The organism is Deinococcus aquaticus (genome assembly GCF_028622095.1).
GTDB lineage: Bacteria > Deinococcota > Deinococci > Deinococcales > Deinococcaceae > Deinococcus > Deinococcus aquaticus.
In genome coordinates this window covers 230,535-345,877 of record NZ_CP115166.1, presented here as the reverse complement: position 1 = coordinate 345,877, position 115,343 = coordinate 230,535, and the positions used below count along the sequence as shown (strand labels likewise).

The window sequence follows — 115,343 nt, the reverse complement described above, 5'->3', positions numbered from 1 at the left end:
ACCAATGCCACCGCCCCCGCCGACGTGCTCGACCGCCCGGTGGTGCAGGTCCTGAGCGCCCGGACGGTCCTGACCGGCGCGCGCGTCACGGCGGTCGGGGAACTGCTGAACGCGGACGCCCGCCCGGCCGACCTGACCCTGGGGGCCACGCTGCGCGGCCCGGCCGGGCAGGTGCTGGCGCAGGAGAACCTGGGCCTGCTGGGCGTGCATAAACTCCGGCCCGGTGAGCGCACGCCCTGGCAGGTGACGCTGCCGCCCCTGCCGCCGGGCACGGACCCGGCGCGCGTGACGCTGGAAGTCGCCGCGCGCGCCGTCGTCACGGGCCGCAACCTGGACCGCAGCCTGTCGGCGCGCAGCCGCGTCACTGCCGGGGGGGCGGGCGGCCGGGTGTCCGTGCAGGCCCGGAACGTCAGCGTCCGCACGGTCGCTGCGCCGCAGGCGCTGCTCACCCTGTACGACGCGCGGGGCGTGGCGTGGGTGTACAGCGCCCTCGGCCCGGAACTGCGGCCCGGGCAGAGCTGGACGTTCAGTCTGCCGGCCGCGCCGCCCGCCGGGTCGCGCCTGCTGCGCGTGGAGCCGCCGCCCAGACCGTACGACGGGACGACCGTCACGCCCGCCCTGACCGCGCCGGGCTCGTTCCCGCTGCCCGGCGGGGGTTTTTACAGCCTCGCGTTCCAGACTCTGACCGCCACCGGGGCTCCCTGATGCGCCGCGCCCACCTGCTGTTCCCGCTGCTGCTTCTGCTCGCAGGCGCCTGCTCCCGCGCGCCCTCTGCCTTTAACCGGCCGTCCCTGAGTGTCACGCCGTCCACGCGGGAACAGGTGACGCCGACCCTGGCGTTCACGTTCAGCGGCGCGGACCTGCCCGCCGGGGCGCCCGTCACGGTCACGCTGTTCGGCCCGGCAGGGGAGACCACCACCCGCGCCCCGGCCCGCGCGGGTCAGTTCACGCTGACCGTTCCGTACTTCCGTGCGGGCCTGACCCCGTACCTCGCGCAGATCGGCCCGCACCGCTTCGAGGGCCGCGTGACCCTGTGGTCCGGCCCGCCGGTCACGCCGCTGACCCTCAAGGTCGGGGCGCGCGGCGTGCGCGTGAACCGCCCGCGCCCCCCGGCGCTGGTGCTGCACCCGCTGGACGCGCAGGGGAACGTTACGGACCTGCCGGTGCGGGTGCTGATCGAACGGCCCGACGGCGTGACCCTGCGCCCGGTCGTACCGGTGCGGCACCTGACCGCCTGGACGTTCCTGCCGCCGGGCCGTGTGACGGGGTTGCTGCGCGTCACGGCCGTCACCGGTGACGCGGCGGGGGAGGTGGGCGAGGTGGACCTGCTGCCCGGCCCGCTCGTGACCGCCCGCGGCCCGGTCGGCGCGGCTGGTGGTCTGCCGCGCGTAGGTGACCTGCGTGACGGATTCGGGAACCGCGTGGTGGACGGCGAGGCCACGCTGCTGGAAGGGCAGGTGGACGGCTGGAACGTGCAGGTGCCGCTGACGCCCGTGGCGGGGGAAGCGGTGGGCACGCAGGGCCTGCCGGGTGGGCGGGTGCGCGCGGAGGAACTGCGCCCCTGAATCCGGACCCGGCCATGAATTCGACTGGGCCTGAAACGCAGCTATTTGTATTCGGATGTATATGATGAGCATGCTCTTACGCCCCGGCAAAAGCCGTCACCGCAGTCAGTCCGTGCCAATCACCAGGTCAGGGAGCGTGAAACTGAAGGTGGCGCCCACGCCTTTCTCACCGTGTGCGCTGACCTGCCCGCCGTGCCGGGAGACCAGGCGGCGAACGAAAGCGAGGCCGGTGCCGGCGCCTTCGTACTCGTTCTGGTGGTGCAGGCGCTGGAACAGCTGGAAGAGTTTGTGACTGTACTCGGGGTCGAAGCCGGCGCCGTTGTCGGTCACGTCGATGCGCCAGCTTTCGGGTTCACGGTTCGCGCTGATCTGCACGGTGGGGTTGGTCTCGTTGCGGCTGTACTTGAGGGCGTTCAGGCACAGAACTTTCAGGATGGACCGCAGGGCACGGGCGTCGGCGTGGACGGTAGGCAGGTCCGGGATCTGCCAGTCGGCCGCGTGGCCGGGCTGCTCGGCCTGCAGGTCGCGCTGCACTTCGAGCATCAGGGTGTTCAGGTTCACGGGTCTGGGTCGCAGGTCGAGGCGTCCGGCGCGGCTGAACTGCAGGACGCCCTCGATCATGCGGCCCAGGTTGCTGGCACTGTCCTCGATGATCTGGAGGTACCGTTCGCGTTTCTGGGTGTCGCTGTCGGGAACGCGCCGGGCCAGTCGCGCGAAGCTGAGCAGGTGCCGTACGGGCGTGAGCAGGTCGTGCGACATGGCGTAGGTGATGTTCTCGAGTTCCTCGTTCGTCTGGATCAGCAGTTGCCGTTCGCGCCGCAGGCTTTCGGTCTGCCGCTGCACCTCGCTGTCCAGCGTAGCGTTCAGAGTTTCGAGTTCACGCTGGAGGGTCACGCGGTCCGTCACGTCCCTCGACACGATCAGCAGGTCCTGAACGGGCTGGTCAGGGCCGCCTAACAGGGGGGCGAGCGTCACGTCCCACCAGCGGGGTTCGCCTTTCATGGTGGGGCAGTACCCGGTGAACTGGGCGGGCCGGCCGGCACGGGCCTGCTCGAACGCGGCGAGCATCAGGTCGCGGCTCTCACCCGTCCAGAAACTCAACCAGTCGCTGCCCTGGCAGGTGCTGAAATCGTCGACCTGCATGACCACCTGACCGTTGGGGTTCATGCTCAGAAGCTGCCCGTCGGCACTCACGGTCTTGATGCAGTCGGTGCTGAGGTTATGCACTTCCAGCAGGTAGGACAACTCCGGGTGAGGAGCGTCCAGCGGCGCGCCGGACCCTTCAGCGGCGGCCGTGGCCTGGAGCCGCTGGGCGGTCCGCGGTGAAGACGCCGTTTCATTCAACGTTGACATCTCCTTCATGGTAGCCCAATCCGTGCGGCACAAACACAGTCCACCTGACCTTCCGGAGTCCGTATGGCGGCCGCAGAAGGAGCGTCCGGCAGGGGAGACCGGTGCGCCCCGGTCATACGGATTCCGTTTGTTTCGTTAACAGATCGGAACACCACCGATCTGTTAACTCCACGTCCGGAACCCGCTCCAGCTCCTACTCGCTCCGCTCGGATTGAACGGGCTTTGCAGCCCATCCAATCGGAGTCCGTATCAGGTGTCCGGCGCTTCCCGCACGGTGTTGCGCCCGGCGGCCTTCGCCTCGTACATGGCGCTGTCGGCCGCTCTCAGCACCAGTCGCAGGTCGCTGCCCGCCCGGAGCCGCGCCAGTCCGAAACTGGCCGTGACCTGCAGGTCCGGGCTCACGTCCGACCAGTCGTGACTGGCCAGTGCCACGCACAGACGGTCGCAGACCTGCCGCGCCACGTTCAGGGGCGTGCCTGCCAGGATCAGCAGGAACTCCTCACCACCGAAACGCGCCAGGCAGTCCTGCTCGCGGATGCCGGCCGTGAGGACCTGCACGGCCCGCAGCAGGACCGCGTCGCCGGCGGCGTGCCCGTAACGGTCGTTCACGCGTTTGAAGTGATCGATGTCCAGCAGCGCCAGCGCACTCGGCTGACCCATGTTCGCGCGCTCCTGCAGGTGCTCCAGGCGCTGCATGGCGGCCGTGCGGTTGGGCGCGCCGGTCAGCGGGTCCCGCAGCGCCGCCTCCGCGAACGCGGCGGCCCGCACCTCGGCCTCACCGACCTGCCGCTCGATCTGCCGTAACTGCGCGCCCTGCTGGAAGTACGCGCGGTACAGCGTTTCGAGTTGCCGGGTCAGGGCGCGCTGCACACCGAACGCCTCCCGGAACTCCCCGAGGCGCGCGCGGGCGTCCGCCTGGGCCTGCATGGCCTGCGTGACCAGCAGGTCCTGCCCGGACTCCCGGAAGGCGGCGCTGGCGAGCGCGGCGTCTGCGATGGCGGCCGCGTCGTGACCGAGAGCGCCGCGCAGCAGGCTGCGGTCCAGCAGCGCGCGGCCCAGCAGGTTCGGACTGCCGCTCTCCCCGGAAAGTCTCACGCGCTCGTCAACCAGGTCGGTGGCGGCCCCGTGATTCCCGCGGCTCCACTCCCATTCAGTCAGCGATTCCAGCACCTCGGGCCGCCAGCGCGGGCCGGGCAGGCCCTCCGGACGCTCCCGGTAGCCGTACAGCGCCGCCACCGACGTGTTCAGCGGCCCGGCAACCCGCGCCGCGAGGTCCGCGCCCAGCAGTTCCAGGCGCGTTCCACGGGACGCGGCCTTCACCAGATTGATGTGGAATGTCGCCTCCAGCGTGTGCGGCGCGGACACGCCCGGCAGATGCAACCCCCGTGCGAACGGCGAGTCCAGCAGGTCCAGCAGCCGCAGGGTCGCGTCCCGGTCCCGGCCGCGTTCCAGTTCGTAGTGCGAGGCGTTCACGGCGACCAGCGCCACGTCCCGCGCCTGCCCGGCCGCGCTGGCCAGGGCGTCCGCCTCCCGGAAGTGCTCCCAGGCACCCAGGTCGTCGTACACGTCCAGCATCACCAGCGCCACCGTCACGTGCGCCCGCGCCCGCACGCCCACGTCCTCCAGGGACCGCGCGATATCCAGGCACGTGACCGCGTGCGTCATCGCCAGTGCCGGGTTTCCCAGGTCCATCGCCGCGTAAGCCGCGTCCCGGTGATGCTGCGAGAGCGTCAGCGGGTCGAGTTCCGCCGCGATGGCCGCCTGCAACTCCTGCAACTCCAGTTGCAGTGCCTGCGCGTCCGTCAGGTCGGAAGTGGGAGCCGTGAAGTCAGGCAAGGCCACCCTCCGGCGCCCCAGGTCCGCCCGGCGTGGCCGGAACACCCGGTGTGGCCGCCAGGAGTGCGTTCAGGTCCGCCGGCTCACCGGCCTCCGCCAGCCACGACAGGAACGCCCGCGCCACCTGCGGATCAAAATGCACGCCGGACTCCTCCTCGATCAGCGCGCGCGCCCGCGCCTCATCCCACGCCGGACGGCACGGCCGGTCGTGCCGCAGGGCGTCCCACACGTCGATCACCGCGAAAATCCGAGCGGCCAGCGGAATCTCCTCGCCTTTCAACCCGCGCGGGTACCCGCCGCCACTCCATTTCTCGTGGTGTGCGTGCGGGATGTCCAGCGCCGGCCGCAGGAACTCGATGGGTTCGAGCAGTTCGCGCGCCATGTCCGGGTGGCGCTGCATGACCTGCCACTCGTGCGCGTCCAGCTGACCGGGTTTCAGCAGGATCGAATCCGGGATGCCCATCTTCCCGATGTCGTGCAGCAGCGCCCCGCGCCGCACGTGCACCAGCTCCGCCTCGGGAACGCCCATGCGCCTCGCGAGGGCCACCGTGAGTTCTGTTACCCGCTGGCTGTGCCCCTCGGTTTCCCGGTCCCGGAAATCCAGCGCCCGCGCCCACCCCTCGATGGTCCGCTCGTACGCGCCGCTCAGCGCGTCCCGGCTGTCCCGCAGGTCCGCGAGCAGCAGCACGTTCGCCAGCGCCGCTCCTGTCTGCGCGGCCACCGTTTCCAGCGCCTGCCGGTCATCCTCGTCGAACGCGTTCAGCGCCGGGCTTTCCACGTTCAGCACGCCCCACACGCGGCCCGCCACCCGGATCGGCGTGACCAGTTCACTGCGCACTTCATGCCCGATCGGCGCGTACCGCTCATCCTGCGACACGTCACCGACCAGTAGGGTCACGCCGCCCCGCACGGCCGCGCCGCACAGCCCCTCACTGACCGGCAGCGAATGCCCCCGCGACCTCAGGGTCTCCTCGCGGTTCAGGTCGCACGCCCGCATCAGCAGTTCATCCCCCACCTGCTCGGCCAGCCACACGAACGGGTGGCCCAGGCGGACCTCGATCAGCCGCACCACCCGCGACGCGATCTCCTCTACGGTGCGCGCCTCCTGCAACTGCAGGCTCGTGGCGTGCATCAGCGTCAGCTCCTGCACCCGCCGCTCCAGGGACCGTTTCGCCGCCACCTGCGCCGTCACGTCCCGCGAGTGCACCACCAGCCCACCCACCGCCGGTTCGTCCAGCAGGTTGCGCGCGTGCGATTCCAGCCACACCACCCGCCCCTCCCGGTGAACCACCCGGAACGTCAGACTGTCCGCGCCGCCCGGCGTGGCCACCAGCGCCGCCAGACACCGACTCACGCACGCCAGGTCATCCGGGTGAATGCCCTCCAGCACGCTGCGCCCCAGCATGCCTTCCGCAGAGCGGCCCAGCAGCGCGGGCACGCCACGGCTCTGGTACACGACCGTGCCGTCCGGCCGCAACACCGTCACCAGGTCGGTGCCCTGATCCGTCACGGTGCGCAGCATCGCCTCACGCGTCCTCAGGGCCGTTTCGGTCTCCAGGCGTTCGAGCAGCGTGCCCCACAGCGCCCCGATGGTGCCCAGCACCCGCAACCCGTTCAGGTCCGCGCGCGGCCGGTTGAACAGCAGGTTCACCGTGCCGATCAGACGCGGCCCGCTGAACAACCCGAAGTTCACGAGGTGCCGCGCTCCCAGGTGCACGTAACTGCGTTCATCCGGCCCCGTCCACTCCGGCGACGGGACCGGCGAACTGATCCACGTACCGGCCGTCAGCAGGGCCACCCAGCCGGGCTCCATGATCTGAAGCCGGTGCCGGTGTAGTAGCGGGTGGTCACCCAACTGCTCGACCAGCCGGAATTCCCTGTCGTTCACCGCGAGGTGCAGCATGCCCACGTCCGCGTTCAACTCCCGCGCCATGAACCGCAGGCCCTCGCGGCACAGGTCGTCCGCACTGCCCAGGGTCAGCAACCGACGGGTCACGTTCAGAAGCAGAGATTCACTGTCAAGCGGTGGGGTCAGGGTCACAGGGGGTAACTGACGCCCATCCTACCCCCCCCAGCGGCGCGCACGGAAGGCAATCACGCGCGCGCCCGGGACCCCCGGTGGTGGCAGGGCCGCCCGGCCGGTCTTCATGTTTCAAACCAAGAGAGATTAGTGTGAAAACGGCAGGACTGAATCCCCCCTCCAGCACCCTTCAACTGTCGCGGCCCGCTCCTTTCCGGCGATCTGACAGGGACGTGCTTTTTTATGCGTGCAGGACAGCAGAAACGCGCGGGTTCCCGGAAACGGTCCTGAATTCAGTCATGGACAGCCTCAGGCGACTGTCAGGATCAGGCCGTCAACAAGGGAGGCGGCGGGACTTGTCCCGCCGCCTCTCCTGATCACGACCCTGTGTTTATGGCCCTGTGCTTACGATTCTGTGGGTCACGGCCCGGCGCGTCCGCTCAGCGGCGGCCACCGCGTCCACGGGGACGCTGCGGTCCCACGCGGCCCGCGCCGGTTCCGGCGGCACCCTCGCCGCGGCCCTGCCCGCCCTGACCTCCGCGGGGGCGGTCACCCTGCGCGCCGCGCCCGCCGCTACGGCCGGCTCCGTAACTGCCGCTTCCCTGGCCGGCCGACTGGCCCTGGCTGCTGGAGCCGTGGCTACTGCCCTGGCCGGCGCTCTGGGCGCGCGGCTGACCCTGACGGCCACCGCCGGGGCCCTGCTGACCGCGGCCCTGGCCCTGCTTCTCCTGGATGTCCTTGTCGATCTGGCTCTCCTCGCGGGTCAGCGGCGGGTGCAGCGCGCCCGGCAGTTTGCGGCGCACGTTCTGCCACAGGCCGCGCTGCTCGGGAATCAGCAGGACGAGGTTCGTACCGGGACGCCCAGCGCGCGCGGTACGGCCCGAACGGTGCACGTGATCCTCGGCGGTCGAGGCGATATCCATGTGAATCACCAGCCGCACTTCCGGCAGGTCGATGCCGCGCCCGGCAATGTCGGTCGCGATCAGCACGCGGGACTTGCCTTCACGCAGGTTCGCCATGGTCCGCTCGCGTTTCTTCTGGTCCATGTTCCCTTCGAGCGGGCTGACGATCTCGCCGGTCAGCATCTCGTTCAGCTTCTCGGCGCGGCGTTTCACCAGGGACTTGGTGCGGCTGAAGATCACGACGCACCCGCCCGGTTCCCGCAGCGCCTCGCGGACCTGTTCGGCCGCGAGGTCCAGCACCTGATCACGGGTGGTGTTCACGATCAGATGGGTCGCGCCGGTCGCGCCGCCCAGCACGTCCGCAGCGTTCGCGGCGGCGTCGTCCGAGCGGGCCGGGGCGATGTCGATGCGTTCCGGGTTCACCATGAACCGCTCGGCGACCGCGCGGATCTCGGCCGGGAATGTCGCCGAGGCCATAGCCACCTGCAGGTGCCCGTGCGCGGAACTCTGCTGCTGCGCAGCCCGGAGGATGTCGCCCACGTCCCGCAGGAAGCCCAGGGACAGCAGTTCGTCCGCCTCGTCCAGCACCACGTAACGCAGGCCCGCGAGGCTGAGTTCGTTGCGGTTGATCAGGTCCTTCAGGCGGCCCGGCGTGCCCGAGATCAGGCCCTTCCCGGTCGCCTCGCTGCGCGTCTGGCCGGGCGTGATGCCGCCCGTGATGCGTCCCGCCGTCATGTCCAGCTCGCGCGCCACGTCACGGATCTGCACGGCGAGTTCGCGGGTGGGCGTGATGACCAGCACCTCCGGACGCATGCCGCGCACCGGGCTCATGCCGATGCCGCGCGCCGCCGCCGGAATCAGGAACGCCAGGGTCTTCCCGCTCCCGGTGCGGGCGGTCGTGATCACGTCACGGCCCGACAGCAGCGCCGGAATCGCGCCGGCCTGCACGGGCGTCGGCGTGCGGTCACCCAGCAGGGCGCGCCAGTCGCGTACCGGAGCGGCGCTGGAAGAAGAGTGAGCAGAGCTGGCAGACGAAGAATCAACCGGCGTACGCCGGGGCCTATCCTGAATTCGGGTCATGAAACATCCTGTCGACGCCCACACAGGGCGCGCCGCGAAACGCAGCTTGAATTGAAGGGGCGCCGTCACACGTCCGTCCAGGCGGACAGACCAGACATCCCGACGAAGAACAACTCGGAGCCCAGCCGCCCACGGCGACCAGTCATCCCCCCATCATGCCTTATCCGCACGCAAAAACACAGCCTCCCCCACCCCAATCCTGCCCCAATGCCGTACAGAGGCGTAGCGGGACAGCGGGTCAGCAGGCCGCAGGAAGCTCAGGCAAGTGTAGGGGGCGCCGGATGAAATGACGGACGGGCAGTGCGGATGGAGGTCTGGGGGCACTGATCTGCGCAGCGGGCAGAGGCGAGGTGGCGGTCAAAAAAACTGCTATCATATACACGTAAATATCCAGATGGAGGTTCGTATGCCCACGCCGCACCCGGACGAACTCGCCCTCAAACTCACCCGCGCGCTCACCACCCACGACCTCGACACCCTGGTCGCCACCCTCCAGGCCGGCGGGCACCTGACCCGCCCCGTCCCGCAGGCCCGCGCGAACCTCAAACCCATCCTCGAACACGCCGCGCAGGATCACGTGAACCTGCTGCACCCGCCCGCCGACTTTCACGCGTGGCTGCGCACGCCCCTGCTGAGCAACGCACGCGGCGGCGTCGCCAGCAACAACACCATCATCGCGCGCACCAGCACCCTGCGCGGCCTGTACACCACGCTGCGCCGCGAGGGGCTGATCACCGTAGACCCCCTGACCGACTTCCAGACGCCGCCCGCCGAGCACGCCCGCGACGCCCTCCCCCACCAGGACGACCTGACGCGCCTGCTGCTGAACGCCACGGACCCGCACCTGCACGCCGCGCTGACCCTGATGTACCGCCACGCGCTTCAGGTAACGGAGATCCTGTCGCTGCGCTGGGGCATGTACGACCACCCGCGTGCCCGCCTGCTACGCCGCCGCACGGCCAGCACCCTGGGCACCGAGAGTACCCGCGCCCTGGAACCGCTGCTGGCCGCGCAGGGCGGTCCGCTGCACGTGCAGGACGACGCGCACGTCTTCCCGTACCGCACGCAGGACGACCTGCGCCTCGCCATCTTCCGGGTGTGTCAGAACGCGAACCTGCCGTTCATCGGCCCGGCCCAGATCCGCCGCGCCAGCCTGCGGGACTTTCCGCTCACGCAGACCGAGGCGGGCTTCGCGGACCCGCGTTCCTTCGAACTGGCGCAGCAACTGGCGCGCACGCTGGGCGTGCAGGACGGAACCGCACCGCAAGACGCCGCAGCAGAACCCGCCTGACCCGGCGCGGCCAGAGGCAACCGGCCGCCGTCAGTTGAGGCGTTCGTCACCGGGCGGCACGGCGAACACGCCGCCCCAGGCGCGGTAGCGGCTGTTCACCTCGTCGCGCCGCACCTGACCGCCCGGCAGTTTCACCTGCCGGGTCACGCGGACCTGCGCGCCCGCCGAGGGCATGTCGATGCGTTTCGCCTCGCCGGGTTTCAGTGCGGCGTCCGGCAGGAAGGTCGGTTCCGGCGCGGGCCGCGCGTCCCGGACGGCCGGAGCGCTGATGCTGACCCGGCGGCCATCGTCCTGACCGAACAGGTGCACCATCAGCCGCTCGCCCGTCAGGTCCCACTGCGCCTGCACCAGCAGCGGCCCCGGCGTGTCGTTCCGCCAGCGCAGGTTCTTCGAGGGGGCGTACACGGCGGCGTCCACGCCCGGCTGGCCGTAATACCCCACCTGATACGAGTGCGCGTGCCGCTCAGTGATGGGCAGGCCCGCCCGGAACGCCGCGCGGAACACCGTGGTACTCACCTGACACAGACCGCCGCCATCCTCGACGCTCAGCGACCCGCCCGAGATGACGTACCCGGGCGCGAACCCCCGGGCGGCACTGACCGGCCCGATCAGCGCGTTGAAGTTCAGTTCCGCGCCGGGCTCGACCCACACGCCGTGCACGCGGCTGGCCCCCACCCGGATGTTCTGCACCCGGAAGGACGGACTGCCCGCGAATCCCGACGTGCCGGTCGCCAGCAGCGTCATCTGCTGCCGCTGCGCCCACGCGACACTGCGCGCCGGAGCCTGCAACTTCACCGTCAGGGGCCACGCGGCCCCGTTGTCCCCGGCGCGCAGGACGTTCAGCAGCGCCCGCTCGCTGGCCTCACGGTCCACCTGCCAGCCGGTCCGGGCCTGCGCCTGCCACTGCCCGCCCACCGCCGTGAACCGCACGTCGCGCGGGGTTCTCGCCTCCACCCGCCGGTACAGGGCGCTGAGCTGCGGGCGTAGGCCTTCCAGCGAACCGCGCCGGGCAGCGTCCAGAGCGGCTCGACTGAGCGTCAACGAGTCCGACCGGTGCAGCAGGGGCCGTTCCAGACGCTCGCCAGTCAGGCGGGGCTCCGGGACACTCCAGCGCACAGGCAGCGTGCCCCCACCCGCCGGAGCGGCGGCCGACGCCACGGTCCCGGCGGTCAGGCACAGCAGCAGCAGAAGGAGCGCGGGCAGCGTATGGGCCGGGCGGACAGGGGGCCGGGCGGAACGGGACAGGCGGTCGGGCAGGGTCGGCAAGGGGGCAACCTCCGGGTCAGTGGGGCGGGTCAGGCAGAACGGAACAGTGAACCGAGGCGCACGCCGGAGTGAGCCTCCAGGTGCGCCTCGGTGGGGAACGGTGGTTCAATCGGAGTCTGGATCAGGGCATCAGGACGGTGTCGATCACGTGGATCACGCCGTTGCGGGCCATCACGTTGGCCTTGGTGACGGTGGAGTCGTTGATCATGACCTTCCCGCCGCTGGTCGAGACGGTCACGTCCGCGCCGTTCACGGTGGTGGCGCTGCTCATGGTCATGACCTGCGCGGCCGTGACCTTACCGGACACCACGTGGTACAGCAGCACGGCCTTGAGCTGCTCGGGGTTGTTCAGCAGCGCGTCCAGGTCGGCCTTGGGGATCTTGGCGAAGGCGGCGTTGGTGGGCGCGAAGACCGTGAAGGGACCGGTGCCGTTCAGGGTTTCCGTCAGGCCCGCTGCCTGCACGGCGGCCAGCAGCGTGCTGAAGTTGGGATCGTTGGCCACGATGCCCGCGATGGTATTGCTGGAGGGGACCATGCTGCCGCCACCGGCGAACGCGACGCTGCTCAGGGCCAGGGCGGAAAGAAGAAGATGCTTTTTCATGGTGAACCTCCGGGTAAAGATGACACTGCCCCAAACTGGGTAAAACAGAGGGAGCTGTACCCTGACATGGGCACAGAACGTAGACGCTGAGGCGCAGGCAAGGACGTCGCGCCAGATTCATCGACGTGCGGTGAAGAAGTTGTTCCGCAACGCAGTCAGGTTAGAAGCGCGACCCCATTTGCATCGGTACGCCGCCGTACAATGAGAGTGACCTAATGTAAGCGGGCCCCCGAACACTCATGTGCGGGGCCACCGGATGAGGAAGCGCTCTCACGGGAAGGCCCTCAGATGAGAGCGGCCGGCGTCCGCCGCCCAGAAGGGAGGGGCCGCCGGCAACATCGGGCCGGTCAGGGGCGGGCAGGCGCGTGCCGGGCAGCGTCCCCGTGACCATGCGGAGGGCTCTGGCCGGTGAGCGCACCTGTGACGCCCAGCACCGCCAGGAGCAGCAGCAGTTCGCGTGCGATCAGGGTCCGCACGGCGGCGCGGCGCGCGACCGCCCGGCGGACCAGTCCTGCCGCGCCCAGCGCCAGCGCGACCAGCATCAACTTGACCAGCAGCACCTGACCGTAGGGACTGCCGAGCCACTGCTGCGGCGTGGCGAGGTGCTGCCCGGCCAGCAGGACGCCCGTGACGGCCAGCACGCCCACGCTGCCGGCCGCCAGCGGCGTGAAGCGCGCGGCGTGCGCGGGCGTCAGCGGGCGCACCAGGGTCAGGGCCAGCACGCCGCCCACCCAGGTGACCATGGCCGCGCCGTGCAGCAGGTGCAGCGCGCGGATCAGGGGACCGTGCCCCGCGCCGTGACCGACACCCGCCACGCCCCACAGGGTCAGCAGCGCGGCGGCCAGCAGCAGGCACGGCAGCAGCAGGCACGGCCCCGCGCCGGGCACGCGCCGGAGGTCGGGCGCTGACAGTTCCAGCGCCAGGAGCAGCGCGCCCCCCACCGCGCCCAGCAGCATGGCCCGCCCGACACCAGTCCCGGTCATGAAGGCCAGCAGGTCGGCGGGGGCGGCCGCGCCGATCAATCCGATGCCCAGCGCGCTGAAGGTCAGGGCCACCTGCGCGCCCCAGCCGAGCAGCATCAGCGCGAACCCGGCGGTCAGGACCCGCAGCCGGGGCGTGCCGGGCGTCAGGACATGCCGGGTCAGCGCGCCGCCCAGCAGCAGCGTCAGGCCCAGGTACGTCAGCGCGGCGGCCAGGATGGTCATTTCAGCCGGAAGGTGCTGTACCCGGTGACCGGGTGGCCGTCCTCCGAGAGGATCTTCCAGGCGATCACGTACGGCCCGGCTTTCAGGCCGGGTTTCAGGGGCAGACTGACTCGCGCGGCCAGGGACGCACCTCCGGTGAGCGGCAGGCTCGCCAGTCGGGCCGGGTCGGCCTTCGCGTCCAGGGCCAGGGCCGCCGCGACCGAAGGGGTCTTCCCGGCGGGAACGGCCATCACGCGGAAAGTGGAGAACCGCAGTTCGACCGGTTCACTGAACGTCAGCGTCACGGTGCGCGGCGCGGCGACCACGGACCGGCTGGCAGGCGTGACCGACGTGACCTCGGTGTGCGCCAGTGCCGACGAACTCAGGGTCGCCAGCAGGATCAGAGCCGCACGCCACGAAACTTGGGAATTGGGTGTCATGAACAACCTCGCAGGGCAGCGCAGCCGGACCTCAGCAGGACAGAGCCCGGCCGCGCGAAAGAGAGAAAAGCGAAAAAGACCGCAAAGAAGGCCGGAGGTGAGGCGGCCGGGAACGCAGCGTATCTATCACCCAGATCCATCTCCCAGGCGCACCGGGAACCCAGCGGTCACCGGAGGCCTGGGCTTACCTGGACCCGGGCTTACTTGACGGTGGTTTTGCTGGCGGGACCTTTAGCGGGGTCCGCGTCATCCCACGCGACGACGCTCCCGTCACTGTACGTCTGGTAGATCTTCCAGGTCAGTTCGCCCCCCTGTGCCGGGTTGCGCGCCTGGAAGAAGAACCGCGCGTACTCCATGGGGGCTACTCGGCCTTTCCAGACCACCTCGGTCACCAGTCCGTCCGCGTTCCTCGTGACGGTGCGGGTGAAGCCCGGCGTGACCTGAAAGCGGCTGACGGCCACGCCGGCCGGCACGACGAGGCGGATCTGAGTGGTCGCGATCTCCTTCTCGGTCGGCACGTTCAGGCGGTACGTCTCGCTGACACCCACCTTGCTCTCGGACAGGCCGCCCTCGGTGCGCACGGTAGCGTGCGCCCCCGCCACGGAGATCAGCAGGGCGGCAGCAAGAGAAACGAAGAAGGAAGGAACGAGGGTGGTCTTGACTGTGTGGTTCATGATGACTCCAGAATTGGCCGTGCCAGCAGCGCCCGCGGGGCACACGGGGCCCCCGCGATCACGCGCGGTGAGGCCGGGCACGGCAGAGAAAGCGACAAGCGACGGGTAAAGAACAGTGGCGGTCAGGCACGCCCGGCCATCACACGGCAGGGGCCTGAGCGACGCATCACCCATACGGATTCCGGTTGGAATGTTTTACAACCCTTGCAATCCGAGCGGACTCGTAGAGCTGCGAAGCAGAGCGCAGAGAAGCAAAGCGCGTTGCGTGTTCGTGAATGCAGCAGACGGAAGCCGTATCAGAGTGGACAGCGCCACACGCATGAACATTGGTGCCGGCCAGTGTCAGCCGGTAATGCGGCCCGGAGCGCGGCCGGAACTGGCCGGCGCGGCGAAATGTGACCGGCGACGGGCACGCGGTGGAGCCCGGGGATCCGCGTGGCGCACCGTCCGCCACCGCGCCGGCGCAGACCGCCAGATCAGAACCTGAGCCTCGCGTGGCTGCACGCGGATGCCCAGCGGCAGGCCCGGCTCGAGGGCGAACCCGCCGGTGAAACAGAACGGGCAGTGCGCCCCATGTCCGCCTGTCCCGTGGCCACCCGGTGCGTGTGACTGTTCGGGCCGCCCGGGCGTTGTGGGCGTCCCTGCCGCCGGCCCGCCCACGTGACCCTGGCCCATGTGACCCTGATGGCCACCCGCGCTGACCGGCGGGGCCGGCGTCTCGACCCGAGTCAGGTACAGCAGGGACGCGCACAGCGTCAACACCGTCAGCAGCGTCCGCTGAAGGTGCCCGCCCAGCGACCGCCGCCTCATGCCCCGAGGATACTGTGCCCGCCGGGCCGATTGTCCTGCCCCCACGCCCCACCAGCGCGGACGCGGACACCTTCAGGGGCCTTCACTGTTCAGGCCGTGAGAGTCCTGTGCAGACGTACCCCTTACGCTGACCGGTATGGAGAGCTCCACCGAACGCACGCACCGCACCTACTACCTGTGGGCCTGCGCGTTCGGTCTGCTCACCACCGGTCTGCTGACCACGCAGGCGCTGTTCAGTGACTTCCCGGAACGCCTCTACTTTCTGGTCACGCAGCCGCTGATCGCCCTGTTCTGCGCGGTGGCCATGGGCATCGTGTCCGTGCAGCGGCGCACCGTGGTCAGCCTGGAAAAGATGGCGCTGGTGGTCATCACGCTCACCGCCATGAGCCGCCTGCCGTTCGACCTGCTGTACCTGGGTCACGTTCCCCCGGGAGCCGAGGGGCAGCTGCTGACCGGGCTGCTGATGTGCGCCGTCATGGGATTCCTGACGCTGGGCAGCCGCGCCGCCACGGCGTTCGTGACGAGCGTCTACCTGAGCCACACGGGCCTGATGCTCTGGAACGACCTGGCCAATGACGGCCGCTGGCTGAACACCCTGGCCACGCAGCTGGCACTGGGCACGCTGCTGCTGCTGATGGCCGCGCTGTTCCGGTTCCGGATCGGGTACGCGCAGGCCAGCAGTGACCGCGACACCCTGCAGTCCCTGGCCGTCACGGACGCCCTGACCGGCCTGCTCAACCGCCGGGGCGGGGAGCACAGCCTGAACGCCCTGAGCGGCAGTGACCGCGGGTACCTGCTGGCCCTGGCCGACGTGGACGACTTCAAGGCCCTGAACGATCAGTTCGGGCACCCGGAAGGTGACCGGGTCCTGCGCGCCCTGGCCGACGGCCTGCGCCGCGCCGATTTCGCGGCCCGCTGGGGCGGCGAGGAGTTCCTGATCGTCCTGGATCTTCCGTGCGAGCGGGCCCGGCTTGAACTGCGCCACCTGACCGACCACACGCACCAGCGGGCCAGCGGCCTGCTGCCCCGGCCCATCACCCTCAGCGTGGGCGCCACGTGGGTCGAACCCGGCCAGCCGTGGCAGGACGCCCTGCAAGACGCCGACCGCGCGCTGTACCGGGCCAAGACAGCCGGAAAGAACCGGATTGAATTCACGCGCCTGTGCACCTCCCCTGGCAGAGCTGCCCACACCCGCTCATCCGACGAAACCGGACTGGAACTGGCAGGGCCGACCTGATCCGGCCACCACCCCAACCGGCCCCTGGCAAGGGAGGAACTCAGGTCACCTGACCCAGGCCGAATTGGTTAGCACCTTAGGAACTTTTTACTGGTCAAAGTGAAAAAATCAACACCCGGCGCTATGTGTACCTCATTAAGTTACATCATTCGACGCTTAAAAAAGAAAAATGTCAGAAAGACCTACTCATGAACAGCGGATGAACCTACTCCGACCCGCTAAACTTCACCCACAGCCACAGCCCAACCACCCCACCAGTGGCAGCACCGTCCCAACCTCACGCCATTCCCAGGAGACGCCCATGCAGAAACCACTCATCACGGCCCTCACCACCCTGCTCCTCGCCTCCTGCGCCACCACACCCACCCCACAAGCCACCCAGACGGCCCGCCCCGACAGCATCATTACCATCCCCACCACCACCGCCACCAGCAACGCCACCCTCGAACAGCAGTACGGCGGCACCATCGCCCTGCGCACCCACACCTTCGCCATCATCGCCAACCCCACCCGCCAACCCCTCACCGTACAAGGCGGCAAACAACACAGCATTGAGAAGAACAAAGATTTAGTGAGCATTGAACCAGATGCAAAGAGTGAGAATGTTTGGAGTAGCGGTAGAGCGTACGCCTGGAATGACAGCTTTAGCCAAGGCCTTCCAGATAATGTACAGAGTTGGGCCCAGATTGGTTTACAATACGCGGAGCAGAATTCATATAATGGCGCAGGTCAAGTTATTGCAGTCATTGACTCAGGCATTGACACTAGTCATCCTATTTTTGCTAACAGGCTAACAAGCCCTGTATCATGGTTCGATTTTTCCGAAAATGACACAGTACCCCAAGAAGAAGGCACATTAGGGCAAGGCGCTTATGGTCATGGAACCTTCGTATCAGGAATAGTCACCCAGATTGCTCCCCAAGCAAAAATAATGCCCATTCGCGTATTAAATAGCGATGGAATTGGGGATATTTTAGATGTGGCCTCAGCAATAGTGTGGGCTACAGATAATGGCGCAACGGTCATCAACTTAAGTCTTGGAACTGCAAACAATTCAGACGCATTAACTCTAGCTATAGCTTACGCAAACAGCAGGAAAGTGGTTATTGCGGCCGCAGCGGGAAATTCCAATAAGGATGGGTTGGATTTCCCTGCTCAGCAATTTAAAGATAGTAAATTTAATATTGCCGTAGGCAGCGTAAGTAAAACAGATTCAAAAAGCAAATTTTCATCATATGGGGAAAGCATGGGCATCATGGCCCCTGGCGAAAATGTACAAAGCGTGCTTCCAGGAAATCATGTCGCCATTCTTAACGGAACGTCAATGAGTACCCCAGTAGTAGCCGCCGCTTTAGCTTTAAGCCTAGGACGTGAAGAGAAAGCCGAGGAAACTATCAAATTAGTATTGAATTCGGCTGATAACATCAGTAATATTGAAGGAAACGAGCTATTTGAAGACAAATTGGGATACGGACGGATTAATATTCAAAAACTACTAGGAGGGAATTGAACAGCCGCTTCAGTTGGGTGTAGGGTGAGCAGAAAACGCTCACCCTACACCCAACTTACTCTGTAATATTTTCACAAGGTTTCGACCCGTATCATCTCACCAGATCATGCCAAACCCATCTCAAGCAGGCAAAAACGATATTATCGCCCTCAAAGCGGGCGATTTAGATCTTGCGCATAGCATTATTCAGCGCAATGCCAGTGGTTCAGAAATTACTGATAGTGACACAAATTACGCTTTAGGATTAGCGTCAAAACTACTGGGCTCTTTAGATGATTCATTAAGATATTTTAGAATAGCCTATGATAATTACGCATCCAAAGGAAATGAGCAGGTCCAAAGCGATATACTCGTTCAGCTTGCCCAAGTGTGCTTTTCAAAACTCCAAAGCGGTCAGGCTATTCAATATTTAGAACAAGCAGCTCAGATCAGAATCCATCTTTCAGATCTAACGGGCGCGGCAGGAATCTACTCAAATATAGCCATAGTAAATATATCTTCGGGTCATTTCTTAGAGGCTCTAAATTACCTTCATGATGCACAAAAAAACCTATTGCTATCAGACAGGTCTTCGAATTCTATAAACCTTGAATTATCAATAATTAATAATATTGGTTATATCCTTGAAACTCAAGATAGGAAAAATGAAGCCGAGCTAGAATACAGGAAAGGTTTAGATATATCAAAAAATAGTAGCAACAAGTTATATAATGGGATATTTTACAATAATATTATAAACCTCCTCACGAAAACTGGTAACATACGCGAAGCAATTACTATGTCAGAAAAAGCGATGTTAGAACTGGAAAATTCCGATTATCCCGAATTGCTTGGAACATTAAAGCTCAATCGCGCACTAGCTTTCAGCAAGATCAAAAAATATCATCAGGCAGCAGTTTCTTTGAGGGAAGCGCATGAAATAATAGTTTTTAATGGTGATGAAAATATCTCAATCGAAAATCTTGTTACATTTGCTACGGTTTACATAAAAGTAGGCCAAATAGAAACAGGGGTTGACTATGCTCTGCAGGCTCTTTCTCTCGCTGAGTCTGATAACCGGAAGCAGGTTCAGGTGGAGGCGCTTCAGTTGCTGGCGGATGCTTCGGAGGGGTCTGAGCCGGTGGCGGCGGTGGGGTACCTGCGGCGGTTGATGGCGGTGCAGGCGGAGTTGCATGAGGCGGCGCGTGACCGGCAGTTGCAGGAGTTAACGGCGCAGGCGGAGTTGGAGAGTGCGCGGCGGCGGGTGGAGTACGAGCAGGAGTTGCGGGCGCAGGCGGAGGAAACGATTCAGCATCAGTTGCAGGAGCTGGAGCGGGGGCGTCTGTACGATCACCTGACGGACCTGCCGAACCGGGTGTTACTGCACGCGCAACTGGCGCAGCGGGTATCACGGTCGGGGGGGAAGTTCCTGCTGGTGTCGTTGGATCTGAACCGCTTTCAGCTGGTGAATGACACGTACGGGCATGACGCGGCGGATGAGTTGCTGCGCGTGATGGGCGTGCGGGCGGCGGGTCTGGTGGGGTCGGATGAGATGGTGGCGCGGGTGGGTGGTGATGAGTTCGCGTTGATTCTGCTGGGTGACTCGCTGCCGGAGCGGCTGTCGGCGGTGCTGGCGGCGTTGTCGGAACCCGTTGTGCTGGGTGAGGAGCGGGTGCGGGTGTCGTGGAGTGCCGGGGCGGCGTACTGGCCGGGGGACGGTCAGGATGCGGAGTCGTTGCGGCAGGCGTCCGAGCTGGCGCTCAGTGACGCGAAGACGCAGGGGGAGTCGGTGGTGTTCTTCGACGCGAGTCTGCACCTGCATGCGGGGTTGGAGGGGCCGCTGTCGCGGGCGCTGCAGCGCGGGGAGTTCGAGTTGCATTTTCAGCCGCTGGTGGACGTGTCGGGTCGGCGGGTGGTGTGCGCGGAGGCACTGCTGCGCTGGAACAGTCCAGAGCATGGGTTGCAGATGCCGGGAACGTTCATGCCGATTCTGGAACGCAGTGACGCGATCGTGGAGGTGGGCGCGTGGGTGCTGCGGGAGGCGTGCCGGGCCGCGGCTCTGTGGGGGGGCGTGCGGGTGGCTGTGAACCTGTCGGCGCGTCAGTTTGCCAGTCGGGACCTGCGGAGTGTGGTGCTGGGGGCGCTGCGGGACAGCGGGTTGCCGCCGGCCTGCCTGGAACTGGAGATCACAGAGAGTTTGATGATGCAGTCGCCGGAGCGGGCGGCGCGGCTGCTGGCGGCGTTCCAGGAGGACGGCGTGCGGGTGGTGCTGGATGATTTCGGGACGGGGTACAGCAGCCTGGGGTACCTGGCGCGCTTTCCGTTGAGTGGCCTGAAGATCGACCGGAGTTTCGTGTCGGCGCTGGAGGAGAAACCGGACGGGCATGACGCGGCGATCGTGCGGGCCGTGGTGGGCCTGAGCCGTGACATGGGGCTGGAACTGGTGGCAGAGGGCGTGGAATCTCTGGGGCAGGTGGAGTTACTGGAGAACCTGGGCGTACGGATCATGCAGGGGTATTACTTTGCGCGTCCCTCGGCGCAGTGGCGTCCGCTGAACGTTCCGGGGGTCCGCTAGGAGAGCGGGCTTTCATGGGTTGGGGGGGCGGGGCCGCGCGGATCGTTTGATCCGGTGCGGCCCTGCCCCCCTGCTCTGTGCTGGTCTGTGTGATTCAGGTGTGGTTGGGGTTCAGGCGAAGGTGGGCTGCTGTCCGGTTGCTTTCAGGCGCAGCATGCTCCCCACGAAGACGGCGGTGCTGGCAGCGGCGACGGTCAGCAGAATGATGAAGGCCGCCTGCGGGCCGAGGCTGGCTTTCAGGGCGGTGAACAGCAGGGGCAGGATGAAGCCGCCCAGACCGCCGAGCAGGCCGACGAGGCCGCCGACGGTGCCCATCTGGCCGGGGTACCACTGGGCGACCAGGGTGTAGGTGCTGGCCTTGCCGACGCCCATGCCGAGGCCGACGACGGTGGTCAGGAGCATGAAGGGCGTGAGGGGCAGTTCGCGGGTCAGGGGGATCAGGGCCAGCAGCATCACGGCGAACGAGGTGACGGTCACGGCGCGCGGGCCGAAGCGGTCACTGAGGAACCCGCCGACGGGGCGCAGCAGGCTGGCCGGGAAGATGAACAGCGCGGTCAGCAGGCCCGCCTGCGCCAGCGGAATGTCGTAGTGATCCACGTAGTACTTGGGCAGGAAGAGGCTCAGGGCGACGTACGCGCCGAAGAAGACCACGTAGTACAGCCCGAAGCGCCAGACCTGCACCTTGACCAGGGGGCGGACCCAGTCGGCCAGGGTGCGGCCGTTGGGCTGGGCGTGGTCGGCGGGCGCGAGACGGTAGGTGAAGGCGGCGCAGGCGAGGAGCAGCAGCGCGAACACGAACGGCACGAAGTGCCACCCGCCGGGGATCAGCAGTCCGGCGGGCACGACGGCCAGCAGGGCGGGGGCCAGCAGTTTGGTGAGGCTGGCCCCGGCGTTCCCGGCGCCGAACGTGCCGAGCGCAAGGCCCTGGCGGGCGGTGGGGACCCACTGGGCGATCCAGGCGTTCCCGACGGCGAAGCTGACCCCGGCGAGGCCGACGCCGAGCGCGAGGGTCAGCAGCAGGTTGTACCCGTTAGTGTACGAGAGCGCCAGAGCGAACGCGGCGGTCAGCAGGGTGTTGATCAGGAACACGCGCTTCCCACCGTAACGGTCAGCCCAGATGCCAGCCGGGAGGCGCAGCAGCGAGCCGGTCAGGACCGGGATGGCGGTCAGCAGCGTGAACTGCGCGTCGGTCAGGCCGAGTTCCTTGCGGATGGGCAGGCCGACGATGGCGAACATCAGCCACACGGCGAACATCAGCGTGAAACCCAGGGTGGCCAGGGTCACGACGCGGCGGGCGTCCGGGGTCAGGGGGGCGTTCCCGGTGAGGGCCGGGGCCGAGGTGAGGGCGCTGGGGGCGTGCGTCATGGTGTTCCTCCTGCGGGTGTGGGGGGCTTGTTTACGCACCGGTGACAGGTCACCGGATGAAACCGGGCTGGCGAGCGGGCGGATTGGGACGCAGGAACCCGGCCCGGCACCCTGGCCGGGAGCGGCGGGTGACGGGAAGACGGGACTGGCGGGGATCGGCCGGTGGGGGTCAGGTGGTGGGTGTGGGCCTCAGCGGGCGCGGCGCGGCGCTGGGTTCCTCCCTGGGTTCGGCCCTGGCGTCGGTGGTGTGGGCGGCGGCGGGCGCGGGCAGCAGCGTGACGGGCGTGATCTTGAAACCCGGCATGCGGGAGTGGGGGTCCAGGGCGGTGGGGTCGGTCAGCAGGTTGGCCGTGTCGGGCCAGTGGAACGGCATGAACAGGGTGTCGGGGCGGATGCCGGGCGTCAGGGTGACGGGCAGCGTGGCCTGTCCGTGCGCGGTGCGCAGCGTGACGGACTGTCCGGCGCGCAGGCCGTACGCCAGGGCGGTGTCCGGGTGGATCTGCACGGTGTTCTCGGCTTTCAGGGCGGGGTTGCGGCGGGTCTGGGTGCCGCTCTGGTACTGGTTACCGAGGCGGCCGGTGGTCAGGTGCAGGGCGCGCGGCGCGAGGTCCGGGGTGGGCAGGCGCGGCACGTGCAGGGTGGCCAGTCCGTCGGGGGTAGGATAGGTGGGCGCGTAGGCCAGGGGCGTGTCGGGCCCGTCGGCGCGCGGGACGGGCCACTGGGCGCTTGAGCGGTCGAGGCGTTCGGCGCTCAGGCCGCTGTAGTCGGCCTTGCCGCCGCGGGTGGCGAGAAAGAAATCGTCCTGCAGGTCGCGGAAGGTGGGGTACGTGAAGCCGTGAGGCCGGCCGATGGCGTGCGCGAGGTCGCACAGGATCCGCCAGTCCTCGCGGGCGGCGCCGGGGGCGGTCATGGCGCGGCGGCGGCGCTGCACGCGGCCTTCGAGGTTGGTGGTGGTGCCTTCCTCCTCGCACCACATGCTGCCGGGCAGGACCAGCGTGGCGAGCTGCGCGGTCTCGCTGGGCAGGAAGTCGATGACGATCAGGTGCTTGAGGGCGCGTAGTTTCTCGGTAACCTGTCCGGCTCCGGCGGCGCTGACGACCGGGTTGCTGCCCAGCACGATCAGCGCGTCGATGCCGCCCTCGCCGCTCTCGCCGCAGGCGTTCAGGAGTTCCTGGGCGCTGTACCCGGGCTGGGGCAGGTGGGATTCCAGGACGTTCCAGTGGGCGGCCATCTGCGCGCGGTGGCGGGGGTCGCGCAGGCTGCGTGCGCCGGGCAGCTGGTCGTTCTTCTGGCCGTGTTCGCGGCCGCCCTGGCCGTTGCCCTGGCCGGTCAGGGTACCGAACCCGCCGCCCTGCTTGCCGACGTGGCCGGTCAGGAAGGCGAGGTTCAGCCAGGCCTGCACGGTGTCGGTGCCGTGGGTGTGCTGTTCGGGGCCGCGTCCGGTAAGGATCAGTGGCGTGCGGGCGTCGGCGTAGGCGCGGGCGAGGGTCATCAGGTCCGTTTCGGGAATGCCGCACTCGTGGGCCACGCGGGCCGGCGGGTAGGCGTCGGCGTGCCAGAGGACGTCGCTCAGGCCGTGGGCGGGCGCGGTGGGGCGGATCCTGCCCCAGGTTTTCATGAGGTGCAGCAGGCCCAGGGCCAGGATGCCGTCCGTGCCGGGGCGGGGCGCGAGGTGCCGTCCGGCGACGCGGGCGGTGGTGGTGGCGCGCGGGTCGATGGCGTAGATGGCGCCGCCGCGTTCGCGGGTGCCCTTGAGGTACTGCATGACCGGGGGGAGGGTCTCGGCGATGTTCGCGCCGACCAGCAGGATCAGGTCGCTGCGGGTCATGTCAGAGAGCGGGAAGCCCAGGCCCCGGTCGATGCCCAGGGTGCGGTTCAGGGCGGCGCTGGCCGAGGCCATGCAGTAGCGGCCGTTGTAATCGATGTTGGGGGTCTGGAGGGCCACGCGGGCGAATTTGCCCAGCAGGTACGTTTTCTCGTTGGTGAGGCTGCCGCTGCCGAACACGCCGACGCGCTGCGGGGCGCTGCTGATCAGGGGGGTCAGGACCTCGCGGACGTGGGCCATGGCTTCGGGCCAGCTGACGGGGACCAGCTGGCCGTCACGGCGCAGCAGCGGCGTGGTCAGGCGGTCCGGGTGGCGCAGGTCGCTGAGCGCGGCGAGGCCTTTCTTGCAGACGGTGCCGTGCGCGACCGGGCATTCCCGTGTGGGCGTGATGCGGACGGGCAGACCCTGCTCGAGGTGCAGGTCGAAGTTGCACTGCACCGCGCAGTAGGGGCAGGTGGTGCGGACGGTGCAGGAGGGGGCCGCGTTCATGGGGCGAGCCTGACGGCCAGGGTGAGAAAAGTCAAGGCCAACTTTGCAGATCGTCAAAAAAAATACGCTCAATCTGCGTTTTTCCGGACAGATAACCGCATGGATACCAACTTTATCCGCAGTTTTGTCAGAAAAACTTGACAAAGCGCTCAGAATCCGGCTCAATGTGCGGCAGCGGTCGCCCCCGCTGCGCCGCAAGACGCGCAGCCACGACCCGCACGGAGGATCACATGACCCCAACCCAGGCTCCCAGCACACCGCACGTCGTCATCATCGGTAGCGGCATGGTCGGTCACCGTCTGGTCGAGCAACTGCGCGCCCAGGCCAGCGCACAGGCAGTGAACATCACGGTCCTCAGCGAGGAAAGCCGCCTCGCGTACGACCGCGTGCACCTCAGCAGCCACCTGGACGATCCGCAACCCGACCTGTCACTGGCCACCGACGCCGACTACGCCGCGCAGGGCGTGAACGTGGTGTACGGCCGCGCCACGGACGTGAACCTGGAGACGCGCGAGGTGACGGTCACCGGGCGCACCCTGACGTACGACGCGCTGGTGTTCGCCACCGGCTCGGTGCCGTTCGTGCCGCCCGTGCCGGGCCGGGATGCCAGCGGGTGCTTCGTGTACCGCACGCTGGACGACCTGAACGCCATCCGCGAGGCGGCCCGCAGCGCCCGGACCGGCGTGGTGATCGGCGGCGGCCTGCTGGGCCTGGAAGCCGCCGGGGCGCTGCGCAAGCTGGGCCTGGACACGCACGTCGTGGAGTTCGCCCCGCACCTGATGCCCGCCCAGCTGGACGCCGAGGGCGGGGCCACACTGCGCCGCACCATCGAGGGCATGGGCATCGGCGTGCACACCGGAAAATCCACGGAAGCGATCACCAGCAGCGAGCAGGGCCGCGTGACCGGCCTGAACTTCACGGACGGCACCCGCCTGGAAACGGACCTCGTGGTGTTCAGCGCCGGCATCCGCCCGCGCGACGAGCTGGCCCGGCAGACGGGTCTGACGGTCGGAGAGCGCGGCGGCATCCGGATCGACGACACGGGCCGCACCAGCAACCCGCACGTGTACGCCGCAGGCGAGTGCGCGCTGCATGACGGCCGCATCTACGGTCTGGTCGCGCCCGGCTACCAGATGGCGAAGGTGACGGCCACGAACGTCCTGCGGGAACTTGGCGTGCTGTCCGGTGAAGCGCTTCATTTCCGGGGCGCGGACCTCAGCACCAAGCTGAAACTGCTGGGCGTGGAGGTCGGCTCGTTCGGCGACGCCCGGGGCGTCACGCCGGACTGCCGCACGGTGTCCTTGAGCGACAACGTGCGCGGCACGTACAGCAAACTGGTGCTGTCGGCCGACGGGACGACCGTGCTGGGCGGCCTGCTGGTCGGGGATACCGCCCGCTACAGTGACCTGCTGGACCTGACGCTGTCCGGCACGCCGCTGACCGTGCCGCCCGAGACGCTGATCGTGCCGCCTCTGCCGGGCGGGGCCGTCATGACCAGCGCCGACGCGCTGATCTGCTCGTGCGAGAACGTGCGCGCCAGCGCCCTGTGCGCCGCCGTGCAGGACGGTGCACGCGACGTGGCCAGCCTGAAGAAATGCACCGGGGCCGGCACCGGCTGCGGCGGCTGCGTGCCGGGCATGCACGGCCTGCTCCAGACCGAGCTGCGCCGCCTGGGCGAGACGGTCACCAACCACCTGTGCGAGCACTACGCGTACTCCCGCCAGGAGCTGTTCGACCTGATCCGCGTGAAGGGCCACATGACCTGGGACGAGGTGCTCGCTGCGCACGGCACCGGCCTGGGCTGCGAGATCTGCAAACCCGCCGTGGGCAGCATCCTGGCGAGCCTGCACAACGAGCTGATCATGAAGCCTCAGCACGCGCCGCTGCAGGACACGAACGACGCGTTCCTGGCGAACATCCAGAAGAACGGCACGTACTCGGTCATGCCGCGCGTGCCGGGCGGCGAGATCACCGCCGACGGACTGATCGCCATCGGCGCGGTCGCCAAACGCTTCGGGCTGTACTGCAAGATCACGGGCGGGCAGCGCATCGACCTGCTCGGCGCGCACCGTGACGACCTGCCCGCCATCTGGGAGGACCTGATCGCGGCCGGTTTCGAGAGCGGACATGCGTACGGCAAGAGCCTGCGCACGGTCAAGAGCTGCGTCGGATCCACCTGGTGCCGCTACGGCGTGCAGGACAGCACCAGTCTCGCCGTGCGCCTGGAACTGCGCTACCGGGGCCTGCGCAGCCCGCACAAACTGAAAAGTGGCGTCTCGGGCTGCACGCGCGAGTGCGCCGAGGCGCGCAGCAAGGACTTCGGGATCATCGCCACCGAGCGCGGCTGGAACGTGTACGTCGGCGGGAACGGCGGCGTGACGCCCAGGCACGCCGTGCTGCTCGCCAGTGACCTGAGCGAGGACGGGGTCATCACGCTGCTCGACCGCTACCTGATGTTCTACGTGCGCACCGCCGACCGCCTGCAGCGCACCAGCACGTGGCTGGAGAACCTGGACGGCGGCCTGGAGTACCTGAAGTCCGTGATCGTCGACGACCACCTGGGCATCTGCGCCGAACTGGAAGCCGGGATGGCCCGCCACGTCGGCACGTACCAGGACGAATGGGCGGCCGCCGTGGCCGACCCGGCGATCCGGGCGCGCTTCCGCACCTTCGTGAACAGCGACGCCCGCGATGACGGCGTGCAGTGGGTGGACGAGCGCGGGCAGATCCGCCCGGCCTCCCCGCACGAACTGACGCCGCTGCCCATGGCGGGCGGCGACGACTGACCTGACACTCATGACCCACCCCTGACCCCCACCCCGCACCCTGCCTGCGAGCCTGCTACCCCTCAAGGAGCGACGATGACCCTCACCCCCGCCCACCCCACTGCCGTCTCCCCCACCCTGCCCTGGACGCGTGTGTGCGCCGTCAGCGACATCCTGCCCGGCACGGGCGTGTGCGCCCTGATCGACGGGCAGCAGGTCGCCGTGTTCCACGTGGCGGGCCGCGTGTTCGCCCTGGGGAACCTCGACCCGTTCACTGGCGCGAGCGTCCTGTCGCGCGGCCTGACCGGCAGTTACACCCGGAACGGTCAGATCCGCCTGAAGGTCGCCTCACCGCTGCTGAAACACACCTTCGACCTTGAAACCGGCGAGAGCCTTGATACGCCCGGCGTGCGCGTTCCCATGTACGCCACCCGCACCGAAGGAGGTGACGTATGGACTGGTTCGCTGGCCTGAACGTACTGAGTCTGGAATCCCGCCGCAGTGAAGAGATGCACACCCTGATCCGCAAGTACGGCGGCGCGCCCCAGGTCGCCCCCAGCATGCGCGAGATGAAACTGGACCTGAACGCGCCCCTGTCGCAGTTCGAGCGTGACCTGAGCGCCGGGGACATTCACGCCGTCGCCTGCCTGACCGGCGTGGGCACCCGCATGTTCCTGAAAGAACTCGCGGCCCGCGACCCGCAGCACCTGGAAACCCTGCGCGCCGTGCCGTTCGTGTCGCGCGGCAGCAAACCCGCCCAGGCCCTCAAGACCTTCGGGCTGAGCAGCACCATCGTGCCCAAACCCAGCACCTGGCATGAGGTGCAGGAACACCTGATCGCCACGCTGGAACGCGGGCAGCACGCCGTGATCCTCGAGTACGGCGAGGCCGTCCCGACCGCCATGCTGCGCGAACTCGGCTACGCCGGGATCCGCGTGACGAGCATACCCGTGTACCGCTGCGCGTTCCCGCAGGACACCGGCCCGCTGGCCCGCGCGGTGCGGGACGTGATCCTGGGCGGCCCGGACATCCTGCTGCTGTCGAGCGGCACGCAGATCCTGCACTTCCTGAAGTACGCCGAGAAACTGAACCTGCTGGAAGAAGCCCGCGCCGGACTGAACCGCATGGTCGTGGTGTCCATCGGCCCGGCCTGCAGCGAGGCGGCCGCCGACCTGGGCCTGCGCATCGACCTGGAAGCCAACCCGCACAAGATGGGCATCCTGGTGCGCACCGCCGCCGAGCACGGCCCCGCCATCCTGGCCGCCCGCCTGGGCCGCACGGGGTAAGCGAACCAGAGGAAGGGGGGGAGGGGGCCGCAGTGGCCACCCTCCCCCCTCTGCTGTCCGGCGGTCCGCTCAGCCAGTGACCGGTGTTGAACTGGCCGGTGTGGGGCCGGCAGGGGCGCCCGCTGCGGACAGGCCCTGAATCTGCGACACGAAGAACGAGGGGGACCCGTCGTCGGACAGGATCATGGAGACGTTCAGCTGCGCCCAGAGTTCACGCCCGTCAGAGTGGTAGTAGCGTTTTCTCATCTCGTACTGCGGTATCTCGCCTTCCAGAAGTTGCCGCAGCAGGCCCAGGTCGGCGTCCAGGTCATCCGGGTGGGTGATGTCCTGGAAGGTCAGGGTCAGCAGTTTCTCGCGTGGGTAGCCCAGCAGGGCGCACAGGGCGTCGTTCACGGTCATGAAACGGCCCAGCGGGGACACCAGCGCCATGCCGATGGGCGACTTCCTGAACATCGCGACGAACAGCTGCGTTTCACGGTCGGGCATGCGGCGGCCTCGTGGAGAACATGTCTCATTCTAGAGCAGTTCTCCGGATGACGGCAGCAGGGACGACGCCCCGGGGTCCCGTCATTCTGCGTGCTGATGGACGAAATTCGCTAGTCCTCCCGCGCAGGTCGGTGGGTCCAGTGAGTCGGGCCTGAATCGACTGTCACTTGATAATGATTTGTTATTATCATTCTGTGCGTCTTCCATCCCTCCAGACCCTTCCCCTGCTCGCCCTGCCCCTGCTGACCGGCACCGCCGCCGCCGCCCACTACCCGGTGACCGTTCCGCATACGTCCGGGCAGACGACCCTGCGCGCCGAACCCCGCCGGGTCGTCGCGCTCGGCCCGCACGCCCTGGACCTGCTGCTGTCACTCGGCGTGCAGCCCGCCGCCTACGGCGAGGCCGCCCAGATCGCCACGCGCGACTACGGCTCCCCCATCCGCCAGATCCGCTACCTGGGCAGCCGCGTGACCGGCGCACCCATCAACGTCGGGGACCGCTTCAACCCCAACCTGGAAGTGCTGCTGTCCGTGAAACCCGACCTGATCGTCGGCGAGAACTACGCCGCCGCGAACTACCCGGCCCTGACCCGGCTGGCCCCCACCCTGCTGCTCCACGGCATTCACAGCGGCGACTGGCAGAAAAGCGTCGTGACACTGGGCCGCGCCCTGAACCGCGAACCGCAGGCCAGAGCGGTCCTGAGCCGCCACGCGACCCTGATCCGACGCGCCGCGCAGGACGTGCCCGCCCCGCTGCGCGGCGCCCGCGCCCTGGTCGTCTGGAACGCCGGCGGCCCGCAGCGGGACGTGTTCACGGTCCTCGGGCCGCGCGACTGGACCGGCGGCTTCTTCCAGAGCCTGGGCTTCCGGCTGGTCCTGCCCGGCAGCGCCGACCCCAGCCTCGGCGAAGGTTACCGTAAGGTCAGCAGCGAGGCCCTGGCCGGCCTGGACGCCGACGTGGTCTTCCTGATCGCCTCGAGCCGCAACACGACCGCGCAGGCCCGCCGGGACTGGCAGGCCAACCCGCTCGCGCAGCGCCTGAACGCCAGCCGCAGCGGCCGCGTGTACGTCCTGGACCAGCAGCTGTTCGGCCGCCTGCGCGGCCCCATCGGTGAGGAACTGATGATCCGTGAACTCCAGCGCCAGTGGAAACCCTGAGCGCACACCCCGGCTGACGGACAGACCGAACAGAACGCGCGCCCCTGCACAGCTCGGGGCGCGCGTTCGTCCGGGTCAATCGGAATCCATCAGCGGGTCAGGGCGTACGGGATGACGTGCGGGCAGCCGGTGTCCGGGTCGGTCAGCAGGTGCGCTTTCAGGCCGAACACGTCGCGCAGCATGTCGTGCGTCAGGACCTCACTGGCCGGGCCGTGCGCGTGGATCTCGCCGCCCCTCAGGGCGATCAGGTGGTCGCTGTAGCGGGCGGCCTGGTTCAGGTCGTGCAGGACCATCACGACCGTCTTGCCCTGCTCGCGGTTCAGGCGCTGCGCGAGGTGCAGCACCTCGAGCTGGTGGGCGGGATCGAGGTAGGTGGTGGGTTCGTCCAGCAGCAGGATGTCGGTCTGCTGCGCGAGGCTCATGGCGATCCAGGCGCGCTGCCGCTGCCCACCGCTGAGGTCTTCCAGGGCGCGGCCCGCGAAGACGCGCATGCCGGTCTGGTCGAGCGCCCATTCGACGGCCTCGCGGTCCCCGGGGCGGCGGACGGGAAAGCGGCCCTGGTGCGGGTGACGGCCGAACCACACGAGTTCCTCGACGCTCAGGCCCTCGGGCGCCACGGGGCCCTGCGGGAGGATGGCGAGGCGGCGGGCGATCTCGCGGCCCGGCAGGGTGTGTAGCGCCTGCCCGTCCAGCAGCACGCTGCCCCGCCCCGGCGGGAGCAGGCGGGCCAGGGCGCGCAGCAGGGTGCTCTTGCCGCAGCCGTTCGGGCCGATGATGGACGTGACCTGCCCGGCCGGGATGCTGAGGTTCAGGTCCGGAATGATCACGTTCTGGCCGTACCCGAGGCGCAGGTCGCGGGTGACGAGCGGGGCGGGGCGGTGGGTGGGCAGCGGGTCGGTCATGGGGTTTTCCTCAGCAGGTACAGGAAGTACGGGGCGCCGACCAGGGTGGTCAGCAGTCCGGCCGGGACTTCCAGGGGGGGCAGCAGCGTGCGGCCCAGCGTGTCGGCCGCCAGGACCAGCGCCGCGCCCAGCAGCATCGAGACCGGCAGGGCGCGGGCGTGCCGCGCGCCGACCAGCAGCCGCGCCACGTGCGGGGCGAGCAGGCCCACGAAGCCCAGGATACCCGCGCCGGTCACGGCGGCGCCCGCCAGGGCCACGCCCACGCCCAGCGCCAGCAGCCGCGAGGGATTGACGCGCGTGCCGAGGCTGGTGGCGAGGTCCTCGCCGAGGTTCAGGATGTCCAGCGTGCGGTGCAGCGCCCAGGCGGCGGGCAGCAGGACCAGCGCCCAGGGCAGCAGGCGCGCGGCGCGCAGGCTGTCGGCGCCGTACACGGTGCCGGTCAGGAAGGTCAGGGCGCTGCCCAGGCCGTCGGGCGCGCGGACCAGCACGAGTTGCTGCGCGGCCCCCAGCGCGGCGGCCACGGCCACGCCCACCAGCGCCAGCCGCACCGGGTGCAGCCGCCCGCCGCGTTCCTGCGCGAGCAGCAGCACCAGCCCGAAGCCGCCCCACGCACCGGCCAGCGCCGCCCAGGGCAGCCCGCCGGGAGGCGCGGCGGGCCACGCGAGCAGGAACACGGTCGCGGCCAGTCCCGCCCCGGCCCCCACGCCGATCAGGTCCGGCGAGGCCAGCGGGTTGCGGATCACACCCTGCATGACCGTGCCGGACGCCGCGAACATCGCGCCGCACAGCAGCGCCACGGCCACGCGCGGGGCGCGCAGGTCCAGCACCAGTTGACGGGTCAGGTCGTCCCCGCCGCCCAGCAGTGCCGCCAGCACCGAGCGGGCGGGGGTCGGGACCGCGCCCAGCCCCAGCGCCAGGATGCCCAGCACGGCGCACAGGACGGCCAGGATCACGGCGACCGTGACGGCGCGGGCGGTCGTGAAGCGCGGCGCACCTGCGGAGAGGGCGGTCACGGCTGGTACTGGAAGCCCCGTGCGGGCGCGGCGTCCTGCAGGAAGCGGCTCTCGATGGCCTGCGCGGTCATGAGTTTCAGGGCGGTCGGGCCGCGCCCACGGGTCCAGTCGTCCCGGTTGAAGGTGTACACCCGGCCGCGTTTCACGGCGCTCAGTTTCTGCCACAGCGGGTTTTTCGCCCAGGTGTCCGTGACGGGCTTCTCGTCCGGGGCGGTGAACAGCACCAGCGTCTGCGGGTTCAGGGCGACCAGTCCCTCGAGGCTGGTCTCGAACTGCGTCTGCCCGTCACGGACCGGGACGGCGTTGCGGCGGCCCACCGCTTCCAGGAAACTGCCGGCGAAACTGCCCTGCGTGTGCACCGTGAACGACGTGGGCGTGACCACGCCCGCCACGAAGGTCGGCGCTCCCTTTTTCGTGAAGGCGCGGGCCTTGGCGATCAGGGTCTTCTGGTCGGCCAGGAGTTGCCGGGCGGCGGCCTCGCGGCCCACCAGCCGGCCGATCTGGAGGGTCTGGTTGTTCAGTTCGTCCAGGTCGGCGCGGCGGCTGGGGAACACGGCGGTCGGCGCGAGGCGCGCGAACCCGGCGGCGCTGTCCTTGTGGATCAGGGCGTCCGCGAGGATCAGGTCCGGGCGGGCGGCGGCCATGGCTTCCAGGCTGGGCTGCCCCCGGCTGCCGGTGTGGGTGATGCCGCCCACCTTCGGGCGCAGGTAGGGGGGCGCGCCCCGGTCGCCGCCCTGCGTGCCGAGCGCCGCGCCGACCGGCCTGACCCCCAGGGCCAGCAGGGTATCCACGAACGAGTACTCCAGCGCCACGACCCGCCGGGCGGGGGCGGGCAGGGTCAGGGGGCCGCGTTCGGTGGGTACGCTGACCGGCGCAGCCGAGGCCATCGGGGCGCTCAGCAGGGCCGGGAGGAGGGCGGTCAGCAGGGTGGAACGTGAGAAACGGTCGGGCATGGTGGGTCCTTTCAGTGAAACGGTAGAGGAAGGAAGGGGCGGAGACAGCGGGGCCGGTGTCATTCGCGGCGGCCCACGCGGCGGGCGATCAGTACGAACACGGGCGCGCCGACCGCCGCGACCAGAATGCCGACCGGGGTCTCGGCGGGCCGGTCGATCAGGCGGGCGGCGGTGTCGGCCAGGGTCAGGAACCCGGCGCCCAGCAGCGCCGCGAGCGGCAGGCTCAGGCGGTGGTCGGGGCCGCTCAGGGCGCGCGCGGCGTGCGGGACGATCAGGCCGACGAATCCGACAGGACCGCACACGCTGACGGACCCGGCGGCCAGCAGCACGCCCAGGCCCGTGACGATCACGCGGTCGCGGTCCGTGCGTGCGCCGAGGCTGCGGGCCACGTCCTCACCGAGGGTCAGGACGTTCACGCGCGGCGCGGCCAGCAGCGACAGCAGCAGCCCGCCGCCCAGCCACGGCGCGATCTGGGCCAGTTGTTCCCAGGTGCGCCCGGCCAGCGAGCCGGACAGCGCGAACAGGGCGCCCTGGGCGCGTTCCTCGAACAGCAGTTGCACGGCGCGGGTGGCGGCCCCGGTCAGCGAGGCGACCGCCACGCCCGCCAGCGCCAGTCGCAGCGGGGTCACGCTGGCCGTGCGGGCGGCCACGTAGGCGGCCAGCGCGGCCAGCACGCCGCCCAGGAACGCGGCGGGCACGAACAGCGCGGCGGGCGCGGCCGGGAGGAACACGACCATGATCAGGATGGCGAGCGCGCCGCCTGCCTCGACGCCCAGGATGCCGGGGTCGGCCAGGGGATTGCGGGTCACGCCCTGCAGCAGCAGGCCCGACACGGCCAGCGCCGCCCCGGCCAGCGCGGCGACCAGCGTGCGCGGCAGCCGCAGCGTGTGGATGACGAGGCTGTCCGTGCTGTCGTCCGGGTGCAGCAGCAGCCGGGCGGCCTCGGCCAGGGGAATGTCGCTCGCGCCGAGTGCCAGCGACAGCAGGACACTCAGCAGCAGCGTCAGGGCCGCCAGGGGCAGCAGCGCGGCGGGCCGGAGCTTCACGCGCTCCCCACCGGCGTGAGGGCCGTGACCGGGCCCAGCGTGAACTGCCGGACCGGGGCGGCGTCCCCGGAGTGGCTGGAGCCGCGCAGGTGCAGGGACGCGGCGGGTAGGACCGGGGCGCGGTACGTCTCGGGGCCGTGCGGGCCGCTGGCGGTCAGGGTGACGGTGTGGTCACCGTCCGGGTGGGTCTCGACGGTCGCGCGGCGGGCGCGGTTCAGCCAGTCCCAGCCGTACTGGACAAGCAGGTGCCGGTCGAGCAGTTGCGCCAGCGGAGGCAGGCCCGCGAAGCCGCGCAGGTGCCCGGCGACCTGGGCGGGCGTGACCTCGCGCCGCGCGACCTGCACGGCCAGTTCCGGGGTCAGGTGCGCCCACAGCAGCCCCGAGGGCAACTCGACGGCGGTCGCGGCGAAGCGGTGCCCGCCGAAGTGCCCGGTCCGCCACGCGCGCACACCCGCGCCGCCCAGCGCCTGATAGACCGGCACGCCGTAGCGGCCGCAGGCGGCGTCCACGGTGCCGTGCGTGCAGACGTGCAGGTCCGGGCCGTCCGGTGCGGGCAGCTCGGTCCAGTCGCCGCTGGTCCTGTCGCCGCCGGTCAGGGCGGACGGGTCGATCAGGGTGTCGTGCAGGCCGCGCGCCCAGTCGCTCTGAGACAGCTCGCTGGCGTAGTCGCGCCGGACGTACCCGCCTGACGGGCCGCCGTGCAGGGGATCGGCCAGGGTGTAGTGCCGTACGCGCAGGGGGCTGCCGCGCCGGGTGGGGGCGCTCATGAGCAGGCCGAATCCGGCGCCGCTCGCCTCCACCTTCTCGCGTAGCGCGGCGAACACGGCCTGCTGTTCGGGCGTCCAGGCGTTCACGTCGCGCAGGCGGGCCCACATGGGGACGTCGAGTTCCAGGACCGTCACCTCGGCCCAGTGGGGGGCGGTGCCGATGGGGTCCTCTCCGGCGGCGCGGGATTCGTCCGCGCACAGGTTCAGGCGGGTCACGTCAGTGGCCGTTCAGGGCGCGGCCGGTCTCGCCGGGTAGTGAGGCGGCGAGCGGGGAGGTCGGGGGGATCAGGAAGCGGTTCACGCGCCGTACCCTAGTTAAACCGAGCGGAATAGTCAAGTTTATCCTGGAACATCACTGACAGCCAGCTTGACCTAAAACAATTTTTAGGCGAGACTAAAAATATGAAGATGCTGCTGCTCTCCGCCGCTCTGCTGTGCGTGGCCGGCACCCTGTCCGCCTGCCGCCCTGCCGAGCAGACCCCCACCCAGACCGGCGCCGGGACCACCGATGCCGGGACTGACCCCGAAGGCCGCCCCCGCGTCCTGACCACCTTCACCATCCTGGCCGACATGACCCGCAACGTCGCCGGCGACCGCATTGAGGTCGTGTCCATCACCAGACCCGGCGCGGAAATCCACGGGTACCAGCCCACGCCCAGCGACCTGATCCGCGCGCAGGGCGCCGACCTGATCCTGAACAACGGCCTGAACCTCGAACGCTGGTTCACCCGTTTCACGCAGGACAGCGAGGCGCCCACCGTCACGCTCACGGACGGGATCACGCCCGTGAACATCTCGGCCGACGCCTACGCCGGCAAACCCAACCCGCACGCCTGGATGTCCCCGAAAAACGCCCTGATCTACGTCGAGAACATCCGCCGGGCCCTGACCGACCTCGACCCGGACGGGGCCGACACCTTCCGCGCCAACGCCGACGCCTACGCCGCGCAGATCCGCGAGGTCGACCAGCAGCTCTCCACGCAGCTGGGCCAGCTGCCCCCGAACCGCCGTGCGCTCGTCACCTGCGAGGGGGCTTTCAGTTACCTCGCCCGCGACTACGGCCTGAAGGAACTGTACCTGTGGCCCGTCAACGCCGAGGAAGGCCAGGGCACGCCCCGCCAGATCCGCGCCGTGATCGACGGCGTGCGCGCCCAGGGCGTCCCGGCGGTGTTCTGCGAGAGCACCGTCCCCGACAAGGGCATGCGGCAGGTCGCCGCCGAGGCCGGCGCCCGCTACGGCGGGGACCTGCACGTGGACTCGCTGTCAGACGAGGTCCCCACCTACCTCGACCTGCTACGCAGGGACGCCGACACCATCCTCGCCGGACTCACGGGGGAGCAGCCGTGAGCGCCCCTGCGCTGGACGTGCAGGGTGTGAGCGTCGCGTACGGCGGCGGCCGCCTCGCCCTGAGAAGCGCCACGCTGACCCTGCAACCCGGCCGGATCTGCGGCCTGGTCGGCATGAACGGCGCCGGCAAGAGCACGCTGTTCAAGACGATCATGGGGTTCCTGCCGCCGCTGCGCGGGCAGGTGCAGGTGTTCGGGCAGCCCGTCCGGCAGGCGCAGAAGGCCGGCGTGATCGCCTACGTCCCGCAGGCCGAGGACGTCGACTGGGACTTCCCGGTCAGCGTGCGTGACGTGGTCACCATGGGCCGCCAGGGCCGCATGGGCCTGCTGCGCCGCCCGTCCGCCAGCGACCGCGACGCCGTGCAGGCCGCCCTGGCGCGCGTCTCCATGGCCGACTTCGCCGAGCGGCAGATCGGGGAACTGTCGGGCGGGCAGCGCAAACGCGCCTTCCTGGCCCGCGCGCTGGCGCAGGACGCCCGCCTGCTGCTGCTCGACGAGCCCTTCGGCGGCGTGGACGTCGGCACCAGCGAGGCCATCACGGGTCTGCTGCGCGACCTCGCGGGCAGTGGCCGCAGCGTCCTGGTCAGCACCCACGACCTGGGCACCCTGGAAACCTTCTGCGACGACGTGGCCCTGGTCGCCGACCGCACCGTCCTGACCGCCGGGCCGACCGCGCAGATCCTCACCGCCGAGAACCTCGCCCTCACCTTCGGGGGCCGCTCCCCGCTGCACGACCCGGCCCGCATTCCCGCGCGCGCCCCGGAGGTCCGCTGATGGACGCCCTGCTCACCCCACTGCTGGCCCCCCTCGGGTACGACTTCATGCTGCGCGCCCTGCTGGTCTCCTCGCTGGTCGGCGCAGTCTGCGCGGTCCTGTCGTGCTTCATCACCCTCAAGGGCTGGTCCCTGATGGGCGACGCCGTGTCGCACGCCGTGCTGCCCGGCGTGGTCCTGGCGTACCTGCTGAACCTGCCGTTCGTGATCGGCGCGTTCGTGTTCGGCCTGATCAGCGTCAGCGCCATCGGCTTCATCCAGTCCCGCTCGCGCGTCAAGGAGGACACCGTGATCGGCGTGGTGTTCACGGCGCTGTTCTCGCTGGGCCTCGTGATGATCTCGCGCGTGTCCAGCGACGTGCACCTGTCACACATCCTGTTCGGGGACGTGCTGGGCATCAGCCAGGACGAACTGTGGCAGACCGTCATCGCGGGCGCCGTCGCGCTGGGCGCCATCCTGATCCTACGCCGCGACCTGCTGCTGTACGTGTTCGACGCCACGCACGCCCGCTCCATCGGCCTGAACACCGGCTTCCTGTACGCCGCGCTGCTGGTCATCCTGGCCCTGACCATCGTCAGCGCCCTCCAGACGGTCGGCGTGATCCTGGTCGTCGCCATGCTGATCACGCCCGGCGCGACCGCGTACCTGCTCACGGACCGCTTCAGCCGCATGATGTGGCTGGCCGTGGCGACCGGCGTGCTGTCCAGCCTGCTCGGCACGTACGTCAGTTACTTCCTGGACGGCGCGACCGGCGCGTGCATCGTCCTCACGCAGAGCGTGCTGTTCGGACTGGCGTTCCTGTTCGCCCCGAAACACGGCCAGCTGGCCCGCCGCCGCCAGCAACGCCTGGAACGCGAGGCGGAGTTGCAGGGCTGACAGGATTCCGATGGAACGGTTTGCAGACCGTTCCATCCGAGCGAAGCGAGCAGGAACAGAGCGGGGTCCGGGCGTGGAGTTCTCCATCCGGTGATGGTTCCGGGTGGAGGACGAAACAGACGGACTCCGTAATGAGGCCCAACAACTCAAGAGGCGCGCCCCCGGTCAATCCAGGGGCGCGCCTCTCTTCTGGATTCAGCTGCCCAGTACGGTATCCCCGCCGATCCAGACGCGGGCGACGTCGGCGGGCGTGCCGGTGGCGAAGGCGGCGGCCAGGGCGCGTTCGGGGCTGGCGGCGTGGCGGAACACGGCGTCCAGGGGCGTGCCGGGCGCGGGGTTCAGGTGCACGGCGTCGAAGGCGCGGCCCGGCTCGAAGGACCCGGTGTGCGGCAGGTCCAGCGCCTCGGCCCCGGCGAGCGTGGCGAGGTACAGCAGGTGCGCGGGGCTCAGGGGCACGCCGCCGGGCATCAGGTTCTGCATGAAGTGCGCCTGCAAGCCTTCTTTCAGCAGGGAAAAGCCGGTGCCGCCGCCCACGTCGCTGCCCAGCGAGACGTGCACGCCGGCGTCCAGGTGGCGGCGCAACGGGAAGAAGCCGCTGCCGAGCGCGGAGTTGCTGCACGGGCAGTGCGCGGCGGTGCAGCGGTGCGCGGCCATCACGGACAGTTCGCGGTCGGTCGGGTGGACGTTGTGCGCCAGGACCGAGTGACGGCCGACCAGTCCGGCGCGTTCGTAGGTGTCGAGGTAGTCGCGGGCGCCGGGGAACAGGTCGCGCACGGTCTGGATCTCGCGGGTGTTCTCGTTGACATGGCTGGTGAAGCGCACGCCGGGAAAGTCGCGCATCAGGGCGGCGCAGGCGTCCAGGATGCCCTCGCTGGCCGACAGGCTGAAGCGGGGCGTCACGGCGTACAGGTTGCGGCCCGCGCCGTGCCAGCGTTCGATCAGGGCGCGGCCCTCGTCGTAGGCGCGCTGGGGCGTGGTGTGCAGTTCGCCCCGCAGCAGGCGGTCGCTGACGACCAGGCCGGTCACGGCGCGCAGGCCGGTGCGGGTGGCCTCCTCGAAGAAGGCGTCTACGGCGCCCGCGAAGTGCGACCCGAACACCAGCGCGGTGGTCGTCCCGGCGCCGATCAGCCCGCCGATGAAGTCGCGGGCCACGCCGCGCGCGTAGGCAAGGTCGGCCATGCGGGCCTCCTCCGGCAGGGCGCACTGGTCGAGCCAGTCGAGGAGCGGCAGTCCCAGCCCGCCGATCACGCGCACCTGCGGGTAGTGGACGTGCGTGTCGATGAAGCCCGGCAGCAGCAGGCCGCCGCGCAGGTCGGTGACCGGGGCGTCCGGGTGCGCGGCCCGGATGTCCGCGAAGGGTCCGGCGGCGCGGATCACGCCGTCCTGGACGAGCAGGCCGCCGTCCGACTGGGCGTCCAGTGCGTCCGGATGCGTGAAGGGATTGCGGGGCGTGTGCAGGTAGGTGGCGCGGTACAGGGTGGGGGCAGAGGTAGGGGAAGTCACGGGGTCCTTTCTGGGGCGGGAAGCGTCTGGAGGGCAGGCGCCGCCTGAATGAGCGGGAGAAGTTGCGCGGCGACCGCCAGCGCGATCACGGCCGGGTGCTTGCGCTGCGGCCCCCGGATCAGGTCCGGCAGGCCGATGGGCGTGGTGACGCGCGCCAGGGCGGCGGGCGGGTGGCCCAGGTCGCGCAGTTGCGCCTGAAAGCGGGTCCACTTGGCGGCCGAGCCGATCAGGCCCACGAATCCCATCTCCGGTCGGCGCAGCGCGGCGTCGATCAGGGCGGCGTCCTCGGCGTGATCGTGCGTCATGACGATCAGGTGCGTTCCGGCGGGCAGGTCGTGCAGGGTCATCTCGGGAATCGGGGAGTGATGCACGTGCAGGGTCGCGGCGGCGTCCGAGAGGACCGACAGGCGCTCGGGGGTCAGCTGGGCCGCGCGTGAGTCCACGAGGTGCAGGTGCAGCGGCAGGCGCGACAGGATGCGCGCGAGTTCCAGGCCCACGTGCCCCACGCCGAACACGGCGACGTGCGCGCGGGCGGCCTGCATGGGCTCGAGCAGCAGCGTGACCTCGCCGCCGCAGCACTGGCGGCCGTGGTCGTTCGCGGCGCGGTCGGTCAAGCGCAGCGTCAGCAGGTCCGGTGTGGTCGCGCCGGTCGCCAGCAGGGCGCGGGCACGGTCCACAGCGGTCGCTTCGAGGTTCCCGCCACCCACGCTGTCCCAGGTCTGGTCGGCGGTGACGAGCATCTTCGCGCCGGCCTCGCGCGGCGTGTGCCCGCGCGCGGCCGCGACCGTGACCAGCACGCCCGCCTCGCCCCGCGTGTGCAGGGCGTTCAGGGCCTCACGCCAGTTCACGCGCCACCGCCGCGCACGGGAGTGTCATACGGACTCCGATTGAATGGCTTGCAAAGCCGTTCAATCCGAGCGGAGCGAGTAGGAGCAGAACGGATTCCGGACGTGGAGTTGACAGATCGGTGGTGTTCCGATCTGTCAACGAAACAAACGGAATCCGTATCAGTCACCGGGCACCTCTTCACGCCGGGCCGTGCGGGCCTCGTGCAGCGCCCAGTACACAGCCTCGGGCGTGGCGGGGCTGTTCAGCAGGGTGCTGCGGCCGGGCGGGCCGAAGGCGGCGCAGGCCTCGCGCAGCGCCTCGCGGGCCGAGATCGCCAGCATCAGCGGCGGCTCGCCCACGGCCTTGCTGCCGTACACCACGCCGCTCTCCGTGGCGCGTTCCAGCAGGCCCACATTGAACTGCTCGGGCAGCTCGCTGAAGCTGGGCAGTTTGTACGTGCTGGCCGACTGGGTCTGGAGGCGACCCCGGTTCGGGCCGTCCGACTCGTCCCAGCGGAGTTCCTCCAGCGTCAGCCAGCCCAGGCCCTGCACGTACCCGCCCTCGACCTGCCCCAGGTCAATCAGCGGCGAGAGGCTGTCCCCGACGTCGTGCAGCAGGTCGGCGCGGCGAACACGGTACGCGCCGGTGAAGCCGTCCACCTCGACCTCGGTGACGCTGGCGCCGTAACTGAAGTACTTGAACGGCTCGCCCTGCATCGCCACGCGGTCCCAGTGCAGGCCCGGCGTGCGGTAGAAGCCCGCCGCCCACAGCTGCGTGCGCAGGTGGTACGCATCGTGCACCAGGGTCTTCCAGTCCAGACTGCGGTCCGGATGCCCGATGGGGAACACGCGCCCGGCCTCGAAGCGCACGTCGTCCGGGTGCACGCCGAGCGTTCCGGCGGCCACGGCGGCGAGGTTCGCGCGGATCTGATCGCAGGCGTCCTTGACCGCCCCGCCGTTCAGGTCCGCGCCGCTGCTGGCGGCGGTGGCGCTGGTGTTCGGCACCTTGTCCGTCCGGGTCGGCGCGAGGCGCACAGACGAAAGCGGCACGCCCAGCGCGGTCGCGGCCACCTGCATCATTTTCGTGTGCAGGCCCTGGCCCATCTCGGTGCCGCCGTGGTTGATCAACACCGAGCCGTCCTTGTACACGTGCACGAGGGCGCCCGCCTGGTTGTACGCCGTGAAGTTGAACGAGATCCCGAACTTGACCGGCGTGACGCTCAGGCCGCGCTTGCGGTGCGGGTGCGCGGCGTTGAAGGCCTCGACCTGGGCGCGGCGGGCCTGGAAGTCGCTGCGCGCCAGCAGCTGCGCCCACAGGTCGTGCATGCGCTCGGCATGCCGCACCGGCTGGCCGTAGGGGGTCGCCTCGCCCGGCTGGTAGAAGTTCCGCGCCCGCAGCTCGTGGGCGTCCAGGCCCAGCAGCGGCGCGACCCGGCCCAGGATGTCCTCGGTGACCAGCATGCCCTGCGGCCCGCCGAAGCCCCGGAAGGCCGTCTGCGAGGTCTTGTTCGTCCGGGCGATCCGGCCGCGCGCGTGCACGTGCGGAATGAAGTATGCGTTGTCCAGGTGGCACAGGGCGCGCGCCATGACCGGCTCGGACAGGTCGAGGCTCCAGCCGCCGTCGCTGGTGAGGGTGACCTCCAGCGCCGTGAAGCGCCCGTCGGCGTCGAACCCGGCCTTCCACGCCGCGTGGAACGGGTGGCGTTTACCGGTCTGAGTCATGTCCAGCGTGCGGTTCAGGCGTAGCCTCACGGGTCGCCCGGTCAGGGTGGCACCCAGCGCCGCGACCGCCGCGTACCCGTGCGGCTGCATCTCCTTGCCGCCGAAGCCGCCGCCCATGCGCAGGCACTGCACGGTCACGAAACTGGACGGCAGGCCCAGCACGTGCGCGGTGATCTCCTGCGTCTCGGTCGGGTGCTGCGTGCTCGACTGGATGAACACCTGCCCGGCCTCGTCCACGTGTGCGAGCGCGGCGTTCGTTTCGAGGTAGAAGTGCTCCTGCCCGCCGATGTCGAACTCGCCCGTGAACACGTGCGCGGCCTGCTCGAAGCCGACTGTCACGTCGCCGCGACTCAGGGTGGACTGCGCGCCCTGGAAGGCATCCTGCGCGATGGCCTCGCGGACCGTGATGACCGACGGCAGCGGCTCGTAACTGACCTGCACGGCGGCGGCCCCCAGCCGGGCGGCGTCCTCGGAGTCGGCCAGCACCCACGCGACCGGGTGGCCGTGGTACATGGCGACCGTGGGGAACAGCGGCTCGTCGCCCTTGACGCCCGCGTCGTTCACGCCGGGCACGTCGGCGGCGGTCAGGACGCGCACGACGCCCGGCACGGCGTGCGCGCCCTGCGTATCCAGGCCCGTCACGCGGGCGTGCGCGTGCGGCGACCCGACTGGCCACGCGTGCAACAGGTTCTGGAGTCTCACGCCCAGGTCGTCGGTGTACAGCGCGTGCCCGGTCACGTGCAGCGCGGCGCTCTCGTGCGGGATGGCCTCGCCCACGGGCGCGGCGTCCGGGCGTTCGTGCAGGCTCATGCGCCCACCTCCTGTTCCGTGGACTGCGATTCGAACCAGAGTTTCAACAGGCTCTGCTCCAGCATCGCGGCGCGGTAGGCGGCGCTGGCACGGTGGTCGCTCAGGGGCGTGCCGGTCTGCCCCAGCAGGCGAGCGGCCGCCCGGACGGTCGCCTCCGTCCACGGCTGCCCTTCCAGCGCCGCCTCGGCCTCATGGGCGCGCAGGGGCGTGGCGGCCACGCCGCCCAGGCCGATGCGGGCGCGCGTGACCACGCCGCCGCGCACGTCCAGCGCGTACCCGACCGCCACGCTGGAGATGTCGTCGAAGCGGCGCTTGGCGATCTTGTGGAAGGCCGTCAGGGGCGAGAGCGGCAGAGGAATCCGCACGGCCGCGATCAGTTCGCCGGGCTGCCGCACCGTCTGCCGGTACCCGGTGAAGTAATCGGCCAGCGGCACCTCGCGCGCGCCGTCCGGGCCGATCAGCTGCACCGAGGCGTCCAGCGCCAGCAGCGCGGGCGGGCTGTCCCCGATAGGCGACGCGGTGCCCAGGTTCCCGCCCAGCGTGGCGGAGTTGCGGATCAGGCGGCTGGCGAACTGCGGGAACCACTGCGAGAGGAGCGGCACGCGGCCGTCCAGGCGGCGTTCCAGGTCGCTGAGGCTGTAGCCTGCGCCCAGCAGCAGCGAGTCCGCGCGCTCCTCGAACACCCGCAGTTCCGGCAGGTGATCCACCGCGACGGTCACGGCGGCCCGCGCGTGGCGCAGGTTCACCTCCACGCCCCAGTCCGTGCCGCCGGAGAGCACCTTCGCGTCCGGGTGCGCGGCGAGCAATGTCAGCGCGTCTGCCAGGGTCGCGGGCCGGTGGAACGCGCCGTCCGGGGCAATCAGGGCCGTGGGGCGCGGGGCCGGGGCGGGCTGGGTGCGGCGCGCGGCCAGGGGGTCGGCGGCCTCCGGCGTGCCCAGCGCGTACGCGGCGTCCGCGATGGGGCGGTAGCCGGTGCAGCGGCACAGGTTCCCGCTCAGGGCGTGCAGGTCGAAGCCGTTCGCCGCGCCGTGCTGGCCGTCCACGCGGTCCGGGCGCAGGTACTCGGCGGCCATGCTGACCACGAAGCCCGGCGTGCAGTACCCGCACTGCGACCCGCCCCGCACCGCCAGTTCCCGCTGCGCCGGGTGCAGCGCAGCGGGCGAGCCCAGGCCCTCGCCCGTCACGACGTCCGCACCGTCCACGGCTCCCAGCGTCACCAGGCAGGCGTTCACGCTGTCCCAGCGCGTCCCGCCCTGTCCGTCATCCCGGGCGATCAGGACCGCGCACGCGCCGCACTCGCCCTCGGCGCAGCCTTCCTTGCAGCCGGTCAGGCCCTGGGCGCGCAGGGTGTTCAGGAGATTCGTGTGCGCTCCGGCGGGCACCTCGCGCGGCTGGCCGTTCACGGTCAGGTTCAGTGTCTGCATGTCGCTCCTTGACCACCCTTCGTGCGGTGGCAGACACCCGGCAGACAGCGCCCACCAGCCTGAAAGCCTTCAGGGGCGGACGCATGGTTCACGCCGGACGCGGTGTCTGGGGCGGGCCGCTGGTTATCCATGCAGAACAACGGCCTGATTGAGTACCCACCCAGCATAAGGCAGCGCGGGCGCCGGCGCACGCCGCTCGTCTGAGCAGGAAGGCCGGGCCGGAGCGACCGGTGAACCCGGTACAGAACAGCGCGAATTGCGGCACAATGGCGGCGTTCCGACCCACAGCGCCCGGTCAGCGCTGAACACTTTAAACAGGCCGCCGGGGGGCGCGGCGCACTCACCGGGCGCAGGCAGGCCCGCGTGAACCCAAGGAGAACCCATGACTCAGGACAACGCAGACATCATCGTGGTGGGAGCCGGACTGGCCGGACTGGTCGCCGCGGCCGAGGCCGCCGACGCCGGCAAGCGCGTGCTGCTGCTGGACCAGGAGGGCGAGCAGAACCTGGGCGGGCAGGCCTTCTGGTCGTTCAGGGGCCTGTTCCTGGTGGACAGCCCCGAGCAGCGCCGCCTGGGCATCCGCGACAGCCGCGAACTGGCCCTGAGCGACTGGATGAACACCGCCGGTTTCGACCGGCCCGAGGATCACTGGCCCCGGCAGTGGGCGCAGGCGTACGTGGACTTCGCGGCGGGCGAGAAACGCTCGTGGCTGGCCGCGCAGGGCCTGAAACTGTTCCCGGTGGTCGGCTGGGCCGAGCGGGGCGGGCAGGGCGCGCTGGGGCCGGGAAACAGCGTGCCGCGCTTCCACATCACCTGGGGGACCGGGCCGGGCGTGGTCGAGCCGTTCGAGCGGCGTGTGCGCGCCCACCTGCTGTCCGGGCGCATCCGCGCGCACTTCCGGCACCGGGTACGGGAACTGGTGTTCGACGGTCCGGCCGTGACGGGCGTGCGCGGCGACGTGCTGGAAACCTCGCAGGTGGCGCGCGGCGAGGCGAGTTCCCGCGTGGTCGTCGGGGACTTCGACCTGCGGGCCGGGGCAGTCATCGTGACCTCCGGCGGGATCGGCGGGAACCACGAACTGGTGCGCCGCAACTGGCCGCGCGAGCGGCTGGGTGAACCCCCGGCGTTCATGGTGGCGGGCGTGCCCGCGCACGTGGACGGGCAGTTGCAGCAGACGGTGCACGCGCAGGGCGCGAACCTGATCAACCCGGACCGCATGTGGCATTACACCGAGGGCCTGCGCAACTGGAACCCCATCTGGAAGGGGCACGGCATCCGGGTGCTGCCGGGGCCGAGCAGCCTGTGGCTCTCCCCCACCGGCGAGCGGCTGCCGTACCCGCACGCGCCGGGTTTCGACACGCTCGGCACCCTGACGCACATCACCACGCAGGGCTGGCCGTACACGTGGTTCGTGCTGAACCGCGCGGTCATCAAGAAGGAATTCACGCTCAGCGGCAGCGAACAGAACCTCGACCTGACCGGGCGGGACATCCGCGCCACGCTGGGCCGCGTGGGCAGCCGCGTCTCGCCCAGCGTGCAGGCCTTCATGGATCAGGGCGAGGACTTCGTGGTCCGCGACACCCTGGACGACCTGCTGCGCGGCATGGCCGACCTGACCGGCGACGGCCTGCTGGACCCCGAACAGGTCCGCCGTGAGATTCACGCCCGCGACGCGGCCCTGGCCAACCCCTTCGGGAAGGACCCGCAGATCACCGCGCTGCGCGGCGCACGCGCCTACCTGGGCGACAAACTGGTGCGCGTGGCGAAACCGGGGCCACTGCTGGACCCGCAGAGCGGCCCGCTGATCGCCGTGAAACTGAACATCCTGACCCGCAAGACCCTCGGCGGCCTGGAAACCGACCTGAGCGCGCGCGTCCTGGGTCAGGGCGGCCAGCCCATTCCCGGCCTGTACGCGGCGGGCGAGGTCGCGGGCTTCGGCGGGGGCGGCGTGCACGGCTACCGCGCGCTGGAAGGCACCTTCCTGGGCGGCTGCATCTTCAGCGGCCGGATCGCGGGCCGCGCCGCCGCCGGGACTGTGTAATACGGACTCCGGTTGAATGGTTTGCATAAACCGTTCAACCCGAGCGGACTCGTAGAGCTGCTCCGCAGAGCGAGTAGGAGCAAAGCGGGTTCCGGGCGTGGAGTTGGCAACTTGGCGCCTTCCCAAGTTGTCAACGAAACAGACGGAGTCCGTATAACGCCACTCCCGTCAGCTGGGAAGCACAAAAAGGGAGGCGCGGCCGCAGTGGCCGCGCCTCCCTTTTAAACGGTCAGGCCGTTTCTTAGAGGTTGCCCTTGAGGGTGCTGGCGACCTTGAAGGCCACTTTCTTGCCGGCAGGAATCTGGATCTTCTCGCTGGTGCCGGGCTTGACGCCGGTGCGGGCGGCGGTGGCCTTGACGCTCAGGGTGCCCAGGCCGGGCAGGCCGACGCTCTGGCCGCCCTTGATGGCGCCCACGATGACGTCCAGCATGGCGCTGACGGCTTCCTCGCTCTGCTTCTTGGTCAGGCCGGTCTTGTCGGCGACCATTTCAACGAGCTGGGTCTTGGCGACCTTGGTGCTCTCGGCGGCGACCTTCTTGGGCGCGGCTTTGGGGGCAGCTTTGGCAGCGGGCTTCTTGGCGGGGGCTTTCGTGGTCTTTTTCGTCATGGTGAGCAGCATGACATACCGCCGCGCGCTTGGGAAGGGGGGGGAGGGGGCGGGAATGCCCGCCAGCACGCCCTTCCCGCCGACACAAAACGGAAAAGTGCGTGCCACACGCAGATTTGCCGAATCCGGCAATTCGTGCGTGTGGCACGTCAGAACCGCTTGATGAAGGCCCACCCCGGCTGCGTGGGGCGTCTGTGAGGAAACCAGCGGGTCAGGACCGGGCCGGCGGCAGATACGGTGGCGGGCGCGGTGGCGGGCAGGGCGGCGGGCGCGGCGACCGGGATTCTGGGGCGTTCGCAGCTGCGCAGGCCTGCCCGGATCGGGGGCTGTGCAGACCTGCCGAACTGCGGTTCAGACCATTCCGGCGGGAGCGGCGGCGGGCAGGAATCCGCCTGACGGCGCGAATTCCAGTGGGCCGGGCGGTCAGTTGGGCCGTCAGGTGGGGGGCGGGTGACCCGGCGCGCAGACGCCGTGGCCGGAGCCGGAAAACTGCGCTACACTCGGTTCATCCACAACCTGTTTTTGGCGGTCCAGGGGCACTTGCTGGGCCTCAGCGGACCGCCACAGATTCCACGGAGGTACCTATGACGACTGCTCCTGCTCCTACCCGCTTCTGGCCCGCCGGGAAACCGCGTTCCCTGACCCTGCCCGCCACCGGCCTGATGCACAGCCTGCACGTGACCGCCGAACGCTACCCCGACAAGGTCGCCCTGTGGCATTACGGGCACGAGGTGACGTACCGCGAACTGCGTGAGCAGGCCGAGCACCTGGCCGGGCACCTCGCCGCGCAGGGTGTCGGGCAGGGTGACCGCGTGGCTGTGTGGATGCAGAACAGCCCCGCGTGGGTGATCAGCGCCTTTGCCGCGTGGCACCTGGGCGCGGTGGTGGTGCCGCTGGCCCCCATGCTGCAGGCCCGCGAGTTCGGGTTCTTCCTGCAGGACGCCGGGATTCGCGTGGGCGTGGTCGGCGCTGAACTGTACGAGCGGGCCAAGCAGGGCGGGCTGGCGCACGCGGTCGTGGCGAACGTCATGCGCGGCACGGATCCCGCGTGCGGCGTGCCGATTCCCGACGGTCTGGACGTGGAAGCCGAGTTGCAGGGCGACGACGTGACCCTGGAAACCGCGCTGAACGCCGAGCCCGTCCCGATGGCGAACGTGACGGCCGCGGACCTGTGCATCATGCCGTACACGTCCGGCACGACCGGGCTTCCCAAGGGCTGCATGCACACGCACAGCAGCGTGCAGGCCAACGTGTTCGGCGCGGGCGTGTGGGTGGACAGCAGCGTCGAGGACGTGTTCCTGGCGGCCCTGCCGTTCTTCCACGTGACGGGGTTCATCAACTCGCTGATGGGCGGCGTGACCAGCGGCGCGCGGGTCGTGATCATGTCCCGCTGGGACCGGGACGCGGCCCGCACCCTGATCCGCGAGCAGGGCGTGACCCTCTGGACGAACACGCCCACAATGGTCATCGACCTGATGGCCTCCCCGAACTTCAACGCGGCGGACCTGGGGTCGCTGCGCAGCGTCACGGGCGGCGGGGCCAGCCTGCCAGCGTCGGTCGGGCAGCGCCTGCTGGACCTGACGGGCATCATGTTCCTCGAAGGGTACGGCCTGTCCGAGACCATGGCGCAGTCTCACAGCAACCCCAAGGGCCGGCAGAAGCTCCAGTGCCTGGGCATTCCGCTGTTCAACGTGGATTCCCGCATCGTGGATATCGAGAGCGGGCAGGAACTCCCGGCCGGTCAGACGGGTGAGATCGTGATCCGGGGGCCGCAGGTCATGCAGGGCTACTGGAACCGCCCCGACGCGACCGCCGAGGCGTTCATGGACATCGGCGGGCAGCAGTTCTTCCGCACGGGCGACCTGGGGTACATGGACGACGAGGGGTACTTCTTCTTCGCGGACCGCCTCAAGCGCATGGTGAACGTGTCGGGCATGAAGGTCTGGCCGGCCGAGGTCGAGAACCTGCTGCACGCCCACCCCGCCATTCAGGAAGCCTGCGTGATCAGCGTGCCCGACGAACGCAGCGGCGAACGCGCCCGCGCGCTGGTCGTGCTGCGCCCCGGCATGAACGCCACGCCCGCCGAACTGGAAGCCTGGGCGCGCGAGCAGATGGCCACCTACAAAGTCCCGCGCGACTGGCAGTTCGTGGACAGCCTGCCGCGCAGCCCCACCGGCAAGGTCGCGTGGCGGCCCCTGCAGGAAGCGGCGCGGGCCGCCATGCAGGGCAGCTGAGCCCCGGCGGAACGCTGGCCAGGAGGCGGGCGGTGAAGGTCCAGGGCGGGTGCCTGGGCCTGACCGCCCGCCCCTCCATGAATGGATGAATATCCCCGCCTGAACGGCGCTACCCGGACTGGCCCCACGGACGGCCCCGCGTGTGGTCTGCTGGGGCGTGGCTCACTTCGATCTTCCGCCCGAACAGCTTCAGACCTACCGCGCCGCCGCGCCCGCCCCGGCGGATTTCGATGCGTTCTGGGCGCAGACGCTGGCCGAGGCCCGCCGCTTCGACCTGAACGCCACGTTCACGCCGGTTCAGACGCCGTTCGTGACGGTGGACGTGTTCGACGTGACCTTCGCCGGTTGGGCCGGGCAGCCCGTGAAAGGCTGGCTGACGCTGCCGCGCGCCCGCACGGGCCGCCTGCCGTGCGTGACCGAGTTCGTCGGGTACGGCGGCGGGCGCGGGTTGCCGGGCGATCACCTGGGGTACGCCAGCATGGGGTACGCGCACCTGCTGATGGACACGCGCGGGCAGGGCAGCGGGTGGCGGCAGGGTGACACGCCGGACGACGCGCCGGGCGCGGGCCCGCAGGTGCCGGGCTTCATGACTCGCGGCATTCAGAGCCGCGAGACGTACTACTACCGCCGGGTGTTCACGGACGCCGTGCGGGCCGTCGAGGCTGCCCGCGCGCACCCGGAGGTCGACGGCGCGCGCGTGGCGGTCGCCGGGGGCAGTCAGGGCGGCGGGATGGCGCTGGCAGCGGCGGGCCTGTGTGACGTGCAGTTGTGCCTGCCGGACGTGCCGTTCCTGTGCCACTTCGGGCGCGCGGCGCGGCTGGTCGACAGCTTCCCGTACGCGGAGATCACGGCGTACCTGAAAACACACCGGGGCCGCGCGGAGGACGTGTTCGGCGTGCTGGCGTACTTCGACGGCGTGCATTTCGCGGCGCGGGCGCAGGCGGCAGCCCTGTTCTCGGTAGGCCTGATGGACGAGGTCTGCCCACCCAGCACGGTGTACGCGGCCTTCAACGCCTACGCCGGGCCCAGGGAGATGCGGGTGTACGAGTTCAACCGGCATGAGGGCGGCGAGAACGTGCAGGCGCTGGAACGCGCGGCGTTCCTGGCCCGCCACTGGCAACCCTGACCGGAGCGGCACGCGGTCCTGAACGGTGTTGCCCAACCACTCATGCGGGCGGCGCAGGCGGGCATACTGGGGCAGACATACCGGGGGGCAGTCATGGCACAGCGCAGCGCAGTACACGCGGGAACGGAGCGGGCAGGAACAGCAGACGGGGTCGGCACGGTGCAGGCGCACGTGAGCGGGGCGGGCGGGGCGTGATCACGCCCGAATGCCTGCGTGACCTGCCGCTGTTCGCGGAGCTGGATGACACGCTGCTGCACGCGGCGGCGCTGGACGCGGCCGACGTGCACCTGAACGAGGGCGAGTACCTGATCCGCGAGGGGGACTCGGTCTCGTTCTTCGTGCTGCTGGAGGGGGAACTGGCCGTCACGAAGGAGGTGAGCGGCGTGCCGCAGGCGGTGGATACCTACCGGCCCGGCGATTCTTTCGGGGAGTTGCCGCTGCTGCTGGGCACGTCCGCCACGGTGGACCTGATGGCCCTGACGCCCGCGCGGGTGATGCGCGTGGAGGGCCCGGATTTCATGGCGTTGCTGGGGCGCTCGGAGGTGATGGCGGCGACCGTGATGGCGAACATGACGCGCCGGGTGGGGAACCTGCAGCGCGTGGCGCTGGAGACGCCGGCTCCCGTCACGTTCCTGATCGGTTCGCCGGACGACCTGCACTGCTTTGAGCTGCGGGATTTCCTGTCGCGCAATCAGGTGGTGTTCCGCTGGCTGGACCCGGGCGCGCCTGCGCTGGCCTGCGATATTCCGGCCGGGATCGAGGCTGGGCCGCTCCCGGCGGTCATCCTGCCGGGCGGCGAGGTGCTGCGCCAGCCGGACGTGCGCGAGGTGGCGCGCCGCGTGGGCCTGCAGGTGGACCCGGCGCTGGAGCGGTACGACGTGGTGATCCTGGGCGGCGGTCCGGCCGGACTGGCGGCGGCGGTGTACGGGGCGTCGGAGGGCCTGTGTACGCTGCTGGTCGAGAAGCAGGCGCCGGGCGGGCAGGCCGGGACCAGCAGCCGCATCGAGAATTACCTGGGCTTCCCGACGGGCCTGTCGGGCGGTGAGCTGAGCGCGCGGGCGCTGCGGCAGGCGCGGCGGTTCGGGGCGGAGGTCGTCACGACCCGGGAGGCGACCGCGCTGGAACCCGGCCCGGACAGTCACACGGTCGTGCTGGACGGCGGCACGCGCGTTCACACGCGCAGCGTGGTGCTGGCGCTGGGCGTGGAGTGGCGCACGCTGCCCCTGCCGGACGCGCAGCGGTTCGTGGGGCGCGGCGTGTGGTACGGCGCGGCCCGCACCGAGGCGCCGGGCACGCGCAGCAAGGACGTGTACCTGATCGGCGGTGGGAACTCGGCCGGGCAGGCGGCGCTGTTCTTCTCGAACTACGCGCAGCGGGTCTCTATCCTGATCCGCGCGGACCGCGTGGAGAAGGGCATGTCGCAGTACCTGATCGATCAGTTGCGCGCCAAACCGAACGTGCGCATCTGCGAGTGCTGCGAGGTCACGGCCCTGCACGGCGACTCGCACCTGCGGGGCCTGACCGTGCACCACAGCGACACCGGCCAGGACGAGGCGGTCGAGACGGACTCGCTGTTCGTCCTGATCGGCGCGGACGCCCGCACCGATTGGCTGGAGGGCGTGGTCCTGCGGGACGAGCGCGGCTACGTCTGCTCGGGCCTGGACCTCGCGCCGCAGGGGGCGTGGCCGCTGGACCGCGATCCGTTCCCGCTGGAGACCAGCGTGCCGGGTGTGTTCGTCGCCGGGGACGTGCGGCGCGGCTCGGTGAAACGCGTGGCCAGCAGCGTCGGCGAGGGCAGCATGAGCATCGCGCTCGTCCATCAGTTTCTCGCATTGCGTGAGCCGGCCGGTCAGACGCCGGCCGCGTCACCGCCCACCACTCCCGGCAGTTCAGACCGGCCGAACCCGTCAGACTGACCTCCGGCCGCACCTTCTCTCGTCCACGGTCACGTCACGGCTGATCCCGCTCCCACATCTCAACCCTTCTCAGCACTGCTCTTCTCAGCGTTCCCCCGTGAGGTTAACCATGATCTACGATCCGAATCCGCAGCGGTACGAGTCCCTTCCCTACCGGCGCGCGGGCCGCAGCGGCCTGCTGCTTCCGGCCGTGTCACTGGGCCTGTGGCATAACTTCGGCGGCGTGGACCGCTTCGAGAACGCCCGAGCAATGGTCCGCACGGCCTTCGACGCCGGAATCACGCATTTCGACCTGGCGAACAATTACGGCCCGCCGCCCGGCAGCGCCGAGGAGACCTTCGGGCAGCTGCTGCGCGGCGACCTCGCGCCGTTCCGGGACGAACTGATCGTGTCCAGCAAGGCCGGGTACACCATGTGGCCCGGCCCGTACGGCGACTGGGGCAGCCGCAAGTACCTGCTGGCGTCGTGCGACGCGAGCCTGAAGCGGCTGGGCCTGGAGTACGTGGACGTGTTCTACCACCACCGGCCGGACCCGAACACGCCGCTGACGGAGACCATGGGGGCGCTCGATCAGATCGTGCGCAGCGGGCGGGCGCTGTACGTGGGCGTCAGCAACTACCCGGCGGCGCTGCTGCGCGAGGCCGCCGCCATCCTGCGGGACCTGGGCACGCCGTTCGTGCTGAACCAGCCGAGTTACTCGATGTTCAACCGCTGGCTGGAACCCGACGGTCTGCCCGGCGCGCTGGAGGACGAGGGTGTGGGCGCGATTGTGTTCAGTCCGCTGGCGCAGGGGCTGCTGAGCAACCGCTACCTGAACGGTATTCCCGACGATTCCCGCGCCGCGAGCGCCACCGGCTTCCTGAAAGAAGGCGCCGTGACACCGGAGCGGGTCGCGCAGGTCCGCGCGCTGAACGACGTGGCCGCCGCGCGCGGGCAGACGCTGGTGCAACTGGCGCTGGCGTGGGTGCTGCGCTGGCCGCAGGTGACGAGCGCCCTGATCGGCGCGAGCCGCCCCGAGCAGATTACCGACGCCGCCGGAGCCCTGAACGCCCCGCCCCTGACCGACGCGGAACTGGACGCCATCGAGGCGATCCTGAGCGGGGCGCCCGCATGACCGACGGTCAGGATCGGCCCTCTGCCGACAGGTCCGTCCCCCTCCCGCTTCCAACACCTGCCTTCACTCCTGAAAGGACCCTGACATGACCCACCCGACCAGTGCTGACCTGCCCGCCTTCGTGCCGCTCACGCCCCGCTTTCAGGCGCGCGTGTGGGGCGGGGACCGCCTCGCTCCGCCCGCCCCGGACGGCACGCCCATCGGGGAGGCCTGGATTGCCGACGGGCAGAGCGTCGTGAGCGGCGGCCCCCTGGCCGGGCAGACGGTCGCTGACCTGATGGGCGCGCACCCGGCCGCGCTGCTGGGCGCAGGGCAGGACGCCAAGGACGGCTTCCCGCTGCTGATCAAGCTGCTCGACTGCCGCGACTGGCTGAGCGTACAGGTTCACCCGAACGACGCGCAGGCCCGCGAGATGGTCGGCCCCGGCGAGCGCGGCAAGACCGAGGCGTGGCACTTCCTGCACGTCGAGCCCGGCGCGGAGCTGCTGGCGGGCGTGCAGCCCGGCACGACCCCGCAGGCCCTGGCGGACGCCATCCGGGGGGGCGGCATCCTGGACCTCAGCCAGCGCCACCGGCCGCACGAGGGCGACACACTGTTCATTCCGGCGGGCACCCTGCACGCCCTGGGGCCGGGCCTGCTGCTGTACGAGGTGCAGCAGGCGAGCGACACCACGTACCGCGTGTTCGACTGGGACCGCCCCGCCAGCGCCGGACGCGCCCTGCACCTCGAGGAAAGCGTGGCCGTGACCGACCCGGCCCGGCAGGGAGAACTGCGGACGGCCGCGCAGACCGGCGGACTGGGTGAACTGGTCCGCTGCGAGCAGTTCACGCTGCGCGGCGTGAGCGCAGGCCACGAGCAGGACACCCGGGGCCAGTTCGCGCTGGTGACGGTCGTGAACGGTACGCTGACCCTGCGCGCCGGCAGCGAGACCCTGACCCTGGACACGTACCAGACCGCGCTGATTCCCGCTGCGACCGGCCCGTACCGCCTTGACGGGCACGGGCGGGCGCTCGTCGCGCAGCCGGGCGTGGGGCCAGTGGAGAGCAGGGGCAACGGCTCCTCACGGGGCTGAACAAACATCCAGCCTGAGCGGAGGCCCCCGGCGTGATCTGCCAGGGGCCTCCGCATCGTTTCCGGGGGGGGGTTGCGGCAAGGAGTGACCGGGGCGGAGGTCCACCCCCATCCACTTCCCACTCCCTACTTCCTGCGCCCCGTCCGTCAGTCGGCGGCGCTCTCCCCTACCTGCTCGGCGGCGTGCACGGTGATGGGTGTGCCGTTCACGGCGGCGTTGCCGGTCAGGGCGTCGATACGCCCTGGGTCGGTCAGGTCGTTCAGGCTGGCTCCGGCGTGCTGGGCGGCGGTGCTCAGGCGGGTGCCGCCCCGGGCGTGCCCGAACCCGTGGGGGAGGCAGGCGACGCCGGGCATGACGGTGTCCGTGATTTCCAGCGGCGCGGTGATCTGGCCCACGCGGGAGCGGATCAGGATGGTCTGGCCGTGTTCGAGGCCCTGGGCGTCGGCGGGGTTGAGTTGCACGGTGCAGCGGTCGGGGCCGCGCATCAGGCGGGGCGTGTTGTGCATCCAGGAGTTGTTGCTGCGCAGTTGCCGGCGGCCGATCAGGACCAGGGGTTCCGGGGTCTGGTCGAGCGTGGCCTGCAGGCGGGGCAGGTCGGCCAGCATGGGGGCGGGCGCGAGGTGCAGCTCTCCGGTGGCGGTCAGCAGGCGGCCGGGCAGGCAGGGTTGCAGCGGGCCGAGGTCCACGCCGTGCGGGTTGGCTTTCAGGTCGTCCAGGGTCAGGCCGCTGCGGCCGTGGGCCAGGCCGGCGCTGAGGCGCTGTTCGGGCGTGGCGAGGGCCTTGCCGGTCAGGCGCTGCACGAGTCCGGCGAAGATCTGGGAGTCGAAGCGCTGGTCGTCCCGGATCGGGAAGACGGGCTGGGAGTAGCGGGCGGTGTTGCGCACGGCGAAGTGGTGGAAGATCACGTCGTAGTGAGGGACTTCCAGGCCGAAGGCGGGCGGCAGGATCACGTGGGCGTGGCGGGTGGTCTCGTTCAGGTACGGGTCGATGCTGACCATGAAGTCCAGGCCCGAAAGGGCGCGGTCCAGGGCCTGGCCGTCCGGGACGGACAGGACGGGGTTCCCGGCGACCGTGATCAGCGCGCGGATCTGGCCGTCGCCGGGCGTGAGGATCTCTTCGGCCAGGGCGACGTTCGGGAGTTCACCGTCGAATTCCGGCAGGCCGCGCACGCGGGTGTGGTGGCGGCCGTGGTGGGTGGCGCCGGCTTTCGCGCCGGCGAGCAGGTCGAAGGCGGGAGAGGGGAACATCGCGCCGCCCTCGGTGTCGAGGTGGCCGGTGACGGCGTTCAGAGCGTTCACGAGCCACTGGCACAGCCCGCCGAATTCCTGGATGCTCAGCCCGATGCGGCCGTACGCGGCGGCGCGGGGCGCGGAGGCGAAGGCGCGGGCGAGTTCGCGGGTCACGCTGGCGCTGACGCCCGTGCGGGCCTCCACGGCTTCCGGCGTGAAGGGCGCGGCGGCGGCTTTCAGGGCGCCTAAGCCAGTCATGACGCCGCCCAGGTGCGCGGTGCGCTGCAGGCCGCTGGCGAAGACCTCGTTCAGCAGGGCCAGCAGGAACAGGGCGTCGGTGCCGGGGCGGATGTGGTGGAAGTCCGTGGCGTACTCGGCGCTCTCGGTGCGGCGCGGGTCGAGCAGCACGACGCGGCCGCCGCGCGCGCGGATGGCTTTCAGGCGGTCGCGGATGCCGGGCGCAGTCATGATGCTGCCGTTACTGGCGAGCGGGTTGGCGCCCATCATCAGGAAGAAGTCTGTGCGGTCCACGTCGGGGATGGGCAGCATGAGCGGATGCCCGAACATCTCGGCCCCGGCGAAGTGGTGGGGTAACTGGTCGATGCTGGTGGCGGTGTAGCGGCTGCGGCTGCCCAGGGCCTTCAGGAACGCCCCGGCGGACAGCAGGGTGCCGCTGTTATGCACGCTGGGGTTGCCCTGGAAGGTGGCGACGGCGTCGGCGCCGTGCTGCTCCCGCACGGCCCGGAGTTGCGCGGCGACGTAGTCGAGGGCCGCTTCCCATTCCATGGGTTCCCAGCTGTCACCGACGCGGCGCATGGGGGTTTTCAGGCGGTCCGGATCGGCGTGCAGGTCGGGCAGCGCCGTGCCTTTCGGGCAGATGTGGCCGCGACTCAGGGGGTCGTCGGGGTCGCCGCGCACGTCGGTGACGCGGCCGCCCTGCACGGTGATCTTCAGGCCGCAGATGGCCTCGCACAGGTTGCAGGCGCGGTAGTGCACGCCGTCGGGGGCGGGGGGGCTGGCGTACGGGTGGGTCGGATCGGGTGCGGTCATGAGGAAGCCTCCGTGGGGTTCGGTCGGGGGACCGGATGAGAGCAGGGGAGGTCCGGCAGTGGGCCGGGGCTGCCTGGGCGCTGAATTGTGGACTGGGTTCAGTATGCCACTCCGCGCTGGCCTGTCATCCGGGACGGGCTGCCCGGCACCAGTCTTCACGCACCCTTCACCTGAAAGGGCGTTCGGGACGCCTGCCACGCGCACTCAGGAACGAAATGCGCCCCACCACGCGGAATCCGGCGCGGTGCGTGGTGCTGACCACAGAAACCCTGCGCCCTGACACCGCCGCGCCGGTCTAGGCAGGGCAGCCGACACGTATCTGACAGATTGACAGTTCAGCTTGACCCACCCCCCCCCACCCCCGTAGGCTCAACCTCACGAGTCATACACGATTCGGCCCGCTTGCTCAGACCCTTCCCCCGCGGAACCTGAACTGCACAGCGGCCGTCCATCCCACTGTTCAGTCCGCGCGCACGGGCCTGAACCGGCACGGCCACCCCTTCCTCCACCCCGCGCCCTCACCAAGGAGTCACCCCACCCCATGGCCCTGAAACCAAGCTCCGTCGGTTCTGCCCTTCTGCTCGGCACCCTCCTGATCGGCTGCGGCACCAGCACCAGCACGCCCAGCGACACCACCGCCCCCACCGTGACCCTCACCGCCACGCCCAATCCCGTCACCGCTGACGGCAACGTCACCCTGAAAGCCGACGCCAGGGATGAGACCGGCGTGACCCGCGTCGAATTCTTCGAGGGCAGCACCAAGGTCAGCGAGGACACAGCCGCGCCCTTCGAGTTCGTGACCAGCGTCAACGCCCTGAACAACGGCAAACGCACCTACACTGCCACCGCCTACGACGCCGCCGGCAACAAGGCCAGCGGCAGCGCGGAGGTCACGGTCGCCATCACCGCCAACACCGCCCCCCTCAGGGGCACGGTCGTGGACCAGAACATCGGCGCGCCCGTCGCGGGCAGCACCATCACCGTCTCGCGCGCCGGCACGGTGCTGGGCACCGTCACGACCGGAGCGGACGGCACCTTCACCCTCAGCGGCCTGAGCGCCGGCAGCTACGACCTCAAGGCCCGCAAGAGCGGCATGGCCGGCTCGGACCTGTACGGCGTCGTGGTGGGCACCGACACGCCCGCCGTGAGCCTCGTGCAGCGCCCCGCCTTCGAGACGAGCGCCACCACCAACCCCGCCACGCTGGTCATCACCCGCGCCGACGGCAGCGCCCTGGCCGGCGCGACCTTCACCGACAAGGTGGACTTCCAGATCAAGACCGCGCCCACCAGTGACCACGTCGGCCCCATCCGCGTCATGTACGCGCAGCTGGGCCGCACGCCCGGCAGCGGCGGCGTGACCGGCTCGAACACCGCCAGCAACTGGAACTACTCGCCGCCACAGGACAAGACCGGCGTGATCGACACCGGCCCCGTCACCACCAGCGGCAACTTCACCGCCGGGTTCGGCAGCGCCGCCGGCGAGCGCGTCTACCTGGAAATCATGACGGTGGACTACAACTACAACTACTCTCGCTACGTCGTGCCGATCAACCTGATCAACACGGGCGCGGCCGCCGCCCCCACCGTGACCGCCCCGACCGGCGTGGCTGCCACTGCCTTCACGCTGAAGCAGGAAGGCTCGTGGACCACCCCCAACAGCGTGCCCACCCCGGACGCCGCCCCGAACGGCAGCGGCGTGTTCGTGGAAGTCCGCTGGTGCTACACCAACGTGGCCGCCAAGCCCTTCGCGTTCGACATCGAGCGCTCCAGCGACGGCACGACCTTCACGAAGATCGGCACGGTGGGCGGCGGCGCGGACGCGGCGGCCTGCAACGCCGACCAGTCCCTGCGGCCCTTCAACTTCAAGGACACCAGCGCTGACCTGAGCGCCGGGAAGACCTTCACGTACCGCGTCAAGGCGCGCGGCGCGAACACCGTGGCCGGCAGCGACAGCCAGACCACACCCCTGGCGCAGTTCACGCCCACCTTCATCGCCCCGGCCGACGAGACGACCGGCGTGAGCCTGACCCCCACCTTCGTGATCGGTCAGAACCAGACCGCCATCGGCGCGGACGGCGCGGCGTACAACATCAGCGTCACGGACCTGATGACGCAGAGCGGCTACACCCTGCCCGGCAGCGCCGGCAACGCCCTGATCCGCGTGGAGGAAGGCACCGGCACGGCCGGGAACGGCATTCCAGCCGGGCAGTCCCTGGTGTTCACCCGCACCGGCACCCGCTTCGGCCCGCCCACCGCCGCCAGCATCCTGACCGACACCAGCGGGCGGTACCTGGCCAGCAAACCCAACCTGTTCCCGGTCGACACGGCCGCGCATACCGTCAGCATGCCCTGGAACGTACTGGTCAGCACGCCCCTGCAGGCCCTGCGCCCGTACAAGTGGCAGATGAACTCCGGCGTGGCGTACAAGTACGCGCCCACCGAAGGCAACCGCATCTCGGCGTACTCGGTGTACACCTGGCAGTCCAGCCTGGTCGGCCCGATCAGCCAGACGCGCGCCGTGAACATCAACTGGGACTTCATCACCGGCGAGAAGTGACGCCCGCCCGCCGGGCCCGGCCTTACCTGACCCGGCGTTCCCGTCCCACCGCCTGACTCTCCACCTTTGACATTCCACAGCGAGGCCCCACGATGCCCATGAACCCGTCCACCCTTGCCCGTACCCTGGGCGTGCTGAGCGTCACCGCCCTGCTGGCCGCCTGCTCGCAGCAGACGCCCATCGCCAGCGCACCCTCCAGCGCCGCGCCCGTCGCCACCACGCCCGCCAGCGAGATCGCCCTGAACGCCGGGCAGTCCTACGTGAAGAACGAACTGGTCGTCGGGTACGACACCGAAGCGAACCTGCAGGCCGCCGCTGCCCGCCTGGGCGGAACGGTCGTGCGCACCATTCCCGAGATCCGCACCGCGCTGATCCGCGTGAGCGGCGACGCCCTGAAAGCCAGCGCCCTGGCCGCCAACCTGAACGGCCTGCGCTACGCCAGCGTGAACACCGTCGTGCAGCCCGAGAAGACGGAACCCGTCCAGCCGGCCAGCCTGACCCCGCAGGCCGCCAGCGCCGACCAGGTGTTCGACGAACTGCCGCAGTACGCGCTGGACCCCCGCCACCTGAACGCCAAGGCCGCCTGGGACAAGGGCCTGACCGGTAAGGGCGTCCTCGTGGCCGTCATCGACGATCCGGGTGACGTGACCCACCCGGACCTCGCGCCCAACTGGGCCGGCAAGGCCTTCGATCCACTCGAAGCGAAGGTGTACACCGACGGTGAGGCCTGGAAGGCGAAATTCCAGAAACCCGAGAACGACCACGGCACGTTCGTGGCGTCCAGCATCATCGCCGCGAAGAACGGCAAGGGCATCGTCGGCCTCGCCTACGAGGCGAAGTGGATGCCGGTCGTGATGTTCAACCCCGGCGGGTACTCCAGCTTCAACATCGCGCTGGGGGCCGTGTGGGCCACGAATAACGGCGCGCGCGTCATCAACAACTCCTGGGGCGGCGGCGTGAGCTTCGGGCCGGTCAAGGACGCCTTCGATTACGCCATGTCACGCGGCACCACCGTCGTGGCCAGCATGGGCAACTCCTACCATGACGAGTTCCAGTACCCGGCGGCGCTGCCCGGCATCATCGCGTCCGGCGCGATCGACGGCAGCAACCGCAAGGTCACGTTCAGCACCAGCGGCCGTCACATCTCCAGCAGCGCGCCCGGTCAGGACACCATGCTCGCCAACCCCACCTGGCAGGGCGGCGGGTACGCCCTGATCTCCGGCACCAGCTTCTCGTCGCCCTACACGGCCGCCGTGGCCGCGCTGGTCCTGCAGAAATGCCCGGCCGCCACGCCCTACCAGGTGCGCCGCGTGATGGAACTGAACGCCAACGGCGCCATCGGCAGCAACCCCACGGGCTTCGACCGTGACACCGGCTGGGGCAGCCTGGATGCCGGGAAGATCGCGCAGACCCTCACCGACTGCGCCGGGCTGCCCGAGAAGGGCGCGAACGTGCACGTGAACCTCGCGTACGTGAACGGCAGCGGCACCCAGAAAGGCATTCTGGGCGACGTGCTGCTGCGCGGCCAGGGCATGCGCGCCGGGGCGACCGACGACCCCACCCCGCTGTACGTCAGCCCCACCGACGAGAACGGCGACGTACGCTTCAGCGAGATCAAGCCCGGCACGTACGACGTGTACGTGGCTGGCCCCGACCTGAGCGCCACCGGCGGCGCCACCGAGGACCGCGGCACGTTCACGGGCACGCTGGTCGCCACCAGCGGCAGCACGTACTTCAAACCCGACGAGGCGCGCGTGCTGCTGCCCGCCACCTTCGTGGACACCAACCCCACCGACCCCTACGAACCCAACGACAGCGAAGCGCAGGCCAAACCCATCGCCTACGGCCAGACGACGCAGCAGGCGTACATCTATGGTCAGGACATGGACTACGACTACTTCACGTTCACGGGCGCGGCCGGCGACGCCATCAAGGCCGAGATGCTGGCTGCCGGACAGCTGGGCGGCAAACTGGACGCCTACCTGTACCTGCTCGACAGCACCGGCAAGGTCATCGCGGAGAACGACGACCGCGGCACCCCCCGCATCGACAGCGACAGCGAGATCGCCTTCACGCTGCCCGCCGCCGGCACCTACTACCTCGTGGCCACGAGCTACAGCATCACCGAGGGTGGCGTGGACAGCGACCCCTTCAACAAGTACCGCCTGAAACTCAGCAAGACCAACTGAGCTTCCAGTCGGCAATGTGCCCCCACCCGCGACGGTGGGGGTTCTGCTGTACCGGGGCGCAGCAGATGGCCGCCCACCCGTGCCGCGCGCCCCGTATGCTGGGCGCATGACAGACAATCCGGGGCCGCGTGGGCGGCTGTACTACGGCTGGGTGGTGGTGGCGGTCACGGTGGTCGCGCTGCTGATCTCGGCGGGCGCTCGGTCCGCGCCGGGCGTGTTCCTGCTGCCCATGCAGGGCGCTCTGGGCCTGGACCGGGGCACCCTGTCGGTCTCGGCGAGCCTGGGGCTGCTGGTGTTCGGGCTGGCCGCGCCGCTGTCGGGCCGGCTGATGGACCGCTTCGGGCCGCGCCGGGTGGCGACAGCGGGCCTGCTGCTGCTGGCCGTCAGTTTCGGGCTGAGTACGCTGGCCCGCTCGGCGCTGGCCCTGCAACTGAGCTGGGGCCTGCTGAGCGGGCTGGGGACCGGACTGGTCGGGAGTGTCCTGGGCGCGACGGTCGCCACGCGCTGGTTCGTGCGGCGGCGCGGGCTGGTGGTAGGCGTGTTCGGCGCGGCCACCAGTGCCGGGCAACTGCTGTTCATTCCGCTGCTGACTGCCTGGGCGGCCCGGATCGGGTGGGACGGCGCGGCGCTGGTCATTGCGGGCGCGGCGCTGCTGCTGGCGCTGCCGCTGTGGGCGCTGCTGCGCGACCGGCCCGAGGCGCTGGGCCTGCAACCGGACGGGGACACACACGCGTGGCCCACGCCGCCGCCCGCCCCGGACCCGCACGTGATGCGCCGCGCCCTGCGCAGCCGGGACTTCTGGCTGCTGAGCCTGACGTTCCTGGCGTGTGGGTTCACGAGTAACGGCATCATCGGCACGCACTTCATCGCGTACTGCGGCGATCTGGGCCTGACTGCCACCTTCGCGGCGGGCATGCTGGCCCTGATGGGCGCGTTCAATTTTGTGGGCACCCTGGCCAGCGGGTACCTGACGGACCGCGTGGACCCCCGCTTCCTGCTGGCCGTGTACTACGTGGTGCGTGGCCTGAGCCTCGCGCTGCTGCCGCTGGTGCCGCCGGGTCTGGCGTTCACGGCGTTCGCGGTGCTGTTCGGACTGGATTACATCGCCACGGTGCCGCCCACCACGGCCCTGACCGCCGACACGTTCGGGCGGGCGAACGTGGGCACAGTGTACGGCTGGATCTTCTGCGCGCATCAGGTGGGCGCGGCGCTGGCGTCCTGGCTGGGCGGCGAGGTACGGGACGTACTGGGCAGTTACGGTCCGGCGTTCCTAGCGTCGGCGGTGCTGGCCGTCTGCGCGGGCGGGCTGGCCCTGGGCATCAGCGCCCCGGCCCGGCGGCGGGACGCACGGCCTGCTGCCTGAACGCCAGAGCAGTTCTCCGAATTACGGCATCAGGAAAACAGAATCCTGATGCCTCCATTCTGCGTCCTGCTCGGCGAAATTCACTCGCTTCGCTCGGCCATAAAGGACAGATCTTTCTGGCAAATGCTATAGCCTGAACGCATGACGTTTCCCGAGTTCACAGCCGAGCAGGCGCAGGTGGTGGCGCGCGCTGTCCGCGCCATTCAGGAGCACGCCCCGGCCTGTGAGGCGGCGCAGGATGTCACGCCGGGGGCGGCGCTGGCTCTCTCGCACAGCGGGTTCACGCGCCTGACCGTGCCGCTGGAGGCTGGTGGGCTGGGCGCGGGGCTGGGTGTGTTCGCGCGCGCGCAGGCCGAGGTGGGCCGCGCGGACGCCAGCCTCGCCCTGATCCTGGCGATGCATGGGCACGTGACCGGCGCGGCGTTTCAGGGGCGCAGCCTGCCGCCGCACCTGCTGGACGCCGTGGCGGGCGCGGGTGTGCGCGGTGAGCTGCTGAACGCCCTGGCGAGCGAGCCGGAGCTTGGCAGTCCGTCGCGTGGGGGCCTGCCGCGCACGGTGGCGACCCCGGACGGCAGCGGCTTCGAGAGTGGCCTGTGGTTCGTGACGGGCCGCAAGACCTGGAGTACCGGCGCGCGGGCGCTGCGCTGGGCGCTGGTGTCGGCCGCCACACCGGATGGGCGGGTGGGCCGTTACTGGGTGGACCTGCGCAGCGAGGGCGTGCGCGTCGAGCCGACCTGGGAGGGCGCGCTGGCCCTGCGCGGCAGCGGCAGTCACGACGTGGTGTTCGACCGGGCACCGGCCGCACTGCAGGCCCCGCCCGCAGCGTCTCACCCGGCGAGCAGCGCGTGGTTCTGGACGGCGGTGGCCGCCACGTACCTGGGCGTGGGTGAGGCGGCGCTGGACGCCCTGCGCCGCTACGCGCACGAGCGGGTGCCGACCGCGCTGGGTGCCCCGATTGCCACGCTGCCGCGCGTGCAGGAGACGGTGGGGCGCATCGGCGCGCAGCTGCTGGCAGCGCGGACGCTGCTGGCGCACGCGACGGCCGCCTGGGACGCTCAGCCCGGCGCGGGGGCGGTTCCGCTGATCGGGGCGGCCAAGGCCGTCTGCACGAACGCCGCCGTGGACGCCACGGACCTCGCCATGCGCGCTGCCGGGGGCGGGGCCCTGACGGCCGCGCTGCCGCTGGGGAAGCTGCTGCGGGACGCCCGCGCGGGCCTGACGCACCCGCCGGGCGAGGACGCCGCGTTCACCGCGTACGGCGCGGCGCTGCTGGACGCCCCCGACCGGGCATAGGCTTCAGCGCCAGGAGTGCAGGTCGGGTGGCAGGTGGTGCGTCTCGTTGAAGGTGTCGAGGCTGACGCGCCCCCCGCCGAAGGTCAGGCGCGTGACCGAGGCGTTCTTCACGCGCCAGTTCAGGGCCAGCGCGGAGGCGTCTGGGGCGTCCAGGGCTAGGGCGACGGTCAGGCCGATCACGCCGCCGCTGGTGAAGGCCAGCACGGTCGAGCCGCCGCTCAGGCGCAGCACGTCGGCCAGCGCGGCCCGCACGCGCGCCCGGAAGGCGGCCCACGGTTCGACCCGGCTGTCCGTGAGGGTCCCGGCCTGCCACGCGGCGGCCAGGGCTTCCAGGTATTTCTGGAAGGCGCGGTTGCGTTCCGGGCCGCCGGTCTGCGCGGCCAGTTCGGCGGCCAGCGCCGCGAAAGTCGGGTCCCGCCCGGCCAGGATGGGCGCAAGGTGACCGACGAGGCCGTCCCCGTCGAATTCCGCGAGGCGGGCGTCGAGGGTGGGTTCGGGCCAGCCCTCCTGGTGGGCGAGCTGCGCGCTGCGCCGCTGCCTGACCAGTGGGCCGTGCAGGACGTGCGTGGGCCGCACGCCCGCCGCGTGCAGGGCCGCGCCGACCGTGCGGGCCTGCTCCTCGCCCAGCGGGGAGAGGCGGTCGGTGTCCGCCTCGAACGGCGTGGCCTGCCCGTGGCGGATCAGGATCAGTTCGCTCATGCGGAGGCGTCCTGCTCCCCGATGCGCCGCCACGCCTCGCGGATCAGCCACTCGGCCTGACCGGCCAGCGGGGCGAAACGCGGGTCGCTGGTCTGCCCGGCGCGGTACCGCGCGAAGATCTGAAGGACGATCACCGCGAGTTTGAAGTGGCCCAGCACCTCATACCACGGCAGCGCCCGCTCCAGCGCCGCAAGGTGCGCCTGCGGATCGCTCGTCACGTGACGAGCAGCGCGCGCGGCGTACCGGGCGACCAGTTCGTCGCGGCTCAGGAAGCCCGGTGAGGCCGCGCCGACCTCGTTAGGCGCGCCGCCCGGCATTTCGGGCATGGTCCAGTAGGTCAGGGTCAGGCCCAGGTCCACCAGCGGATCGCCCACGGTGGTCATCTCCCAGTCCAGCAGCGCCGTCACGCGGCCCGGATCGGCCGGGTCCAGCATCAGGTTGTCCAGCTTGAAGTCGTTGTGCACCAGCGTGTGCGCGCTCTCGGGTGGCGTGTGCGCCTCCAGCCACGCGATCACACGCTCATCGTTCAGGTCGTCCGGGGCGGGCAGGTCGCCCGTGTCCCGCAGCGCCTCGCGCGCGCGCCGCCAGCGACCGGCCCAGCCGGACACCTGCCGCGCATTGAAGCCCTCGGGCTTCCCGATCTCCCGCAGGCCCGCCGCGTCGATATCCACCGCGTGCAGGTCCGCCAGGGTGTCGGCCAGCGCGCCGGACATGCGCCGCGCCGCGTCCGGAAGGTCGCGGTACGCGGCAGGCAGGCGCGTGCGGACGACCGTGCCGTGGCGGCGTTCCATCAGGTAGAACGGCGAGCCGATCACGGCCGGGTCCTCCACGATCAGCGCCGGGCGGGGCGCGACCGGCAGCACCGGGTGAATCTTCTCCAGCAGGTGCGCCTCACGGGTCATGTCGTGCGCGCCCTTCGGGACCGGCCCCAGCGGCGCGCGGCGCAGCACGTACTCCTGCCCGCCCCGCGCCGGATCGCCCGCCCGCACGAGGTACGTGAGGTTCGAGAACCCGCCGGGGAACTGCTCGACGCTCAGGTCGTCCACGTTGCCCGCCACGTGTCCGCGCATGGCTTCACGCAGCGCGTCCAGCGGCAGTTCCTCACCCGGCCGGACCGGGGCCGTCTCGGGTCGGGTCACGCCCGCGACTCCTCCGGGTGGCCCGCGTCGGGCTGCGCCGCGAATGCCTGACCTTCGAGCAGTTTCATGGCCTTGCCGCGCAGGTGGCGCATCTTGCTGATCCACTCCTCGTAGTTGTTCGCCTTGTTCTGGAAGGACTTCAGGGTGCTCGGGTGGGTGGTCACCAGGAAGCCGTCGGCACGCAGGACTTCCAGGGTCTTCTCGACCAGTTCATCGGTGGTGATCGCGGTCTGCTGCAGCAGCGGCGCGTTCTGGATCATCGGCGTCCACACGCCCTCCGGGCACAGGGCGGCGACCTTGATGCCCCGGTCACCGTACGTGATGGCCAGCCACTCCGCGAACGCCAGCGCCGCGTGCTTGGTCACGGCGTACGGCGCGGAGTGCAGTTCGGTCAGCAGGCCCGCCGCCGACGCCGTGTTCAGCAGGTACCCCTCGCCGCGCTCCAGCATGTGCGGCAGCACGTGACGGGCCGCCCACACGTGACTCATCACGTTCACGCGGTGAATCAGGTCCCAGTGCTTGTCACTCGTCTCCGGTCCCTCGCCGATGGCGATCCCGGCGTTCGAGCACAGCAGGTCGATGCGGCCCTCGTTGGCCAGCACGTCGTCGATCAGGCCCTTGACGCCCTCCTCCTGCCCGATGTCGGCCGCCAGGAACCGCGCGCCCATCTCGGCCGCCTTCGCCGCGCCGACCTCCGCGTTCCGATCGGACGCCACGACCACCGCGCCCTCCTTCACGAACCGCTGCGCCAGCGCCAGCCCGATCCCGGACGCCGCTCCCGTCACCACAATCACTTTTCCGTTGAATTCCATGGTTTCGCTCCTCAGTGTTGTTGAATCGATGTCCCAGCAACCTGCTGGTGAGTGAAGAGCAGCCGTAACGCTCGGTCACTGCCTCGACAGCCTCTTCCGGCTTCATGTTCCACGCGGTTTAACTACAGATGACGACAGGGTACCTGATCCCTGTCACTCGCCGTCACCGAGGCGGTGCAGAAGACCGGACTTCTCAGTGAACAGCCGGGTTGCCGCCTCGGTGAATGTGAGACCGACAGGTCGGACCTTCACGCCACCGATCACCGGAACCAGCTCCACGACGCGTCCCGGCTCGTACACCTCTCCCAGGCCTTCGGGCAGAAACAGCACCCGCTCGCCGGACACCGTCTTCAGACTGACCTTCACCGGGCTTCAGCCCTGGCGGGCGGCGTGGCGTTTCATCTCGACTTTCGCGACGGTTTCGGTGTGCACGATGTCCGGGCCGTCCGCGAGGCGCAGCGTGCGGGCCTGGGCGTACATCATGGCCAGCGGCGTGTCCTGGCTGACGCCCGCACCGCCGTACACCTGGATGGCGCGGTCGATGACGCGCAGCGCGACGTTCGGTGCGACGACTTTGATGGCCGCGATCTGCCCGCGCGCCTCCTTGTTGCCGACGGTGTCCATCATGTGCGCGGCGTTCATGGTGAGCAGGCGGGCCTGGTCGATCTCCATGCGGGAGTGCGCGATAGCCTCGCGGACGTGCTGGTGGCCGCTCAGGGGTTTGCCGAAGGCGGTGCGCTGCCCGGCGCGCTGAATCATGAGTTCCAGGGCACGCTCGGCCTGTCCGATCAGGCGCATGCAGTGGTGGATGCGGCCCGGCCCGAGGCGGCCCTGCGCGATCTCGAAGCCGCGGCCCTCGCCGAGCAGCATGTTCGCAGCGGGCACGCGCACGTCCCGGAAGGTCATCTGCGCGTGGCCGTGCGGGGCGTCGTCGTAGCCGAAGACGGTCAGCATGCGTTCCTTGGTGACGCCCGGCGCGTCCAGCGGCACGAGAATCATGCTCTGCTGGAGGTGCTTCGCGGCGTCCGGGTCGGTCTTGCCCATGAAGATACTGATCTTGCAGCGGGGATCGCCCGCGCCGCTCGTCCACCACTTGTCGCCGTTGATGACGTACTCGTCGCCGTCGCGGACGATGCTGGACTGGATGTTCGTGGCGTCGCTGCTGGCCACGTCCGGTTCGGTCATGGAGAACGCGCTGCGGATCTCGCCGTTCAGGAGGGGAATCAGCCACTGCTCCTGCTGTTCGGGCGTGCCGTAGCGGGCCAGGACTTCCATGTTGCCGGTGTCGGGCGCCGAGCAGTTGAAGACCTCGGGCGCCCACCAGACGCGGCCCATGATCTCGCACAGGCCCGCGTACTCCAGGTTGTTCAGGCCCGCGCCGTACTTCCCGTCACGGCTGCTGGCGGGCGGCAGGAACAGGTTCCACAGGCCCGCCTCCTGCGCCCTGGGCTTGAGCTGGTCGATCAGCGGCAGGTGTTCCCAGCGGTTCCCGGTGTCGATCTGCCGGTGAACCTCGGCGTCGTTGGGGTAGATGTGTTCCTGCATGAACGCGGTGAGGCGTTCACGCAGGTCGCGGGCGCGGGGGGTCACGTCGAATACGGTCATAGGGGTTCCTCCTCGGGAGTCAGGGGGCGGAAGCTGGCGCTCCCACCCTCGATGCTGATCAGAAAGGTGCGGTACCCGGTGTTCCCGTCGCCGCGCAGCACGAGGTTCAGGGCCAGCAGGCTCTCCTGAATCGCCCCGGCCTGCTCCAGCAGTGCGGGGTCGTCGTCATGGACGAGCAGGTGGGCGTGCCGGGCGTCCTCGTCGAACAGCACCCGGTACGGGTCGAAGGCGGGCGCAGGATCGAAGGTGGCGTCCACGGCGAACATCCCGGCGTCCGTGACGGTCAGGGTGCCCAGGACCTCTGCGCCCCGCTCCAGGGTGTAGACGGCGCCGGGGTTCACGGCACGTCCGCGCGGGCGATGGTGCCCAGCGCCGTGGCGACCAGTTTCTCCTGCCCGCCCTGCGCGGCGTAGATGTCGCAGCGGGTCACAGCCTGCCGTTTCCCGGCGCTCAGAACGCTGCCCCGCCCGATCAGGGTGTCGCCCTGCGCGGGCCGCAGGAAGTTGATCTTGAACTCGCTCGTCAGGACGCTGGGGCCCAGCGCGGCGGCTCCCATGAACGTCAGGGTGATATCGGCCAGGGTCGCCTGGAGGCCACCGTGCGCGAACCCGTGATGCTGCGTCAGGTCGGGGCGCAGCGCGAGGCTCACCTCGACCTCGGTGGGCGTGAAGCGGGTCGCGCGGGCGCCCACGAGGGTACTGAACGGCTGGGCGTCCAGCACACCCTGTGCCATGGCGAGCATGTCGGCGGGGGCACTGGTCACAGGTAGACCCGGAAGACGCTCTCGGCAGTGCAGGCGGGCTTGTCGGCTCCTTCGATCTCGATGGTGTTGGCGACCGTGATCTGCACGAAGCCCTGGCCGGGTTCGGCGGACTGGAGGACGGCGCGGTTGCGCAGGCGTGACCCGGCGCGGACCGGCGTGATGAAGCGCACGCGGTTCAGGCCGTAGTTGACGGTCATCCGCCCGCCGTCGATGTGGGGGGCACCGCCGTGGGTCATGAACTCCCCGGCGAGCAGGGAGAGGGTCAGGAAGCCGTGGGCGATGGTGCCGCCGAACGGTCCCTGCGCGGCCTTCTCCTGATCCACGTGAATGAACTGGTGGTCGCCGGTGGCGTGCGCGAAGGCGTCGATGCGGGTCTGGTCGACGGTGATCCAGTCGGACAGCGCGACCTGCGTGCCGACGTGCGCGGCCAGCTCGTCAGGCCGGATTCCGGCGGGCGCGGTCATACGACGCCAGCGCCGCCGTCCACGGCGATGTTCTGGCCGGTCATGTAGGCGCTGGCATCGCTGGAGAGCAGCAGCGCGAGGCCCTTGAGGTCCTGGTCGGTGCCGAGGCGGTGCATGGGCGTGGATTCCAGGATGGACTGCTCGCCGTACGCCAGGGTGCCCTTGGTCATCTTGGTGGGGAAGTAGCCGGGGCAGATGCTGTTCACGGTGACGCCCTTGTCGGCCATCTCGGCGGCCAGGGCGCGGGTGAAGTTCACGACGGCGCCTTTGCTGGTGTTGTACGCGACGGTGGGGGCCATGCGGGGGTCGTTGCCCTGGAGGCCGGCCACCGAGGCGACGTTCACGATGCGGCCCTTCCCGGCAGGCAGCATGCAGCGTTTCAGGACGCTCTGGGTGATCAGGAACAGGCCGTTCACGTTGACGTTCATGACCTTCATCCAGGCGTCGAGCGGGTGGTCGACGGTGGGTGAGCCCCAGGTGGCCCCGGCGTTGTTCACGAGGATGTCGATCGGGCCGACGTCGGCGTGGATGCGTTCGATCAGGGGGTCGATGGTGTCGAACGCGCCGAGGTCGTTGGCGTACACGTGCGCGGTGATGCCCAGGCCCGCGAGGTGGGCTCTGGCCTCGTCGAGTTCGTGCTGTTTGCGGGCGGTCAGGACGACGGTAGCGCCGTACTCGCCGAGGGCTTCGGCGATCTGCAGGCCGAGGCCGCGGCTGCCTCCGGTGATCAGGGCGGTCTTGCCGGTCAGGTTGAACAGGTCTTTCAGGGCCATGGGGTCCTCCGGGTGGAAATGAATGGGGGTTGCCCGGCCAGCATAAGCGAAAGTTTACGTGCGCGTCAATTTTGAACGCGCGGGGATATTTACGGCGGCCCGGCGGGACAGGAGGCATCGCGCAACAGGCTGGCCAGATTGACATTGCTCCTTACCTACCGTACGGTAAGGAACCTACTTACCGACCGGTAAGTCAAGCCCCAAGTCAAGGGAGATGCTATGTACCTGGCCCTGCGCGAACTCCGTCACCACCGCCTCCGCTCGCTGCTGATCGGCGGCATCGTCACCCTGATCGCCTTCATGGTGTTCATGCTCACCGGCCTCACCCGCGGCCTCGCCCACGACAACGCCGCGCTCCTCATCGAGACGCCCGCCACGCACTTCGTGACCACCCGTGACGCCGGGGGCGTCTTCACGCGCTCCTTCCTGACGCCCGACACCGTGACGCGCCTTCAGGCCGTCGCCGGACCCGATGCCACGCCCATCGCGCAGAGCTTCGCCACCCTCAGCCGCGGCGACCAGCAACTCAGCGGCGTCCTGATGGGCGTACAACCCGGCAGCTTCATGAACCCCGCCGCCCAGCAGGGCCAACCCCTGAGCGCCGGCAGCACCGGAGCGGTCGTCGACGAATCCCTGCGGGAAGACGGCGTGACCCTCGGGGACACACTGACCCTCAAGCCCGGCGGTGAAACCCTCCGGGTGATCGGCTTCACGCGCGCCGCCCGCCTCAACCACCAGCCGGTCGTGTTCGTCACCCTGCAGCACTGGCAGACCCTGAACCCCCGCCTGCAGGGCACCGTGAATACCGTCGCCCTGAACACCGAAGGTGCTGCGGCGCGCGCCGCGCAGCTTGCCGATGTGACCGTCCACACGCGCGCCGCCGCCCTTCAGGAACTGCCCGGTTACCGCGAGGAGCAGGGGAGCCTGATCATGATTCAGGTGTTCCTGATCGTCGTGGCCGCCTTCGTGCTGGCCGTGTTCTTCTACGTCCTGACCCTCCAGAAGACGCCGCAGTTCGGGCTGCTCAAGGCGATCGGTGCCAGCACCCGCACCCTGGCCGGCAGTCTCGTGGCGCAGATGATGGTCCTGAGCGTCCTGGCGGTCACGGTGGCCGCGCTGGTCACGCTGGGCGCCGCTGCCCTGCTCCCGGCCGGTCTGCCGTTCACCCTGACGGTCCCCACCGTGCTGGGCGCGTCGGCGCTGCTGATCGCGGTCGCGGCGTTCAGCAGTCTGCTCAGCCTCGGCAGCATTGCCCGCGTCGACCCGCTGATCGCCATCGGCGCCTCCACATGACCGCCCGCGTGACCCGCCCCGCCAGCCGCCTCTCCCCCACCAGTCAGCCCAGGAGACCCGCATGACGGCCCTACTGCACACCCAGCCCACGCCCGCCCATCCGCACACTTCGCCGCCGAACCCGCCGACGCTGTCGCTGCGCGCGGTCAGCAGAACCTACGGGGACGGCGACGGCACCGTCACGGCCCTGCACCCCACCACGCTCGACGTGCGCCCCGGCGAACTCGTCGCGGTCAGCGGCCCCAGCGGCAGCGGCAAGAGTACCTTCCTGGCCCTGGCCGGCGCGCTCCTGCGGCCCACCACCGGTCAGGTCCTGATCGCCGGTCAGGACGTCACGGCGCTCCCGGCCGCCGCGCTGCCCGCCTTCCGCCTGAAGCACCTGGGGTTCGTGCTTCAGAGCAGCAACCTGATCCCGTACCTGACCGTGCGCGAACAGCTGACGCTGGTCACCCACCTGGCCGGTCAGGACGCACACGCCGGGCGGACCCACGCGGACGCCCTGCTGCGCACCCTGGGCCTGGGCGACCGGGCCGGTCACTACCCGGGCGCTCTCAGCGGCGGTCAGCGGCAGCGGGTGGCTGTCGCGCGCGCCCTGATGAACGACCCGCAGCTGATCCTGGCTGACGAACCCACCGCCAGCCTGGACGGCCCGCGTGGCCGTGAAGTGGTGCAGATGCTCGCGCAGCAGGTCCGGGAGCGCGGCCGGGCCGCCGTGATGGTCACGCACGACGACCGCGTGCTGGACCTGTGCGACCGGGTGGTGCACATCGTGGACGGCCGCCTGAACTGAAACGGACTCCGATTGAATGGCTTTATAAGCCATTCAATCCGAGCGGATGCGAGTAGGAGAGAAACGGGTTCCGGACGTGGAGTTGGCAACCCGGTGCCGTCCCGGGTTGTTAACGAAACAAACGGAATCCGTATGAGACGGACTCCGGTTGAATGGTGGTTGCAAACCATCCAGCTGGAGTCCGTGTCACAGCGGTTTTCAGTTCCACTGAGGGGCGTGCCGTTCGCCTCTGAATTCTGCTGTCAGAACCAGTCGGTGTGCATGTCGGTGGTCGTGCGGTCGGCGCTGGCGAGCAGGTCGGCGTGGGCGCGCACGCGGGGCAGTTCGTGCGTGGCGTAGAAGCGCGCGGCGTGCAGTTTGCCCTGGTAGAACGGCTGGTCGCTGGGCCGCGCGCCGGGCAGGGCGCGGGCGGCGGCGGCGGCCTGACGCAGCCACATCCACCCGACGACGGTGTGGCCCAGCATTTCCAGGGCGCTGTTCGCGTTCGCCAGGAGCAGGTCCGGGCCGAGTTCGGCGGCGCGGGGCAGCAGGGCGCTCAGGGCGGACGAGCACTGGATGACGGCGGTGCGCAGCGCGGCGCGGATGTCCTCCAGGCCGTCCAGGTCGTCGCTGGCGTTCAGGTCGGCCTGGATGCGTTCCAGCAGCACTTCCAGGCCGCGTCCGCCTGCCTGGGTGAGTTTGCGGCCCAGCAGGTCGTTGCCCTGGATGCCTTCCGTGCCCTCGTGGATGGGGTTGAGGCGGTTGTCGCGGTAGTACATCTCGACCGGGAAGTCGCGGGTGTACCCGGCGCCGCCCATGACCTGAATGGCGTCGCTGAGGGCCTCCTGGCTGTACCGGCTGGGCCAGCTTTTCACGATGGGGGTCAGCAGGTCGAGCAGCAGGCCCGTGTCGGCGCGCTCGTCTTCGGGGCCGGTCTGGAGGTCGTCCACGAGGCGGCTGGCGTACAGGCCCAGCGCCAGTCCGCCCTCCACGAAGGCCTTCTGGCGCAGCAGCAGGCGGCGCACGTCGGCGTGCTCGATGATCGGGACGGGCGCGGCGTGCGGGTCCTTGTTGCTGGCGTGGCGGCCCTGGCGGCGGTCACGGGCGTACTCCAGGCTGGCGAGGTACCCGGCGGTGCCGAGCATGACGGCGCCCATGCCCACGCCGATGCGGGCCTCGTTCATCATGTGGAACATCTGCGCCAGTCCGCGCCCCGGTTCGCCGACGATCTCGCCGACCGTCTGGCCGCCCTCGCCGAAGTTCAGGAGGGTGTTGGTGGTGCCGCGGTAGCCCATCTTGTGGTTCAGGCCCGCCAGGACGACGTGGTTGCTCTCGCCGACGCTGCCGTCCTCCTGCACGCGGTAGCGCGGGACCAGGAACAGGCTGATGCCTTTCACGCCGGCCGGGCCGCCCGCGATGCGGGCCAGGACGAGGTGCACGATGTTCTCGCTCAGTTCGTGCTCGCCGCCGGAGATCCACATCTTGGTGCCGCTGATGGCGTACGTGCCGTCAGCGAGGGGCGTGGCGGTGGTGGTGATGTCCGCGAGCCCGGAGCCGGCCTGCGGTTCGCTGAGAGCCATGGTGCCGAACCAGCGGCCTTCCAGCAGGGGCAGCATGTACTTCTGCTGCTGTTCGGGCGACGCGAAGATGCGTTGCAGGTTGGCGTTCCCGATGGTCAGGAAGGGGTAGCCGCTGCTGCCCACGTTCGCCGCCTGGAAGTGCGCCTGCACGGCCTGCATGACCACCCACGGCAGTTGCAGGCCGCCCAGGTCCTCGTCGTGGTGGGCGCTGAAGAACCCGGCCTCGCGGAAGGCGCGCATGGCGTCCCCGACGGCGGCCGGGAGTTGTACGCGGCCCCCCACGACGTGCGGTTCGTTCAGGTCGCCCTCGCGGGCGTGGTTGGCGAAGTAACGGTCGGCGACGGTGTATGCGACGTTCAGGATGTCCTCGTACACCTCGCGGCTGTGTTCCGCGAAGCGGGGGCGGGCGGTCAGGGCCTCGGTATCGAGGGCCTCAAACAGCTGGAATTGCAGGTCGCGTCGGTTCAGGAAGGGGGCCATGCGGGTCGCTCCTCGGGTACAGGGAAGGGGAAGGTGGGGGCGGGCTCCGCCGGTCGGGGCTGCCCCGCGCGTCTGTGGATACCCAGAGCCTACCGACCATGAACGTACACGTCAACTTTGAACGTGTGCGTCAAGTTGACTTAAGATGGGCGCACGATCTTAACCCACCCCCCAAGCCCCTTTCCCCTGGAGGAACCCCCATGCGCGCACTGACCTGCACTGCCTTCGACCAGCCCGAAACCCTGACCGTCCTCGACACGCCCACGCCCGCCCCCGCTCCCGGCGAGGTCACCATCGAGGTGCACGCTGCCGGCGTGAACTACCCGGACGCGCTGATGGTCATGGGCCAGTATCAGGTGCGCCCGCCGCTGCCGTTCACGCCGGGCGCGGAGGCCGCCGGGATCATCACGGCCGTCGGTGAGGGCGTGCGCGGCCTGAGCGTGGGCCAGCGGGTCGCGGCGTTTACCGGGACCGGCGCGTTCGCCACGCACCTGAACGCCCCGGCCTCCGCCGTCATGCCCCTGCCGGACGGCATGGACCTCGGCGTGGCCGCCACGCTGCCCCTGGCGTACGGGACGGTCATGCACGCCCTGATCGACCGTGGGCAGGTGAAAGCCGGCGAGACGCTGCTGGTCCTGGGGGCCGCCGGGGGCGTGGGACTGGCCGCCATCATGATCGGCAAGGCACTCGGCGCGCGCGTGATCGCCGCCGCCAGCACCGACGAGAAACTCGAACTGGCCCGCCAGCACGGCGCGGACGAGGTCATCAACTACGAACAGGCCGACCTGAAAGACGCCCTGAAAGCATTGACCGGCAAACAGGGCGTGGACGTGATCCTCGACCCCGTCGGTGACCGCTGGGCCGAGAGTGCCTTCCGCAGCGTCGCGTGGGGCGGCCGCTACCTCGTGATCGGCTTCGCAGGCGGCGAAATCCCGCGCCTGCCGCTGAACCTGCCGCTGCTGAAGGGCGCGTCGATCGTGGGTGTGTTCTGGGGCGAATTCGCGCGCCGCGACCCCGCCGGGAACGCCCGCAACCTCGCCCGGCTGGCCGGGTGGGTCATGGACGGCACGGTGCGGCCCCTGGTCAGCGAACGCTACGCCCTGGAGGACGGCCCGCGCGCCATGCGCGACCTGCTGGAGCGCCGCGTGACCGGTAAAGTGATCATCACGCCGTGACCGACCCAGCCCCAACCCAACACGCCCCGCCCCAGCCCGCCCCGACCTTCTACACGACCGCCGAACTGGCCCGCGAGGCTGGCGTGACCCGCCGCACCGTCATGCACTACGCCGAACTGCACCTCCTGACGCCCGATCAGGTGACGGCGTCCGGCCGGGCGCTGTACGGCCCGTACTCGCTGCGGCTGCTGCGCGACCTGATCGACCTCCGCGCCCTGGGCATGACCCTGGAGGAGGCGCGGGACATGGTCATCCTGCGCCGCGCCACGCACGACATTCACGGTCACTACCGCCGCGACTGGACCCGCGCCGACATTCCGCTGGACGACGACCGCCTGAAAGCGCTGCACACCCGCCTGCGGGCCATCAACGCCGCCTTCGAGCGGCAGGCGAACAACATGGCCCGCTTCGACCGCTGGCTCACCAAACGCTTCACCGGCGGCGACCTGCCCGGCCTCACCGGAGGCAGCGATCCGCAGGAAAGCGAACCCCACGAGGGCGACACACACGAGAGCGACACGGGCGGGAACAGCCCGGCCTGACAGCAGCAGGATGAGGGTGGCCGGGAGCGACTGGCCGGACACCGTGGGCTGTGGGCGCGGATGGTCATTTCTGCTCGACAGTCGGGAAGCGGACGGGAATACTGCACGCAGTTCCGTTCACGTTCCGTCGTGTCTGCGTTCCGTCGTGTCTGCGTCCGGTCGGGTCCAGGCCCGGGCGGGCTGACTGACCCGCGCGCCTCCGCCCCAGCTACCTTCCGGGAGTGATGTCTTGACGCATCCTGTTTCGCCGTTCCCTGCCGCGCGCCGCCCGTTCCGTCCGTCCCTGTCGCTGCGTCCGGCAGACGTGCTGCCGGGGGGCGCGGTCACGTACCGGCTGCCGTTCGAGAATCCGCTGTTCGGTCGCAGCGACCTGCACACCGACCTGGGACTGGGTGGCACGAACCAGCTGATGGGCGGGCTGGGACTGGCCGCGCACGAGAGCGCGTGGACGCCGCAGCAGGCCCGGTTGTTCCGGCAGGTGGGCTTCGAGTTGCCGGCGCGGGTCGTGACCTACCGGGACCGCGCGTCGTACCGGGAGGCGCTGCGGACCCTGCGCGGCGAGTTCGGGCCGCTCGTGACGATGTTCCCGCAGCATCCGGCAGACCTGGCGGAGCGTGACGCGGCGCTGCCGCCGGACCTGCTGACGGAACTGGCGGACAAGGCGCGGCTCTCCGCGCTGACGGCCTGCCTGCCGCCACGCCGGGTGACCCCCAACGAAGCGGACGCCGTGCGCGCGGTCGCCGCCGAGCTGGGCGGCGCGGTGGTCGTGAAGGCCAGTTTCGCGCCCACGGGCGGCGGGGCGGACGTGGTCTTCTGCGCGGACCCGCAGGAGGCCGCAGCGGCTGCCGCGCGCTACCCGGCGGGCGCGCCGCTGGTGCTGGAGGCCCGGTTGCACCTGGAGTCCAGTCCGAGCGTGCAGGTGGCGGTGCGCGGTCCGGGCGACGTGACCGTGCTGGGCGTGACGGTGCAGCGGCTGGTCGGCGCGCGCTTCAGCGGCGTGGAGCTCCGCCCGCTGGCGCGTGAGGCCGGGTGCGCCGCGCTGGGAGCGGAGGTGGCGCTCGCCTGCGCCGCGCGGGGATTCCGGGGCGTGCTGGGCGTGGACCTGATGGACCCCGGCGCGGGGGCGCCCCTGCTGGTGGCCGAGGTGAACCCCCGCCTGACCGGCGGAACGCTGGCCGCGCTGCTGGGACCAGCACTCCGGGCGCATGGACTTCAGGCGCGGCTGGAAATCCTGACCAGCACCTGCGCGCCCGACACCCTCAGCGGCGTGCTGCTGGAAGGCTGGCAGGAGGGCCGCGCCGTGCCGGTGCTGATCTCACACGCGGCTCCCTGGGGCGGCACGGACCGCGCAGGCCTGATGCTGCTGGGCGAGACGGCCGCCGAACTGGACGGGCAGGCCGCGTGGTTCGCTGCCCGCCTGCGCGGCGCCGCGCACCCCAGTGCCGCGCAGGGCGAAGCGGCGCCGGGCGACCGGGTGGGCAGGCCGTGACTCCGCCCACTGCTCTGGCCACTCCCCTGCCCCCCGCACCGGTTCCGTCCGCGCCGTCCGCGCTGGGTCAGGCGGCGGCGCTGAGCGCGGCGGGGCAGCAACTGGGCGGGCTGAGCCTGCCGGTGATCGCCTCGACCCTGCCGGGCAGCACCGCCCTGACGCTGGGGCTGATCACGGCGGCAGCGTTCCTGCCGCACCTGCTGCTGGGTCTGCTGCTGGGCGCCGCCGCAGACCGCCTGCCGCCCCGCGCGGCCATGCTGGGCATGAACGTGGCGCGCGGGGCGCTGCTGCTGGGCGCGGCGGGACTGGCGCACGCGGGCGCGCTGTCCGCCCCTCTGCTGGCGGGTATGGCGCTGCTGCTGGGCAGCCTGGGGGCGCTGCACGACGCGTCCACTCAGCGCTGGCTGGCGCACTTCGAGGACCGCCGGGACGCGAACCGGGCCGTGCAGGCCGGAGAGCAGGCGGCGCTGGCCGCCGCGCCGGGCCTGAGCGGCCTGCTGATCGCGCAGGCAGGCGCGGCGGCGGCGCTACTGGGTGAGTCCCTGAGTTTCCTGGCGGCCAGCCTGCGCCTGCTGGGCCTGCGCGCCCCGGTACTGGCGGGCCGTGACGGGCGGGGCACGTTGTTCGGGGACGCAGCGCGCGGCATGGCGTTCGTGTGGCGGCACGGGCTGCTGCGGCGGCTGGCGGTCACGGCGGCGTTCGTGAACTTCGCGCGGGCCATGACGTTCACGCTGCTGTCGTTTCACCTGCTGCGCGTGTGGCAGGTGGCGCCGGTCGTGATGGGCCTGACCCTGACGGTGGGCGGGCTGGGCGGACTGGTGGGCGCGTCCCTGAGCCGCCGCCTGTCGGGCATGCCGGACGACCGGGTCATGCGCGGCGGCCTGCTGGCCCTGGCGGGCGCGGGCCTGCTGGTGCCGCTGGCCGCGCCGGGCGCGCTGGGACTGGCGCTGATCATGCTGGGCCGCGCCGCCGGGACGGCCTGCGTGGTCACGTACAACATCCGGCAGGACGCGCTGCGCCAGTCACTCTCCCCGGCCGGCATGGAGGCGCGGGTGGCGACCGCCTCGCGCACGCTGCTGTGGGGCAGCCTGCCGCTGGGCGCGGCGCTGGGCGGCTGGCTGGGCACGGTCATGGGCACGCAGGAGGCGCTGACCGCCGCGGCGCTGCTGGTGTTCGCCGCGCCGCTGTTGCTGGGCCGCGCCCCCGTGCAGGGCGCGCCTGCGCCCACCGGGCAGCCGGGCACGGCCTGATGCCGGCGGGGGCTCAGCGGGTCTTCGTGACCTTGCTGAGCAGCGGGGGCTGGTCGGGGTTCAGGCCGCGTGCCAGTGAGAGGTGCGCGGCGAACAGGTAGAACGCCAGGGCGCTGGGGACCGTGTCGGTCAGGCCGTGCCCGGTGCCGGGCGTGGTGAGGGTGCTGCCGCTGGCGGGGCCGATGGTGCGCAGGTCCGCGCCGTCGGCCTGCAGGGCGTCCAGCGCGGCGCGGGTGGCGGCCCCGGCCTGATCGGCGGGCGTGAAGGCCAGGACCGGGAGGCCCTCGGCGAGCAGGCGTTTGGGGCCGTGGCTGAACTCGGCGGCGGAGTACGCCTCGGCGTGAATGCCGCTGGTTTCCTTGAGTTTCAGGGCGGCTTCCTGCGCCACGCCGTAGTGCAGGCCGCGCGTGAGGACGATCAGGTTCTCCGCGAAGCGGTAGCGGTCGGCCAGGTCGCGGGCCTGTCCTTCGAGGGCCAGGGTGGCTTCCAGCGCGGCGGGCAGGGCATGCAGGCCTCGCAGCAGTGCCTCGTCGCCGCTGAGGTCCGCGATGACGGGCAGCAGGGCGGTCAGGCTGGCGAGGTAGCTCTTGGTGGCGGCCACGGCGCGTTCCTCACCACCGCGCAGCGGCAAGACGAACTCGGCGGCGCGCGCCAGGTCACTGTCCTCCACGTTCACGAGTGCGACGGTCAGGGCGCCGCTCTCGCGGGCAGCGCGGACGTTCTCGACCACGTCGGGGCTCGCGCCGCTCTGCGACACGGCGATCACCAGGGCGCCGCGCAGGTCCAGCCGCGCGCCGTACAGGGTGTGAACGCTGGGGCCGAGGCTGGCGACCGGCAGGCCCAGCTGGGTTTCCAGGGCGTACTTGAGGACCGTGCAGGCGTGGTCGCTGCTGCCACGCGCGATGGTGACGGCGTACGCGGGTTTCAGGGCGCGGATGGCGGCGGCCAGTGCGCGGCTGACGTCGGCGTTTTCGGCGAGCTGGCGGCGGGTGACGTCCGGGGACTGCCGGGCTTCCTGCAACATCAGAGGATCGGTCATGGGTTCTCCAGGGTGGGGGGGGCGGCCACAGGTGTTCCGGCGATGGGCACTCCGGCGACATGCACGGCCTGCACGGTCAGGTCCGGGTCGAGGGTGACGAGGTCGGCGCGCAGACCGGGCCTGAGTTCGCCCCGGTCGTGCAGGCCGACCGAGCGGGCCGGGGTCAGGCTGGCCATGCGGCTCGCTTCCGGCAGGGGAATGCCGGCGGCGACGGCGCGGCGCAGGGCGGCGTCCATGGTCAGGACGCTGCCGGCGAGGGTGCCGTCCGGGAGGGTGGCCTTCCCGCCGCGTACCGTGACGGGCTGCCCGCCGAGTTCGCTGGGACCGTCACCGAGTCCGGCGGCGCGCATGGCGTCCGTGATCAGGATCAGGCGTTCCGGCGCGGCGGCCCGCGCGAGACGCACGGCCGTGTCGTGCAGGTGAATGCCGTCCAGAATGACTTCCAGCGTGGCGTGCGGGTCGGCCATCAGCGCGCCGGGCACGCCGGGGGCGCGGCCCTCGACGCCGCCCATAGCGTTGAACAGGTGCGTCGCGCAGGTCTGCGCGCCCGCCGCACTCAGCAGCGCGAGCAGGCCGGTCACGGTATCGGCGTCGGCGCGGGTGTGCCCGATCCCGACCCGCACGCCCGCGCGGGCAAAGGCCAGGGCCGCTTCCCGCGCGCCCGGCAGTTCCGGGGCGAGGGTCACGGCCCGCAGGACACCCGTCGCAATGACCTGCGTCACCAGCACCTCGGTGGGGCCCACTGCGCAGGGCGGTTGCGCACCCAGACGGCCAGGACTGATGAACGGCCCTTCCAGGTGGGCGCCCGCGATGTCCGCGCCGCCCGGCACGCCCGTACGCATGACCTCGGCCACGCCGCGCAGCGCCTCCAGCACCGCCTCCCAGGGGTTGGTGATGGTGGTGGGCAGCAGCGTGGTCGTGCCGTGGCGGGCGTGCAGGCGGGCCAGGGTGCGCACGCCGTCCGGGCCGTCCATGGTGTCCCCGCCGCCGCCGCCATGAACGTGGGTGTCCACGAAGCCGGGCAGGATCACCCAGTCACGCGGGGCCTGCGGGTCGGGTTCCACGGCGCGGATCAGGCCGCCCTGGAGGGTCAGGCGGCCCGGCGCGAGGCTCCCCTGCGGGCCGGGCATCAGCAGCAGGCCGCGCAGGACCGTCACGCCCGCTCCGTCAGGCATCGGTGGGGGTCAGGTGGGGGTAGGCGGCGCGCACGGCGGCCTCGACCTCGGCGGCGTGGCTGAGGGTCAGGGCGTGCGCGGCCAGTTCGCGGGCCTGCGCGGCGTTCAGGTTCAGCACCTGCTCGCGGCGCGGCAGCAGCGCGGGCGAGCTCATGGACAGTTCCGTGACACCCAGCCCGACCAGCAGTGGCAGCGCCAGCGGGTCGCCGGCCATCTCGCCGCACACGCCCACCCACCGGCCGTGGCGGGCGGCGCCCTGGCAGGTCAGGGCGATCAGGGTCAGCACGGCCGGGTTCAGCGGCTGGTACAGGTTCGCCACGCGCTCATTCATGCGGTCGGCGGCCATGGCGTACCCGATCAGGTCGTTGCTGCCCACGCTGAAGAAGTCCGCGTGCCGCGCGAACTGCTCGCTCAGGGCGGCGGCGGCCGGAATCTCGACCATCATCCCGACTGGAATGTCGGCGGCAACTGGCACGCCCTCGGCGGTCAGTTCGGCGCGCGCGGCGTCGAGGTGGGCGCGGGCGTCCAGGAATTCCTGCACGGTGGCGATCATGGGGAACATCACGTGCAGCTGGCCGTGCACGCTGGCGCGCAGCAGGGCGCGCAGTTGCACGCGGAACAGGTCCGGCCGCGCGAGGCACAGGCGGATCGCACGGAAGCCCAGGAAGGGGTTCTCCTCGTGCGGGAGGCCCAGGGCGGGCAGGGCCTTGTCGCCGCCGATGTCCAGCGTGCGGATGATCACGGGGCGGCCCGCCATGCCTTCGAGCACGGCGCGGTAGGCGCGGTACTGTTCGTCCTCGCCGGGCAGGTCGTCGCGGCCCAGGAACAGGAACTCGGTGCGGTACAGGCCCACGCCCTCTGCTCCGGCGTTCAGGGCGCCCGGCACCTCGGTGGGCGAGCCGATGTTCGCGGCGAGTTCCACGCGCAGTCCGTCGGCGGTGCGGCCCTCCTGGCCTTTCAGGGCGTCCAGGCGGGCGTGTTCGGCGTGCGCGGCGGCCTGCGCGGCCTGCGCGGCGTTCAGGGCGGCGGCGTCCGGGTGGACGGTCACGGTGCCCGCGTCGCCGCTGACGATCAGCGGCGTGCCGCGCGTCAGGCCCGCCAGGGCGGCCTCGCCCACGCCCACCACGGCGGGCAGGCCCAGGCCGCGCGCCATGATCGCGCTGTGGCTGGTGCGCCCACCCACGGCCGTGACGACACCCCGCACCAGGGCGGGGTCCAGTCCGGCGGTGTCGCTGGGCGTCAGGTCGTGCGCGACCACGATGGCCGGCTCGCGCAGCTCGGCCAGGCTGGCCAGGGGTCGGCCCAGCAGGTGCGAGAGCACGCGGGCGCGCAGGTCGCGCAGATCGGCGGCCCGCTCGCGCAGGTACGGGTCGTCCAGACTCTCGAACATCCCGATGAACGCCTCGAACGCGCCGTGCACGGCGGCCTCGGCGTTCGCGCCGCCGGTCAGGGATTCCTGAATGGCCGCGCCGAGTTCCGGGTCGTCCAGCAGCAGCAGGTGTGCGTCAAAGATCGCGGCGGCATCGTCGCCCAGGCGGGCGCGGGCGCCCTCGCGCACCCCGTGCAGGTCCGTGCGGCTCCCGGCCAGCGCGGCGTCCAGGCGGACACGCTCGGCGGCCGGGTCCTGTCCGGTCAGGGTCTCGAAGCTCAGGTCCGGGGCGCTCAGGATGAAGGCCGGGCCGATGCCGGTGCCGGGCGAGGCGGCCACGCCACTCAGCGTGACCGGAGCGGCGGCGGGCGTGAGGGCCGGGTCAGGCACGGCGGGCGAGGCCCTGTTCTTCCAGGCGGGCGGCAATGGCGTCCACGGCAGCCTGCGCGTCGTCGCCGGTCGCGCGGACGCTGAAGCTGGCGCCGCTGGCGAGGCCCACACCCATGACGGACATCATGCTCTTGAGGTTCACGGCCCTGTCGGCGGTGACGAGTTCGATGGCGCTGGCGAACGGCGAGGCCACCTGCACGAGCTGGGCGGCGGGGCGGGCGTGCAGGCCGTGTTCGGCGGTGACGATGAAGTTCTGTTCCATCAAGAGTTTCCACAGGCGAGGGAATAGCGACCAGCACGAAGGCCCAGGAGGCAGGGGCTTGAAATTCCCCGGTCTCATGGGCCTTTATGCGAAGTGACTATGCCTCGCATCCCCAGCCTACCGCACAGCATCATCACCGCTCAGCTGAACCGGGTCACCAGCCTCAGTGGCCTCATCCCCTACAGCACCCTGTGTAAAAGTGCCATCTCCAAAGAGATGGCGCGGGACTCCTTCGCCTCCACGGAGGACTTCAAGCGTCGAGCCAGGAACGCGCCGGAGGGCGCGTTCCTGGCCATTGATTTCGTCATGGTGCCCCACGCCGGACGGACGATGGAAGGCGTGAACTACCACTACAGCGGTCAGGCCCAGACCCGTCTGGGCCATCAGTTCACCTCCGCGGCCCTGGTCAGGTTCGGTGAAGATCCAGTTCCGTTGCTGGAGCGCTTCAAGGTTTCCCAGGCCCTGCATACAGAGCGCTATCCTTACCGTACAGCGACTCAGGAAATGATCCACGTCGTCCAGGATTGCCTCGCGGCGGGCGTCCCCATGGCGGGTCTCCTCCTGGATGGGGAGTTCGGGCGGGACGCGGCTGTGACCTTCAGTCGCGAGCATCAGATTCCGGTATTGATCCGTGCCAAAGCCAATATGACCGTGCAGTTCGAGGGTGAGGGACTCACCCTCGGTGCGCTGAGTCGGCAGTTCCCTCCAGAACGCTGCCACCTGTACGCGGAGTTCGGGTGGCGTGTCCGTCGATTGTCGGTCACCCGTGAGGTCGGTGGGTTCGATGTCCTGATCGTGTGGCGCAAGGTGCACGGGGAGTGGACACGGTTTTTCCTGTTCAGCACGTTTGGTGGTGACGTCACGGTTCGCTCACTGCTGCGGGCCTGGAAGGCCCGCTGGGGAATTGAGGTGATTCACCGGTTCTTCAAGCAGAACCTGGGACTGGGACGCTGTCATTGCCGGACGATCCAGGCGCAGGAGAACTGGGTGTGGTGCGTGGTGGAGGCCTTTCACGCGGTGTTACGGGTGCGTAGGGAAGTACCGGGAATGACGTGGCGGGCCGCACAACGGCAGGCAGCTCAGAATGCCGAAAAGTACGTCCTGACCGGGATGGAGCAGGACGGCCCCCTGCTTGACGCCGCGTGACACGACATCAGCAGGGAAGTGGAAACTCTTGTTCCATGGTGGTGTCTCCTTGAAGGGTGGGGGCGCGGGCGAACGTCATGGCCGCCCGCGCGGGCTTGAGGGTCAGGCGCCGGACTTCAGGACTTGAGGGTGACGGTCTGACCGTCGATCTGCACGCTCTGGTCCGGGGCGAGGTTGGTGAAGATCACGGGCGTGATCAGGCTGGGCACGCGGGGGCGCACGGCGTCCAGGTCCACGTCCACCAGGGTCTGCCCGGCGGTCACGCGGTCGCCCTGGGCGACGCGGGCGGTGAAGCCCTCGCCGTTCAGGCTGACCGTGTCGATCCCGACGTGCACGAGGACTTCCAGGCCGTTGTCGGCGCGCAGGCCGATGGCGTGCCCGGTGGGGAACAGCGTGACGACCTCGCCGCTGACGGGGGCGACGACGCGGCCGCCCGTGGGTTCGATGGCGAAGCCGTCGCCCATGACCCGGCCGCTGAAGACGGGGTCAGGCACGTCCGTGATGGGCAGCACGCGCCCCGGCATGGGCAGCGTGAAGTCGGCGGGCAGGGCAGGTGCGCCGCCGGTCGTCTGCGGAATGGGGTTGGGCTGGGCGGTGATGGCCGGGGCGGGCGGGCCGGTGCGGACCTGGGCGGGCGCGGCGTCGGCGGGGCGGGTCGCGGCGGGGTTGGCCTCGGTGTACGCGCCTTCCTCGATCACGCGGCGCATCTCCTCTTTCAGCTGGTCGCTGCGGGTGCCGTACACGGCCTGCACGCTGTTCCCGACTTCGAGGACACCGGCCGCGCCGAGCATCTGAAGCTGGCTTTTATTCACGCGGCTCTTGTCGTTCACGCTGACGCGCAGGCGGGTGATGCAGGCGTCAAGGTTGCTGATGTTGCTGGGGCCGCCCAGGGCGCGCAGGATGTCCACGGCCAGTTCGCGGTCCCCGCCGGCGGCGCGGACGGTGGCGGCGGCGGTGTCCTCGCTGCTGACCTCCTCACGGCCGGGGGTCATGATGTTGAAACGGCGGATCACGGCGCGGAACACCACGTAGTACACGGCGGCGAAGACGAGGCCCACGACGGGCACCAGCCACGCGCGGGTGCTTTTGGGCATCAGCAGGAAGTAGTCGATGGCCCCGCCGCTGAAGGTGAAGCCGCTGTGCGAGCCGAGGATGTTCATGACCATGAAGCTCAGGCCGGTCATGGCGGCGTGGAAGACGTACAGCAGCGGCGCGACGAACATGAACGAGAACTCGATCGGTTCGGTGATGCCGGTCAGGAAGGAGGTCAGGGCGGCGCTGCCCATGATCCCGGCGATGACCTTGCGGCGCTCCGGGCGGGCTTCCTGCACGATGGCCAGCGCGGCGGCGGGCAGGGCGAACAGCATGATCGGGAAGAAACCGGTCATGAAGATCCCGGCGCTCTTATCCCCGGCGATGTAGCGGGTCAGGTCGCCGTGTACGACGTTGCCGTCGGGCGTGGTGTACTCACCGGCAATGAACCAGAACGGCTGGTACCAGATGTGGTGCAGGCCAAACGGGATCAGCAGGCGGTTCACGAAGCCGAAGATGCCGCTGGCCGCGACGGGCGCGCCCTCGGTCGCGACCGTGGAGAAGGCGTTCAGGCCCTGCTGCACCGGCGGCCACAGGTAGGTCAGCAGGATGCCGACCACGATGGCCGAGGCGGCCGTGACGATCGGCACGAAGCGCCGGCCCGCGAAGAAGCCCAGGAAGGCGGGCAGGCGGATGTCCTTGTAGCGGTTGTACAGGAACGCGGCGAGCAGGCCCATCAGGATGCCGCCGAATACGCCGGTCTGCAGCGAGTTGATGCCCAGCACCTTGGCGTACGCGCCCTTGCTGGCGGCGCTCAGGGTGTCGAAGGTCGCGGCGTCACCCAGGCCCAGGTAGGCGCTGATGGTGGCGTGCATGACCAGAAAGCCGACCAGCGCGGCCAGGGCCGCCACGCCCGCGCCGCCCGCGAGGCCGATGGCGACGCCCAGCGCGAAGATGACGGGCAGGTTCCCGAAGATCACGTCGGACGCGCCGACCATCATCTTGCCGACGAAGTGCAGCCAGTCGGGGATGCTGGCGTACCAGGAGTAACTGGGGTCGTTGAAGGCCGAGCCGAAGCCCAGCAGCAACCCGGCGGCGGGCAGCACCGCGACCGGGAGCATCAGGGCCTTGCCGATCTCCTGCAGGGCGGCGAAGGCGGTCTTGCGGGGCGGTTTGCCCGGCACGGTGCCGGGCGCGGTGGTGTTGGGTGTGGTCACGGTGAACTCCTGCGAAGAAGGTTGGAAGGATGCTTCGCGTTCATGGTGGTGGCCGGGCAGGGGCGCGGTGGGCCGCATGGGGCGTGACCGGTGGGCTGCCGGGGCGGCAGTCACTCGGGTCGGGCTGGGTTGCGGAGGGCCTCCACGGTCTGGCAGGCAGGGAAGTCGGAACGCGGCTCGCTTCACTCTAGGAGTGAAAATAATTTCTGTCAATTTTTTTAAGTCAAAATTAATTTTCATTCAATGTGCCTGTCAGGAGGCCCGCCCCGTCCAGACAGGCCGACCGGCCCGCTGACAACGGCCCCCGCGCCCCTGCCCACCCCACCCGCCGACCTGAAACTCCTGCGTCAACAGGACGGCACATTGACAAGAATTCTTTTCAGGCGCTACCGTCGCACTATCAGACCGTCGCCCCACCCCACCCTCTGGCCCACCCCCACCCGCAGGAGCCCCGACGCATGACCCGCAGCACCACCGGAACGGGCGGCGCACTCGGCCGCATCCGCCTGCACGCCGATTCGCTGTCCCCCAGCCTGCGCCGCGTGGCCGATCACGTCACCGCGCACGCCGACACCGCCGTTCACCAGACCATCACCGAGGTCGCCCTGAGCGCCGGGGTCAGCGAGGCCACCATCACCCGGCTGTGCCACAAACTGAACTACGCCGGGTTTCACGCCTTCAAGATCGCGCTGGCCAGCGACCTGGGCGGCATGCACCCGCAGGGCGGCCCGCACGCCAGCACCGACGCGCCCAGCCAGATGCAGCGCCTCACGCAGCAGGCCGTTCGCAGCCTCGAAGGCACCGCCCGCCTGCTGGACGCCCAGGTCACCGGGGACGTCGCCGAGCGCCTCTCCCGCGCCCCGCGCGTGGACCTGACCGGGCAGGGCAACAGCAGCCTGACCGCGCAGTTCTTCGCGCACCGCCTGCTGCGCATCGGCGTGCCCGCCGCCACCTACCCCGACCCGCACCTCGCGGCCGTCAGTATCTCGACGTTGCCGCGCGGCAGCGTCGTGATCGGCCTGAGCGGCACCGGCAGCACCCTCGATACCATCGGGCACCTGAAACTCGCGCAGGAATGCGGGCTGTACACCGTGGCCGTCACGCACCGCGCCGCCAGCCCCATCACCCGGCACGCCAGCGCCGTCCTGTTCACCGCCAGTCAGGAAGACCCCATGACCGACGGCGTGCTGGACACCCTGACCAGTCAACTGCTGCTGCTCGAAGCGCTGTACGCCGCGCTGCTGACCCACCGCCCCGAGGCGGACGCCATGCTGCGCGTCACCGCCAGCAGCGTGGGGGAGAAAAAAGTCTAGAGCCGTTCTGCGAGGAATGGCGTCATGAGAAAACATGCCACAGAGGGAGTCCGGCTGAATGGGTTACAGCGCCTCTCGACCCGGGTCCGGGTCAGTCCGGGCGTTCAGGTTGGGCAGGGAGTCCCGGAGCGGTGACGCGCTCCGGCCACTGCGCCCGCCACCGCGCGAACTGTTCGGCACTCAGGCCCGGCGCGTACAGCCAGCCCTGCATCAGGTCGCAGCCGAGTTCAGCGAGTTGCGCGGCCTGTTCGGATGTCTCGACGCCCTCGGCGACCACGTCGATGCCCATGGCGTGCGCCATGAGAACACTGGCGCTCACGATAGCGCGGCTTTCACGGCCCGCCTGAGAGTCCTGACCCAGGTCGTGAATGAAGGAACGGTCGATTTTCAGTTCGTCGACCGGCAGGGTCCGCACGCTGACCAGCGAGGAATACCCGGTGCCGAAATCGTCGATGCTGATGCGCACGCCCTCGTCCCGCAGCGCCTGGAGTGTTTCGCGGGTGCGGGCGGGGTTGTCGACCAGGCCGGTTTCCGTGACTTCCAGAACCAGTCGGCGGGCACTGAGGCCGCTGCCGGTCAGGGCGGCGCGGACTTCCGAGGCGAAATCCGGGGCATTCAGTTGAAGACTGGACACGTTGACACTCAGGCACACGCCGGTCCAGCGGGCAGCTTCCTGGCAGGCGGTGCGCAGCACCCAGGCACCCAGTGCGCCCATCAGGCCGCCCATCTCCGCGACGGGAATGAACTGGTCGGGCGGCACGGTCCCCAGGACCGGGTGGGTCCAGCGCAGCAGCGCCTCGGCCCCGACGAGGGTGCCACGGCGAACACCGATCTGCGGCTGGAACACCAGATGAAAGTCGCCGTTGCGCAGGCTCTCGCGCAACGCCGTTTCCAGCGTCAGGGTCTGCAGGCCGGTGCGCGCGACCGGCTCGAACACCTGCGAGAACACCTGGCGGCGCTTGGCGCCGTACATGGCGGCGTCGGCCTGCTGGTGCAGTTCGCTGGCGTCGGCGGCGGTGTCCGGGTAGACGCTCCAGCCCAGTGACGCCTGGAGCAGCACGAGGCTGCTGCCAGCGCCGCCGCTGACGGTTCCGGTGCTGATCTCGAACGGCGTGTCGAACACCGCACTCAGGTCGACGGTCAGGGCAGGCACGCGCGCAGCGTCGACCAGCAGCGCGAATTCGTCGCCGCCCATGCGGGCCAGTGCCTGAACGCCGTGCCGGGCGCACACGGCGTCCAGTCGGCCGGCCAGCTGGCGCAGCAGCTGATCGCCAGCCGGGTGGCCGTACCCGTCGTTCAGGAACTTGAACCGGTCGAGGTCCATCAGGCCGAATGCCAGCCGCTGGTCCGGGCGGGCCTCGCCGCGCAACTGACGGTCCAGGTGTTCGCTCAGCGTGACGCGGTTCATCAGGCCGGTCAGCGGGTCCGTGAAGGCCAGCGCGGCCAGCCGTTCCTGCTGCGCGTGCTGTTCGACCAGCATGGCGGCGGCCGACACGCGCCGCCGCAGGTCTTCGAGCACTGGCCCCGACCAGCGGTGCGGGTCCGGGTGCGCGGCGATCAGCACGCCCAGCAGCTGACCGGCGCGGCCGTACAGGGGAAGCTGCACGACGCTACGCACGCCCAGGTGCGGGGTCATGGCCTGCGCCGCCGGGTCGGGCAGGTCGGCGTGCAGCAGGTCGGGCACGATCAGCGGTTCGCCCTGCCCGTCAGGGTCGGTCAGCTGCCAGAACCGTTCCATGGTGGCCAGCGGTTCCCTTTCCACGCGCTCCGTGAACTCGTCGCTGATCGTCCCGATCACCTGCTGCATGCCGGCGTGGTTGGCGATGACCAGCGCCGGTCGCCAGCCGGGATGCGCGGCTGCCACGCCTCCGAGCAGGGCCGCCATGCTGCCGTGCAGTGGGGAGCCGCTCAGGGCCAGGCGGTTGGCGCGGGCCACCTGAGTCTGCACCTCGGCCGTCTGGTACGCCTCGGTCACGTCGCGCAGGTTGATGGCCCAGTAGACGCAGGTGTCGTCGTCCCGGATGGGACTGATGTTCACCTCGGCCCACTGGTGCGCGTCGGGCAGGTACAGCACGTCACGGCGCAGCTCGGTGGGATGCAGGCGGCCCAGCATGTCCATGATGGCGCGGCGGTTGCCCTCACCCAGCGGCCAGTCCGGCATGGGCGTCTCGGGCAGCTGGTCCAGACCGTGGCTGCGCAGGAATGCATGCAGGGCGGGGTTGCCGTACACCACGCTCAGGTAGGCGGGGCCGGGGCGGGCGTCCACGACCAGCAGCGGGTCCACGGAGGTGTTGACCATGGTTTCCAGAAGTGTCACGCGCTGGGTCTGCTCGGGCGAGGCAGTCACGTCGGACCCGTACCCGATGAGCAGGCGGACCTGGCCGTCCTGGCCGGTCACTGGCCAGAGCGCCCGGCGGATGATCTTGTGGCCGCCGGGCGTGCGGAAGTATTCCTCCCACTGCTGGACCGCGCCTTCACCCGCCAGTTGAAAGTGATGGTCACGCGTTGCGGTCCGGCGGGCCGGGTGGCCGCGCCACTGACCGTACTCGCGGTGCGTCAGGCCGATCGCGCCGGCCCGGACGGCCGGGTCGCGGATGGCCGCCGGATTCACGTACAGGTAACGGCCCTGCAGGTCGAACGCGGCGACGTCCAGCGGCAGGTTATCCAGCACGTCGGCCAGCAGGGACGGGGGAGGCGCGCCCTCACCGCAGGACCCCAGGGTCAGCAGCAGGGTCTGCTGGCCGCCGGGCAGGGGCAACCGGACGCCGGTCAGGTCCGTGTGCACGGCCTGCCCGGCGGCGTCCAGCAGGGCGAACGGAGAGGCCGGGCAGGGTTCACCAGTCTGGGCGAGTGTCCGCAGCCGTTCCAGTGCGTGGTCGCGCTCTGCGGCCGGGAACAGAGGCCAGAAGGGCAGCCCGTCCAGTGAACGCCGGCTCCGCTGCAACCGGGCTGTGAAGGCGTCGGTCGTTCCCAGAATGTGCAGGGTGACGGCGTCGACGACAGCCAGAGCCTCTACACTGCCCAGCAGGGCAGACAGGATCACTGCGTCCTGATCAGTCTGGGTGCCGGATGAGTGCATACAAGAGAGTATTCAACGGCGGCCCTTACGAAATCCCTCCGGGGTTACCCGGTAGGCCCTCAGGGAATTCACCTCTTATTCATTAATCGCCCACCAGTTCGGAGGTCGCTTGCGGGTTCTGCCAGCAGTGACCAGTTTCGCCCCCGGGAAACCGTCGCCTCGGTGGGCTCCGCTGCCCGTCATGGGTTCTCCCACGGAATCCACGAAAGAGGACAGTGACGCTGCGCGGGAGATACTGAACGTCGATGCTGGACCGCCTGACCGAACCCGACGTGACCGCGCTGCGCACCCTGACGGGCAGTATGGACCCGGTCATCGTGGTTGACGGCGACCTTCAGGTGCTGGGCGTATCCGAAGCGTTCCTGGCCCTGAGCGGCTGGACGGCCGCTCAGCTGCTCGGGCAGCCGCTGACGCAGCTGTGCCTGCCGCACGACCGCGAGGAACTGCACCGGGCCGCGCAGGTGTTCCTGCTTCAGGGCACGCTGCCGGACCGGCGGGACTTCACGCTGCGCAGCGCCCTTCACGGGACCGCCGACCACGAGGCGCTGCCGGTGCAGCTGCGCGGCGTGCGCTACGACCTGCCCGGCGCGGGGAGAGTCGCGGCGCTGCTGGTGCGGCCCGTCACGCCGCTGCGGCCCATCACGCAGTTCTACCGGCAGGTGCTGCAGGAGTTACCGCTGGGCGTGGCCGTGACGGACGCGGCCGGGCGGTACGTGTACGCCAACCCGGCCGCGCTACCGCCAGACAGCGCCCCGCAGCAGCTGATCGGGCGCACCGACCGGGAGGCCGCCGGGCTGCTGAACCTACCGGAAGCGGCGCTGCGGCTGCGCGAGGAGGCGCTGACGCAGATGCGGCGCGAACCGGCGCGGCTGGCCTGGGATGAACTGCTGGCCGGCGGCACCGTGCAGGAACGCACCCTGATTCCCCTGCACAGCGCGGCGGGAGACCTGAAGGTGCTGTCGTTCGCCACGGACCTGCCGGAACGCGCTCGGCAGTCCGAACGGCTGACGCTGCTGGAGGGCAGCATGCAGGCCACCACCTCGCCCGTGTGCATTCTGGACGCCCGGCGCGGCGCGCAGCACGGCCGGGTCGCCTACGCGAACGCCGCGATGGGCGCGCTGCACCCGAGTACGCAGGTGCCGGGAACGCACCCGCTGGAATGGCCGTGGCTGCCGTTGGACCGCCAGGGCCTGCGGGAACTGCTGACGTACCTGAACGACACGCCGGAACCCGCGTTCAAGTACGACCTGCACCTGCCGGGCCGCCGCGAGTGGTGGGAGGTCTCTGCCACGCGGGTGGGCAGCGCCGCCGGGCCGGGCAGCCACTGGGCGCTGATCCTGCGGGACGTGCGTGAGGAGCGGCACACGGACCTGTTCCTGCGCAGTTTCGCGGACGCCACGGTCATCTCGTTGCAGGACGCGCCGCTGGAAGCGGTGCTGGCGCCCATCTTCCGGGGCGTGGAGCAGGTGGCGCGCGGCTGGAGTCCCGGCGTGGCCACCCTGGAGAGCGAATTCATGAGGATCATGGGGCCGGTGCCTGCCCCGCTGGGGCGGATGCTCGCCCGCTTCCCGACGCAGGAAGCGCGGCAGTTGTGGAGTGGCCGCGACCTAGAACGGCGGGGAGAGGCACAGGTCATTTACGACCTGTGGGAGCGCGTCCGGGTGGGACAGCAGGTCGGGGACCGCTGGATTCCGGCGGTGCAGACCAGCGTGGAGGTGCCCATGTACGACCGCGACCGGCAGCTGCTGGGCCTGCTGGCCCTGACGCACCCCGACCGCGTGGACGTCCCGCCCGCCGTGCAGCGGCTGGCCGAGAACGTGGCCGGGCAGATCGCGCTGTTCATTGACCGGCAGCGCAAACTGGAGCAGTTGCAGCGGCTGGCGTACACCGACGCCCTGACCGGCCTGCAGAACCGGGCGGGGTTCGCGCGGGAGTCCGCGGCGCTGCTGGGCCGGCCCGCCGACCTGAACGCGCCGCTGGCCCTGGCGCTGATGGACCTGAACCGCTTCAAGCTGGTGAACGACACGCTGGGCCATGACGTGGGTGATCAGCTGCTGGCCGCCATCAGCGAGCGCCTGAGCGAGGTCACGGCCCGCTACCCGGTGCCGGTGCTGGCGCGCATGGGCGGCGACGAGTTCGCGGTGATCCTGAATGACCCGGCGCAGATCGGCGCGCTCAGCGCCGACATTCATGACGCCGTGACCCGCCCGTTCATGATCGGGGGCCGTCAGTTGCGGGTGGGCGTCGCCGTGGGCTGGAGCGTGTACCCGGCTACCGCGCGGGACGGCGCGGCGCTGCTGCGGCAGGCGGATACCGCCATGTATCACGCCAAGCGCACCGGGCAGGGCCATCAGGTGTTCAGTCCGGCCGCGCAGCCCCGCATCGCGCACCTGACGCTGGAAACGGCGCTGTTCGAGGCGCTTCAGGAGGGGCAGTTCAGTCTGGTGTTCCAGCCGCAGGTGGCCTGCGCCGACCGGCGGTTGTGCAGCGCGGAGGTGCTGCTGCGCTGGACGCACCCGGAACTGGGCGTGGTCTCGCCCGCCGATTTCATTCCGGTGGCGGAATCCACCGGGCTGATCGGCAGCATCGGGCTGTTCGTGCTGAGCGGCGCGCTGCGCGAGGTGGCCGGGTGGCCCGCGCACCTGACAGTCAGCGTGAATGTGTCGCCGGTGCAGTTGCGTCAGCCGGACTTTCCGCAGCGGGTGATGGACCTGTTGCAGGAGGCGGGGGTCGCGCCGCAGCGCCTGACGCTGGAAGTCACGGAAACGGCGTTCATCAACGACCTGAACGCCGTGGCGGGCGCCGTCCGCACCCTGCGGGAGCTGGGCGTGCGGGTGGCGGTGGATGATTTCGGCACCGGGTACTCGACCCTGATGACGCTGCGGCAACTGCTGGTTCACGAACTGAAGATCGACCGGGCGTTCGTGCGGGATCTGTGCAGCGAGGGCCGGGAGGGCCGCGAGAACCGCGCCATCGTGCAGGCCACGCTGGGGCTGGGGCAGGCGCTGGGTCTGGGCGTGGTGGCCGAGGGTGTGGAGACGCAGGAGCAGGCGGACCTGCTGGCCGAACTGGGCTGCCCGGTCATGCAGGGCTGGTTGATCGCGCCGGGCCTGAGCGCCCCCGCCTTCCGGGAACAGTTCCTGCCGGGGCTCAGCAGCCCGGACCTGTGCGGCTGAGTCCTGCCAGCGGACGGCGCTGGGCGCGGCCCGGCCGTGCGCTAAAGTGTGCTCCGAACACATCCACCGCTCTGTTCAGGGCATAATGAAGGGACTATGGCACGAGTAAAAACTAAAAGCGAAACGACCGCCCCCACCTCCCCCGCTTCCCCGTACGCGTCCTTCGACGCGCTGATGGCGACCGCCGCCGTCGACAGTCAGATTCAGTCACTCGCCGACAGCGGAGCCGACACCCTGACCCTGGACAGCGCCCTGACCGAGGCGATCACGGCCGCGCAGCGCCGCTGGGGCCTGGGCCTGCACCACCTGACCCACACCGCCCGCAGCGACGGCGACGACATCCTGTTCCTCACGGACGGCCGCGCCACCGCCCCGCTGAGCGGCGGCGTGGAAGCCCTGGCCCGCGCGTACGAGGACATGCGCGCCACCGACGAACGCGGCCTGAGCCTGTGGGGCGCACTCAGCGAGGGCCACCGCCTGCCCGGCGACGCACCCGGCGCCCGCCTGAAAGTCCTGATCGAGGACGCCCGCGATTTCGAAACGCACTGGACCGCCGGCCGCGCCGAGCAGTACTGGCGCACCTGGCGCAGCGGCGAGACCCTGTTCGCGGAAGTCGCCCGGCCCGCCAGCGCCGAGGCCGCCCTCTCGGACGCCGCGTGGGACGTGATCACCAGCATCAAGGACCGCGTGTTCCAGCGTGACCTGATGCGCCGCAGCGAGGAAGTCGGCATGCTCGGCGCGCTGCTGGGCGCGCGCCACGCCGGAGCCCGCAGCAACCTCAGCCTGCTGCCCGACGCGCACTTCACCGTGCAGGCCGCCGTGCACAGCGTCACCGGACCCGACGCCCGCAACGCCGACACGCACCGCGCTCTGCTGCGCGCCGCCAGCGCTGAACTCGACGAACTGCAGTCCCACACCACCCGCCAGCTGGCCGAGGTGCTGCGCCACGGACTGAAGAACAGCTGACAGGAAACTACCGATAGAGCGTGGTTGAAGGTTGATGGAAGGGGCGATCACTCCTCCATCTGTATCGACTACCGACCTTCAACCATCAACTTTCACCCATCAACCCTGTGACGGCGGCGAGGCTGCCGAGCAGCGCCCCCAGCGCGGGGTTGCTGGCGTCCCGGCAGGTGACGAGGCCCACGTCGAGCGTGACGCCGTCCTCCAGCGGCACGAAGGTCACGCCGTCCTGCCGGGGGTTCACGAGCGGTTGCGGGACCAGTGTGACGCCCTGCCCGGCGGCCACGCGGCCCACCACGGCGCTCTCGGTTCCCCCGACAGCGCGGATGCGGGGCAGCACGCCGAACGCCTGACACAGCGCCTGCACCTGCTCGGGCGGCAGGGTGGTGGCGTAGGGCGTGCAGGTCAGCCACTCCTCGGCGGCCAGTTCGCGCAGGTGCAGACTGGTCCGGCCGGCCAGCGGGTGCGTGCTGGGCAGCGCGGCCAGCAGCGGAATGCGGATCAGGGGGCGGGCGCTCAGGCGGTCGTGCCAGACGGGCAGGGCCATCAGGCCGGCGTCCAGTTCGCCGCTCAGCAGGGCCTGACGCTGATCGGGCGTACACAGCTCGGTCGCGTCGATCTGAATATCCGGGTGCGTGGCCGTCATGTGCCGCCACAGTCGGGGCAGCAGGTGCAGGCTGGCGGCCCCCAGGTACCCCAGGCGCAGGTGCCCGGCATGCCCGCTGGCCGTGCGGCGCGCCAGACTGGCCGCGCCGTCCATCTGCGCCAGGATCGCCTGTGCTTGCGGCAGGAAGGCCTGCCCGGCGGGGGTCAGGGTCACGCGGCGGGTCGTGCGGGTCAGCAGGGGCGTGCCGATCCGGTCTTCCAGCGTGCGGATCAGGCGGCCCAGCGGCGGCCCGGTCAGGTTCAGGCGCTCGGCCGCCCGCCCGAAGTGAAGTTCCTGGGCGGTGATCACGAACGCCTGCAGTTGCCGCTGATCCATCCCGGGATTATACCGGATCTGCTTTTAATCGTCGCTGATTGAGTGATTGATCCGCCGCAATGCTGGGCGTAGCCTGCACCCATGACCGACTCCACCTCCAGCGATTCCAGACTCGTGTACACCGCCACCAGCGAGGTCAGCGGCGGCCGCAGCGGGCAGGCGTTCGTGGGCCGCGACCGCCTGAACGTCACCCTGCGCCCCCCGCAGTCCCGCACCGAGGGAGCCGACCCCGAGGAACTGTTCGCCGCCGGGTACGCCTCCTGCTTCCTCAGCGCCCTGCAAAGCGTTGCCCGGCGTGACAACATCACGGTCGGCACGCCCCAGGCCCGCGCGCACGTCAGCCTGCACGCCGAACAGGGCGGCAGTTACCACCTGAGCGTGCAGCTTCAGATTCACCTGCCCGGCACCGACGACGCCACCGCCGAGGCGCTCATTCACGCCGCGCACGCCACCTGCCCGTACAGCCGCGCCATTGCCGGGAACGTTCAGGTAGACCTGGAACTGCACAGCAACCCGCTGCTGTAACCTGCCGCCGCAACGCGCGGCCGCTGTCCAGATCGAACGCCGCCCCGGGTACGAACCGGGGCGGCGTTCGGCGTGACGTGCTCAGCGCCCGGCGCGTTCAGGCCAGCTGGGCGTGCGGCTTTCCTTCCAGAAGCTCACGAAGGCGTCCACCTGCTCCATGAACGTCTGAAAGGAACTGCTCTTGACCATGTACGAACTGGCGTGCAGGGTGTACGCCCGCTCGATATCCCCCGGGTGCGAGGACGTGGAGAGCATCACGACCGGAATCGACACCAGCGCCGGGTCGTCCTTGATGGCCTGCAACACCTCGAACCCCGACATGACCGGCATGTTCACGTCCAGAATCACCACGTCCGGGCGGGTCGGTGGGTGCCGCAGCGCCTCCAGCGCCTCGCCGCCGCTGGAGCAGGTGGTGACGTGCAGCGCGTCGCCGTGCTCATGAAAGACCTCCTGCGCCAGCAGCAGATCCGCCGGGTTGTCGTCGACCAGCAGCACGCGAAAAGGACGGGTCACATGATCCGCCCGCAGGCGCACGTGCCGCCCGGCGCGGGCAGACACAGAGAAAGGTGAAGATTCATGAAGACAGCATAGCGAATGACCGGCCGCGTAACGGCGCGATTGCTCTCCACAGGGGATTCCAACCGGAGTTCAGGTGGCGGCGCGGGTCTCGCTGGACGGGCCCGGCGGGTGGGGATCGTGGGCGTCGATGACGCTTCGGTTGCGGCCGCTGCGTTTGGCGTGGTACATCGCGGCGTCGGCGCGGGCCACGGCGCTGTGCGGGCCGGTGCTGGCATGCGCGCCGCCGATGGAGACGGTGATGGGCCAGCGCTCCGGCGGATACGCGGGAGGCAGGGCCGCCTCTGAACTGGTCCCGGCAACCTGATGGGTGCCGTGCAGGGCGCTGTGATCGTCGGCCGGGCGCAGGTCGAGGGTCAGCGTGGCGGCGCTGCGCAGGCGTTCGGCGACCGCGTGCAGGAACGGCGGTTGGGTGTTGCGCAGAATCACCGCGAATTCCTCGCCGCCGAAGCGGTACGCGGTGTCGCCGGGCCGCAGGGCGGACGCGACGGTCTGCGCCACCTGCGTCAGCACGCGGTCGCCGGTCGGGTGACCGAAGGTGTCGTTCACGCGTTTGAAGTGATCGATGTCGATCATCAGCACGGCGTCCCGGTGGGTCAGGTACACGAGGTCCTGGTCGAACTGGCGGCGGTTCGCCAGTCGGGTCAGGGGGTCCAGCAGCGCCTGCGCCTGAAAGCGGCTGGTGAGCTGCAGCATCTGCAACCGGGCCGTGAGGATCGACCCGCCGATCAGGAAACCCAGCGCGTTGAAGGCCAGCAGCGGCAGGTACGATTTCAGCAGCAGGTCCACGCCGCCCGGCAGGAACACCACGCTCAGGCCGTAGGGCATCAGGACCGGCGCGGCGTAGTACCAGCGTTGCAGCAGGGGCCGGTTGGGGTCAGCGAAATTCACGTACGGGCGCAGGATACTGGCGGCCAGAATCACCAGCAGCATGCTGCTGAGACCGACCGGGACGCCCTGTCCGCCCAGGTACACGCGGTACGCGGCGCTGGGCAGGGCGATCAGCAGGCCCATGGGTGCACCGTACCGCAGCGCGGCGAAGGCCAGCGGCACGGCCCGCAGGTCCATCACGACGCCCGGTGCCAGCTGGGCCGGGAACAGCATCAGGATCACGCCGACCGATGAGAGCAGCGCGGCGCGCAGCCACAGCATCGGCCCGGCCTGCTCGGGCGGCCACGAGCGGTACGTGGCGCTCAGCAGGTACGCCATGGTCACGAACGCGCACAGGTTGAGAAACAGGTCGCCCCACATCCCAGCCGCTCAGGTCCGGCCCGGAGGGAGGGGCGTGTGCAGGTCCAGGGCTGCGGTCTGGCCGCCCTGCTTGGCGCGGTACATGGCGTGGTCGGCGCGGCGCAGCAGGTCTGCCGGGTCGCCCGGAGTGGGGGCGCTGCTCAGGCCCAGGCTCACGCTGACGCGCAGTCCGGACGGCATGCGCAGGTGCTGGGGCAGGTCGGTCGTCAGGTCGCGGGCGCGGCGCAGGGCGTCCGGGCCGGTCAGCAGCAGCGCGAACTCGTCGCCGCCGTACCGGGCGAGCAGTTCGCCTGGGCGCAGCAGCGCGCCGATCTGTTCGGCCACGAAGCGCAGCACGGCGTCCCCGACCGCGTGACCCAGGGTGTCGTTGATGACCTTGAACCGGTCGAGGTCCATCACGCCCAGCACCAGCGGGTCGCCGGGCAGGGCGGCGCAGGCAGTGGCCAGCGTCCGGTCGAAGGCGCGGCGGTTGGGCAGGCCGGTCAGGGTGTCGGTGTGCGCCATGGCCTCCAGGTCCCGCAGGGCCAGCCGCAGCCGCAGTTCCGAGAGGACCAGTTCCGAGAATTGCGCCAGGACTTCCAGGTTGCCGTCACCGAACTCGCGCGGCCGGGTGTCCATGACGCACAGCGTCCCCACCGTGTGCCCGTCGTCGGTGACGAGCGGCACACCGGCATAGAAACGGATGCGTGGGCCGCCCAGCACGGAGTTCAGCGTAGCGGTCCGCGGGTCCAGCAGGGTGTCCGGAATGATCAGCGGCGCGCGCTGGTCCACCGTGATCGCGCAGATGGACTGCGGGCGCGGGTCCTGACGGGTCGTGAAGCCCGTGGACGCCTTGAACCACTGGCGGTGGTCGTCCACGAACGTGACCGAGCCGTACGGCGCGCCGAAGTAGCGGGCCGTGAGGTCCATGATCCGGTCGAACTGCGGTTCCGGATCGGTGTCCAGAATGCCGAGGGCCAGCAGCGAGGCCAGCCGCAACGCTTCGGTACCGGCAGGTTCCGCGTGGGCAGGGTCGGGTTGTGGGTGCCGCTGCTTGAGCACTACGTGCATTCCACCTCCCGGTGGTTCTCCGGCGCGCCCGGGGCCTGAAGAACGGTCACACTGCGTTGTGGGCGCGCTTATCGTAGCAGGTTCAGCCTGCTTGCATCTTCCCGCAGGGTCACAGGCATAGCCAGTCGGGCCGCCCCTCACTGGGGAGGCAGGCGTTTTGACAGTGGCCCCCCGACATGGGTACGCTGGGGGCGTTATTCGTTAGCCGTCTAAGTATCTCGCAGCTCTCCCCGCGCGTTCCCGGAGGTTCCCCTTGACCCGCCCCGCCCGCCTGACCCTGACCGAACTGAACGCCCTGAGCGCCGACGCCTTCGCCACGCACTTCGGCGGCGTGCTGGAGCACTCGCCGCGCTACGCCGCGCAGGTGGCCGCCGCCCGCCCCTTCCCGGACGCGGAGGAGTGCGCGCAGGCCTTCATGACTGCCGCCCGCAGCGGCACGCCGGAGGAACAACTCGCGCTGATCCGCGCCCACCCGGACCTCGCGGGGAAGGCCGCGCACGCCGGCGAACTGACCCCGGAAAGCGCCAGCGAGCAGGCCAGCGCCGGACTGGACCGCCTGAACGCCGACGAGTACGCCGAATTTCACCGCCTGAACGCCGCGTACCACGACCGCTTCGGGCTGCCGTTCGTGGTGTGCGTGCGCGAACACGACAAGGGCAGCATCTTCCGCGCGGCCCGCGAGCGACTGGCGAACACGCCAGAGCAGGAACGAGGGGCCGCCCTGCACGAGATTGGCCGCATCGCGCGCCTGCGCGTGCTGGATCTGATCAACGCCTCCCCCACCCCCGCCCACTCCACAGGAGGCCCCATGACCGACCCCACCCCATCCGATTCCACTGTCACCCAGCCCGCCGGCACCCCTGCGCCCGTGAAGGTCCGCCTGGGCAGCAACAACTACGGGAAGGCCGACGTGCGCCTGTTCAAGGTGTACCGCGACCAGCCGGGCCAGCCGCAGGGCCGCCACGACATCAAGGACGTGTGGGTGCGGGTCGGCATGCGCGGCGATTTTGACGCCGCGCACGAGATCGGGGACAACACCGGGCTGGTCGCCACCGACACCGTCCGCAACACCATCTACGCGCTGGCCAGGGATCACCTGACGGGCAGCGTGGAGGCGTTCGGGAAGGACCTGATCCGGCATTTCGTGAGCCGCGGCCCGCGCGTGAGCGGCGCGTACGCGACCTTCACCGAGCACCTGTGGGACCGCCTGCCCGACCCGGCCCGCACGGGCGGGCACGACCACGCCTTCGTGCGGCAGATGCCCAAACGCACCGCCCGCGTGGACGGCGACGGGCAGACCTTCACGGTCGAGAGCGGCATCGACGAACTGTTCATCCTGAAAACCACCCAGAGCGGCTGGGCCGGCTTTCACCGCGACGACTTCACCACGCTGCCCGACACCACCGACCGCATCCTGGCGACCACCGTCACCGCCCGCTGGACGTACCTGAACGCCGAATGCGATTACGACGCCGTGTGGGCCGAGGTGTACCGCACGCTGCTGGAGGTCTTCCCGGACCATTACTCGCACTCCATGCAGCACACGCTGTACCGGCTGGGCGAGGCGGTCCTGACCCGCTGCCCGGACATCGAACGCATTCACTTCTCGTTCCCGAACCGGCACCACATTCCGTACGACCTGGCGCGCTTCGGGATCGAGAACGGCGGCACGATCTTCCACGCGGACGCCGAACCGTACGGCGTGATCGAGGGCTGGGTGGAACGCGAGTGAGCGGCCCAGGCAACAGCAACGCAGGCCTCAGTACCCACGTGCTGGACACCGCGCGCGGCCGCCCCGCCGCCGGCGTCCCGCTGGAACTGCACGCCGTGCAGGGCGACACGCGCACGCTGGTCACGCGCGCCGTCACCAACAGCGACGGCCGCACCGACGCGCCCCTGATTGCGCGCGGCGAACTGCGCCGCGGTACCTTCGAACTGGTGTTTCACGTCGCGGAATACTTCGCCGCGCACAGCCCTTCCGACCCGGCTCAGCCCGATCCCTTCCTGGATGTGATCACGCTGCGCTTCACGGTCGCCGATGCGGGCGCGCATTATCACGTGCCGCTGCTGGTCAGCCCCTGGTCGTACAGCACCTACCGGGGCAGCTGAGGGGCGCGTGCCCACAGACTCACATCAGACCCAATCGGAGCAGGACTCCCGGTCCAGCACAGCCGCGCTGCTGGAGTGCCTGCACCGCGACTGGCAGGCCGCCCGGCCCGACCTGAACGCCCGGCCCATGCTGCGCGTGCTGCGCCTGACCCGCCTGGGCGCGGCCCTGCAGGCCGAGGTGGACGCCCCCCTGCACGCCGAGGGCCTGAACGCCGCCGGTTGGGACCTGCTGCTCACGCTGTACCGCTCCGCGCCGCCAGAGGGCCTGAGCCCCGGACAGCTGAGCGAACTGAGCGCCGTCAGCGGCCCCAGCACCACCAACCGCGTCGCCCGCCTCCAGGCCCGGGGGCTGGTCACGCGGCGCACCGACGACCGCGACCGCCGCTCGGCCCGCATCACGCTGACGCCCGCCGGACGCGCCGCCGTGGACCGCCTGCTACCCGGCCACCTGCACCGCGAAACACGTGCCCTGGCCGCCCTGACCCCCGCCGAACTGGACACCCTGGACCGGCTGGCCGCGCGGCTGCTGGGCGCGCTGGAAGGAGGCAGTGGGCAGTAGAGAGTAGGCGGGCAGCTGCCGCCTGCCAGAAACCACAACAGAAAGGGGGCCGCACGTTCAGCGCGGCCCCCTTTCTGTCTGACTGTCCCCGGTTCAGTCGGCGGCGTTCACGGCCTGGGGAGCGTTCTTGACGATGGGCAGGCCGTCGGCGTCCAGGGGTTTTTTCAGGACGCCCAGCATGACGGTGCTGATCACGGTGCCGGCCAGGATGGCGACCACGTACATGGGCAGGTTGGTCACGGCGTTCGGGATGAACAGCACGAAGATCCCGCCGTGCGGGGCGCGCAGCAGGCACCCGGCGGCCATGCTGATAGCTCCGGCGGCGGCGCTGCCGATCATCAGGCTGGGAATGACGCGCAGGGGATCGCGGGCCGCGAAGGGAATGGCGCCCTCGGTGATGAACGAGATGCCCAGCACCCCGGCGGCCTTGCCGGCCTCGACCTCGTCTTTCGTGAAGCGGTTCTTGAAGACCAGCGTCGCCAGGAACAGCGCCAGCGGGGGCGTCATGCCGGCGGCCATGGTCGCGGCGATGGGGCCGTAGACCTTGGCGCCCAGCAGACCGGTGCTGAAGGTGTACGCGGCCTTGTTGATGGGGCCGCCCATGTCGAAGGCCATCATGGCGCCCAGCAGCGCGCCCAGCAGGCCCGCGCTGGTGTTGCCCAGGCCCTGCAGCCAGGTGGTCAGGCCGGTCAGGGCGGCCGCGACGGGTTTCCCGATCACGAACATCATCAGCAGGCCCACGGCCAGGGTGCCCAGAAGCGGCAGCAGCAGCGTGGGTTTCAGGCCCTCCAGGGTGCGGGGCAGTTTGATGGAGCGGGTCAGCCACAGCACGATGTACCCGGCCAGGAAGCCCGCGATGATGCCGCCCAGGAAGCCGCTGCCGGTCAGGCCGGCGAGGAAACCGCCGATCATGCCAGGCGCGAGGCCGGGCCGGTCGGCAATCGAGAACGCGATGTACCCGGCGAGGACCGGCACGAACAGCCCGAACGCGCCGTTCGCGCCGATCTTGAACAGGGTGTTGCCGAGCGTGCCGGCGTACTTGTCCTCGTAGATGAAGATGCCCTGATCCCCGAACTGGAACGAGCCGATGGCGAACGCCAGGGCGATCAGCAGACCGCCCGCCACCACGAAGGGCAGCATGTGCGACACGCCGGTCATCAGGTGCTTGTAGAAGGGGGGGACGCCCGCGTTCTTGCTGGCCTTGGCGGCGGCGGCCTGCGCCACGTAATCGGGGCTGCTGGCATCGGCGCCGCCAGTGGCCGCCACGCCGTGCACGGTCGCCTGGGCCTGCGCGGTGCGGATGACTTCCGAGCCGTCCTTGATGGCGGGCTTGGTGCCAGTCACGTACACGCGCTTGCCGGTGAAGCGGCTGAGGTCCACGTTGGTATCGGCGGCAATAACGACCAGGTCGGCCTTCTGGATGTCCTCGGGCGTCAGGGTGTTCCCGGCGCCGACGCTGCCCTGCGTCTCGATCTTGGCGGTGTACCCGAGTTTCCTGGCGCCGCCCTCGAGACCCTCGGCGGCCATGAAGGTGTGCGCGATGCCGGTGGGGCAGGCGGTGATGCCGACCACGTGCAGCGGGCCGCTGGCAGCGGCGGGTGCAGCGGCGCTGCTGGGGGCGGCGCGGCCGATCAGGGCGGCGGCGTCGCGGATGGCGTCCTGGGTGCTGGCGCGCACGACGGTCTTCCCGGCAAAGCGGGTCTCGTCGATGTTCACGTCGGCGGCGAGGATCACGGCGGCGGCGGCGGCGATGTCGGCGGCGCTCAGGGCGTCCTGCGTGCCGACGCTGCCCTGCGTTTCCACGCGGACGGTGTGACCGGCGGTCTGCGCGGCGCGGCGCAGGGCCTCGGCGGCCATGAAGGTGTGGGCGATGCCGGTGGGGCAGGCCGTGACTGCAACGATGTGTGCCATGGGTGAACTCCTGGGAAGAGTGGCGGCTGCCTGAAACGGACAGCGGCCGGAAACGTGGGGCGGAGGGCCTGATCAGCGGGGAGGGAGGCGGGAACGGCGGCCGGTCAGTGTGTGGCCCGTCAGTAGGTGAACTTTCAGGCGAACGGCGGTGAGGCGCGAACGGAACTGCGGGCGAATGGAACTGCGGACAGGCTCAGGCGGGCGTGACCTCGACCTGCGCGGCCAGCGCGGCCAGCGCAGCGGGGTCCGGCAGGTGCGGCCCGAGGCGGGTGATGCTGCCGGCGCTGAAGCTCGTGGCGCGCCGCGCGGCGTCTTCCAGGCTCAGGGCGTCCAGGTGAGCGCTGACCAGTCCGGCGACCATGGCGTCCCCGGCCCCGACGGTACTCAGGACCTGCACGCGGGGCGGGCGAGCGAACACGGCCCCGGTGGCCGTGACGATCAGCGCGCCGCGTTCGCCCTGCGAGACGGCCACGATCTGCGCGCCGCGCGCGATCAGGTCGCGCGCCGCCTGCAGCACCTCGGTGTCCCCGTTCAGGCGGCGGCCCAGCGCGCCTTCGAGTTCGTGAATGTTGGGTTTGATCAGGTCCGGCAGGACCGGCGCGGCCAGCGCGGCGTTCAGGGCGGCGCCGCTGGTGTCCAGCGCCACGAACACGCCGGCGGCGCGCAGCCCGGCCGTCAGGGTGGCGTAGTAGTCGGCGGGCACGCCGGGCGGGAGGCTGCCGGCCAGCACGACGGCGTCCGACCGGGCGCTCAGGTCGCTGAGGGTCGCGTGCAGTTCGGCCAGGGTTTCGGGCGTGGCGCTCAGGCCCGGCAGGTTGATGTCGGTGGTTTCCTGCGCGGCGCCGTCCACGAGTTTCACGCCCACGCGGGTCGCGCCACTGACGCGAATGAAGGCGTCGGTGACGCCCTTCTCGCGGAACAGGGCCTCGAAGGGCGCGGCGTTGTCGCGGCCCAGCAGGCCGGTCGCGGTGACGCTGAGCGCGCCCCCCTGCCCGGCGCGGTCCGGAGCCGAGCGGTTCCAGTCGGCCCGGTTCCAGTCGGCGAGGATGCTGGCGACATTCACGCCCTTGCCTCCGGCGTCCTGTTGCAGGCTCTGTCCGGCGTTCACCTCGCCGCGCTGCCAGCCGTCGGCGCGGACGGTCAGGTCGAGGGCGGGGTTCATGGTGAGCGCCGTGACGTGCCGCGCCCCGCCGTGGCGTCCTTGCGGCGTGCTCATACGGACTCCGATTGAATGGGCTGCAAAGACCGTTCAATCCGGGCGGATGCGAGTAGGAGACGGGCGGGTTCCGGACGTGGAGTTGACAGATCGGTGGTGTTCCGATCTGTTAACGAAACAAACGGAATCCGTATCATGGGCGCAGCAGTGCGCGGACGGCTTCCGCGTTCGGCTGGGTGAGCGCGCGGGCGGCCAGGTCGCGCAGTGCGGGCAGGTCGTGCTGGCGCAGCGCGGCTTTCACGGCCGGAATCTGGGGCGGGCTGACGGACAGTTCCCGCACGCCCAGCCCGGTCAGGATCAGCGCGCCGACCTCGTCCCCGGCGGCGCCGCCGCACACGCCGACCCACTTGCCGTGCGCCTCGGCGGCGTCCACGGTCAGCTTGATGAGTTGCAGCACGGCCGGGTGCATGGCGTCGGTCTGGCGGGCCAGTTGCGGGTGCAGGCGGTCCATGGCGAGGGTGTACTGCGTCAGGTCGTTCGTGCCGACGCTGAAGAAGTCCACCTCAGCGGCCAGCAGCGGGGCCAGCAGCGCGGCAGACGGCACCTCGATCATCACGCCCAGCGGAATGCGGGCCACGCCGAGTTCCTCACGCACGCCGTCCAGGACAGCGCGGGCGCGGCGGAAGTCCTCGAGGGTGCTGATCATGGGGAACATGACATGCACGTTCGGGTGGTCCTTCGCCACGCGGGCGATGGCGCGCAGCTGCGGCATGAACAGGTCCGGGCGTTCGAAGCACAGGCGGATGCCGCGCAGGCCCAGGAAGGAGTTGTCCTCGCGTTCCAGGCCCAGGTACGGCACTTCCTTGTCACCGCCGATGTCCAGCGTGCGGATGATCAGCGGGCGCTCTCCCATGGCCTGCGCCATGGCGCGGTACTCGCGTTCCTGCTCGTCCTCGCTGGGCACGCTGTCGCGTTCCAGGAACAGGAACTCGGTGCGCATCAGGCCCACGCCCTGCGCGCCGGCGTCCAGGGCGCTGGCGGCGTCGGCGGCGCGGTTGATGTTCGCGGCGATCTCGACGGGCGTGCCGTCGCGGGTCGCGCCGGGTTCGTGGCGGGCGGCGCGGGCGCGGTCACGTTCGGCGTTCAGGACGCCCTGACGGTCCCGCGCGGACTGCAGGTCGGCCTCGCTGGGGTTCAGGTACAGGCGTCCGGCGCTGCCGTCCAGGATGGCGGGCGTGCCGTCGGGCACGTCGAGCAGGCCGGTGCCGGCGGCGACCACGGCGGGCAGGCCCAGGCCGCGCGCGATGATGGCGGTGTGGCTGGTCGGGCCGCCCTGCGCGGTCACGAAGCCCAGCAGGGCGTCCGGGCCGAGGCGGGCGGTGTCGCTGGGGGTCAGGTCGGCGGCCAGCAGGATGGCGGGGCCGCCCTCGTAGGCGCGTTCCTCGCCGACGCCCAGCAGGCGCCGCAGCACGCGCCTCTGCACGTCGCTCAGGTCGGCGGCGCGGGCGGCCAGGGTGGGATCGTCGAGTTTCTGAAGCTGGCTGATGCGTTCCTGCGTGACCCACTGGTACGCCCAGGCGGCCCCGTGCCCGTCGAGGATCAGGTTCACGGCGTCCTGCACGACGCCCTCGTCGCCCAGCAGTTCCTGGTGTGCGGCGAAGATGGCGGCCTTATCCTCTCCGTACTGTGCGCGTGTGCGGCTGATCAGGGTGTCGAGTTCGCCGCGTGCGTCGGTCAGGGCGCTGTCCAGTTGCTTGGCGGCCTCACCGGGGTCGCCGGGCTGGTCGGTCACGTTGAGCTCCCTGGCGGCGTACTGGCGGGTCTCGCCGATCACGAGGCCGTCGGCGGCGGGGACGCCCTCGATGGTCGCGCCGACCTGGGTGGGCTGCCATTCGGGCACGCGGCCCTGGCCGGCCGTCTGGGCAGCCTGCGGGGCGCTCAGGTCGTCGCCCAGTCCGGCGCGGATGGCGTCGGTCACGGCGCGCAGGGCGCTCTCGCTGTCGGCGCTGACCGTGAAGGTCGTGCCGCGCGTGAGGCCCAGGCTCAGGATTTCCATCAGGCGCAGCGCGTCGGCACTCTGGGAGCTGTCGTGACGGGTCAGGCGCACGCGCGCGCCCAGTTTACGGACCAGTCCGGCCAGCGCGGTGCCGGGGCGGGCGTGCATGCCCAGCGGGTTGGGCAGCGTGACCTGCGCGCTGAACGGCAGGCTGGCAGTGGCGGCGGCCGGAGCGGCCGCGGGCGGGCGCGTGCCGGTCAGGGCTTCCTGCAGGTCGGCCGGGCTGCGGGTGGTGGACAGGCGCTCCACGAGGTCGTCGTCGGACAGCACGCGGGTCAGGCGGCGCAGGATGTCGAGGTGCTCGTCGCTGGCGGCGGCGATGCCGACCACCAGGCGCACCTGTTCGCCGCCCTCGCCCCACGAGACGCCCTGCGGGAGTTGCAGCACGGCGATGCCGGTGCGGTGGATCAGGTGGCGGGTGTCGGGCGTGCCGTGCGGGATGGCGATGCCGCTGCCGAGGTAGGTGTTGGCCTGGGTTTCGCGGGCCAGCATGCCCTGCAGGTACGCGGGGTCGGTGTTACCGGCGCCTGCGAGCAGCGCGGCGACCTGTCTGATGGCGTCGTCCTTGCTGGCGGCCTGCGCGCCGAGTCGGATGAGCTGTTCTGGAAGCTCGATCATGTGCCCTCCTTGGTGGGCCGCATCCGGCGCGGCCGTCACTCAAACCTGCTGATTCCTGACGAATCGTGATTAATTTTGAGCAATTAAGAGCATACGTCCCGCCCGTCAGAAAATGCAAGTACCCGTCCAGTCAGGCCAGCCACTCCGGGCCATTCGCCGACCAGCACACCAAAACGGACCACTGCCCACCACGCCGCCCCCACACTCCCCACTGTCTTTTCCTGATCATACCCATGCGCCCCACGCGCTAGGATGTGCGCACATGAACGCACCACTCGCGGAGGACCGCCTCCAGAGCATCCTGGACCTGCTGGCCCGCAACGGCAGCATGCGCACCACCGCCCTGACCCAGGCCCTGGGCGTCAGCGGCGCCACCACCCGCCGCGACCTCGACACCCTGGAACGGCGCGGCCAGATCCGCAAGATGCACGGCGGGGCCGCGCTGGTCAGCCAGGATCAGCAGTACCAGGACCGCGCGCAACTCCACCAGACCGCCAAGAACCGCCTCGCCGGCGCGGCCCTGAACCTGATCCGGCCCGGACAGGTCCTGTACCTCGACGCCGGCACCACCGCCCGCACCGTCGCGCAGGCCCTGCGCCGCACCCCCGAACTGACCCGCACCCTACGCGTCGTCACGCACGGCATCGACGTGGCCTACGAACTGAACGGCGAGTGCCCGCTGTACGTGGTGGGCGGCGACCTGTACGGCAGCACCTTCAGCCTCACCGGTCCCGACGCCCTGGACACCGTCCGCCGCTACCGCTACGACCTGTTCCTGGTCGGCTGCACCAGCATCGACCCCACGCGCGGCCTGACCAACAGCAACCTGATCGAGGCGCAGCAGAAGGCCGCCATCATCGGCCAGTCCAGCCGCACCGCCCTGATCGCCGACAGCAGCAAATGGGGCCCCGCCGGATTCGCCACCTTCGCCAGCCTCGACCAGATTCACGACTGGGTCACGGACCACGCGCCCCCCGCGGCCCGCACCGCCTTCGAAGCGCACGGCGTGCAGGTCCACACCACCGACTGAAGCGGACTCCGTCTGTCTCGTTGGCAACCCGGCACACTCCCGGGTTGCCGACTTCACGCTGGGACTGCGCCCGCCTGCCTTGCGCCCTGCTGCCACGCGCCCTGCGGCTCAGCTCAACAGCCGGATGACCTGCGGCGGGTCGGGGCAGTGTTCCTGCGCCGGACACACCTGCGGGGCTTCACAGGATGAAGTTGATTCCCGTACAGTGAAATTCAAGTTCAGCTTCTGAAAAATCCACGCCTGCCCCAGTGCCCCCCAGGAGACCACCATGACCCACTCGACCTCAGAAACGCAGCCGACCCGCCTGACCGACCTGCCCGCCGGAATGACCATCAGTGCGCCCGTGACCGACGCGCAGCGCGAGATCCTGACCCCGGAAGCCCTGGCGTTCGTGGCGGACCTGCACCGCCGCTTCGAGGGCCGCCGCCAGGAACTGATGGCCGCCCGTGAGGCCCGACAACTGCGCCTGGACGCCGGGGAGCAGCCGGACTTCCTGCCGGAGACCGCGCAGGTCCGTGCAGGCGACTGGCGGATTGCGCCGTTGCCTGCCGACCTGCAGGACCGCCGGGTGGAGATCACGGGCCCGGTGGACCGCAAGATGATCATCAACGCGCTGAACAGCGGCGCGCGGGTGTTCATGGCGGACTTCGAGGACGCCAGCAGCCCCACCTGGGAGAACTGCGTGGACGGGCAGATCAACCTGCGCGACGCCGTGCGCCGCACCATCCGCCTGGAAACGAACGGCAAGACCTATCAGCTGAACGAGAAGACGGCGGTGCTGCTGGTCCGCCCGCGCGGCTGGCACCTGCCGGAAAAGCACGTGCAGGTGGACGGCCAGACCGTGTTCGGGGCGCTGTTCGACTTCGGTCTGTACGCCTTCCATAACGCGGCAGAACTGCTCGCGCGCGGCTCCGGGCCGTACTTCTACCTGCCGAAGATGGAATCGCATCTCGAGGCGCGCCTGTGGAACGACGTGTTCACGCACGCCGAGGCGACGCTGGGCCTGAATCACGGCGTCATGAAGGGCACGGTGCTGATCGAGACGATCCTCGCAGCCTTCGAGATGGACGAGATCCTGTACGAACTGCGTGACCACTCGGCCGGACTGAACTGCGGGCGCTGGGACTACATCTTCAGTTACATCAAGAAACTGCGCGCCCAGCCGGGGCACACGCTGCCGGACCGCGCGAAGGTCACGATGGCCGTGCCCATGATGCAGGCGTACAGCCGCCTCGCCATCCAGACCTGTCACAGACGCGGCGCGCCCGCCATCGGCGGCATGAGCGCCTTCATTCCGGTCAAGGGCGACGAGGCCAAGAACGCCGCCGCCTTCGAGCAGGTCCGCCTGGACAAGGAGCGCGAGGCGACGAACGGGCACGACGGCACCTGGGTCGCGCACCCCGGCATGGTGGCCCTGGCGACCGAGGTGTTCGACCGCCTGATGCCCGGAGCCAACCAGATCGGCAGCGGCAAGCAGGCCGACCTGACCGTCACCGCCGACGACCTGCTGACCCCGCCGGACGGCACGGTCACCGAGGCCGGCGTGCGCGTGAACATGAACGTGGGCATCCAGTACCTCGCGGCGTGGCTGCGCGGGTCCGGCGCGGTGCCCATCCATAACCTGATGGAGGACGCCGCCACCGCCGAGATCAGCCGCGCGCAACTGTGGCAGTGGCGCACCGAGGGAGTGACGCTGGACGACGGCCGCACCCTGACCCCCGAGCTGTTCGACGCCCTGTACGACGAGGAGAGCGGCAAGCTGGGCGCGGACTTCACGGACGCCGCGCGCCTGTTCCGGCAGACCGCCACGCAGTCGCCACTGATGGAATTCCTGACCCTGCCCGGCTACGAGGCGCTGGCCTGAGCAGCGACGAACCCCGCGCCCGCGCGGGCCGGGCACGCGGCACGGACGCACCGGGCAGCGTGCGCACGCTGGAGCGCGGACTGGGCGTGCTGTGGGCGCTGGCCGGGCTGCGCGAGGCCTCGCTGTCGCAGGTAGCGCGCGCCTCCGGACTGTCCCCCAGCACCGCTTCCAGGCTGCTGGAAACGCTGCGGCAGCAGGGCTTCGCGGACTGGGACGAGGCGTCCGGCCTGTACCGGGTAGGCCTGCGCGCCTATCAGGTGGGCATGGCGTTCGACGCGGCGCAGGCGCTGACCGGCGCTGCGGGGGGCGAGATGCGTGCCCTGGTCGCCGCGCTGGGTGAGAGTGCAAACCTCGCGGTGCTGCGCCCACATGGTGAGGCAGGTCTGGAGGCCGCGTACGTGTATCAGGTGGAAGGACCGCAACTGGTGCGGATGTTCACGCGGGTCGGAGCGAGCGCGCCGCTGCACGCCTCGGGCGTGGGCAAGGTGCTGCTGGCCCCGCGCGACCCGGCCGAGGTGCGTGCCGCCCTGAGCGCCGTGACCCTCACGCCGTTCACGCCACACACCCTGACCAGCCCGGACGCCGTGCTGGCCGCACTGGAACGCGTGCGAGAGCAGGGATTCGCGCTGGACGATCAGGAACGAGAACTGGGCGTGCGCTGCGTGGCCGTCCCGGTACGCGGCGCGGGCGGCGAGGTCGCGGCGGCCCTGAGCGTCTCCGCGCCCACGTCGCGCCTGACACCGGGGGACGTGCCGCGCTTCCTGGCGGCGGCGCAGGCGGCGGCCGCGCGGATCGGGGCGCGGCTGGGCTGGACAGGTTGAGTGGGCTGGACGGGTTAACGCCGATCCACGGCGCGCGGCCTATGCTGCGGCGCATGGCGATCCCCCCCACCGGCGAGCGCACGTGAGCGCCGCGCCCCTCCTCTCCCCCGCCGCCCGCGAACTGGCGGCGCGGCTGCACGCGGCCCTGGCCGACCGCTGGGCCGACCTGGACCGCGCCGACTTAAACCATGCCGCACCAACGGACACCGCGCCCCTCCCGGATTACCGCGCCGCGCCCGTCCCCGCCGACCTGCGACCGGGCCGCGCGGAACTGATCGTGGAGGCCAGCGACCTGCACGCCCTGCGCGCCGCCCTGGTCAGTGGAGCAGACGCGGTCGTGATCGACTTCGACGATACCTTCTCGCCCACCCGCGCGAACGTGGCGGCGGCCTACGCGGCGCTGCCCGAGTGGCTGGCAGCCGGTGTGCCGCTGCTGGCGCGGCCCCGCGCGCTGTACGCCCTGGAGGCACACGAGTCCTTCGGTGGGCAGCCGGGCCGCGCGGCACTGTGCGACCTCGCCGCCCTGTTGACGGCCGGGCCGGGCCGCGCGCCGCACCTGTACCTGCCAAAACTGGAATCGGTCGCGCAGGCGCAGGTCTGGGCCGACGCCCTGGCACTGGCCGAGGCGCACCTGGGCCTGGAACGCGGCACGCTACGCGTCTGCCTGCAGATCGAAACCTTCCCTGGCCTGCTGGCCGCCGACGCGCTGCTGTTCACGCTGCGCGACTGGGCGTTCGGGCTGAACGCGGGCCGCTGGGATTACGTGTTCAGCCTCGTGAAGACGGTCGGCGCGGACCTGGGCCGCCCGGTCCCGCCGCGCGCTGGCCTGGGCATGGATGTGGACGCCATGCAGGCCTACGCGCAGGCGCTGGCGGACGTGTGCCGGGCGCGCGGCGCGCAGGCGGTGGGCGGCACGGCGGCCGTCGCGCCGGACCCCCGCGACCCGCAGCCCGCGCTGGACGCCGTGCGCGCCGACAAGGCCCGCGAGGCCGCGCAGGGCTTCCAGGGTGCCTGGGCGGGCCTGCCGGACCTGCTGGACGCCGTGCGTGAGGGCCTGCGCGCCCCGCCGGCCGCCCCGGATGCCGTGCCGGTCACGCGCGGGCGATTGCTGGACCTGCCCCACCCTGGCCCACTGACCGAGGCGGAGGTGCTGGACACGGCGGGCCTCGCGCTGGACGTGTTCCGCGCGTGGCTGGCCGGGCAGGGCGTCGTGACGCGCGGCGGGCGCATCGAGGACACCGCCACGGCGGAACTCGCGCGCACGCTGCTGTGGCAGTGGGTGACGGTCCGCGCGCCCCTCGGTAGCGGCGATACCCTCACGCCCGAGGAGTACCACGCACTGCGCCGCCGCCTCTGCCCGGACGACGCGCCCGAGGCGCGGCTGCTCGACCACCTTGTCCTGAGTGCCGCGCCGCCTGCGTACTTCCCGGCCGAGGCGGCGCGGTTGAACCTTACCGACCCACCTGAAAGGATGCCGCATGACTGAAATCGACCCTATCGCTGGGCTGGCTGCCCGCGCCCGCGCCGCCTGCCTGGATCTCGCGCGCCTGACCGAGGTGCCGGGCGAGATCACCCGCACGTTCCTGAGCCCGCCCGCCCGCGACGTGACCGCGTACCTGAGCGCCTGGGCTGCCGAACTGGGCCTGAGCGTGCGCGTGGACGCCGCCGGGAACCTCCGCGCGCGCCGCGAAGGACCGTCACCGGACGCGCCGACGCTGTACCTGGGCTCGCACGTGGATACCGTTCCGAACGCCGGGGCGTTCGACGGCGTGCTGGGCGTCACGCTGGCCTTCGCGGTGGCGGGGGCGCTGCGGGACACGCCGCTGCCGTTCGCGCTGGAACTGCTGGCGTTCAGCGAGGAGGAAGGCGTGCGCTTCGGAGTGCCGTTCATCGGGAGCCGCGCCCTGACCGGTACGCTGGAGCCGCTGCTAACCCTGGAGGACGCGCGGGGCGTGAGCGTGCGCGGCGCGCTGGAAGGGTACGGTCTGGACCCGGCGGATCTGCCCGGCGCGTGGGTGAGCGGCCCCAGCGTGGGCTTCCTGGAATTCCACATCGAGCAGGGGCCGGTGCTTCAGGCGGCGGGGGCCAGCGTGGGCGTCGTGAGCGCCATTGCCGGGCAGGACCGGCTGCTGCTGGACTTCGTGGGGCAGGCCTCGCACGCCGGGACCACGCCCATGGCTCACCGCCGGGACGCCCTGGCCGCCGCGGCGCGCTTCGCGGTGGCGGCCGAGGACCTCGCGCGCTCCGTGCCCGGTCTGGTCGCCACGGTCGGCGTGATGACCGCCCGGCCCGGCGCGATCAACGTGATTCCCGGCGAGGCGCACTGCACGCTGGATATCCGCCACGAGCACGACCCGGTGCGCGCCGGGGCGCTGGACACACTGCTGGAAGCGGCGCGGGGATTCGCGCAGGAGCGCGGCGTGACCCTGACCGTCACGCACAAGATGGCGCAGCCGGCCGTTCCGATGGACCCCGCCTTCCGCGACGGCCTGCGCCGCGCCGCCGCGCGGGTGGGCCAGCGCGCCCCGGACCTCGTGAGCGGGGCCGGGCACGACGCCATGATCCTGGCGGACGTGATGCCCGCCGCGATGCTGTTCCTGCGCTCCCCGAACGCCCTGAGTCACCACCCGGACGAGATGGCCGAACCCGGTGACGTGGAGGCGGCCCTGCGCGTGGGCGTGGCGTTCGTGCAGGACCTCGCCGCCCAGGGAGGGCGCTGATGGCGCTCGACCTGCTGATCCGGGGCGGCACACTGGTCACGCCGCACGGTCCCCTCCAGGCCGACCTGGGCGTGCAGGACGGGCAGATCGTGAGCCTCGCGCTGGACATGTTCGCGCCCGCCCGCACCGAGATCGACGCCCGGGGCCTGCACGTCTTCCCCGGCGTGGTGGACGCCCACGTGCACCTGAACGAACCGGGCCGCACCCACTGGGAGGGCTTCGACACCGGCACGCAGGCGCTCGCGGCGGGCGGCGCGACCAGCCTGCTGGACATGCCGCTGAACTCCAGCCCACCGCTGCTGAACCGCGCAGCCTTCGACACGAAACGCGCGGCGGGCGAGGCGCACTCCCGGCTGGACTTCGGGCTGTGGGGCGGCCTGACGCCACTGAACCTGGGCGAACTGGACGACCTCGCCGACTGCGGCGTGATCGGATTCAAGGCGTTCATGAGCCATAGCGGCCTGGATGAATTCCCGGCCGCCGACGACGCCACGCTGTTCGAGGGCCTGCGCGCCGCGCGCCGCCTGGGACTGGTGGTGGGCACCCACGCCGAGAGCGACGGCTTCACACGCACGCTGTCGCAGGTGGCCCGCTCGCACGGGCGGCTGGGCGTGCGCGACTACCTGGAGTCCCGTCCGCCCGTCACGGAGGCCGAGGCGGTGGGCCGCGCGATCCTGTTTGCCGAGGAGACCGGCGCGGCCCTGCACCTCGTGCACCTCAGCACCGCGCGCGGCGTGACGCTGGCTGCCGAGGCCCGCGCGCGCGGCGTGGACGTCACCGCCGAGACCTGCCCCCACTACCTGCACTGGACCGGCGAGGACGTCGAACGCCTGGGCGCGCTGCTCAAGTGTGCGCCGCCCATCCGGGATGCCGGCACCCGCGAGGCCCTCTGGGCGGCGCTGAAGGCCGGGCAGATCGACACGGTCGGCTCGGATCACTCGCCCGCCCCGCACGAGCTGAAGACCGGGGACGACTTCTTCGCCATCTGGGGCGGCATCAGCGGCGCGCAGTCCACCCTGAACGTCCTGCTGGACGGCGGGTACCGGGCGCGCGGCGTGCCCCTGGAACTGATCGCGGCCGTCAGCGCCCTGAACCCCGCGCGGCGCTTCCGGCTGAACGGCAAGGGCGCGCTGGAAGTCGGTCTGGACGCCGACTTCGCGCTGATCGACCTGAACGAGACCTTCACCCTGACCGAACTGTTCGACCGCCACCAGGGCAACCCCTACCGGGGCCAGACCTTCCAGGGCCGCGTGCAGTCCACTTACCTGCGCGGCCAGCCGGTCTTCGCGCAGACGCCCACCGGCGCGCAGTTCAGCGACACCGTGCGCGGGCGACTGCTGAAACCCGACATTCTTCCCACAGGAGCAGCATGAAACACCTTGGTTCCACCCGTTCCGCGTTGCGTGAGGCGCACGCGGTGATCACGCCCGAAACCTTCGTCCGCACGGGACTGGCCGAGTGGCCGGGCAGCGCCATCATTCTGCACATCGCGCCCGTGATGGGCCTGGGGGCGCGGTTCGTGCAGTTCACGGCCGAGATGCCCCCCCACGCGCAGGCCCGCGAGTCCGCGCACGGGTACCAGCGCTTCGTGTTCGTGCTGAGCGGCGAGGTGGACGTGCAGGTGGACGGCGGCGAGGCGCGCACGCTGCGCGAATCCGATCACGTGTTCTTC

The 115,343-nt window shown here is 70.3% G+C and carries 91 protein-coding genes (2 of these 91 cut by a window edge); 44 read left to right on the top strand and 47 right to left on the bottom strand.

Translation table 11 applies throughout. From position 1 onward, the window contains the following. Window positions 1–705: the 3' end of a hypothetical protein gene (locus tag M8445_RS16375; protein WP_273991051.1), read on the top strand. The gene continues 2,505 nt to the left of window position 1, outside the view; 705 of the gene's 3,210 nt are visible here — the last part of the coding sequence; the start codon falls outside the window, past its left edge; the stop codon is at window positions 703–705. Further along, window positions 705–1,565, top strand: a complete 861-nt coding sequence (locus tag M8445_RS16370) for a hypothetical protein (RefSeq protein ID WP_273991050.1) — start codon at window positions 705–707, stop codon at window positions 1,563–1,565. The genes M8445_RS16375 and M8445_RS16370 overlap by 1 nt, the downstream gene beginning before the upstream one ends. 105 nt (window positions 1,566–1,670) lie before the next feature. Here the strand turns inward: M8445_RS16370 and M8445_RS16365 are convergent, their stop codons facing one another. The 4 genes from M8445_RS16365 to M8445_RS16350 all read right to left on the bottom strand — a co-directional run bounded on the left by M8445_RS16365 (window position 1,671) and on the right by M8445_RS16350 (window position 8,756). After that, a complete protein-coding gene (locus tag M8445_RS16365; protein WP_273991049.1) occupies window positions 1,671–2,918 on the bottom strand; it encodes a sensor histidine kinase in 1,248 nt (415 codons plus the stop codon). Between the two features lie 249 nt (window positions 2,919–3,167). Continuing rightward, a complete protein-coding gene (locus tag M8445_RS16360; protein ID WP_273991048.1) occupies window positions 3,168–4,754 on the bottom strand; it encodes a GGDEF domain-containing protein in 1,587 nt (528 codons plus the stop codon). Beyond that, window positions 4,747–6,750 (bottom strand): HD domain-containing phosphohydrolase, encoded by a 2,004-nt coding sequence (locus M8445_RS16355; protein ID WP_273991047.1) that lies wholly within the window; start codon window positions 6,748–6,750, stop codon window positions 4,747–4,749. The genes M8445_RS16360 and M8445_RS16355 overlap by 8 nt, the downstream gene beginning before the upstream one ends. Before the next feature lie 464 nt (window positions 6,751–7,214). Further along, a complete protein-coding gene (locus tag M8445_RS16350) occupies window positions 7,215–8,756 on the bottom strand; it encodes a DEAD/DEAH box helicase (protein WP_273991046.1) in 1,542 nt (513 codons plus the stop codon). Between the two features lie 406 nt (window positions 8,757–9,162). On the opposite strand from M8445_RS16350, the gene M8445_RS16345 reads away from it, so the two are divergent. Next, entirely contained in the window at window positions 9,163–10,047 is an 885-nt protein-coding gene (locus tag M8445_RS16345) for a hypothetical protein (protein ID WP_273991045.1), read from the top strand. Between the two features lie 30 nt (window positions 10,048–10,077). Here the strand turns inward: M8445_RS16345 and M8445_RS16340 are convergent, their stop codons facing one another. The 6 genes from M8445_RS16340 to M8445_RS18350 all read right to left on the bottom strand — a co-directional run bounded on the left by M8445_RS16340 (window position 10,078) and on the right by M8445_RS18350 (window position 15,022). After that, a complete protein-coding gene (locus M8445_RS16340) occupies window positions 10,078–11,313 on the bottom strand; it encodes a VanW family protein (protein ID WP_273991044.1) in 1,236 nt (411 codons plus the stop codon). A 121-nt stretch (window positions 11,314–11,434) separates the two neighbouring features. Next, entirely contained in the window at window positions 11,435–11,914 is a 480-nt protein-coding gene (locus M8445_RS16335; RefSeq protein ID WP_273991043.1) for a fasciclin domain-containing protein, read from the bottom strand. 347 nt (window positions 11,915–12,261) lie between these two features. After that, on the bottom strand, window positions 12,262–13,119 hold the full coding sequence (locus M8445_RS16330) for a CopD family protein (protein WP_273991042.1): 858 nt from the start codon (window positions 13,117–13,119) through the stop codon (window positions 12,262–12,264). Further along, window positions 13,116–13,538, bottom strand: a complete 423-nt coding sequence (locus M8445_RS16325; protein ID WP_273991041.1) for a copper resistance CopC family protein — start codon at window positions 13,536–13,538, stop codon at window positions 13,116–13,118. The genes M8445_RS16330 and M8445_RS16325 overlap by 4 nt, the downstream gene beginning before the upstream one ends. A gap of 200 nt (window positions 13,539–13,738) precedes the next feature. Continuing rightward, on the bottom strand, window positions 13,739–14,212 hold the full coding sequence (locus M8445_RS16320) for a DUF1775 domain-containing protein (protein WP_273991040.1): 474 nt from the start codon (window positions 14,210–14,212) through the stop codon (window positions 13,739–13,741). 342 nt (window positions 14,213–14,554) lie between these two features. After that, window positions 14,555–15,022 carry a DUF2946 family protein gene (locus tag M8445_RS18350; protein ID WP_380091848.1) on the bottom strand — a complete coding sequence of 156 codons (468 nt, stop codon included), beginning with the start codon at window positions 15,020–15,022 and terminating at the stop codon, window positions 14,555–14,557. A 136-nt stretch (window positions 15,023–15,158) separates the two neighbouring features. Between M8445_RS18350 and M8445_RS16315 the strand changes: the two genes are divergently transcribed. The 3 genes from M8445_RS16315 to M8445_RS16305 all read left to right on the top strand — a co-directional run bounded on the left by M8445_RS16315 (window position 15,159) and on the right by M8445_RS16305 (window position 20,323). Beyond that, window positions 15,159–16,259, top strand: coding sequence for a GGDEF domain-containing protein (locus M8445_RS16315; protein ID WP_273991039.1), 1,101 nt, complete (start codon window positions 15,159–15,161; stop codon window positions 16,257–16,259). Between the two features lie 301 nt (window positions 16,260–16,560). Continuing rightward, window positions 16,561–17,769 carry a S8 family peptidase gene (locus M8445_RS16310; RefSeq protein WP_273991038.1) on the top strand — a complete coding sequence of 403 codons (1,209 nt, stop codon included), beginning with the start codon at window positions 16,561–16,563 and terminating at the stop codon, window positions 17,767–17,769. 106 nt (window positions 17,770–17,875) lie between these two features. Then, the gene (locus tag M8445_RS16305) at window positions 17,876–20,323 is read left to right on the top strand and encodes a bifunctional diguanylate cyclase/phosphodiesterase (RefSeq protein ID WP_273991037.1); all 2,448 of its coding nucleotides are present in this window, start codon (window positions 17,876–17,878) and stop codon (window positions 20,321–20,323) included. Window positions 20,324–20,434: 111 nt separating this feature from the next. Here the strand turns inward: M8445_RS16305 and M8445_RS16300 are convergent, their stop codons facing one another. Both M8445_RS16300 and M8445_RS16295 read right to left on the bottom strand, forming a co-directional pair. Next, window positions 20,435–21,688: an MFS transporter gene (locus tag M8445_RS16300; RefSeq protein WP_273991036.1), complete on the bottom strand. Its 1,254-nt coding sequence runs from the start codon at window positions 21,686–21,688 to the stop codon at window positions 20,435–20,437. Window positions 21,689–21,857: 169 nt separating this feature from the next. Then, window positions 21,858–24,002 (bottom strand): molybdopterin oxidoreductase family protein, encoded by a 2,145-nt coding sequence (locus M8445_RS16295; protein ID WP_273991035.1) that lies wholly within the window; start codon window positions 24,000–24,002, stop codon window positions 21,858–21,860. Window positions 24,003–24,232: 230 nt separating this feature from the next. Between M8445_RS16295 and nirB the strand changes: the two genes are divergently transcribed. The 3 genes from nirB (at window position 24,233) to M8445_RS16280 (ending at window position 28,053) form a co-directional block, all read left to right on the top strand. Then, window positions 24,233–26,788, top strand: a complete 2,556-nt coding sequence (nirB, locus tag M8445_RS16290; RefSeq protein WP_273991034.1) for a nitrite reductase large subunit NirB — start codon at window positions 24,233–24,235, stop codon at window positions 26,786–26,788. Between the two features lie 75 nt (window positions 26,789–26,863). Continuing rightward, window positions 26,864–27,241, top strand: coding sequence for a nitrite reductase small subunit NirD (nirD, locus tag M8445_RS16285; protein ID WP_273991033.1), 378 nt, complete (start codon window positions 26,864–26,866; stop codon window positions 27,239–27,241). Next, complete coding sequence (locus M8445_RS16280; RefSeq protein WP_273991032.1) at window positions 27,220–28,053, top strand: uroporphyrinogen-III synthase; 834 nt, start codon at window positions 27,220–27,222, stop codon at window positions 28,051–28,053. Before nirD ends, M8445_RS16280 begins: the two co-directional genes overlap by 22 nt. 69 nt (window positions 28,054–28,122) lie before the next feature. Here M8445_RS16280 and M8445_RS16275 read toward each other — a convergent pair whose 3' ends face one another. Continuing rightward, a complete protein-coding gene (locus M8445_RS16275) occupies window positions 28,123–28,539 on the bottom strand; it encodes a PAS domain S-box protein (protein ID WP_273991031.1) in 417 nt (138 codons plus the stop codon). Between the two features lie 194 nt (window positions 28,540–28,733). Here M8445_RS16275 and M8445_RS16270 point away from each other — a divergent pair, with 194 nt between their 5' ends. Beyond that, window positions 28,734–29,696 (top strand): ABC transporter substrate-binding protein, encoded by a 963-nt coding sequence (locus M8445_RS16270; protein ID WP_273991030.1) that lies wholly within the window; start codon window positions 28,734–28,736, stop codon window positions 29,694–29,696. An 89-nt stretch (window positions 29,697–29,785) separates the two neighbouring features. Here the strand turns inward: M8445_RS16270 and M8445_RS16265 are convergent, their stop codons facing one another. From M8445_RS16265 to M8445_RS16245, 5 genes are read right to left on the bottom strand one after another with little or no spacing between them, the layout of a single operon-like run. Then, window positions 29,786–30,598, bottom strand: a complete 813-nt coding sequence (locus M8445_RS16265) for an ABC transporter ATP-binding protein (RefSeq protein WP_273991029.1) — start codon at window positions 30,596–30,598, stop codon at window positions 29,786–29,788. Then, entirely contained in the window at window positions 30,595–31,611 is a 1,017-nt protein-coding gene (locus M8445_RS16260; RefSeq protein WP_273991028.1) for a FecCD family ABC transporter permease, read from the bottom strand. The genes M8445_RS16265 and M8445_RS16260 overlap by 4 nt, the downstream gene beginning before the upstream one ends. Beyond that, complete coding sequence (locus tag M8445_RS16255) at window positions 31,608–32,564, bottom strand: ABC transporter substrate-binding protein (RefSeq protein WP_273991027.1); 957 nt, start codon at window positions 32,562–32,564, stop codon at window positions 31,608–31,610. Before M8445_RS16255 ends, M8445_RS16260 begins: the two co-directional genes overlap by 4 nt. A gap of 59 nt (window positions 32,565–32,623) precedes the next feature. Then, window positions 32,624–33,610: a FecCD family ABC transporter permease gene (locus M8445_RS16250; protein WP_273991026.1), complete on the bottom strand. Its 987-nt coding sequence runs from the start codon at window positions 33,608–33,610 to the stop codon at window positions 32,624–32,626. Further along, a complete protein-coding gene (locus M8445_RS16245; RefSeq protein ID WP_273991025.1) occupies window positions 33,607–34,593 on the bottom strand; it encodes a sucrase ferredoxin in 987 nt (328 codons plus the stop codon). Before M8445_RS16245 ends, M8445_RS16250 begins: the two co-directional genes overlap by 4 nt. A 186-nt stretch (window positions 34,594–34,779) precedes the next feature. Between M8445_RS16245 and M8445_RS16240 the strand changes: the two genes are divergently transcribed. From M8445_RS16240 to M8445_RS16230, 3 genes are read left to right on the top strand one after another with little or no spacing between them, the layout of a single operon-like run. Then, window positions 34,780–35,724 carry a metal ABC transporter substrate-binding protein gene (locus M8445_RS16240; RefSeq protein ID WP_273991024.1) on the top strand — a complete coding sequence of 315 codons (945 nt, stop codon included), beginning with the start codon at window positions 34,780–34,782 and terminating at the stop codon, window positions 35,722–35,724. Beyond that, window positions 35,721–36,497: a metal ABC transporter ATP-binding protein gene (locus M8445_RS16235; RefSeq protein WP_273991023.1), complete on the top strand. Its 777-nt coding sequence runs from the start codon at window positions 35,721–35,723 to the stop codon at window positions 36,495–36,497. The genes M8445_RS16240 and M8445_RS16235 overlap by 4 nt, the downstream gene beginning before the upstream one ends. Then, window positions 36,497–37,372, top strand: a complete 876-nt coding sequence (locus tag M8445_RS16230) for a metal ABC transporter permease (RefSeq protein ID WP_099749363.1) — start codon at window positions 36,497–36,499, stop codon at window positions 37,370–37,372. The genes M8445_RS16235 and M8445_RS16230 overlap by 1 nt, the downstream gene beginning before the upstream one ends. Window positions 37,373–37,567: 195 nt before the next feature. Here M8445_RS16230 and guaD read toward each other — a convergent pair whose 3' ends face one another. From guaD to M8445_RS16210, 4 genes are all read right to left on the bottom strand, one after another. Then, window positions 37,568–38,875 carry a guanine deaminase gene (gene guaD, locus M8445_RS16225; protein ID WP_273991022.1) on the bottom strand — a complete coding sequence of 436 codons (1,308 nt, stop codon included), beginning with the start codon at window positions 38,873–38,875 and terminating at the stop codon, window positions 37,568–37,570. Beyond that, window positions 38,872–39,723, bottom strand: coding sequence for a xanthine dehydrogenase accessory protein XdhC (xdhC, locus tag M8445_RS16220; protein ID WP_273991021.1), 852 nt, complete (start codon window positions 39,721–39,723; stop codon window positions 38,872–38,874). The genes guaD and xdhC overlap by 4 nt, the downstream gene beginning before the upstream one ends. Before the next feature lie 159 nt (window positions 39,724–39,882). Beyond that, window positions 39,883–42,234: a xanthine dehydrogenase molybdopterin binding subunit gene (xdhB, locus tag M8445_RS16215; protein WP_273991020.1), complete on the bottom strand. Its 2,352-nt coding sequence runs from the start codon at window positions 42,232–42,234 to the stop codon at window positions 39,883–39,885. Next, the gene (locus M8445_RS16210; RefSeq protein WP_273991019.1) at window positions 42,231–43,658 is read right to left on the bottom strand and encodes a xanthine dehydrogenase small subunit; all 1,428 of its coding nucleotides are present in this window, start codon (window positions 43,656–43,658) and stop codon (window positions 42,231–42,233) included. Before M8445_RS16210 ends, xdhB begins: the two co-directional genes overlap by 4 nt. A 382-nt stretch (window positions 43,659–44,040) precedes the next feature. Between M8445_RS16210 and M8445_RS16205 the strand changes: the two genes are divergently transcribed. Then, a complete protein-coding gene (locus M8445_RS16205) occupies window positions 44,041–45,699 on the top strand; it encodes an FAD-binding dehydrogenase (RefSeq protein ID WP_273991018.1) in 1,659 nt (552 codons plus the stop codon). Window positions 45,700–45,940: 241 nt separating this feature from the next. Here the strand turns inward: M8445_RS16205 and M8445_RS16200 are convergent, their stop codons facing one another. Further along, window positions 45,941–46,318, bottom strand: a complete 378-nt coding sequence (locus M8445_RS16200; RefSeq protein ID WP_273991017.1) for an HU family DNA-binding protein — start codon at window positions 46,316–46,318, stop codon at window positions 45,941–45,943. Window positions 46,319–46,890: 572 nt separating this feature from the next. Here M8445_RS16200 and M8445_RS16195 point away from each other — a divergent pair. The 5 genes from M8445_RS16195 (at window position 46,891) to M8445_RS16175 (ending at window position 53,768) form a co-directional block, all read left to right on the top strand. Continuing rightward, a complete protein-coding gene (locus M8445_RS16195) occupies window positions 46,891–48,540 on the top strand; it encodes a long-chain-fatty-acid--CoA ligase (protein ID WP_273991016.1) in 1,650 nt (549 codons plus the stop codon). A 157-nt stretch (window positions 48,541–48,697) separates the two neighbouring features. Beyond that, window positions 48,698–49,666: an acetylxylan esterase gene (locus M8445_RS16190; protein WP_273991015.1), complete on the top strand. Its 969-nt coding sequence runs from the start codon at window positions 48,698–48,700 to the stop codon at window positions 49,664–49,666. A gap of 191 nt (window positions 49,667–49,857) precedes the next feature. Beyond that, window positions 49,858–51,582, top strand: a complete 1,725-nt coding sequence (locus M8445_RS16185; protein WP_273991014.1) for an FAD-dependent oxidoreductase — start codon at window positions 49,858–49,860, stop codon at window positions 51,580–51,582. 109 nt (window positions 51,583–51,691) lie between these two features. Continuing rightward, window positions 51,692–52,696 (top strand): aldo/keto reductase, encoded by a 1,005-nt coding sequence (locus M8445_RS16180; protein WP_273991013.1) that lies wholly within the window; start codon window positions 51,692–51,694, stop codon window positions 52,694–52,696. 85 nt (window positions 52,697–52,781) lie between these two features. Next, entirely contained in the window at window positions 52,782–53,768 is a 987-nt protein-coding gene (locus tag M8445_RS16175; RefSeq protein ID WP_273991012.1) for a type I phosphomannose isomerase catalytic subunit, read from the top strand. A 146-nt stretch (window positions 53,769–53,914) separates the two neighbouring features. On the opposite strand, the gene M8445_RS16170 is transcribed toward M8445_RS16175, so the two are convergent. After that, window positions 53,915–56,047, bottom strand: coding sequence for a molybdopterin-dependent oxidoreductase (locus M8445_RS16170; protein ID WP_273991011.1), 2,133 nt, complete (start codon window positions 56,045–56,047; stop codon window positions 53,915–53,917). A 541-nt stretch (window positions 56,048–56,588) separates the two neighbouring features. On the opposite strand from M8445_RS16170, the gene M8445_RS16165 reads away from it, so the two are divergent. From M8445_RS16165 to M8445_RS16150, 4 genes are all read left to right on the top strand, one after another. After that, on the top strand, window positions 56,589–58,604 hold the full coding sequence (locus M8445_RS16165; RefSeq protein WP_273991010.1) for an Ig-like domain-containing protein: 2,016 nt from the start codon (window positions 56,589–56,591) through the stop codon (window positions 58,602–58,604). Window positions 58,605–58,702: 98 nt separating this feature from the next. Further along, window positions 58,703–60,793, top strand: coding sequence for a S8 family serine peptidase (locus M8445_RS16160; protein ID WP_273991009.1), 2,091 nt, complete (start codon window positions 58,703–58,705; stop codon window positions 60,791–60,793). A 106-nt stretch (window positions 60,794–60,899) separates the two neighbouring features. Then, window positions 60,900–62,156, top strand: a complete 1,257-nt coding sequence (locus tag M8445_RS16155; RefSeq protein WP_273991008.1) for an MFS transporter — start codon at window positions 60,900–60,902, stop codon at window positions 62,154–62,156. A gap of 141 nt (window positions 62,157–62,297) precedes the next feature. Further along, entirely contained in the window at window positions 62,298–63,449 is a 1,152-nt protein-coding gene (locus M8445_RS16150; RefSeq protein ID WP_273991007.1) for an acyl-CoA dehydrogenase family protein, read from the top strand. Window positions 63,450–63,452: 3 nt separating this feature from the next. On the opposite strand, the gene M8445_RS16145 is transcribed toward M8445_RS16150, so the two are convergent. From M8445_RS16145 to M8445_RS16105, 9 genes are all read right to left on the bottom strand, one after another. Then, complete coding sequence (locus tag M8445_RS16145; RefSeq protein ID WP_273991006.1) at window positions 63,453–64,148, bottom strand: histidine phosphatase family protein; 696 nt, start codon at window positions 64,146–64,148, stop codon at window positions 63,453–63,455. Further along, a complete protein-coding gene (locus tag M8445_RS16140) occupies window positions 64,145–65,287 on the bottom strand; it encodes a phosphotransferase family protein (RefSeq protein WP_273991005.1) in 1,143 nt (380 codons plus the stop codon). Before M8445_RS16140 ends, M8445_RS16145 begins: the two co-directional genes overlap by 4 nt. Beyond that, window positions 65,284–66,099 carry an SDR family oxidoreductase gene (locus tag M8445_RS16135; protein WP_273991004.1) on the bottom strand — a complete coding sequence of 272 codons (816 nt, stop codon included), beginning with the start codon at window positions 66,097–66,099 and terminating at the stop codon, window positions 65,284–65,286. The genes M8445_RS16140 and M8445_RS16135 overlap by 4 nt, the downstream gene beginning before the upstream one ends. Before the next feature lie 153 nt (window positions 66,100–66,252). Continuing rightward, complete coding sequence (locus M8445_RS16130) at window positions 66,253–66,465, bottom strand: hypothetical protein (RefSeq protein ID WP_273991003.1); 213 nt, start codon at window positions 66,463–66,465, stop codon at window positions 66,253–66,255. A 6-nt stretch (window positions 66,466–66,471) separates the two neighbouring features. Next, complete coding sequence (locus M8445_RS16125) at window positions 66,472–67,704, bottom strand: acyl-CoA dehydrogenase family protein (RefSeq protein ID WP_273991002.1); 1,233 nt, start codon at window positions 67,702–67,704, stop codon at window positions 66,472–66,474. Beyond that, entirely contained in the window at window positions 67,701–68,045 is a 345-nt protein-coding gene (locus tag M8445_RS16120) for a hypothetical protein (RefSeq protein ID WP_273991001.1), read from the bottom strand. The genes M8445_RS16125 and M8445_RS16120 overlap by 4 nt, the downstream gene beginning before the upstream one ends. Further along, a complete protein-coding gene (locus M8445_RS16115; protein WP_345385386.1) occupies window positions 68,042–68,467 on the bottom strand; it encodes a PaaI family thioesterase in 426 nt (141 codons plus the stop codon). The genes M8445_RS16120 and M8445_RS16115 overlap by 4 nt, the downstream gene beginning before the upstream one ends. Further along, window positions 68,464–68,931 (bottom strand): MaoC family dehydratase, encoded by a 468-nt coding sequence (locus M8445_RS16110; RefSeq protein ID WP_273991000.1) that lies wholly within the window; start codon window positions 68,929–68,931, stop codon window positions 68,464–68,466. The genes M8445_RS16115 and M8445_RS16110 overlap by 4 nt, the downstream gene beginning before the upstream one ends. Continuing rightward, window positions 68,928–69,704 carry an SDR family oxidoreductase gene (locus tag M8445_RS16105; protein WP_273990999.1) on the bottom strand — a complete coding sequence of 259 codons (777 nt, stop codon included), beginning with the start codon at window positions 69,702–69,704 and terminating at the stop codon, window positions 68,928–68,930. The genes M8445_RS16110 and M8445_RS16105 overlap by 4 nt, the downstream gene beginning before the upstream one ends. 219 nt (window positions 69,705–69,923) lie before the next feature. On the opposite strand from M8445_RS16105, the gene M8445_RS16100 reads away from it, so the two are divergent. Both M8445_RS16100 and M8445_RS16095 read left to right on the top strand, forming a co-directional pair. Beyond that, window positions 69,924–70,997, top strand: a complete 1,074-nt coding sequence (locus M8445_RS16100; RefSeq protein WP_273990998.1) for an ABC transporter permease — start codon at window positions 69,924–69,926, stop codon at window positions 70,995–70,997. A gap of 61 nt (window positions 70,998–71,058) precedes the next feature. Then, window positions 71,059–71,787 (top strand): ABC transporter ATP-binding protein, encoded by a 729-nt coding sequence (locus M8445_RS16095; protein ID WP_273990997.1) that lies wholly within the window; start codon window positions 71,059–71,061, stop codon window positions 71,785–71,787. A gap of 242 nt (window positions 71,788–72,029) precedes the next feature. Here the strand turns inward: M8445_RS16095 and M8445_RS16090 are convergent, their stop codons facing one another. Then, complete coding sequence (locus M8445_RS16090) at window positions 72,030–73,826, bottom strand: acyl-CoA dehydrogenase (protein WP_273990996.1); 1,797 nt, start codon at window positions 73,824–73,826, stop codon at window positions 72,030–72,032. Window positions 73,827–74,026: 200 nt separating this feature from the next. On the opposite strand from M8445_RS16090, the gene M8445_RS16085 reads away from it, so the two are divergent. The 4 genes from M8445_RS16085 (at window position 74,027) to M8445_RS16070 (ending at window position 78,282) form a co-directional block, all read left to right on the top strand. Then, window positions 74,027–75,001 (top strand): NADPH:quinone oxidoreductase family protein, encoded by a 975-nt coding sequence (locus M8445_RS16085; protein WP_273990995.1) that lies wholly within the window; start codon window positions 74,027–74,029, stop codon window positions 74,999–75,001. Further along, window positions 74,998–75,543 (top strand): MerR family transcriptional regulator, encoded by a 546-nt coding sequence (locus M8445_RS16080; RefSeq protein WP_273990994.1) that lies wholly within the window; start codon window positions 74,998–75,000, stop codon window positions 75,541–75,543. The genes M8445_RS16085 and M8445_RS16080 overlap by 4 nt, the downstream gene beginning before the upstream one ends. 229 nt (window positions 75,544–75,772) lie before the next feature. Next, window positions 75,773–77,032 carry an ATP-grasp domain-containing protein gene (locus M8445_RS16075; protein WP_273990993.1) on the top strand — a complete coding sequence of 420 codons (1,260 nt, stop codon included), beginning with the start codon at window positions 75,773–75,775 and terminating at the stop codon, window positions 77,030–77,032. Then, on the top strand, window positions 77,029–78,282 hold the full coding sequence (locus M8445_RS16070; RefSeq protein ID WP_273990992.1) for an MFS transporter: 1,254 nt from the start codon (window positions 77,029–77,031) through the stop codon (window positions 78,280–78,282). The genes M8445_RS16075 and M8445_RS16070 overlap by 4 nt, the downstream gene beginning before the upstream one ends. Before the next feature lie 13 nt (window positions 78,283–78,295). Here the strand turns inward: M8445_RS16070 and M8445_RS16065 are convergent, their stop codons facing one another. Genes M8445_RS16065 through M8445_RS16050 form a run of 4 tightly spaced genes read right to left on the bottom strand, consistent with a single transcriptional unit; the run spans window position 78,296 to window position 82,517 of the window. Beyond that, on the bottom strand, window positions 78,296–79,321 hold the full coding sequence (locus tag M8445_RS16065) for an SIS domain-containing protein (RefSeq protein ID WP_221587343.1): 1,026 nt from the start codon (window positions 79,319–79,321) through the stop codon (window positions 78,296–78,298). Beyond that, window positions 79,318–80,451, bottom strand: a complete 1,134-nt coding sequence (gene nagA / locus M8445_RS16060; protein ID WP_273991277.1) for an N-acetylglucosamine-6-phosphate deacetylase — start codon at window positions 80,449–80,451, stop codon at window positions 79,318–79,320. The genes M8445_RS16065 and nagA overlap by 4 nt, the downstream gene beginning before the upstream one ends. 37 nt (window positions 80,452–80,488) lie before the next feature. Continuing rightward, on the bottom strand, window positions 80,489–82,255 hold the full coding sequence (gene ptsP, locus M8445_RS16055; RefSeq protein WP_273990991.1) for a phosphoenolpyruvate--protein phosphotransferase: 1,767 nt from the start codon (window positions 82,253–82,255) through the stop codon (window positions 80,489–80,491). Beyond that, window positions 82,248–82,517, bottom strand: a complete 270-nt coding sequence (locus M8445_RS16050) for an HPr family phosphocarrier protein (RefSeq protein ID WP_273990990.1) — start codon at window positions 82,515–82,517, stop codon at window positions 82,248–82,250. Before M8445_RS16050 ends, ptsP (M8445_RS16055) begins: the two co-directional genes overlap by 8 nt. A gap of 99 nt (window positions 82,518–82,616) precedes the next feature. Here M8445_RS16050 and M8445_RS16045 point away from each other — a divergent pair, with 99 nt between their 5' ends. Continuing rightward, a complete protein-coding gene (locus tag M8445_RS16045) occupies window positions 82,617–83,663 on the top strand; it encodes a transposase (protein ID WP_273988203.1) in 1,047 nt (348 codons plus the stop codon). A 116-nt stretch (window positions 83,664–83,779) separates the two neighbouring features. Here M8445_RS16045 and ptsG read toward each other — a convergent pair whose 3' ends face one another. Continuing rightward, a complete protein-coding gene (ptsG, locus tag M8445_RS16040; protein WP_345385372.1) occupies window positions 83,780–85,912 on the bottom strand; it encodes a glucose-specific PTS transporter subunit IIBC in 2,133 nt (710 codons plus the stop codon). 458 nt (window positions 85,913–86,370) lie between these two features. On the opposite strand from ptsG, the gene M8445_RS16035 reads away from it, so the two are divergent. Further along, window positions 86,371–87,225 (top strand): MurR/RpiR family transcriptional regulator, encoded by an 855-nt coding sequence (locus M8445_RS16035; protein ID WP_273990989.1) that lies wholly within the window; start codon window positions 86,371–86,373, stop codon window positions 87,223–87,225. Between the two features lie 91 nt (window positions 87,226–87,316). Here the strand turns inward: M8445_RS16035 and M8445_RS16030 are convergent, their stop codons facing one another. Next, entirely contained in the window at window positions 87,317–90,304 is a 2,988-nt protein-coding gene (locus M8445_RS16030; protein ID WP_273990988.1) for a sensor domain-containing protein, read from the bottom strand. A gap of 245 nt (window positions 90,305–90,549) precedes the next feature. On the opposite strand from M8445_RS16030, the gene M8445_RS16025 reads away from it, so the two are divergent. Continuing rightward, a complete protein-coding gene (locus M8445_RS16025) occupies window positions 90,550–93,480 on the top strand; it encodes an EAL domain-containing protein (protein WP_273990987.1) in 2,931 nt (976 codons plus the stop codon). A 96-nt stretch (window positions 93,481–93,576) separates the two neighbouring features. Next, entirely contained in the window at window positions 93,577–94,446 is an 870-nt protein-coding gene (locus tag M8445_RS16020) for a DNA repair protein (protein ID WP_273990986.1), read from the top strand. Window positions 94,447–94,531: 85 nt separating this feature from the next. On the opposite strand, the gene M8445_RS16015 is transcribed toward M8445_RS16020, so the two are convergent. Further along, the gene (locus M8445_RS16015; RefSeq protein ID WP_273990985.1) at window positions 94,532–95,425 is read right to left on the bottom strand and encodes a LysR substrate-binding domain-containing protein; all 894 of its coding nucleotides are present in this window, start codon (window positions 95,423–95,425) and stop codon (window positions 94,532–94,534) included. A gap of 81 nt (window positions 95,426–95,506) precedes the next feature. On the opposite strand from M8445_RS16015, the gene M8445_RS16010 reads away from it, so the two are divergent. Beyond that, the gene (locus tag M8445_RS16010) at window positions 95,507–95,950 is read left to right on the top strand and encodes an Ohr family peroxiredoxin (RefSeq protein WP_273990984.1); all 444 of its coding nucleotides are present in this window, start codon (window positions 95,507–95,509) and stop codon (window positions 95,948–95,950) included. Between the two features lie 81 nt (window positions 95,951–96,031). Here the strand turns inward: M8445_RS16010 and M8445_RS16005 are convergent, their stop codons facing one another. The 3 genes from M8445_RS16005 to M8445_RS15995 form a co-directional block, all read right to left on the bottom strand. Then, the gene (locus M8445_RS16005; protein ID WP_273990983.1) at window positions 96,032–96,463 is read right to left on the bottom strand and encodes a response regulator; all 432 of its coding nucleotides are present in this window, start codon (window positions 96,461–96,463) and stop codon (window positions 96,032–96,034) included. 135 nt (window positions 96,464–96,598) lie between these two features. After that, window positions 96,599–97,777 (bottom strand): GGDEF domain-containing protein, encoded by a 1,179-nt coding sequence (locus M8445_RS16000; protein WP_273990982.1) that lies wholly within the window; start codon window positions 97,775–97,777, stop codon window positions 96,599–96,601. Between the two features lie 9 nt (window positions 97,778–97,786). Further along, window positions 97,787–98,827: a sensor domain-containing diguanylate cyclase gene (locus M8445_RS15995; RefSeq protein WP_273990981.1), complete on the bottom strand. Its 1,041-nt coding sequence runs from the start codon at window positions 98,825–98,827 to the stop codon at window positions 97,787–97,789. A gap of 253 nt (window positions 98,828–99,080) precedes the next feature. On the opposite strand from M8445_RS15995, the gene pucL reads away from it, so the two are divergent. From pucL to M8445_RS15980, 3 genes are read left to right on the top strand one after another with little or no spacing between them, the layout of a single operon-like run. Then, window positions 99,081–100,559, top strand: a complete 1,479-nt coding sequence (gene pucL, locus M8445_RS15990; RefSeq protein ID WP_273990980.1) for a factor-independent urate hydroxylase — start codon at window positions 99,081–99,083, stop codon at window positions 100,557–100,559. After that, window positions 100,556–100,936: a hydroxyisourate hydrolase gene (uraH, locus tag M8445_RS15985; protein WP_273990979.1), complete on the top strand. Its 381-nt coding sequence runs from the start codon at window positions 100,556–100,558 to the stop codon at window positions 100,934–100,936. Before pucL ends, uraH begins: the two co-directional genes overlap by 4 nt. Window positions 100,937–100,943: 7 nt before the next feature. Further along, a complete protein-coding gene (locus M8445_RS15980) occupies window positions 100,944–101,495 on the top strand; it encodes a MarR family winged helix-turn-helix transcriptional regulator (RefSeq protein WP_273990978.1) in 552 nt (183 codons plus the stop codon). A 93-nt stretch (window positions 101,496–101,588) separates the two neighbouring features. Here M8445_RS15980 and M8445_RS15975 read toward each other — a convergent pair whose 3' ends face one another. The 3 genes from M8445_RS15975 to ptsP (M8445_RS15965) form a co-directional block, all read right to left on the bottom strand. Beyond that, window positions 101,589–103,406 carry a PTS fructose-like transporter subunit IIB gene (locus M8445_RS15975; protein WP_273990977.1) on the bottom strand — a complete coding sequence of 606 codons (1,818 nt, stop codon included), beginning with the start codon at window positions 103,404–103,406 and terminating at the stop codon, window positions 101,589–101,591. Between the two features lie 193 nt (window positions 103,407–103,599). Beyond that, window positions 103,600–104,622, bottom strand: coding sequence for a 1-phosphofructokinase family hexose kinase (locus M8445_RS15970; protein WP_273990976.1), 1,023 nt, complete (start codon window positions 104,620–104,622; stop codon window positions 103,600–103,602). 133 nt (window positions 104,623–104,755) lie between these two features. Then, window positions 104,756–107,236, bottom strand: a complete 2,481-nt coding sequence (gene ptsP / locus M8445_RS15965; protein ID WP_273990975.1) for a phosphoenolpyruvate--protein phosphotransferase — start codon at window positions 107,234–107,236, stop codon at window positions 104,756–104,758. Between the two features lie 262 nt (window positions 107,237–107,498). On the opposite strand from ptsP (M8445_RS15965), the gene M8445_RS15960 reads away from it, so the two are divergent. The 7 genes from M8445_RS15960 to allE all read left to right on the top strand — a co-directional run. Continuing rightward, the gene (locus tag M8445_RS15960) at window positions 107,499–108,266 is read left to right on the top strand and encodes a DeoR/GlpR family DNA-binding transcription regulator (RefSeq protein ID WP_273990974.1); all 768 of its coding nucleotides are present in this window, start codon (window positions 107,499–107,501) and stop codon (window positions 108,264–108,266) included. A 268-nt stretch (window positions 108,267–108,534) separates the two neighbouring features. Further along, window positions 108,535–110,130, top strand: coding sequence for a malate synthase A (aceB, locus tag M8445_RS15955; protein ID WP_273990973.1), 1,596 nt, complete (start codon window positions 108,535–108,537; stop codon window positions 110,128–110,130). Between the two features lie 59 nt (window positions 110,131–110,189). Beyond that, window positions 110,190–110,951 (top strand): IclR family transcriptional regulator, encoded by a 762-nt coding sequence (locus tag M8445_RS15950; RefSeq protein WP_273990972.1) that lies wholly within the window; start codon window positions 110,190–110,192, stop codon window positions 110,949–110,951. Window positions 110,952–111,033: 82 nt separating this feature from the next. Further along, window positions 111,034–112,437: an aldolase/citrate lyase/malate synthase family protein gene (locus tag M8445_RS15945; protein ID WP_273990971.1), complete on the top strand. Its 1,404-nt coding sequence runs from the start codon at window positions 111,034–111,036 to the stop codon at window positions 112,435–112,437. Then, window positions 112,430–113,671, top strand: a complete 1,242-nt coding sequence (locus M8445_RS15940; protein WP_273990970.1) for an allantoate amidohydrolase — start codon at window positions 112,430–112,432, stop codon at window positions 113,669–113,671. The genes M8445_RS15945 and M8445_RS15940 overlap by 8 nt, the downstream gene beginning before the upstream one ends. Further along, the gene (locus tag M8445_RS15935) at window positions 113,671–115,044 is read left to right on the top strand and encodes an allantoinase (RefSeq protein WP_273990969.1); all 1,374 of its coding nucleotides are present in this window, start codon (window positions 113,671–113,673) and stop codon (window positions 115,042–115,044) included. The genes M8445_RS15940 and M8445_RS15935 overlap by 1 nt, the downstream gene beginning before the upstream one ends. After that, window positions 115,041–115,343: the 5' end (the start) of a (S)-ureidoglycine aminohydrolase gene (allE, locus tag M8445_RS15930; RefSeq protein WP_273990968.1), read on the top strand. The gene runs 474 nt beyond the window's last position; 303 of the gene's 777 nt are visible here — the first part of the coding sequence; its start codon is at window positions 115,041–115,043; the stop codon falls past the right edge of the window. The genes M8445_RS15935 and allE overlap by 4 nt, the downstream gene beginning before the upstream one ends.

What these genes read in the sequence shown, in the direction of transcription:
- M8445_RS16345 (WP_273991045.1), top strand. Translation starts at nt 9,163, where the DNA reads ATGCCCACGCCGCACCCGGACGAACTCGCCCTCAAACTCACCCGCGCG.
- M8445_RS16175 (WP_273991012.1), top strand. Translation starts at nt 52,782, where the DNA reads ATGACCCACCCGACCAGTGCTGACCTGCCCGCCTTCGTGCCGCTCACG.
- nagA (WP_273991277.1), bottom strand. Translation starts at nt 80,451, where the DNA reads ATGCCCGGCCCGCAGGGGAGCCTCGCGCCGGGCCGCCTGACCCTCCAG.
- M8445_RS16240 (WP_273991024.1), top strand. Translation starts at nt 34,780, where the DNA reads ATGAAGATGCTGCTGCTCTCCGCCGCTCTGCTGTGCGTGGCCGGCACC.
- M8445_RS16145 (WP_273991006.1), bottom strand. Translation starts at nt 64,148, where the DNA reads ATGAGCGAACTGATCCTGATCCGCCACGGGCAGGCCACGCCGTTCGAG.
- xdhB (WP_273991020.1), bottom strand. Translation starts at nt 42,234, where the DNA reads ATGAGCCTGCACGAACGCCCGGACGCCGCGCCCGTGGGCGAGGCCATC.
- M8445_RS16160 (WP_273991009.1), top strand. Translation starts at nt 58,703, where the DNA reads ATGAACCCGTCCACCCTTGCCCGTACCCTGGGCGTGCTGAGCGTCACC.
- M8445_RS16065 (WP_221587343.1), bottom strand. Translation starts at nt 79,321, where the DNA reads ATGACCGATCCTCTGATGTTGCAGGAAGCCCGGCAGTCCCCGGACGTC.
- M8445_RS16255 (WP_273991027.1), bottom strand. Translation starts at nt 32,564, where the DNA reads ATGCCCGACCGTTTCTCACGTTCCACCCTGCTGACCGCCCTCCTCCCG.
- M8445_RS16370 (WP_273991050.1), top strand. Translation starts at nt 705, where the DNA reads ATGCGCCGCGCCCACCTGCTGTTCCCGCTGCTGCTTCTGCTCGCAGGC.
- M8445_RS16295 (WP_273991035.1), bottom strand. Translation starts at nt 24,002, where the DNA reads ATGAACGCGGCCCCCTCCTGCACCGTCCGCACCACCTGCCCCTACTGC.
- M8445_RS16180 (WP_273991013.1), top strand. Translation starts at nt 51,692, where the DNA reads ATGATCTACGATCCGAATCCGCAGCGGTACGAGTCCCTTCCCTACCGG.
- M8445_RS16090 (WP_273990996.1), bottom strand. Translation starts at nt 73,826, where the DNA reads ATGGCCCCCTTCCTGAACCGACGCGACCTGCAATTCCAGCTGTTTGAG.
- M8445_RS15975 (WP_273990977.1), bottom strand. Translation starts at nt 103,406, where the DNA reads ATGGCACACATCGTTGCAGTCACGGCCTGCCCCACCGGCATCGCCCAC.
- M8445_RS16325 (WP_273991041.1), bottom strand. Translation starts at nt 13,538, where the DNA reads ATGACACCCAATTCCCAAGTTTCGTGGCGTGCGGCTCTGATCCTGCTG.
- M8445_RS16010 (WP_273990984.1), top strand. Translation starts at nt 95,507, where the DNA reads ATGACCGACTCCACCTCCAGCGATTCCAGACTCGTGTACACCGCCACC.
- M8445_RS16300 (WP_273991036.1), bottom strand. Translation starts at nt 21,688, where the DNA reads ATGACGCACGCCCCCAGCGCCCTCACCTCGGCCCCGGCCCTCACCGGG.
- M8445_RS15960 (WP_273990974.1), top strand. Translation starts at nt 107,499, where the DNA reads ATGAACGCACCACTCGCGGAGGACCGCCTCCAGAGCATCCTGGACCTG.
- M8445_RS16315 (WP_273991039.1), top strand. Translation starts at nt 15,159, where the DNA reads ATGGAGAGCTCCACCGAACGCACGCACCGCACCTACTACCTGTGGGCC.
- M8445_RS16210 (WP_273991019.1), bottom strand. Translation starts at nt 43,658, where the DNA reads ATGCAGACACTGAACCTGACCGTGAACGGCCAGCCGCGCGAGGTGCCC.
- M8445_RS16195 (WP_273991016.1), top strand. Translation starts at nt 46,891, where the DNA reads ATGACGACTGCTCCTGCTCCTACCCGCTTCTGGCCCGCCGGGAAACCG.
- M8445_RS16030 (WP_273990988.1), bottom strand. Translation starts at nt 90,304, where the DNA reads ATGCACTCATCCGGCACCCAGACTGATCAGGACGCAGTGATCCTGTCT.
- M8445_RS16335 (WP_273991043.1), bottom strand. Translation starts at nt 11,914, where the DNA reads ATGAAAAAGCATCTTCTTCTTTCCGCCCTGGCCCTGAGCAGCGTCGCG.
- M8445_RS18350 (WP_380091848.1), bottom strand. Translation starts at nt 15,022, where the DNA reads ATGAGGCGGCGGTCGCTGGGCGGGCACCTTCAGCGGACGCTGCTGACG.
- M8445_RS16230 (WP_099749363.1), top strand. Translation starts at nt 36,497, where the DNA reads ATGGACGCCCTGCTCACCCCACTGCTGGCCCCCCTCGGGTACGACTTC.
- M8445_RS16150 (WP_273991007.1), top strand. Translation starts at nt 62,298, where the DNA reads ATGACGTTTCCCGAGTTCACAGCCGAGCAGGCGCAGGTGGTGGCGCGC.
- M8445_RS15995 (WP_273990981.1), bottom strand. Translation starts at nt 98,827, where the DNA reads ATGCACGTAGTGCTCAAGCAGCGGCACCCACAACCCGACCCTGCCCAC.
- M8445_RS16105 (WP_273990999.1), bottom strand. Translation starts at nt 69,704, where the DNA reads ATGGCCCTGAAAGACCTGTTCAACCTGACCGGCAAGACCGCCCTGATC.
- M8445_RS16100 (WP_273990998.1), top strand. Translation starts at nt 69,924, where the DNA reads ATGTACCTGGCCCTGCGCGAACTCCGTCACCACCGCCTCCGCTCGCTG.
- M8445_RS16155 (WP_273991008.1), top strand. Translation starts at nt 60,900, where the DNA reads ATGACAGACAATCCGGGGCCGCGTGGGCGGCTGTACTACGGCTGGGTG.
- M8445_RS16165 (WP_273991010.1), top strand. Translation starts at nt 56,589, where the DNA reads ATGGCCCTGAAACCAAGCTCCGTCGGTTCTGCCCTTCTGCTCGGCACC.
- M8445_RS16365 (WP_273991049.1), bottom strand. Translation starts at nt 2,918, where the DNA reads ATGTCAACGTTGAATGAAACGGCGTCTTCACCGCGGACCGCCCAGCGG.
- M8445_RS16350 (WP_273991046.1), bottom strand. Translation starts at nt 8,756, where the DNA reads ATGACCCGAATTCAGGATAGGCCCCGGCGTACGCCGGTTGATTCTTCG.
- M8445_RS16200 (WP_273991017.1), bottom strand. Translation starts at nt 46,318, where the DNA reads ATGCTGCTCACCATGACGAAAAAGACCACGAAAGCCCCCGCCAAGAAG.
- M8445_RS16095 (WP_273990997.1), top strand. Translation starts at nt 71,059, where the DNA reads ATGACGGCCCTACTGCACACCCAGCCCACGCCCGCCCATCCGCACACT.
- M8445_RS15940 (WP_273990970.1), top strand. Translation starts at nt 112,430, where the DNA reads ATGACTGAAATCGACCCTATCGCTGGGCTGGCTGCCCGCGCCCGCGCC.
- M8445_RS16305 (WP_273991037.1), top strand. Translation starts at nt 17,876, where the DNA reads ATGCCAAACCCATCTCAAGCAGGCAAAAACGATATTATCGCCCTCAAA.
- M8445_RS16045 (WP_273988203.1), top strand. Translation starts at nt 82,617, where the DNA reads ATGCCTCGCATCCCCAGCCTACCGCACAGCATCATCACCGCTCAGCTG.
- aceB (WP_273990973.1), top strand. Translation starts at nt 108,535, where the DNA reads ATGACCCACTCGACCTCAGAAACGCAGCCGACCCGCCTGACCGACCTG.
- nirD (WP_273991033.1), top strand. Translation starts at nt 26,864, where the DNA reads ATGACCCTCACCCCCGCCCACCCCACTGCCGTCTCCCCCACCCTGCCC.
- nirB (WP_273991034.1), top strand. Translation starts at nt 24,233, where the DNA reads ATGACCCCAACCCAGGCTCCCAGCACACCGCACGTCGTCATCATCGGT.
- M8445_RS16205 (WP_273991018.1), top strand. Translation starts at nt 44,041, where the DNA reads ATGACTCAGGACAACGCAGACATCATCGTGGTGGGAGCCGGACTGGCC.
- M8445_RS16170 (WP_273991011.1), bottom strand. Translation starts at nt 56,047, where the DNA reads ATGACCGCACCCGATCCGACCCACCCGTACGCCAGCCCCCCCGCCCCC.
- M8445_RS16015 (WP_273990985.1), bottom strand. Translation starts at nt 95,425, where the DNA reads ATGGATCAGCGGCAACTGCAGGCGTTCGTGATCACCGCCCAGGAACTT.
- M8445_RS16020 (WP_273990986.1), top strand. Translation starts at nt 93,577, where the DNA reads ATGGCACGAGTAAAAACTAAAAGCGAAACGACCGCCCCCACCTCCCCC.
- M8445_RS16110 (WP_273991000.1), bottom strand. Translation starts at nt 68,931, where the DNA reads ATGACCGCGCCCGCCGGAATCCGGCCTGACGAGCTGGCCGCGCACGTC.
- ptsP (WP_273990975.1), bottom strand. Translation starts at nt 107,236, where the DNA reads ATGATCGAGCTTCCAGAACAGCTCATCCGACTCGGCGCGCAGGCCGCC.
- M8445_RS16310 (WP_273991038.1), top strand. Translation starts at nt 16,561, where the DNA reads ATGCAGAAACCACTCATCACGGCCCTCACCACCCTGCTCCTCGCCTCC.
- M8445_RS16000 (WP_273990982.1), bottom strand. Translation starts at nt 97,777, where the DNA reads ATGTGGGGCGACCTGTTTCTCAACCTGTGCGCGTTCGTGACCATGGCG.
- M8445_RS15970 (WP_273990976.1), bottom strand. Translation starts at nt 104,622, where the DNA reads ATGAGCACGCCGCAAGGACGCCACGGCGGGGCGCGGCACGTCACGGCG.
- M8445_RS16085 (WP_273990995.1), top strand. Translation starts at nt 74,027, where the DNA reads ATGCGCGCACTGACCTGCACTGCCTTCGACCAGCCCGAAACCCTGACC.
- M8445_RS16275 (WP_273991031.1), bottom strand. Translation starts at nt 28,539, where the DNA reads ATGCCCGACCGTGAAACGCAGCTGTTCGTCGCGATGTTCAGGAAGTCG.
- M8445_RS16035 (WP_273990989.1), top strand. Translation starts at nt 86,371, where the DNA reads ATGACCCGCAGCACCACCGGAACGGGCGGCGCACTCGGCCGCATCCGC.
- M8445_RS16125 (WP_273991002.1), bottom strand. Translation starts at nt 67,704, where the DNA reads ATGACCGTATTCGACGTGACCCCCCGCGCCCGCGACCTGCGTGAACGC.
- M8445_RS15935 (WP_273990969.1), top strand. Translation starts at nt 113,671, where the DNA reads ATGGCGCTCGACCTGCTGATCCGGGGCGGCACACTGGTCACGCCGCAC.
- M8445_RS16265 (WP_273991029.1), bottom strand. Translation starts at nt 30,598, where the DNA reads ATGACCGACCCGCTGCCCACCCACCGCCCCGCCCCGCTCGTCACCCGC.
- M8445_RS16135 (WP_273991004.1), bottom strand. Translation starts at nt 66,099, where the DNA reads ATGGAATTCAACGGAAAAGTGATTGTGGTGACGGGAGCGGCGTCCGGG.
- M8445_RS16025 (WP_273990987.1), top strand. Translation starts at nt 90,550, where the DNA reads ATGCTGGACCGCCTGACCGAACCCGACGTGACCGCGCTGCGCACCCTG.
- M8445_RS16320 (WP_273991040.1), bottom strand. Translation starts at nt 14,212, where the DNA reads ATGAACCACACAGTCAAGACCACCCTCGTTCCTTCCTTCTTCGTTTCT.
- M8445_RS16280 (WP_273991032.1), top strand. Translation starts at nt 27,220, where the DNA reads ATGGACTGGTTCGCTGGCCTGAACGTACTGAGTCTGGAATCCCGCCGC.
- M8445_RS16330 (WP_273991042.1), bottom strand. Translation starts at nt 13,119, where the DNA reads ATGACCATCCTGGCCGCCGCGCTGACGTACCTGGGCCTGACGCTGCTG.
- M8445_RS16050 (WP_273990990.1), bottom strand. Translation starts at nt 82,517, where the DNA reads ATGGAACAGAACTTCATCGTCACCGCCGAACACGGCCTGCACGCCCGC.